The following is a 93,291-nucleotide window of genomic DNA, read 5'->3' as shown; positions in this document are numbered from 1 at the left end:
CCAGCGCCGGCAGGCCGTTGGCACCGGCCGGGTTGGGTTGGCCCCAGGTGCCGGTGGCGTCGATCACCGCGCGGGCGCGCAGCTCGAGGGTCCGGCCATCGCTCTGCGTGGCGCGGATCACGAACGCCGCCTGCTCGCGGCCGGTGGTCTTGACCTTGTCGAAGCCCTCGCGGCTGAGCGCCGTCACGCGGGTGCCGAGCCGCAGCGCGGCCGCCACTGCCGGCAGCGCGGCATAGGGCTGGAGCACCCGCTCGACGATCTCTCGCGCCAGCGGCAGCTCGTCCTCGGGTGGCGCCTGCCAGCCGCCACCGGCGCGCAGCTGGCGGGCCATCGCGGCGTCGAGGTTGTAGCGCCAGGGCGAGAACAGGCGCACATGGCCGTAATCCAGCAGGTGCGCACCAACCGAGGCCCCCGCCTCCAGAATCAGCGGCGTGATGCCGCGCTCCAGCAAGTGGGCGGCAGCGGCCAGACCCACCGGGCCGGCGCCCAGCACGGCCACCGGCAGATCGCCGGCGGAGCCAGCCTGGGTCGGGGCATCGTCCTCAACCAGCAGCAGCGCCATCGCGGTGGCCGAGGCCGGGCAGGCGCCGCGCAACTCGGCCGAGGCCTGCAGTGCGGCGGGCAGCGCGGCGCGTTCGACCTGCTCGAAGCCCAGACGCTCGAAATAGCCGGCGGCCGTCGTCGTCAGCAGGAAGAGCCGGCGCAGGCCGCGCCGCCGGGCCTCCTCGAAGAGCATGGCCAGCAAGCGGGCGCCGATGCCTTGCTGCTGCAGCCCGGGCGCCACCGCCACCGAGCGCAGCAGGCCGATATCGCCGTAGCGCTCGATGCCGGCGCAGCCGACCAGTTCGCCGCCCTGCTGGGCCAGCAGGAAGTGAGCGAGATGCTCGCGGGCGCCGTCCAGCGGCAACCGGTGGGCGCCGAGCAGCGCGCTGATCGCGGGCCAGTCGGCCGGGCCGGCCTGGCGCAGGGAGATAGGGAGGGTGGTCATGATTTATCCGTCCTTGTTCCGTTCGCTGGCGGGCAGGCAGCACATCGCGCTGTGATCCGCCCGCAGGGTTTTGAGCAGCAGCAGCAGCGCGGTTTGCACCGCTTCGCGCTGCGGGGCTGCAAGCGTGGCCAGCAGTTGCTCCGCATGGCCGTCCAGCAAGCCGTTGAGCTCGCTAACCCGTGCCTCGCCAGCCGGGCTCAGACCCACCAGCCAGCTGCGCGCATCGACGGGGTTGTCGGTCTTGAGGACCAGGCCCTTGGCCGCCAGGCCCTCGACGGCGCGGCTGACCCAGCTCTTCTCCAGCAGCAGCCGCGTGCCCAGCTCCGACATGGGCAGCGCGACACCAGCCCGAGCCAGCTCGGTCAGGATGTGGCACTGGGTCGGCGTGGTCTGGCAGCAGTCGGCCACCAGGCGCTGGGCCCGGGTGTAGAGCCGCGCCACTTCGCGCAGCAGTTCGCCGGCCGAGGCGGAGGAGGTATTCATGAGGTTGTGGATAGCAACTAGTTGCTCGCACGGTAGTCCTCGCGGATTTGGTTGTCAATAGCATCTATCTAGTCAAAGATGAGGGCGGCGCAGCGATGGGCTGCCGCCTCAGTGCGTCGGCCCGGCCGGCGCGTCCAGTTGGCTCAGGTAGTGGTCGATCTCCAGCGCCGTGCTGCGCGCGCTGCGCATCACGCCGACCAGGGTGGCCGAGGCCGCACCGACCCAGTCGCCATAGCCGAGCAGCCACAGCCGCGGCTCGTCGACGCTGCGCGTGCCGTTCACCGCGATGCGGCCGGTGCCCGGGTCCGGCAGGCCCAGCGGCGCCAGATGGTCCAGCGCGGGCTGGAAGCCGGTGCACCAGATCACCGCATCAAAAGCCTGCGCCCGGCCATCGGGCCAGACCACGCCCTCGGCCGTGAAGCGCTCGAAGGGCGGACGCGCCGTCAGCACGCCGCGTTCGCGCGCGGCCCGCACCGGCGGCACCATCACGATGTCGCCGAAGCCGCCGGGCAACTCCTCGACCGGCTCATCGCGCTGCTGGGCCCGCCAGCGCGCGGTGGCGCGCTCGAACAGCACCCGGCCGTCGACCTCGTCGGGCAGGAACTGCGGCGGCCGCTCGGTGACCCAGATGGTCTGCGCCGCATGTTCCGACAGCTCGGCCAGGATCTGTGCGCCGGAGTTGCCACCGCCCACGACCAGCACGCGCTGGCCGGCAAACGGGGTCGGGTCTTGATAGTGGGCCGAATGCAGCTGGCGGCCGCGATAGACGGCCTGGCCCGGATAGACCGGCACGACCGGATGGCGCCAGCTGCCGGTGGCGCTGACCACGCTGCGGGCCCGCCACTGGCGCGCGCCGGCCCGGACGACCAGGCCCTCGGGCGAGGTCGCGACGCTGTCGACATGCACCGGCCGCTCAATCGGCAACTCATAGCGCTGCTCGTAACGCGCCAGATAGTCCAGCAGATGCTCGCGCGAGGGATAGCTCTGGCCCGGCTCGGGCGGCAGCGGCCAGCCCGCCAGCGAGCTCCACTGCGCCGGCGAGAACAGGCGCAGCGAGCGCCAGGCATGGCGCCAGGCGCCGCCGGGGCCGTCCTCGGCATCGAGGATCAGGAAGCTGCGCTGGCTGCGGCGCAGGAAATAGCCGAGCGACAACGCCGCCTGACCACCGCCGATGATGAGCACGTCGGGGCGGTCCATCGGGCGCTCTAGATCTTGGCCTGGTTGACGCGCCGGCTCAGCGCCTCGGCGTCTTCCTTGCGCTCGCTGTAGCGGTCCACCAGGTAGGGCGAGACATCGCGGGTCAGCAGGGTGAACTTCATCAGCTCCTCCATCACATCGACGATGCGGTCGTAGTAGCTGGAGGGCTTCATGCGGCCGGCCTCGTCGAACTCCTGGAAGGCCTTGGCCACCGAACTCTGGTTCGGGATGGTCAGCATGCGCATCCAGCGGCCGAGGATGCGCATCTGGTTGACCGCATTGAAGGACTGGCTGCCGCCCGAGACCTGCATCACCGCCAGGGTCTTGCCCTGGGTCGGGCGCACCGCTCCGCTACTCAGCGGGATCCAGTCGATCTGGGTCTTCATCAGCCCGGTCATCGCGCCATGGCGCTCGGGCGAGCACCAGACCATGCCCTCGGACCACTGGGCCAGCGCGCGCAGTTCCTGCACCTTGGGGTGCGTGTCCGGCGCGCCATCCACCAGCGGCAGGCCGGCCGGGTCGAAGACGCGCACCTCGGCGCCCATGGCCTCCAGCAGCCGGCCGGCTTCCAGCACGGCCAGCTTGCTGTAGGAGCGCTCGCGCAGCGAGCCGTAGAGCAGCAGGAAGCGCGGCCGGTGCCGGGCCGGCGCGGCCACGCTCAGGCGCTCCTGGGTCGGTGGCTCGAACAGGGCCGGCTGCAGAGCCGGCAAGCTGGCTTGCGGAAACAGGGGTTCAGACATGGCGCTGGGAGGCAGATTCACTGGAAGACTGGCGGGCGGCCACCGGCCGCAGCAGCCGGTGCACGCCCAGCGCCAGCGCGGCGCCCAGCAGCTCGGCGAGGACAAAACCCGGTGCGCTGGCCGGCGCAATGCCGGCGAAGCTGTCGCTGAACATGCGGCCGAACACAGCGGCCGGGTTGGCAAAGGAGGTCGAGGCGGTGAACCAGTAGGCCGCGCCGATATAGGCTGCGACCATGGCCGCCACCCGCGAAGCCGGCGCCCGCAGTATCACCAGCAGCAGGCCGAAGGTGGCCACGCCCTCGGCGATCCACTGCCCGGTGCCGCTCCTGAGCTTGCTGGAGAACTGCAGGATGCTCAGATCGAACATCGCATGGGCCAGCCAGGCGCCCAACATGGCGCCCAGCAACGGGGCGCCGATATAGGGCAGCAAAGCGGCCGGGGGCAGCTCGCCGCGCCAAGCCATCACGGCGCTGACGGCCGGGTTGAAATGCGCACCGCTGACGGGGCCGAAGACCTCGATCAGGATGTACAGGCCACCCACCGTGGCCAAGGTATTGGCCAGCAGCGCGATCGCCACATTGCCGCCGGACAGGCGCTCGGCCATCAGGCCCGAACCGATGACCACGGCCAGCAGCAGCGCGGTGCCCAGGCCCTCGGCCAGCAGCTTCTGGGAGGTGCTTGCATGCATGCCCGGCGCCCTCAGCTCTTCTCGATGGCGTTCAGCGCCGCCAGCAGCTCCGGCTTGCTCAGCGACTCCAGCGGCAGCAGCAGCAGTTGCAGCATGCGATAGGCGATCGCCTGGCGGGTCAGCTCGAAGGCGCGGCGCTTGCCCTCGTCGCCACCTTCGGCGTTCGACGGATCGGCATAGCCCCAGTGCACCTTGACCGGCTGGCCTCCATCACGGTTCGCTCCGAAGAACACCGGGCATTGCTCGGCCGCAGCGCTGTCGCAGACGGTGATCACGATGGACAACGGCGGCGCCTCGGGGCCGGTGAACTCGTCCCAGCTCTTGCTGCGGTAGGCGGCGGTCTCGATGCCGGCCTTGTTCAGCGCTTCGATGGCGAAGGGGTTCAATCGCCCGCTGGGTGCGCTGCCGGCGCTGTGCGCACGGACATCGCGGCCCAGGCGCGCGGCCAAGTGGTTCAGCATGCCCTCGGAAAGCACGCTGCGGGCCGAGTTGTGGGTGCAGAGAATCAATACATGGACAGTCATTGCGCTTCCAATCTGGCGGGTTCAGGCCTTGCCGACGCTGCTGAGCTCGCGCTGCAGCGAAAGCTTGTCCAGCGTGGCCAGCGGCAGGGCCAGCATCAGCTCGATGCGGCGCTTCAGGATCACAGCCGTGTCCATGAAGGCGCGAAGCCTGGTCTCGTCCGAGCCTTCGACAGCCGAGGGGTCTTCCACCCCCCAGTGCGCGGTCATCGGTTGGCCCGGCCACAGCGGGCAGACCTCGCCGGCGGCCTTGTCGCAGACGGTGAAGACGAAGTCGAGTTCGAGCGCGCCCGGCTGCGCGAACTCGTCCCAGCTCTTGCTGCGGAAATTGCCGCTGGCAATCTGCAGCTGCGACAGGGTCTGCAGTGCCAGCGGATTGACCGCGCCGGCCGGATGGCTGCCGGCCGAGTGGGCCACGAAACGTCCTCGGCCCAGATGGTTCATCAGGCCCTCGGCCAGGATGGAGCGGGCAGAGTTGCCGGTGCACAGGAACAGCACCTGGTAGATCTTCTCGTCGGACATATAAAACCTCGGCGAAAGAAAGGGAAGAAAGTGAGATGGGGGCCTCAGCAGTGGGCGCAGCCGGCGGCAGCCGTCTGGTCCAGGCAGGCCTCACCCTGGCAGCAGTTGGCGGCCAGATAGGCCAGCAGGGCGTTCATCTGCTCATAGGCGGCGCGATAGATCAGGTGGCGACCATCACGCTCTTGCGAGACCAGGCCGGCATGCAACAGCTCCTTCAGGTGAAAGGACAGCGTCGAGGCGGGCAGCGCCAGGTGCTCGGCCAAGGCGCTGGGCGTCAGGCCTGCCGGCCCGGCCACAACCAGGGCCCGGAACACCTGCAGCCGCGCGGCCTGGGCCAGTGCGGCCAGGGATTTGATGACTTGCTGTTCTTCCATATTTCCATCTTAATCGAAATACAGAATAAATAACAAGCCCCTAAAGGGCCGCGCCCGCATCGCCGCAAAACAATCCCACGCTGCGAACGAATACGGGTTAGCCTCGGACGGGAAGCCGGCACAGACGGGCAACACCACTCCCGGCCTCGCGCCGCACGCAGTCAACCGCAGGCCCCACCATGTCGCACGCCGCTTTTTTTCACCAGCCTTCGGAAACCGTCCGCTTCTATGTTCCGGTCGGCACCGGACAGGTGGGCGCCAGCGTCAGCCGCGCGACCCTGCATCATTGTTTCCGCCCCGGCTCGCAGGACGAGGATCCGCTGGAGACCTTCGAGGCCTTCTCGGCCGAGCTGGCCCTGGCCGTGCAGCGCCGCGTCGCCCAGGGCGCGCTGGAGCCGGTGATGCTGCGCGAGTTCGATCTGCGACCCGAGCAGCACCAGAAATAAGAAAACCCGTGATCGGCTGATCACAGGTTCGGCTTCGCCCGAAGGCGAGGGTCAGCGAGGGAGGGTCAGCTCTTGCCGAACTGGGCCTTGGCACCGGAGATGCAGGCGCTCTTGGCATCGCCCGCCAGCGCGTCGCACTTCTCGACGGCGACCTTGTAATCGGCATCGCGCTTGTCCTCGGCGGCGTCCTTGCGCGCCTCGCCGACCTGCTTGCCCAGCTTCGCGTCCGCCAGGGCCTTGGTCTCGGCAGCCTTGGCCTCCTTGACGCAGACATCCTTGTCGTTGCCGGCCTTGTCGTCGCACTTCTCCTTGGCCACTTCGTACTCGGCCTTGGCCTTGGTGGTCAAGACCTTCGTCTGATCGGCCGGCTTGCCGCTATGGGCATATTCGAGCTCGGCCAGAGCCACTTTCTCCTTGCCCTCGGCCTGGTCCTCGCAGACATCCTTGGCATTGCCCGACATCGCGGTGCAGGCGGCCTTCGCGGCCTTGTACTCGGCGCTGATGCGGGTCTTGCCCGCCTTGTACTCGTCCTTGCTGATGGTGGCGGCCTGGGCCACCGGCAGTGCCAGCAGGGCGGAAATCAGCAGTGCAGATTTGATCTTGAAGATGGTGTTCATCGAGGCGTCCTCTTTGGTGGATGGAGTGGACGCAGTATGCAAATCACCCGAGGCCCCGGCCTAGCAGCGGAACGCCCGGCCTCGCGTAGTCGGCGTCCTACATGGGCTGGCGCTGTGCGCCTATGGGCCGACATCGACGAAGTTTCTACAGTGCAACCATGGCCTGTCGCAGCGTTGCGCAGTCCACTGCCCTCACCACTCCAAGGATATCTTCATGACCATTCGCCACAGCTTTGCCATCACCCTGACCACCCTGGCCCTGCTCGCCACCACCGGCTGCGCCGTGACACGCGGCCAGCAATCGGTCGGCGCCTATGTCGACGACGCGGCCATCACGACGGCCGTCAAGGCCCGCTTCGTCGACAACACCAATGTCGCAGCCTCATCGATCAGCGTCGAGACGATGAAGGGCACCGTGATGCTGTCCGGTTTTGCGAAGAGCAGCACCGAGAAGAGCACCGCCGAAGCCCTGGCCTGGAAGGTTGACGGCGTCAAGGCGGTCAAGAACGAGATCACCGTTCGCCCCTGAGGCCGCCCCGGCGGCACGGCCGTCAGTCCTCGGGTTTCGAGACCGGGGCTGGCTTGCGTTGTCGGCGCTGTCGCCAGGCCAGATAGGTCTGCATCAGCGGCTGGGCCGTCACGCCGTGAGCCACGATGGAGGCCACCACGGTCCACAGCGTCAGCGACAGCAGGATGTCGGCCACCTCGCCCGAGACGCCGGCATCCAGCGCATAAAGCAGATAGAACACCGAGCCGATGCCGCGGATGCCGAACCAGCCTATCATCCCGCGCAGCGGCGCCGTCAGCCCCTCGCCGAGCGTCGCGCCCAGCGCTGACAGCGGCCGCAGCAGCAGAATCATCAGCGGCACGAACCACCAGGCGGCCGGCAGCGGCTTGGCATAGGCCAGCATCGCCCCGACCAGCAGCACCAGCGTCAGCTCGGCAAGCTTTTCCAGCTGCGTGTTGAAAGCCTGCACCGCATCGCGCATCGTCGCGCTGGCATGATGGGGATGGGTGGCCAGCGTGTCGTAGGAGTGGCCGGCCGAGTCGAGCGGCGGGGCCAGCGGCCGGCTCTCTGGCCTGGGCCGCTCACGCACCCGCTGCAAGGCCATGCCGGCGGCGAACACGGCAAGAAAGCCCGAGCTGTGGCTCAGCAAGGCCAGGCCGTTGGCCAGACCCAGCAGGCCCAGGCCGAGGAAGACATCGAGCCCGATCGCCTCCTGATGGCGGCTGCGCAGATAGACCACCAGCCAGCCGGTGGCCGCACCCAGCGCCGCGCCGATCGCGACACCACCCAGCGTGGCCCATAGCAGGTCCAGCGTCCACCAGCGCCAGCCCCCCTCGCCCAGCTCGTGCAGGCCCAGCAAGCCCAGGCCCAGCATCACGAAGGGAAAGGCCGCGCCGTCATTGAGACCGCCCTCGCCGGCCAGACTGAAGCCCAGGCGCTCGGGGTCGGTGCCGGCGTCCGAGGGCAGGTCGGAGGCCAGCACCGGATCGGTCGGCGCCAAGATCGCGCCCAGCAGCACGGCCGCACCCAGCGGCAGCTCGAGCAGCCAGACGCCGATCAGCGTCACCATCAGCACCATCGCACTCATCGACACAAAGGCCAGGCGCAGCGGCAGGCGCCAACGCCGGTCGCGCAGCGGCACTCCCAGGCGCAGCCCGACCGCGAACAGCGAGATCAGCAAGCCCAGCTCGGTCAGATGCATCAGCGCGCCGGCATGGGCCTGCGGATCGGGGCGCAGCACATCGATGCCGTCCGGCCCCAGCACACAGCCCAGGCCCAGATACACCATCGCGCTGCTCAGCGGCAGCCGGCCCAGCAAGGTGCCGGCCAGCACCATCGTGATCAGCAGCACGCCGACAAACAAGGACCAGAACTGCATGGACGGGAAAGGGATAACGAATGTCCACCCAGCATGAGGCCCGGTGCGGCGTACGTCTGTGCTGCAGCACGCATAGGGCCGGCCCGCCGTCGGGCCAAATGCGCTACCGTCGCGGCATGAACAACACCAGCGCCACCCCCGACCGCATGCACAGCATCTCCAGCCTGTTCGAGCCCGAGTTCAGCCAGCGCTTGTGCGAGATCTTCGAACAGCACATCGCCTTCAACCAGGTGCTGGGCCTGCGGATCGACAGCCTGGAGGCCGACCGGGTCAAGGCCCACATCACGATGCGGCCCGAGCTGATCGGCCATTTCACCCATCAGCGCCTGCATGGGGGCGTGATCAGCGCCACCCTCGATGCGATGGGCGGGCTGGCCGTGATGGCGGCAACCGGCGCGCGCCATATGGACGAGGCGCCGCTGGCCCGACTGGCGCGCTTCGGCAAGCTCGGCACCATCGATCTGCGCATCGACTATCTGCGCCCGGCCACCGGCCCGCGCTTTCACGCCACGGCCGAGGTGCTGCGCCTGGGCAGCCGGGTGGCCTCGACCCGCATGGAGTTCAAGGACGCCGAGGGCCGCCTGCTCAGCAGCGGCGCCGGCGCCTACATCGTGTCCTGAGCGGGCGGCCTACTTCTTGGCCGGCGTCTCGGCCTTCTTCTCGAAGGGCAGCAAGTCGCTGGGCAGCACCTTCAGCAGGGCCAGGCAGGCGCCCTTGGACTCGGTGAACTTGTTCAGCTCGCCCATCTCGCAGCGGTCGCCGCCATGCACCTGCAGCTTGGCGATCTCGCCGCAGCCGATGCCGGCGAACTGCAGCGCGCGTCTATGCTGGTCGCCCGGACGCACCGGACCGAAGCCGGTCAGCTGGGTCATATAGGCCACATCGTTGGCGCGCAGCACGGTGAAGTCGGGCACCACGCTGCGAATCTCGTAGTCCAGCTTATTGCTCAAGGCCAGCTCGAAGCGGCAGCCGCCGGGCGCCTCGACACGCCGCTCCAGCCGCAGCTCGGCCTGCAGCAGCGGCTTGGCCGGTGCCGCCGACGCAGCGGGCGCTGCCGGTGCGGTCGCATCGACATAACGCCAGCTGCCGTCGTCTTTGAGCAGGATGCGCCGGCCCTGCTCGTCCTTCAGCTCGAAGTCGGCCAGCGCGCCGGCCGCCAGCGCGGCCAGCCCGGCGGCGACCAGCGCCGCGCGCAGGCTTTTTACTGTCTCGATCATGCGGAATTCCGTCCCGGTTGTTTTCAGGTGGCTAGCATAGTAGCGGGCTCGCCGCTGATGCTCGAAAGCCCGCCCCGGACACGACACCGGCTTGGCATAAAGTCCCAGCGAGACCTTCCGATGCCGACCATGCCCGACGCGCCCTCCCGCCCCGCATCGCCTTCGCCCGCCCCCGCCGAGCAGACCCTGCAGCTGCTGGAGCAGGCCGATGCCGCGCTGGCCCGGCAGCAATGGCCGGTGGCGCTGGCGCTGGCCACGCAGGCCCTGGGCCGCGCGCTGCCCGATGCACAGCGCGCCCAGGCCTTGCTGATGCAGGCGCGTGCCCATTGGCAGATGGGTGCGCTCTGGCAGGTCTATCTGCCGGCGCTGGAAGTGGGTCGGCTCGGACGGCTCAGCGGCAACGCCCGCACCGAGGTCGACGGTCTGACCCTGGCCGCGTTTGCGCTGGCCGAGCTGGGCCTGGCCGACGAGGCCAGGCCGATCAGCCTGGAGGCCCTGGCCGCCGCCGGCGACTCGGCCGAGCTGCTGCCGCGCACGCTCAGCTGCGCCGCCCATGTGCACGCCCGCCTCGGCGATGTCAGCCATGCCGAGCTGATGCATATGCGGGCCATCTCGCTGGCCCGCGAGTCGCACGACGCCAATCTGCTGGCGCTGGCCTTCATCAACCTGCTGCTGTCGCTGGGCCAGGCCTACGAGGAATTGCTGCACGGCCGCGGCGAAGCGGCCGCGCAGATCGCGCTGGTCCACGCGCCGCGCTTCCTGGCCCAGGCCAGCGGCCTGCTGGCCGATGAACGCCTGCCGGCCACCGCACTAGCCGGCCTGCAGCTCGCCGCCGGGCATCTGGCCCTGCTGTGCGGCCGCCTGGAGCAGGCCGAGCCCTGGCTGGCGGCCGCCCACCGCCAGTACAGCGAGCAAGGCACCGGCTACAACCGCCTGGCCGCCGAGCACAGCCTGGCCGAGATGGCGCTNGGCCGATGAACGCCTGCCGGCCACCGCACTAGCCGGCCTGCAGCTCGCCGCCGGGCATCTGGCCCTGCTGTGCGGCCGCCTGGAGCAGGCCGAGCCCTGGCTGGCGGCCGCCCACCGCCAGTACAGCGAGCAAGGCACCGGCTACAACCGCCTGGCCGCCGAGCACAGCCTGGCCGAGATGGCGCTGCGCCAGGGCCGGCCGGCCGAGGGCCTGAGCTGGCTGGACGGGCTGCTGGCGCCCCAGCCCGGCCACGGCAGCTTCAGCCTGCGGCTGCCGGCCTTGCGCACCGCGCTGGCCTGCCTGCGAGCGCTGGGCCGCAGCGAGGCCGCGCAGGCCGTGGCGCAGGAGCTGGACGAAGCGTTGCGCGCCCGCCAGGCCATGCGCGAGCAGGCGTTGGGCGTGCTGCACCGGCCCGAGCTGCCCTGATCGCGGCACGGACCTGGCGCCGTGGTGGAGAATGCCGGCCATGGCTTTCCGACCCCTCCCCCTCCCCGCCGGCGTGGCCGGCCAGCTCTGGCTGCAATCGATGCCCGGCCGCCTGGAGTCCTTCGGCAGCTTTCTCGACGAGGCGCGCGCCCGCAGCCTCAGCCTGGTGGTCTGTCTCAATCCGCTCGAAGAAGTGGCCCAGCTCTCGCCGGCCTATCACAAGGCGATTGCCGAGGGCCGGCTGCCGTTTCGCTGGCAGCATCTGCCGATGCGCGATTTCGGCCTGGGCGCCGACCCGAGCGCCTTCGCCAAGGGCGTGGAGCTGCTGCAGCACAGCCTGGTGCTCGGCGACCGCGCGCTGCTGCACTGCGCGGCCGGCATCGGCCGCACCGGCACGGTGGCGGCCTGCGTGCTGAAGGCGCTGGGCCTGACGACCGAGCAGGCGCTGGCGGCGGTGCGCGCGGCCGGCTCCAACCCGCAGTCGGCCTTGCAATCGGGTTGGATCGAGCAGTTCTGATGCAGGTGCTGCATGCCGACGCGGGGCTGATCGTCGTCAACAAGCCCGCCGGCCTGCTGTCGGTGCCCGGCCGCGGCGCGGACAAGCAGGACTGCGCGGTCCACCGGCTGCAGCAAAGCTTCCCCGACGCGCTGACCGTGCACCGGCTCGATATGGCGACCTCGGGCCTGCTGCTGTTCGCGCGTGGCGCGGCGATGCAGCGCGCGCTGAGCCTGGACTTCGCCGAGCGCCGCGTCGCCAAGCGCTATATCGCACTGTTGCAGGGTCGGCTCGACACCGGCGGCGCCTGGGCCGAGATCGACCTGCCGTTGAGCGCCGACTGGCCGAACCGGCCGCGCCAGCAGGTCGACGCCCAGACCGGCAAGCCCTCGCTGACACGCTACCGCAGCCTCGCGCACGACGGCGGCCAGACGCGGGTCGAGCTCGAGCCCATCACCGGCCGCTCGCACCAGCTGCGCGTGCACATGCTGGCGCTGGGCCATCCCATCGTCGGCGACACCCTCTACGACGGCCCGCCCGCCCCCAGACTGTTTCTGCATGCCTGCCATCTGGCGCTGTCCGCGCGCGCGCTCAGCCTCGATTGCCCACCGGAGTTCTGATACCTCATGAGCGCCCTGCATTCCCCCGCCGCCGACCGCAACAAGCAGCCCATCCTCGACGCCCTGCTGACGCTGCTGCCGCCCAGCGGCACCGCACTGGAGATCGCCAGCGGCAGCGGCCAGCATGCGGCCCATTTCGCCGCCGCCTTGCCGCGCTGGCACTGGCTAGCCTCCGATCCCAGACCCGAGGCGCTGAGCTCGATCCGGGCGTTGCGGCCCGAAGGCCCGGAACCACTGCCCCTCGATGTCCTGCAAGAGCCCTGGCCGCTGCCGCCCGGGCTACCCCCGCTGGATGCGATCTTCTGCGCGAACATGCTGCATGTATCGCCATGGCCCGCCTGCTGCGCGGCCCTGATGCAGGGCGCCGCCCGCCATCTGCGCCCGGACGGACTGCTGCTGATCTACGGCCCCTTCGTGGTGCCGGGTCTTGCCACCGCGGCCAGCAACCTCGCCTTCGATGCCGATCTGCGCGCGCGCGATCCGGCCTGGGGCCTGCGCAATCTCGAGGCCGTGCAGCAGCAGGCCGACGAAGCCGGGCTGGGCCTGCGGGAGTACCGCTCGCTGCCGGCCAACAATCTGCTTTTGATCTTCAACCGGAACCCTCAGCCATGAAGCTCTACATCATCACCGGCGCCTCGCGCGGCATGGGCGAGGCCATCGCCCGCCAGCTGATCTCGCCCGAGCATCTTGTCATCGGCATCTCGCGCCGCCGCAGCGCCAGCCTGGCCGCCGGGCCCGGCCTGGAGCAATGGGAGCAGGACCTGGCCGAGCCGCTGGACGCGGCCGAGCGCCTGCAGGCCTGGCTGGCGGTGCAAGACCCGGCCCGCTTCAGCCACGCCGCCCTGATCAACAACGCCGGTGTGATCACGCCGCCCGGGCCGATCGATGCGGTGCCGCTGGCCGAGCTGTCGAGCGCGCTGCGTGTCGGGCTGGAGGCCACGCTGCTGCTGTCCAGCGCCTTCTTGCGCGCCACGCGGCACTGGGCGGCGGATAAGCGGCTGCTGAACATCTCCTCCGGCCTGGGCCGCCGGGCCATGGCCGGCAGCGCGCCCTACTGTGCGGCCAAGGCCGGCATGGACAATCTGTCGCGCGCGATCGCGCTGGACGAGGCCGGGCGCGAGCACGGGGCCCGCGTCGTGTCCTTGGCGCCGGGCATCATCGACACCGAGATGCAGAGCCAGCTGCGCGCCGGCGACCCGGCCGCCTTCCCCGACCAGCCGCGCTTTGCCGCCTTCAAGACCGAGGGCCAGCTCGACAGCCCCGAGGCTGCCGCCGCCAAGGTGCTGCGCTATCTGGCGCGCGCCGATTTCGGCAGCACGGTGCTGGCCGATGTGCGGGATGCCTGAGCAGGGCCGGTTCAGGTCTTGAACACCGCGACCGCCTGACCCAGGCTCTCGGCCTGCAGCCGCAGACTCTCGGCAGCGGCGGCCGATTCCTCGACCAGGGCCGCGTTCTGCTGGGTCACCTGGTCCATCTGCATCACCGCATCGCTGACCTGGTCGATGCCCTGGCTCTGCTCCTTGCTGGCCATGCTGATCTCGGAGATCAGCGTCGTGACGCTCTGCACCTGGGCCAGCAGATCGGTCATGGTGCGGCCGGCGTCCTGCACCTGGGCCGAGCCGGCCTCGACGCGCGCGGCGCTGGCCGAGATCAGCTGCTTGATCTCCTTGGCCGCATCGGCCGAGCGGCCGGCCAGCGTGCGCACCTCGCCGGCCACGACCGCGAAGCCGCGGCCCTGCTCGCCGGCCCGCGCGGCTTCGACGGCCGCATTCAGCGCCAGGATATTGGTCTGGAAGGCGATGCCGTCGATCACACCGATGATGTCGCCGATCTTGCGCGACTGCTCGCTGATGCCCTCCATGGTCTGCACCACGCCCTGCACCGCCGCGCCACCGCGCTGGGCCACGGCCGAGGCGCTGTCGGCCAGCCGGCTGGCTTCGGCGGCGGTGCTGGAGTTCTGCTTGACGGTCGAGGTCAGCTGCTCCATCGAGGCCGCCGTCTCCTCCAGGCTGCTGGCCTGCTCTTCGGTGCGCTGGCTCAGGTCCATGCTGCCACGGGCGATCTCGGACGAACCGCTGGTGATCGATTCGGCGCAGTCGCGCACCTGGGAGACCATGGCCAGCAGGCTGGTATTCATGGTCTTCAACGCGCTCATCAGTTGGGCGGTCTCATCCTTGCCCTCGACCTCGATCTGGGTGCGCAGATCGCCGCCGGCCACGGCGGTGGCCACCTGCACTGCGGCCGACAGCGGCCGGGTGATCGAGCGCACGATCAGCCAGGCGCCCCAGGCGGCGGCGCTCAGCACCAGCGCAAAGATCAGCAGGCTGCGCCAGATCATCGTGTTGAAGGCCTGCTGGCTGGCCTCGTAGTCGGACTCGGCCACCTTGAGCTGCAGCTCGGTCAGTGCCAGCAGGATCTCGGCCACCGGATCGATGGCCGGATACATCTGCTCGGCGGCATAGGCCGCCATGCCGGGCTTGTCGCCCGCGCGTGCCAGAGCCAGCAGACGCTGGCCGGCCACATCGGCGAGCTTCATGCTGGCCTCGGCTTTGCGCACCAGCTCGGCCTCCTCGGCCGTCAGCCGGGTCGCGGTATAGGCCTTCCAGTTCTTGACGATGATCTGGTGGTTGTCCTCGATGGTCTTGACGGTGGCCGGCGGGGACAGCGCGCCGTCGCGCATCTTGTGGGCCGCGTCCACATAGCCCACCGCATAGGCATCGGCCACCAGCTTGAGCTGCTTCAGCGGCACCACCCGGTCATGGTAGGTGGCGCCAAGCCGCTGGTTGGCCTCATGCAGGCGCAGCAGGCTGTTGCCCACCGAAGCCGCCAGCAAGAAAAGCATCAGGGCCACCAGGGCAGCGAGCCGGGCGCGTATGCTGATCGCATTCATGGCGTGGACCTTCTGGACCGGACGCGCGTAGTTTGGTTTTGCTGTCGCGCCCAGCGGCCATCCCTGTGATGATTATCGGCCGCCGCAAGGCATACTGGACCCCTGCTTCCGGGGGCCGGACTTGAAACAACGCACCAAGCCCCCAGCTACAAACCGTTTCTACAGGAGATATTGCGTGAAATCACTTGCCTTGTGCACCGTTATCGCCGCACTGAGCCTCAGCCTGGTGGCCGCCGACGTGCAGGCCAAGCGCCTGGGTGGTGGTGGCATGAAGCGCAGCGTGCCGACCCAGCCGGCCAAGCCGGCGACGCCGCCGCAAAACGCGCCAGCCCAGCAACAGAATGCGGCGCCGCAGCAGGCCGCAGCACCGACAGCGGGTGCGACCGCCGGCGCCGCTGCCGCGCCCAAGCGCTCGTGGATGGGCCCGGTGGCCGGTCTGGCAGCCGGCCTGGGTCTGGCCGCGCTGGCCAGCCATTTCGGCTTCGGCGAGGCCCTGGCCAATATCATGACCATGGTGCTGCTGGGCCTGGTGGTGATGGTGGTGATCGGCTTCGTGATGCGCCGCATGGCTGCCAAGAAGGCTGCGTCGCAAGGCCTGCAGTTTGCCGGCGCTGGCGCGCCCTTTGGCCAGGCCCCGGCACCGCTGATGCCCGCGCCGATGGCGATGCCGGCCGGCGGTTCGGCCCCGGTTGCCGCTGCGCCGGTTTCGGATTTCGACACCAGCGGTTTCGAGCAGATCGCCAAGCGCGTCTTCATCCGCATGCAGGCGGCCAATGACGCCGGCGACCAGAACGATCTGCGCCGCTTCACAACGCCCGAGATGTATGCCTCGATCCAGCAGGAACTACTGGATCGCAAGGGCACGCAGCGCACCGATGTGCTGGAGCTGCAGGCCCAGGTGGTCGAGCGGGTCGAGGAGCGCGGCGAGCAGATCGTCAGCGTGCGTTTCTCGGGCCTGATCCGCGAGCAGAGCGAGGCCGCCGCCCAGCCCTTCGATGAGGTCTGGCATCTGGTGCGTCCGCTGGACGAGAGCCGTGAATGGGCGATCGCGGGCATTCAAGCGATGGCCTGATACAGACCCGCACCGACCCGAAGCAATTCGGGCGCCGCCTCGAGACCCTGGCCGATGATGGCCACGGGACGAGGCGGTTTTCTTTTGCCGCCTCTTCTGATCGACCGATCAGCCGACCAGATTGGCCAGCGTCAGCAGGGCCAGCAGCAGCATCCACAGCACGACCGAGCGCCAGACTAGGCCGACCACGCTTTGCAGATGGCCCAGCTGCGGCAGCTGGCCGGGCGTCGAGCCATCGGCGCGGGTGGCCTCGGCATCGCTGCCGGCCTCGAAAGTCTTGCTGCGGTCGGGCGTGATGCCCGGCGCGGCCGAGCCGCCCAGCTGCACGCCCAGAGCGCCGGCGGCCGAGGCCAGGATGATGCCCTCGTTGGGATGCAGCCAGAGCTTGGCATCGCGACGCCAGCCGTTCACCGCCTCCTCGAAATTGCCGACGATGGCAAAGCCGGTGGCGGTCAGGCGCGCCGGCAGGTAGTCGACCCAGCCGAACAGCTGGCGCGACAGCTGCATGAGGCGCTCATTGGTCGGCGCATCCAGGGTTCGGCTCTTGAAGGCCCAGTAGCGGCTGGCGAACTCGGCCATGCGGTAGAGCACCGCGCCGGCCGGCCCCAGCGCCACCGTCGACAGCACGACGAACCAGAAGAACACGCCGAACACATGGCGATGCGCGGCCAGCAGCGAGTGCTCGATCGCATGGCGCAGCAGCTCGGTGCGCGGCAGCTCGCTGGCGTCCAGATGGCGCCATTCGGCCAGCAGGCGGCGCGCCTCCAGCTCGTCGCCACGCTCCAGCGCGTCGCGGATGTCGGTGAAGTAATGGCTGAACTGCCGGAAGCCCAGGGTCAGGTAGAGCATCAGCACGTTGAAGGCCAGCGCCAGCAGCACGCTGAAGTGGCTCAGCGCGATATAGATCAGCGCGGTGAGCACGGCCGGACCGAGCACGGTGATGGCCCAGACCACGCCGGCGTGGTGGTCGCGTCCCGCGTCGAAGTTGCGACCGGTCCAGCGGACCCAGGCAATGATGGTGTGATGGACCCGGTTGCCATGGGGCAAGGGCTTGAGCTGTTCGCAGATCAGCGCGAACAAGACCGCAAAGAAGTTCATGGCCCGGGATGATAGCGGCGGATGGTGCGCCTCAAGCCCGGATCAGGCGATCAGCAAGCGATAGAGATTGCGCAACATCGCCGCTGTGGCGCCCCAGATGAAATAGTCGTGCGTCTGGCCTGTGCTGTCGGGGCCACGCCAGGGCATGGACAGGAACTGACGCTGCCCACCCTCGAAGCTGAAGAGATGGCGCTGATGATGGGCCGGCGTCATCAGAAACTGCAGCGGCACCTCGAAGGCCTCGGCCACCTCGAACGCGTCGAGCGTGAGTTCGAAGCCGGGCCGCACCAGCGCGACCACCGGCGTGACCTGGAAGGCCGTCACCGTCGTGTAGATCGGCAGCTCACCGATGATCTCGATGTGCTCGCGCGCCAGGCCGATCTCCTCCTCGGTCTCGCGCAAGGCGGTGGCCACCGCGCTGCCATCCTCGGGCTCGACCCGGCCGCCCGGGAAGCTGATCTGACCGGCGTGCTCGCGCAGATGGGCGGTGCGGCGGGTCAGCAGCAGCGTCAGCCCCTGCTCGTGCATCACCAGCGGCAGCAGCACCGCCGCCGAGGCCGGCGTGCGCGACGCAAAAATGCCGCCATCGCCGGGCAGCTCGGCTTGCCAGGTCGGCGGCATCGCAAAGCGCTGGCGCAGCGCTTGCGGCGTCAGCGCCGAAGCATCGACCGCCGGCAGATGGGCGTCGACGCCCGTCACGGGTACCAACTGGGGATTCAGGATGGGCGGGCGGGACATCGTCAAAGCATAGAGCGCAAATGACAAAGCCGCCCGGAGGCGGCTTTGCTGCAGGAGCCAGGCAATTAAGCCAGCTTCTGCCTGCGTTAACGGCCCGTGCCGGGCCATTAACTTCGGCGGAAATTGGCTTAGGCCAATTTCTCCTTGATACGAGCCGACTTGCCCGAGCGCTGGCGCAGGTAGTACAGCTTGGCGCGGCGCACATCGCCACGACGCTTGACTTCGATCGACGCGATCAGCGGGCTGTACAGCTGGAAGGTACGCTCAACGCCCTCGCCGCTGGAGATCTTGCGCACGATGAAGCTGCTGTTCAGGCCGCGGTTGCGCTTGGCAATCACGACGCCTTCGTAAGCCTGCACGCGCTTGCGCGTGCCTTCAACGACGTTCACGCTGACGATCACCGTGTCGCCGGGGGCGAACGCGGGGATGGTCTTGTTCAGACGAGCAATTTCTTCTTGCTCAAGGGTTTGGATCAAGTCCATTGATTTCTCCTGTGATCATGATGGCGCCAAGGTCGTCAAATCACCAACATGGTGTTCGCGCCGCACAGGCCGAGTGGCCGGTGAATCGCCCATCAGAGGATCGAAAAGCCTACGAGTATAACCGTTTTCGGATAGTTCGCAGCTAGGCGCGTGCCAGACGCTTCAGAAAAGCCTCGTCGCTGCGGCTCAGGCGCCCGGCGGCGCGCGCCGCGACGATCAGATCCGGGCGCCGTTGCTGGGTGATTGCCAGCGAGCGCTCGCGCCGCCAGCGCTTGATCTGCGCATGGTGACCCGACATCAGCACCGCCGGCACCGGCAGATCCTCGACCTGCCCCTCCAGCCCGCGCAGGACCTCGGGCCGGCTGTAGTGGGGACAGTCCAGCAGACCGTCGGAAAAACTGTCCTGCTGGTGCGAGGCCGCGTCGTTGAGCACTCCGTCCTGCAGACGGGCAATGCCATCAAGCAAGGCCAGCGCGGGCAACTCGCCGCCGGACAACACGAAGTCGCCCAGGCTCAGCTCCAGCGTCACATGACGGTCCAGGAAGCGTTGATCGATGCCTTCATAGCGGCCGCACAGCAAGACACCGCCCTGCCCTTGGGCCAACTCCTGCATCAGGGCTTGGTCGATGCGTCGACCGGTCGGGCTGAAGTGGATCACCGCCGGCGCCGCCTCACCCCCCTGCGCCTGACGTTGCGCCTTGACCGCCGCCAGCGCGCGCTCCAGCGGCTCGACCAGCATCACCATGCCCGGACCACCACCATAGGGACGGTCATCGACGCGGCGATAGTTGTCGTCGGCGAAATCGCGCAGCTGCCAGAGCCGGACATCGACCTGCCCGCTTTCGAAGGCGCGGCGCGTCACGCCGCTGCTCAGATGCGGCCCGAACAGCTCGGGAAACAGGGTGATCAGGTCAAAGCGCATCGCGCGCCGCCGCAGGGCTTGCGGGGCTCAGTAATCCAGGCCCCAGTCGACCGTGATACGGCGCTGGTCCAGATTCACGTCATCGACAAAGGCCGAGACAAAAGGCACCAGACGCTCCTGGTCGGGCTTGATCGGCGGAGTCAGGCCGGGCGGCGTGATGCGCAGCACGCTGTGCGGGCCGGCGTCGATCAGATCGGCCACCACACCCAGGGTCTCGCCGGCGCGATTGACGACCGTCAGGCCGATCAGATCGACCCAGTAGTATTCGTCGGTATCAACCTTCGGAAAGGTCGAGCGCGAGACAAAGATGCGCGCACCGCGCAGCGCTTCGGCGCCGCTGCGATCGCTGACATCCTGGACATTGGCAACGATGCCGTCGCCATGCTCGCGCACGGACAGCACCTTCAACACCGGCGGCAGGGCGCGGGCCTTGGCGGCCACTGCTGCAGCCGGCTTGTTGTTCTCTTCGCTTGGTTTCAGACACCAGCGCCGAGAGGAAAACAGGGCCTGGGGGTCATTGGAGTAGGCCAGGACCTTGATCCAGCCTTTGACACCCCAGGCGTCGAGCACGCGCCCGATCTCGATGGCGTCATCCGGCCAGGCCAGCTCGTTGGAGCCGGCGGCGGATGCGCGAGAGGTCTCGGACACCATGCTCATTCACTCACTCAGGCCGCGACGGCAGCCGGGGTGGCCTTCTTGGCCTGGTCGACCAGACGGGCGACGGTGGGCGACAGCTGGGCGCCGACACCGACCCAGTAGTTGACGCGGTCCACGGCCACGCGCAGCGGCTCGGCAGCACCGGAGGCGACGGGGTTGTAGAAACCCACGCGCTCGATGAAGCGGCCGTCACGGCGCTGTTGGCTGTTAGCCACGACGATGTTGTAGAAAGGGCGCTTCTTGGAGCCGCCGCGAGCCAGACGAATCACAACCATGATGTTTCCTAAGATTTAGTGACCAACCGCACGAGGAGACACTCAGGGCGAGCAGATCGTTTGACGGTCCATGCCCCGGAATACCCGGGACCACAGTCCGCCGCATTGATTTCGACACCAGCGCCGTAGATACGCCGACCACATCAAGGCGCCCCCTGAGAGAACACCATCGCTGCACCCGACCGTCGCCAGAACCCAGCATTATAAACTCTGGTTTCCAACAAATAGCCCATATGCAATCAGAAAACTCCCAAGCGGCCGCCGGCTTGCTGATACGCCCCAGCACCGAGGCCGATCTGCCGGCCATTCGCGAGATCTATGAAGTGGCCGTGCTGCAAGGCACCGGTACCTTCGAAACCGAGGTGCCCGACCTGGCCGAGATGCGGCGCCGCCGCACCGAGGTGCTCAGCCGCAGCCTGCCCTGGCTGGTCGTCGAGCAGGATGGCCTGGTGCTTGGCTATGCCTATGCCAACTATTTCCGCCCGCGCATGGCCTACCGCTTCTGCCTGGAGGACTCGATCTATCTGCGCCCGGGCCATCAGGGCAAGGGCCTGGGCCGCTTGCTGCTGGCCGAGCTGATCGCCCGCTGCGAGGCCGCCGGCGCGCGCCAGATGCTGGCCGTCATCGGCGACTCGGAAAACAAGGGCTCGATCGGTGTGCACAGCGCGCTGGGCTTCGAGCACAGCGGCGTGCTGAAAAGTGCGGGCTGGAAGTTCGGCCGCTGGCTGGACGTGGTGATGATGCAGCGCCAGCTCGGCCAGGGTGACCAGAGCAGCCCGGAGCCTCAGTGACGCCCTACAAATCCAAGACCCTGGCCACCTGGCTGGCCCTGCTGCTGGGCAGCTTCGGCCTGCATCGCTTCTATCTGCACGGCTTCGGTGATCGCCTGGCCTGGCTACACCCGCTACCGACCCTGCTGGGGCTGTACGGCCTGCAGCGCATGGATCAGCTCGGCCAGGACGACCGCCTGAGCTGGCTGCTGATGCCCTTGCTGGGCCTGATGCTGGTCAACGCGATGATCTGCGGCATCGTCTACGGCCTGACCCCCGACGAAAAGTGGGACGCCGGGCACAACCCCGGTGCCGCGCCACGCGCCACCGGCTGGGGCCCGGTGATCGGCGTCGTGGCCTGCGTGCTGCTCGGCGGCACCAGCCTGATGACGACCATCGCCTTCAGCGCACAACGGTATTTCGAGAGCCAGGTTGAGACACCGCAGTGACCCGACCAGAAGAAACGGGCCCTCAGGCCCGTTTCTCTATCAAAGTACCCTGCCAGTCAGAACAAGGTGAAGCTCAACCAGTAGCAGATGCCGGCCACAAAGGCCGAGGCCGGTATCGTGAAGATCCAGGCCCAGACGATATTGCCGGCCACGCCCCAGCGCACCGCCGACATGCGCTGCACCGAGCCCACGCCGACGATGGCGCCGGTGATGGTGTGGGTGGTCGAGACCGGGATGCCCAGTGCCGTTGCCAGGAACAGCGTCAGCGCGCCGCCGGTCTCCGCGCAGAAGCCGCCCACCGGCTTGAGCTTGGTGATCTTCTGACCCATGGTCTTGACGATGCGCCAGCCGCCGAACATGGTGCCCACACCGATGGCGATGTAGCAGATCCACACCACCCAGCCCGGCGGCGAGGTTTCCGTGGCGGCCAGATAACCCGAGGCCACCAGCAGCATCCAGATCAGGCCGATGGTCTTCTGCGCATCGTTGCCGCCGTGGCCCAGGCTGTAGAGCCCGGCGGACACCAGTTGCAGGCGGCGAAACCATTTGTCCACCCGCAGCGGCGAGGCACGCTTGAACAGATGCGCCACCACCACCATCATCAGCGAGCCCAGCATGAAGCCCAGCAGCGGCGAGACAAAGATGAAGAGCACCGTCTTGCCCACGCCGGTGGCGATCAGCGCCCCGGTGCCAGCCTTGGCAATCACCGCACCGACGATGCCGCCGATCAGCGCATGCGAAGAGCTCGACGGGATGCCGTAGTACCAGGTGACCACGTTCCACACAATGGCGCCGATCAGCGCACCGAAGACCACATGGTGGTCCACGATGCCCGGCTCGACAATGCCCTTGCCCACGGTCTTGGCGACCGCGTAGTGGAAAACGAAGACGGCGACGAAGTTGAAGAAGGCCGCGAACAAGACCGCATGCTGGGGCTTGAGCACGCCGGTGGACACCACCGTGGCGATCGAGTTGGCAGCATCGTGAAAGCCATTCATGAAGTCGAACGCCACGGCCAGGATGACCAGCATGGCGACGACCCAAAAGGCGACCTGCATTGATTCCATGACAGGCTCGCGCGCTCAGGAATTCTCGAGGACGATGCCCTCGATCAGGTTGGCCACATCCTCGCAGCGGTCGGAGATCGACTCGAGCTGCTCATAGATCGCCTTCAGCTTGATCAGCTCGCGCACATCTTCCTGCTCGCGGAACAGCTTGGACATGGCCGAGCGCATCACGCGGTCGGCGTCCGACTCCAGCTTGTCGATCTCCTCGCAGGTCTTGATCGCGGCCTCGGCCGTCTGCGGCTGGCTCAGCTTGGGCAGCAGCGACACGGCGTACTGCACCCGCTCGCAGCACTTGGCACTCAACTCACCCAGGCGCAACACTTCTTCGGGGATTGAGCGCACGTCATACAGCGACATGGTCTCGGTCGAGTCCTGCAGCAGGTCCAGGATATCGTCCATCGCATTGATCAGGCCGTGGATCTGCTCGCGATCGATCGGCGTGATGAAAGTGCGGTGCAGCAGGCGGTTGACCTCGGCGGTGACGCGGTCGGCATGATGCTCGGCCTTGTCGACCTCGGCGGCGTATTTCTCGCGCAGATTCAGGTCGTTGTAGTTCTGGATCATCAGCATGAAGGCGCGCGCGCCCTCGACGATCTGATCCCCGTGTTCATTGAACAGCTCAAAAAAATTGCCCTCGCGGGGCAGCAGCTTGCCAAACAGCATGAGTTCTCCTTGCGCCGCCGCCCTGCGCATGAGCACATGGACAACGCAATGTCACAAAAAATTCATCACCGCGTCACAAGCGGCAAAGGCAGGAGTGTAACGGCGAGCAGCGCACAAACCGGCGCCGGCCGGTTCAGTCGCCGGGCAGACGCTCCACGCGCTGGCCGGAAACAGCGGCCAAGTGGGGCTGCAAGACACCCAGACCCGGGGCCGTCAAATCAGGGGCGATCTCCAGCAACGGCAGCAGCACGAAGGCGCGCTGGTGCAGACGCGGATGCGGCACGCACAAATGCTCGCTGCGGATCTGCTCGTCGGCGTAGAGCAGCAGGTCCAGATCCAGGGTGCGCGAGGCATTGACAATAGGCCGCTCGCGGCCATGGGCCAGCTCGATGGCCTGCAGACGGCGCAGCAGTTCCTCGGGCGGGAGCGCCGTATCGAGCCTGGCCGCAGCGTTCAGATAGTCCGGGCCGCTGGCATCCACCGGCGCACTCCGATACAGGCTGGAGACCGCCAGCAACTCGGTGTCGGGCAAGGCCGCCAAGGCCTCGAGGGCCAAGGCCAGGGTCCGGGCCGTATCGCCCAGATTCGCGCCCAGCCCGATAAAAGCTGACACACGGGCCGGCCCAGCCAGTGTCATTCAGCAGCAGCCGCTTTGGCAGCCGGCTTGCGGCGCCGGCGGCGCTTCTTGGCCGGGCCGCCATCCAGCGAGACCGGCTCGCTGCCATCGGCCGGCAGGGTCGCCGGCTTGGGCGACGCGGTCTTGCGGGGCAGCTGGTGCACCTTGGCGCCGCCACGGCGCTGCTTGTCGGCCTCGCGCGCCTCGTCCAGCAAGGCAGCGCGCTCGTCGTCGCTGCCCAGCGCAAAGTCTTCCCACCAGTCGGCCAGGGCCGCATCGGTCTCGCCGGCATCGGCGCGCAGGCGCAGGAAGTCGAAGCCGGCGCGGTAGCGCGGCTGCTCGACCAGGGTGTAGACCCCGCTGCCGCTGCGGCGCTCGAAGCGCGGCTGCATCATCCAGATCTCGCGCATATCGGTGGCCAGCTTGCCGCGACCCGAGATGTCGCCAATGCGGGCATCAAACACCGCATCGATGGCCTGGGCCAGCGCCGGCACGGTCGCCTCGCCCTCCTCGCGGATGCGGGTCCAGCGCTCCAGCACCTCGTGCCACAGCATGCAGGCCAGCATGAAGCTGGGCGACACGCCACGGCCCTCGCGCACGCGCAGATCGGTGTCCTCGAAGGCCTGGCGCACAAACGTGCCGCGCACGCCCTCGTACAACTCGCCCTGCTCGTTGAGCATCGCGTCCAAGATAGGGAAGACGCCGCGCGCCAAGCCCTGCTTGCGCAGTTGCTCCAGGCTGGCCAGCGAATGACCGGTCTGCAAGAGCTTGATCATCTCGTCGAACAGGCGCGAGGCCGGCACATTGGCCAGCAGCGCCGCGCAGGCCTTGACCGGCGCACGCGTCTTGGGCTCCAGCTCGAAGCCCAGCTTGGCCGCGAAGCGCACCGCACGGATGATGCGCACCGGGTCTTCGCGATAGCGCGCCTCCGGGTCGCCAATCATGCGCAGCACGCGCTTCTTCGCATCGGCCAGGCCGCCGTGGTAGTCGACCACCAGTTGGCGCTGCGGGTCGTAATACAGCGCGTTGACGGTGAAGTCGCGGCGCGCGGCGTCCTCGACCTGGGGGCCCCAGACGTTGTCGCGCAAGACCCGACCCTCGGCGTCCACCACATGGGACTTGCCGGCGAGCTCGCTCTTGGAGGTCTTCTCGTTGCCGCTGACCTGCTCGGCGCTCTCATTGGCCAGCAGGGCGCGGAAAGTCGAGACCTCGATCACCTCATGCTCGCGGCCACGGCCGTAAACCACATGGACGATGCGAAAGCGCCGGCCGATGATAAAGGCACGCCGGAACAGGCCCTTGACCTCCTCGGGCGTGGCATTGGTCGCGACGTCGAAGTCCTTGGGACGCATACCCAGCAGCAGATCGCGCACCGCGCCGCCGACGATATAGGCCTCGAAACCCGCATCCGTGAGGGTCTGCACGACGCGCACCGCGCGCTCGTCCAGCAAGCTCGGATCGATGCCGTGATCCGCCACCTGCACCTCGACCCGTTTGCCCAGCACCGAGCCCGGTGCGCTCTTGGCCGGAGCCTTGGCCGAAGGCTTGCCCAGCAGCTTGTCGATGAATTTCTTGATCATGCGAAGAGTTTCAAAAGAGGCCAGCCACGCTGGCCGGCAATCGCTTCCAGCGCCGGCGTCGGATTCGTCGCCACCGGGTGGCTGACGCGCTCAAGCAAGGGCAGATCGTTGACCGAATCGCTGTAGAAGTGGATCTGCTCGAAATCCTGCCATTGTCGCCCCAAGCCGGCCAGCCATTGCTCGACCCGTGTGATCTTGCCGGCCTGGAAGGACGGCACGCCCCGGACCAGGCCACTGAAGCGCCCGTCGTCCTCGCGCTGCAGATCGACCGCGATCAGGTGTTCGACGCCGAAGGCCTCGGCGATCGGCGCGGTGACGAACTCATTGGTGGCGGTGACGATGGCCACAAGATCGCCGGCCTCCTGATGCCGGCGCACCAAGGCCCGCGCCTGCGGCAACAGCTGCGAGGCCATCACCTCGGCCATGAAGCGTTCGCGCGCGGCCAAGGCCTCGGCCAGCGGCCGTGCGCGCCACACCGAGGTCGAGAACTCGATGTACTCATCCAGGTCCAGCCGGCCGGCCTGGTACTGGGCGTAGAACTCGTCATTGCGGGCCCGCCAGGCCTCGCCGTCGGCCCAACCGATGTCGACCATGAAGCCGCCGAAAGCGTGGTCGGAGTCGTTCGGAATCAGGGTTCCGTCCAGATCGAAAAGTGTCAGATTCATGATTGGGAAGAAGGGGTTTGATCGGCCAGCATCTGGCGCAGCAGCGGCACGGTGACCGCGCGCTTGGCCGACAGGGCGAATTCATCGAGACGGTCCAGCAGGCCCATCAGGTGCTTGAGGTCACGGGCGAAGCGGGTCAGCAGATAGTCCATCACCTCGTCCGACAGGAAGATGCCGCGCCGATCGGCTTCGCGACGCAGCGCCGCCCTCACCTCCAGCTCGGACAGCGGTTGCAGCGCGAAGGTCGGGCCCCAGCCGAGCCGGGTGCGCAAATCCTCGCGCAAGACCAGGTCCACCGGTGGCGCGGTGCCGGTGGCCACCACCGCCAGGCCATGAGTGGCCGCCTCGACGAAGAGCTGGAAGGCGGCGTGCTGCTGGCCGGCGTCAAAACGCTGGCAGTCATCCATCAGCAAGAGGCTTGGCTGGCTGGGCAACTCCCAGGGCAGCACGGTGTCGGCGTCGTACCAGCCCACCTGGGCGCCTGCAGCCTGCCAGCGCTGGGCCAGCGCGCGCAGCGCATGGGTCTTGCCGCTGCCCGGGGCGCCCCACAGGAAGACCGGCGGCGCGCCCGCGCCCAGGCTCAGCAAATGAGTCAGCGCGGCGGCATTGCCACCCGGCAGGAAATTGTCAAAGCTGTAAACCGGCTCCGGGCCCAGCGACAGCGGAATCTGTTTCAAAACCAAACCAACACCCTCTCAACCGGTGTAACACCACGCGCCCGGGATTTCCAAATTGGCCGCGATTCTACGGGCCGTCATCAGTGCAGCGGCGGCTCGCCCCTGGCACGCAAGGCCTGCAGGCGCTGGCGCTGCTCGGCCCGGTCGGCCGCATCTGGGCGCAGGCTCAGGTAGCGCTCCAGATCGGCGGCCGCACCACTCCAGTGTTGCAGCGCCTCCAGCACCAGGGCCCGGTCACGCAGCTCCAGCGGCTCCTCGGGCAAGAGCAGCACCAGGCGCTGCTGCACCGCTAGCAAACGTGGCCAGTCGGCCGCGCTGCGGTGGATCTCCTTCAGATTGCGCAGCATGCGCGCCAGCAACTGGCGCGGGCCTAGCGCCTGCAGAAAAAACTCCAGCGGCGGCTCGGCAGCAGCCCCTCGGTAAGGCAGCAATGCCTCCTCGAGCGCCTCGCGCGACAGCGAGCGGCAGGTGAAGGGGTCCAGCACCACCTCGCCCTTCGGCAGGTGCAGGCCGACCAGAAAATGGCCGGGGAAGCCGATGCCGTTGGCGCGCAACCCGATCTGGCCAGCCAGCTCCATATAGATGACGGCCAGCGCAACCGGTATGCCGCGCCGGGTCGCGAGCACCTGGTGGATGAAGCTGTTGCCCGGGGCGTAGTAGTCGTTGACATTGCCGGCAAAGCCCAGCTCGTCATGGAAATAGCGGTTCAGCAAGAGCAGCCGGTGGCTGGGCGCGGCGTCGTCCGGCAACCGCCGGCGCAGGCGCTCGGCCAGCGCGTCGACCTCGGCCAGCACGGCCTGCACGTCCAGGCCCGGGTGCTCGTCCTGGGCTATGCAGGCCGCCGCCTCCAGCAGATTCAGTTCCCCGGCATCGGCCACCAAGGTGGCGAAATGTTCCAGGGCCGAGGGGGCTTGCCAATGTCGGGACAGCGTCATGAATCCGAGTTTATGCACGACGGGCAAACTGGCGCAGATTCAGCCCGCACAGGGCCAGCACACCGAAGTACAGCAGGGCCGATACCGCCAGGCTGGCCGCCATCAGCAAGGCACGCAGCAGTTCACGCTCGCCCAGCGCGATCCAGTCCAGCCGGGTGGCGATCAGATACTGCAAGCCCCCCATCAGCGCACTGGCCAGCAGCACCCGCAGGCCAAAACCCAGCCAGCCGGGTGACGGCGTGTAGCTGCCCAGCTTCACCAGGCCACGCAGCAGCCAGCCTGCATTGACCAACGCGCCCAGACCGATAGACAGGGCCAGCCCGGCCACGCCCAGCAGCGGCACCAGCGCGGCATTCATCAGCTGGGTCAGCACCAGCACGATCACCGCGATGCGCACCGGCGTGCGCATGTCCTGCTTGGCATAGAAGCCGGGCGCCAGCACCTTGATCGCGACCAGACCCATCAGGCCGGCGCCATAGCCCATCACCGCCGTGCTGGTCTGGCCCACATCGAGCGCGGTGAAGGCGCCGCGGTGATAGAGCACGGCCACCATGGGCTCGGCAAACACCAGCAAGGCCACCGCACAAGGCAGGGCCAGCACCACCACCATGCGCAGCCCCCAGTCCAGCATCGCCGAATAGGCTGCCGCTTCGCCACGCCCCTGGGCCGCCGACAGCTGCGGCGTCAGCACCGCACCCAGCGCCACGCCCAGCAAGGCGGTGGGAAATTCCATCAGCCGGTCGGCATAGGTCAGCCAGGACGCCGCACCGGCGCCGACAAAGATGGCGATCTGCAGATTGATGACCAGGGACAGCTGGGCCACGCCGACACCCAGCAGGGCCGGCCCCATCGCACCCAGCACACCCCTGACGCCGGGATGGTGCCAGGCCGTCCGCAGGCGCGCCGGCGACCAGCCCAGGCGCGGCAGCGCGCCGATGCGGCGCAACGCCGGAATCTGCACCAGCAGCTGCAACACGCCGCCGACCATCACGCCGATCGCCAGCGCATAGATGGGCCGCCAGCCCCAGGCCTCCATCTTGGGCAGCAGCAGCCAGGCACAGGCGATCACCGACAGATTCAGCAGCACCGGCGTGGCCGCCGGCACGACGAAGCGCCGCCAGGTATTCAGGATGCCGGCCGACAGCGCGACCAGGGACATGCAGCCGATATAGGGAAACATCCAGCGCGTCATCACGATGGCGGCCTCGCGCCCATCGGCCGGCAGCCCGGCACCGAGCAGCCAGATCAGCAGCGGCGCACCGACGACGCCCAGCACGCAGACCACGATCAGCGCCCAGAGCAGCACCGTGGCCACGGCATCGATCAGGCTGTGCGTCGCCTCATCCCCGTCGGCCGCGCGGGTGCGCGCCAGGATGGGCACGAAAGCCTGGGAAAATGCCCCCTCGGCAAACAGCCGCCGCAGCATGTTCGGGATCCGGAACGCGACCTGGAAGGCATCGGTCAGGCTGGAGGCGCCGAACAGCGCGGCCACCAACTGCTCACGCACCAGGCCCGTGATGCGCGACAACAGGGTCAAAACGGAGATCGTGGAAGCAGCGCGCAGCAGATTCATGAAGGGTTACAGAGCGTGTGGAGGGGCCGAAGCCGGCGCATTATCCGCGCTGCGCTGCAGCACCCGCCTCGATATCGGCACAGAGTCTTTGCCACAGCTTTCACAAAAGTGCTACACTCGCGGTCTTTGCACCATCTGGGTAGATACACAACATGGCAAGCTCTTCCAAAGCCAAAAAGAAAACCGTCCGTCTGGCATCGGGCCGCAAGCGCGCTCGTCAGGACGTGAAGCTGAACGCCGCCAACACGGCGCTGCGCTCCAAATTCCGCACGGTCATCAAGAACGTGCAAAAGGCTGTGATCGCTGGCGACAAGACCAAGGCCGCTGAGCTCTTCAAGACCGCCCAGAACGTGATCGACTCGGTCGCCGACAAGGGCATCTTCCACAAGAACAAGGCAGCTCGCCACAAGAGCCGCCTGTCCGCCAAGATCAAGGCGCTGGCCGCCTGAAAACCAGATCTGGTGCAAAGCAAAAGCCCGCTTCGGCGGGCTTTTTCATGTCCGGCTCGCTTCAGCGGGCTTTTTCATGTCCGGCCCAGACCTGCGCTCGCATGCATCTGCCGCGCGCGCAGCCAGTCCGACACCGCACGCGCCACCCAGGGCGGGTCATCGAGCGGCAGATCATGGCCGGCCTGGGTATGCAGACGCAGCGGCACCCCCCAGGCACGGCTGAGGGACTGCGAGCAGCGCCAGTCGACCAGGGTGTCCGCCTGGCTGCACAGCAGCAGCATCGGCGCATGCGGCCGGCCACGGCTGGCGCGATAGCGCATCGCCGCCAGCAACTGGCGCACGCCATTGCGCATCCCTACCGGATGCTGGCGCTGCAGCGCCACCCAGGACTCCAGCACCGGCTGGGGCTCGGTCACCATGCGCGAGGTCATTTTCAGCACCCTCGCCTCGCGCCAGCGCACCCCCAGCCGCAGCAGGCCCAGGGCCAGCAGCTTCCAGTAATTGGCCGGACGCAGGCGATGGAAGAAGGGGCTGTAGGGACGCAGGCTGGTGTTGATCAGCACCGTGCCGCCGACCTCGTCCGGATAGCGCGAGGCCCAGTCGCATGCCACCATCGCGCCCAGCGACATGGCCAGGAGATGCACCGGCCCGGTCTGCCCGCGACGCGCCAGCTCGGCCCGACAGGCCTCCACCATATCCGGCACACGGCTGGGGCTGGCCTCGCGGTACAGCGCACCGTTGCCGGGCAGGTCCAGGGTCATGACCCGGGCGCCCGGTTGCTGGGCGGTGATTTCCTGGGTGAACACCGCCGGGAAGGTGCCCCAATGGCCGGCCTCGCGGGTCAGTCCACGCAGCAGCACCCAGGTCACAGGCTCGCTCATGACACCCTCCCGCGCCGGTACCAGCGCGTCAACGCACGCTCGCGCTGCTCGGCGCGCTGCTCGGGCCGGGGCAGCCAGCGCTCGGCACCGCTGGCGGCCCGCGACACGAAATCCAGCCAGCTCATATGCCGGCGCAGCACCCGCTGCTGGCGATGGCCGATCAGCGGGTTGAACATGCCTTGGCGCGAGAACATCTGGCGCGGATTCTTCTTGACCCACAGCCAGGAGCCCATCTCCAGAGTCAGCGGCAGCAGCATGCACTCGGGCCGCTCGCAGGCCTGCAGATACAGATGGTCCCAGAGATCGCCATGGGTCAGGTACTGCCGGCTCTGCGGCTCGAATACATAACGGTGCTGAACATGGGTCTGATCCAGGATCTCGGCCAAGGCATGGATCTCGGGCAGATGCTCGATCGGCACGGCGGTATGGGCAAAGGGAAACCAGATACGGTCGCTCAGGCCGAAGCCCGAATGGCAGTCAACGCTGATCGCGAAGCGGTGGCTCAGCAACTCCTGCCGCACCAGCGCGCACAAGGCCTCGCTCTCGAGCTGCATCGGCGCGCCGGCCGCGCCCCGATACCAGGGCAGATTGGCACTGATGCGCTGGCCACCCAGCATGAAAGGCGCGCCGCCGCTGGCCTCGACCGGCGCATTGCGCATCAGATCGACACCTTGGGGGTTGGCCCGCGTGCCGCGCCAGACGCCGCCGGGATTGACCATGGGCATGAACACCATGCGCAGCGACTCAAGCTGGCGATGCAGGGTCGAATCCCAGCGCAAGCGTGCGACCAGGCTGCCCAGATAAGCCATCACGACCTCGGCACCGATGCGCTCCAAGCCATGCACGCCGCCAAAAATGCCGATGGCCGGCACATCCGGATCGGGGTTGCCGAGGCAAAAAGCCAGCACAGGAAGCCGTCGGCCCGCCACTTCGACATCGCAAAGCTGGCGCTGCTGCAGATAAGGCGCGCCCTGCTCGACAAGGCGTTCCATTTCCAGCAATTCGATCAAGGGGGACGGCTCTACGGCCTGTGTGCTGGACACCCGGGCTTCCAATTGGTGAGGACCTGAAGCATAGACGCCGCAGTTGCGGCCTCGATATACCCAGCACGATTACATCCCGTCACACGATAGACATCAAGTGTGCGTAGCGTGAACAGCACGAAAACCCGTCCCCTGTTGCGATGACACCCAGCCACTCTCTGAAGCTTCGTCCCGCGCTTGCACTGGCCAGTGCCTGTTTATGGGGTTTGATTGAGTTGCTGGCCCTGTGGCGTTCTCGGCACTTGCGCCAGCGATAGGCCGCGTTGCTCAGCCGGCCGGTGGCTTGTCGGGCAGCAGGCAGGCCTCAGCCACTTGCAACTGGTTATCACGCGCGAAGTTCATCACAAAATCCCAGGCCATAGGCTCCAGCGCCTTCAGCTCTTCATTGACGATCACGCATTTGATGCCGTTGATCACGCGCGGCACACAGTAAGGCGAGTAGCCGATGTGGGCACCCGGGCCGCCGCGCGAGCCGCCGGGCCGAAAGCAGGACATGGCGCCGGCCAGCCGCTCGGCCCAGTCGCTGGGGCGAAACGTGCGTCCGTCCAGAGTCAGGCCCTGAATAAAGACTTCGCGCGGTTTGGGGGACTGGCTCATGCGTCTGACAAGGGGTTCAAACCCAGGCACCGAGGAGATGGCTGCGGCGGCCCGGTCTGCCGCGACTCGCGGCAAGAGCGCTATTGTGCCTCGGATGTGTTGCGCCGCAGCAAGACGGGGGCTTGCAGGCCGCACCAAGGGCGGCAGTTCTGCGCACAAAGCGATGGCTGCGCGAAACAGCCCCCTTAGAATTGTGCACAGGGGCGGCCAGACCGCCCCTGCCTTTCCCAACACCCACCACCGATCCGGAGAGTTGATGAACGCTGTGCCTGCCGTACCGTCCGAGCCGCATGTCATGCAAACCTATGGCCGCCTGCCCGTTGCGCTGTCGCACGGCCAGGGCTGCTGGGTCTGGGACGTCAACGGCCGACGATATCTGGACGGGCTGGGCGGCATCGCGGTCAACACCCTGGGTCATGCTCATCCGAAACTGGTGCCGGCGCTGCAGGAGCAAGTTGCCAAGCTGATCCACACCAGCAACTACTACCATGTGCCGCTGCAGGAACAGCTGGCCGCCAAGCTCTGCGAGCTGTCGGGCCTGAGCAATGCCTTCTTCTGCAACAGCGGCCTGGAAGCCAATGAGGCGGCGCTGAAGATCGCCCGCAAGTTCGGCCATGACCGCGGCAACAGCCGCCCGGAATGCATCGTCTTCGAAGGTGCTTTCCACGGCCGCTCAATCGCGACGCTGTCCGCCACCGCCAACCCCAAGGTGCAGGCCGGCTTCGGCCCGCTGGTCGAGGGTTTTGTGCGGGTGCCGCTGAACAATATCCCGGCGCTGGAAGCCGCGCTGCAGGCGCACCCCAACGTCACCGCGATCTTCCTGGAAACCATCCAGGGCGAAGGCGGCATCAATCCCGCCCGCATCGAGTTCCTGCAGGCGCTGCGCAAGCTCTGCGACCAGCACGACATCCTCTTGATGCTGGACGAGGTGCAATGCGGCATCGGCCGCACCGGCAAGTGGTTTGCCCACCAATGGGCCGGCATCCAGCCGGATGTGATGCCGCTGGCCAAGGGTCTGGGCTCGGGCGTGCCGATCGGCGCCGTGGTCTGCGGGCCACGTGCGGCCAAGGTGCTGCAACCGGGCAATCACGGCACGACCTTCGGCGGCAATCCGCTGGCCATGCGCGCCGGGGTCGAGACCCTGCGCATCATGGAAGAGGAAGGCCTGCTGGCCAATGCGGCCACCGTCGGCGCGGCGCTGAAGGCCGGGCTGGAGCGCGAACTGGCCGGCGTGGCCGGCGTGGTCGAGATCCGCGGCCAGGGCCTGATGCTGGGCATCGAGCTGTCGCGCCCCTGCGGCGTGCTGCTGGGCCAGGCCCTCGAAGCCGGCCTGCTGATCAGCGTGACCGCCGACAAGGTGGTGCGCCTGGTGCCGGCGCTGATCCTCAGCGAGGCCGAGGCGGCGCAGATCGTCGCCCTGCTCTGCCCGCTGATCAAAGCTTTCCTGGCCCAGCCATGAAGCCGGGGATGAGCTTGATGCGCCACTACCTGCAGTTCAAGGACTTCCGGGCCGAGGAGTATGTCTATCTGTTCGAACGCGCCGCACTGATCAAGCGGCGCTTCAAGAACTACGAGCGCTACCAGCCGCTGCAGGACCGCACGCTGGCGATGATCTTCGAGAAGGCCAGCACCCGTACCCGGGTCAGCTTCGAGGCCGGCATGTACCAGATGGGCGGCTCGGTGGTGCACCTGACCACCGGCGACAGCCAGCTGGGCCGGGCCGAGCCTATCGAGGACAGCGCCCGCGTGATCAGCCGCATGGTCGATCTGGTGATGATTCGCACCTACGAGCAGACCAAGATCGAGCGCTTCGCGGCCCACTCGCGGGTACCGGTCATCAACGGCCTGACCAACGAGTACCACCCCTGCCAGATCCTGGCCGATCTGTTCACCTTCATCGAAGCGCGCGGCATGAACCACCGCGGCGTCGTCGATGTCGACTGCCTGAAGGGCCGGGTAGTGGCCTGGGTTGGCGACGGCAACAATATGGCCAACACTTGGCTGCAGGCGGCCGAGATCCTGGGCTTCACGGTCCATGTCAGCACGCCGGGCGGCTACGAGGTCGACCCGGTCGTGGCCGGCATCAAGAACACCGACTGCTACAAGGTCTTCAAGGACCCGATGGACGCCTGCCGCGGCGCCGATCTGGTGACCACCGATGTCTGGACCAGCATGGGTTACGAGGCCGAGAACGAGGCCCGCCGCGCCGCCTTTGCCGACTGGTGCGTCGATGCCGAGATGATGGCCGTCGCCAAGCCCGATGCGCTCTTCATGCACTGCCTGCCGGCGCATCGCGGCGAGGAGGTCGCGGCCGATGTGATCGACGGTCCGCAGTCGGTGGTCTGGGAAGAAGCCGAGAACCGCATGCATGTGCAGAAGGCCCTGATGGAGTACCTGCTGCTGGGCCGCATCGGCTGAGACTCAGCGCGGCTTGATGCTGTCGGCCAGGCTGCCGACCGGGTAGTAGCGCTGGAAGGTCTTCCAGACGATGCCGCTGCGCGAAGCCTTCTCCAGGGCCTCGCGCAGCACCGCACGGTCCTGCTCGCTGACCGAGGTCTTGGAGATGTAGGCACCGCTGTCGACCCAGGGCAGCTCATCGACCGGCTCGTAGCGCAGCCGCTCGATCAGCGGCTTGAAGCGGGCATCGGCCAGCAAGGCCCCGACCAGGATGGACGGCGCCATGATGGTGATGTCGGCCAGACCGGCCTGCAGCATGCGCCCCACCGAGACCGGGTCTACATCGAGAAAAAGCCGCCCCTGGGCACGCAGATCCCTGATCAAGGCCTGGTAGGCTTCGCCGTAATCGAAGCCGCGCACCAGCGCGACCCGCAGCTCCTTGCGCTCGCGCAGCTCCTGCAGGCTGCGCACCGGCGCGCGTTCCGCGTTCAGCGAGATCAGCGTGGCGCGTGCATAGATCAGCGGCACAAAATATCCGAACTCGTCGCGGCGCGGCGTGCGGGCCGCCGGTATCAGCAGATCGGCACGGCCATTCTCGAACATGGCCTCCAGTCGGGCCCGCGGCACCGGAGTAAACAGGAAGCTGCAGCCGGTGATACCGCTCAGCACCTCGTGATAGACCCCGCCGATGCCCTCGTCCGAGACGATCATGCTCAGGCCGACCGGTGCCGCCGGCACCTGCATGGCGCGCGAGCAGTCGGCCAGCGAAGGCGTCGACAGGCCCAAAGCCATGGGCCACAACACGATCCGGCGCAGCAGGCGCCCAAGACTCTCAATCATCACCCAACCCTTTGACGAGTGATCCGCGGCGGCAGATGCAGAGCAGCCAGCATAGCTCAGCCTGCCGTCAGCCCCCTGTAGCATGATGCGCCCATGAAACTTGCGCTGATCACCGACCTGCATGCCAATCGAGAAGCCCTGACGGCCGTGCTGGCCCATGCCCAGGCCCAGGGCTGCGACGGCCACGCTTTTCTGGGTGACTATGTCGGCTATGGCGGCGACCCCGGCTGGGTGCTGGACCGGGTGCGCGAACTGGTCGATCAGGGCGCGCCGGCGGTGATGGGCAACCACGACAGCGCGGTCGTCCATGGCGCGCTGCCGACCATGCGCGAGGATGCCCGCGCCGCTGCCGCCTGGACCCGCGAACAGCTGAGCACCGAGCAGCTGCGCTTCCTGGCCGAGCTGCCGATGACGGCCAGCCGGGGCGACTGCCTGTTCGTCCATGCCAATGCCTTCGCGCCCGAGGGCTTCGAATACATCCAGGGCCGTGCCGAGGCGATGCGCAGCCTGCAGGCCACCGACCGCGCCTACACTTTCTGCGGCCATATGCACGAGCCCATGCTCTACCACCTGTCGGGCACCGGCAAGGCCGGCGACTTCTGCCCGGTGCCGGGCGTCGAGATCCCGCTGCTGAGCCATCGCCAGTGGCTGATCATCCCGGGCTCCTGCGGCCAGCCGCGCGATGGCAATCCCGAGGCCTGCTATGCCTGCTTCGACACCGAGACCGGCCTGCTGAGCTTCCAGCGCGTGCCCTATGACGTCGAGGCCGCCGCCGCCCGCATCCGCAGCTCCGGCCTGCCCGAGGCCGTGGCCGAGCGCCTGGCCGCGCGGCTGAGCCAGGGCGAGTAGACCGATGAGCGACGGCGCTCCCCACAGCACGCAAGACCTGCCCCTGCCCGGCCCGCTGGTGCCAGGGCTGGTGCTCGATGGCTTCCGCCTGGACGAGCACCTGCACCAGGGCGGCATGGCCAATCTCTGGGCCGTGACCCGCGTCGAGCCCGGCGACGGCCTGCCGCTGATCATGAAGCTGCCACGCATCAAGGGCGGCGAGGACCCGGCCACCATCGTCGGCTTCGAGGTCGAGCAGATGCTGATGCCGGCATTGAAGGGCCCGCATGTGCCGCGTTACATCGCACGCGGCGACTGGACGCGCCAGGCCTATATCGTGATGGAGCGCATCGACGGCCCCTCGCTGCGGCCACGGCTGGACGATGCACCGCTGCCGCTGGACGAGGTGGTGGACATCGGCATCAAGGTGGCCACCGCCCTGCATGCCCTGCACCGCCAGCATGTGGTGCATCTGGACATCAAGCCCAGCAACATCATGTTCCGCCCGGACGGCGTGGCCGTGCTGGTGGATTTCGGCCTGTCGCGCCACAGCCAGCTGCCCGATCTGCTGGAAGAGGAGTTCGAGCTGCCCATGGGCACCGGCCCCTATATGTCGCCCGAGCAGGTGCAGTTCGTCCGCAACGACCCGCGCAGCGATCTGTTCGCGCTGGGCGTGATGCTCTACCACCTGGCCACCGGCGAGCGGCCCTTCGGCCAGCCCTCGTCGGTGCGTGGCCTGCGTCGGCGCCTGTACATCGATCCGGTGCCGCCGCGCGCGCTGCGCGCCGAGATCCCGCCCTGGCTGCAGGAACTGATCCTGCACTGCCTGGAGGTCAAGGCCGAGCGCCGCTACCAGAGCGCGGCCCAGCTCGCGCTGGATCTGCAGCGACCCGAGGGCATCGCGCTGACACGCCGCGCCGAGCGCCTGCAAACCAGCTCGGTGGTCAAGACCTTCAAGCGCTGGTTTTTTGCGCTGGGCGCCGAGCCCTCGCCTGCGGCCAGTGTTGACGAGCAGGTGGCGCGCAGTCCCATCATCATGGCGGCGGTCGACACCGAGGCCGCCACCCCCGCCCTGCTGGCCCAGTTGCAGGAGACGGTGCGGCGCCTGGTGCAGGCCGAGCCGGGTGCGCGGCTGGCCTGCGTCAGCGTGATGAAGACGGCCCGCATCGGCATGGACGAGCTGACCGACAAGGCCGGCCAGAGCCTGCATGTCAAACAGCTGATCGCCTTGAAGCACTGGGCCCGCCCGATCAGCCGCGCGCTGGCGCTGGAGGATGGGCGATTGACCTTCCATGTGCTGGAGGCGCCCGATGCGGCCCAGGCCCTGATCGAGTTCGCCGCCAAGGCCCGGGTCGACCATCTGGTGATGGGGGCCAGCGGCAGCTCGGCGCTGCGCCGCTATCTGGGCAGCGTCTCGGCCCAGGTGGTGGCCGAGGCGGAGTGCAGCGTGACGGTGGTGCGCGCCTCCTAAAATCGGGCCATGTCTGCGCCTCCCGCCAATCCCTGCATCGCCTGCGGCGCCTGCTGCGCCAGCTTCCGGGTCGATTTCGCCCGCGAAGAGCTGCAAAGCGAGGGCGGCTGCGTACCCGACGGGCTGGCGGTGGATCTCAACCCCAACCTCAGCCGCATGCGCGGCACCGATCATGCCCGGCCGCGCTGCGCGGCGCTGGTCGGCACGGTGGGCATCAAGGCCAGCTGCGGTATCTACGAATGGCGGCCCGGCCCCTGCCGCGAGTTCGGCCTGCGCGCACCGATGGGCATCGGCGACGAGGCCTGTGCGCGGGCGCGGGCCCGCCACGGCCTCGCGCCGCTGTAGCCACGCCCTCGGCCGCTACTGCACCAGTCTGACATTGCGCAGGCTCTCCAGCTTAGCCGCATACATCTGACGGTCCTTGACGGTGGCGCTGTTGTCGCGCGCCAGCGCCAGATGCTTGCGCGCTTCGCCGAGCTCGCCCAGGCCGTAGTTGGCCAGGGCCAGCCAGAAATGAAACTCGTGGAAATAGGCCGAGCGCTCGATCTCGCGGGTGAAGAGTTTCTTCGCGGCTTTGAAGTCGCCGGCCCGCATGGCCACCACGCCCTCGTCGAAGTACTTGAACGGCGGATTGGGCTGGATGTCGCGCAGCTTGGCGCTCAGCAGTTCGGCCTCCTCGCGCCGGCCCCTGTCCTTCAGCACCAGGATCAGATTGGACAGGGTCTGGGCATTGGCCGGTTCCTCGGCCAGGACGGTGCGAAACACCTGCTCGGCCCGCTCGGCATGGCCATGGCGGCGGTAGATCACGCCCAGCGTGTTGTAAGCGGCGATGAAGCGCGGATCCTGGGTCATCGCGCCACGCGCCCACCAGTAGGCCTCGTCGGTGCGGCCCTGCTGCAGCAGCTCGGCCGCGCGGTTGTTCATATACATCGCGATCACCGTGCTCTCATCGATCACACGGCTGCGCTGGCCGCGCAGCTGGTCGGCCGGCAGGAAGTCGATGACCAGCAGCTCGGCCTCGAAGGTCCGCGCGCTGCGCTCGTAGACGGGCCGGCCCAGGCTCAGATTGATGTGGCCGCTGAGGAAATAGAGATCACCGCTGCGGCTCCACAACTCCTCGACGTAGACGCTTTGGTAGCGCACCGGCAGGCCCAGCGCCTTGGCGAATGCCGAGGTCATCAGCACCAGGGACAGGCAGTTGCCGCGGCGCGCCTCGAAAGCCTCGGCGGCACTGCGGGTGATGCTGGCGTCGTACTCCAGCTGCAGCTTGCTCTTGTTGTAGAGCGCATCGATCAGGCCCTGGCGGCTGCCTTCGCGGCGGGCCTGCTGGGCGATCTCATGGTCCAGATAGCGTTGCATCTCGGGGCTGAGCTTGAACAGGGCCTCGGCGCCCAGCGAGGCAGGCGCCGGCGCGAACAAGGCATCGTCAAACAGGCGCTGCGGCTGCGGCGCGGGCGGCGCGCTGGCACAACCGGTCAGTGCAGCAAACCCGAGTGCGAGCCAGAGAACGGCCAGGGGTTTCATGGTGCTGTCTCCTGCGAACATGGCGCCGGCCAGCCTGTTGCGACCGCCGTGCGTCCCTTGTTCCAAAGCTAGCACCGAAACCCCTGGCTCGCCAGTGCGCAAAGCCGTGCCGATGCCCTCAATTCAGCACATAGACCAGGGCGGTGCGCGCCGGCACCGTGAAGCGCCCGGTTTCCGGCTCGAAGCCAGCTTGCTCGACTGGCCTCGTGTCGGCGGCCTGCGGTGCCAGATGCACCGGATGCAGCCGGTAGGCCAGACCGCGCGCATCCGGCAGGCTCAGGGTCTGAGCGGTGCTGCCGGTGTTGACGAAATAGATCAGCCGCTCGAAGCCGGCGCCGGCCAGGCCGCGGCCGTCCAGCTCACCCACCAGCAGCAGCGGGTTCTGCTGCGGCCCGGTGTTGTGGAAACGCAGCCTTTGCTGCACCGCCGCCGCCGTGGCCAGGCGGAACAGGCTGGAACTGGCGCGGATGCGCAGCAGGTCCAGAAAGGCATCGCGGGTCCAGCGGATCTGGGCCGGCTCGGGCTTGATCAGCGGGTTGTTCAGCACCGGGCGCAGCAGCGCGTAGTTCGCGCCGTTGTCGGCCTTGGGCGGCAGTCCGGTGCCGAAATAGTTGTCGCTCAGCGACCAGTCCAGGCGGTTGAACCAGTCGCCCGAGTCGTAGCTGTTGCGGTCCAGCGACTTGGAACGCAGGGTCTCGATGCCGGCATGGAAGTAAGGCACGCCCTGGCTGAAGGCGGTGACGGCCATGCCCAGCAGCTGCACGCGAGCCCGGTCCTCGCGCGAGGTCTGCTGCGGCAGCTTCAGCGCATTGATGTCGAACAGGGTCTGGTTGTCATGGTTGTCGGCGTAGTTGACCACCTCGCCCGGCGCCGAGGCATAGCCGGCCGGCTGGCCGGCGTAGTCGATCTGTTCCAGGCGCCGGCGCTCGCCGCCAAAGGTCTGCAGCTGATAGCCGCGCAGCGAGCCGGCCAGGCCGACCCGGACCAGGTCGGCGGCACGCAGCAAGTCTTCGCGCGTGGCCGCGCCGCCCAGCGCGTTCGGTTCATGGTGCAGGCCGTTGAGCCAGCCCTGGCGGCGTATCAGATCCTCGCCGCCGTCGGCCGCGCCGCCGCCGCGCAGCGCGTCGCGCGCCCGGTCGCTGAAGGTGGCGATGCCGCTGCCGTTGAGCGACAGCTGCGAGGCCTGGATAAAGCGCCGGCCATCTGCCACCTCGCCGAAGTTCCAGCCCTCGCCGATCAGCTGCACCGGCCGGCCCAGCTCGCGCCGCAGCCGCGCCTGCAGCCGCTCCATCGCGACGCGCGGCTGATGGCCCATCAGATCGAAGCGGAACGAAGCCATTTTGTACTCGCGCGCCCACAGCAGCACCGAGTCCTCCATCAGCTTGCCCATCATGCGGTGCTCGGTGGCGGTGTTGTCGCAGCAGGTCGAGCGCTCCACCTGGCCCTGGGCGTCGTAGCGCTGGTAGTAGCCGGGCACGATGCGGTCCAGCACCGATTTCTGATGCTGGCCGGCGGCGGCCGTGTGGTTGTAGACCACGTCCATGCCGACTCTCAAACCGGCTTCGCTCAGCGCCTGCACCATCTGGCGCAGCTCGACGATGCGGCGCGCGCCGTCCATCGCATCGCTGGCATAGCTGCCTTCGGGGGCGTTGTAGTGCAAGGGGTCGTAACCCCAGTTGAAGCAGTCGCGCTCGGCCAGTGCCATCACCGCCGCCTGCTGGGCCTCGCTGTCCGGCGCCGCCGCCGGCACCTGGGGCACGGCGCAGCCGGTCTCGGGAATCGTCGCGATATCGAACACCGGCAGCAGATGCACATCGGTCAGGCCGGCCTCGCTGAGCGCGCGCAGATGCTGCATGCCCAGCGAGCCGGCAACGGTGAAGGCCTGGTACTTGCCGCGCTGGGCTTCGGGCACCGAGGCGTCATTGATCGAGAAGTCGCGCACATGCAGCTCATAGATCACCATCTCGGTATTGCGCTTGACGCGATCCGGCAGCTGCAGCGCATCCCAGCCCGGCGGCTTCAAGGCCGGCGCGGCCAGATCGGCGATATAGCTGCGGCGCGAGTCGGCGCTCAGGCTGAGCGAGTAGGGATCGGTGACCCGGTTGCGCAGCCGGCCGACGCCGCGCACATGGGTCTCGACCAGATAGCTGTAGTAGCCGCCGCTCAGATCGGCGGGCAGGCTTAGCGACCAGATGCCGGTGGCGGCGTCGCGCCGCATCGGCAGGGCCTGCTGCGCCGCCGCCGCGGCGCCGGCGTAATGGCAGAGATGCACCGCGCGGGCCGTCGGCGCCCAGAGCTTGAAGCCGGTGCGGCGGCCGGCGACGACGCTCACCCCGAGATCCGGCACGGACTCGGCCCTGGCATAGAGATCGTCCAACGCCGCGGCGGCCTGCAGGCCGGTTGCCTGCAAGACCTGACCCCGCTCGTCCTCCTGAACCAGCAGCATCTGGCCGCGCAGCAGCTCCGGCAGGTGCGCCACCGCAGATTCGGGCACAGCCAGCAGCAGCCCCGGCCCCAGATGGCCGAAGCGTCCGGCCAGCGCCGGCGGCAGGGCTGCCGAGCGCGGCGTCAGCGGCACCACGCCATCGAAACCGCTGACCTGGTGGCCGGCTCTCGCGTCCAGCTGCCCGGCGGCCGAGTGATAGAGCTTGAAACGCCCGCTGGCCGTCAGCGCCGGCCACAGCAGCAGGCGCCGGTTCAACCAATGGCCGCGCGCATCCATGGCCGGCGCCGCAACGAGCAGCTGCTCGAAGCCCGGCGCATCACAGGCCGCGCGCAGCTCGGCGCTGTCGTCGGCCGCCTGCGCGGCCCCGGCCAGCAAGGCCAGCATCCCCGCCCACATCCCGATGCCGCATGCGGCCATGGCTTGCTTCTTGTATTTCATTTTCAAAATAGTAGCAAAACTACATCAACAACCCACTAGCGACTTTCACCAACAACTTCCAATCCATCGATGTTTCACCTATGCTGCCGCCAAACCAAATCGCTAGACAAGTAATTTAGCTACATCATCGAGACAATGATCAAAACCCTTATCCTGGCCGCTGCGATGGCCGGCAGCGCAGCCGCCGCCGACCTCGGCCCGGTGCCGGCCCGCGACCCCGGCAGCCGGCTGGCACCCGGCTGGCAGCATGGCGCCTTCATCGAGATCTTTGTGCGCGGCTACCAGGACAGCGATGGCGACGGCATCGGCGATCTGCGTGGCCTGACGGCGCGGCTGGACTATCTGCAGGACCTGGGCATCAAAGGCATCTGGCTGATGCCCATCACCGCCAGCGCCGACCGCGACCACGGCTATGCGACGACCGATTTCCGCGCGCTGGAGCCGCAGTACGGCAGTCTGGCCGATTTCGATGAGTTCCTCCGTCAAGCGCACCGGCGCGGCATCGGCGTCATCATCGACTATGTGATCAACCACAGCGCCGCCGCCCACCCGCTGTTCCAGCAGGCTCTGCAAAACCCGGCCAGCCCCTACCGCGACTGGTTTGTCTGGCAGCAAGAGTCCCCGAGCGGCTGGGACATCTGGGGCCAGAACCCCTGGACCACAACGCCGACCGGCAGCTATTTCGCCACCTTCGGCCCCGCGATGCCGGACTTCAATCTGAACAATCCCCAGGTCTGGGACTACCACCTGAACAGCCTGCGTTTCTGGCTCAATCGCGGCCTGGACGGTTTCCGGCTCGACGCCGTGCCGCATCTGGTCGAGACCGACGCCGTCGAATGGAATGACCAGCCCGAGAGCCGGCGCCTGACCAAGCAGCTGCAGGACCTGATCAAGCGCTACCGCCAGCGCCACGTCGTCTGCGAGGCCACCGCCAATCCGCAGGCCTATGCCGACCCGGCCATCTGCGGCAGCGCCTTCGCCTTCGGCCTGGAGCATCAGATCATCAAGGCCGCGCGCGGCGAGCCGGCCGCCATCCAGGCCGTGGCCGACTATTTCAGGACGGCGCCGCCGACCATGGCGACCATGCTGGCCAACCATGACATCTTCGCCGGCGCGCGCATCTGGGATCAGCTGGCCGGCGACGAGACCGCCTACAAGCTGGCCGCCGCCAGCTATCTGCTGATGCCCGGCACCCCCTTCATCTACTACGGCGAGGAGATCGGCATGGCCGGCATCCCCGGCCTGCCCGGCGACGAACCGCTGCGCGGCCCGATGAGCTGGCGCAGCGATGGCGGATTCAGCCGCGCTGAGCCCTATCGCCAAACCTCACCGAATGCCGCCAGCCACAACGCCGCCGCCCAGGCTGCCGACCCCGACTCCCTGCTGAATTTCTACAAAGCCATGCTGAGGCTGCGCAACACCCTGCCCGCCATCGCCCGCGGCAGTTACGAGGCCGCCCGGGTCGAGGGTCAGGTCTTGAGCTTCCGGCGCCGGCTGGGGCGAGAGCAGACCCTGGTCGTGATCAACTACGGCGCGCAGGCCGCGCCGACGCCGCACATGACCCTGCCGGCCCGGGCCAGGCTGCAGGCCGTTTATCCTCGCGGACAGACGCGGCTGCGCGCCGATGCGCAGGGCCGGCCGTCCATCCCGGCCCGATCGGTCGCCGTCTACCGCATCAAGCCATGAACATCCTCGCAAGCACTCTGGCCGCACTCGCCCTCGGCGCCAGCCTTCTGATGAACACAGCCCTCGCCCACACCCTCTCCCGCATCGAGCCGCCGTCCTGGTGGGTCGGCATGGCCGAACCCGGCCTGCAGCTGCTGGTGCATGGCGAGCGCATCGCCGAGTTGAACCCCAGGCTGCAGCCCTATGCCGGCGTCAGCCTGCGCAAGGTCCACCGGGTCAGCAGCCCCAACTACCTGTTCCTCGACCTGCAACTGGACGCGGCCGCCCGGGCCGGCGAGCTCGAACTGCACTTCGACAACGCTCAGGGCAAGACCGTGCTGACGCAGCGCTATCTGCTGCAGGCCCGCGAGCCCGGCTCGGCCCAGCGCCAAGGCTTCGGGCCCAAGGACGCGATCTATCTGGTGGTGCCGGACCGCTTTGCCCAGGGCGACCCTGGACTGACGGCCCGCGCGGGGATGCGGGAGGGGCTTGACCGCGCATCACCGGGCGGTCGGCATGGCGGTGACCTGAAGGGCTTGCGCCAGCATCTGGACTACATCGCCGGCATGGGCTTCACCCAGCTCTGGCCGACCCCGCTGAGCGAGAACAACAGCGCCGCCTACAGCTATCACGGCTATGCCGCGACCGACTTCTACCAGGTCGACCCGCGCTTCGGCAGCAATGCGGACTACCGCAGCCTGGTCGCCGAGGCACGCGCCAAGGGCCTGGGCGTGATCCAGGACATCGTGCTCAACCACATCGGGGGCCAGCACTGGTGGATGCGCGACCTGCCCGACCCCGACTGGCTCAACCAATGGCCGGCCTATACCGAGACCCATCACGCCCGCATCAGCCTGCTCGACCCCTACGCCGCCGCCAGCGACCGCAAGCGCTTCACCGACGGCTGGTTCACCACGACGATGCCGGACCTGAACCAGCGCCACCCGCTGCTGGCCAGCTACCTGACCCAGATGAGCTTGTGGTGGATCGAGTACGCCGGGCTCAGCGGCATCCGCACCGATACCTACAGCTATTCCGACAAGGACTTCCTGGCCGCCTGGTCGGCCCGGCTGATGCGCGAATACCCCCGGCTCAATATCGTCGGCGAGGAATGGAGCCCGCACTCGGCCATCGTGTCCTACTGGCAGCGCGGCAAGAAAAACCACGACGGCTATGTCTCGCAGACGCCCAGCATGATGGACTTCCCGCTGCATGGGGCACTGCTGGCCGGCCTCAGCGAACCCGAGGACCAGGGCGGCGGGCTGATCAAGCTCTACGAGGCCCTGGCCCATGACTTCGTCTACCCGGACCCGGCGAATCTGGTGCTGTTCGAGGGCAACCACGACACGCCGCGCCTGCATTCGTTGCTCAACGGCGAGCTGGCGCTGACCAAGATGGCCTGGGCCTATCTGGCCGTGACGCGGCGCATCCCGCAGTTCTTCTACGGCAGCGAGCTGCTGCTGCAAAGCCCGAAGCAGCGTGACGACGGCGTGGTGCGGGCCGACTTCCCCGGCGGCTGGGCGGGCGACAGCGTCAGCGGCTTCAGCGGCCAGGGACTCAGCGCGCAGCAGCGTCAGGCACAGGACTGGCTGCGCCGGCTGCTGAACTGGCGCAAGAGCTCGCAAGCCGTGCATGCCGGGCGGCTGATTCACTACACGCCCGAGCAGGGTTGCTATGTGCTGTTTCGCCAGCTGGGCACGCAAACCGTGATGCTGGTGCTGAACAAGAACGGCAGCGAGACCCAATTGGACACGCGGCGCTTCGGCGAGGTGCTGGGGCTTCCGGCCCATGGGATCGACGTGATGAGCGGCCAGCGCCACGAACTGGGGCAAAGCCTGACCCTTGCGGCGCGTTCGGCCCTCGTCCTGGACATCAGGTCATCAATCGCTCCAGCAGCCGCGCCACATGAACAGCCTCGCGCTGCGCGCCATCCTTGATCTGATGCCGGCAGCTGGTGCCATCGGCCACGACGATGGCCTCGGGCCGGGCGCGGATCGCAGGCAGCAGGCTCAGCTCGGCCATCTGCATCGACACCTCGTAGTGCCTGGCCTCGTAGCCGAAGCTGCCGGCCATGCCGCAGCAGCTGCTCTCGATCAGCTCCGGGCTCGCACCGGGAATCAGCCGCAGCACCTCGAGGATGGGAGTCACCGCGCCGAAGGCCTTCTGATGGCAATGTCCGTGCAGCAGGATGGGCGCCTCCGCAGACCTGAATTTCAGATCGAAGCGGCCGGCCCTGGCCTCGCGGGCGATGAACTCCTCGAACATCAGCGCCTGGGCGCCGACGACCTGGGCCGGTTCGCCCAGGCCCATCACCAGAGCCTCGTCGCGCAGGGTCAGCAGGCAGGAGGGCTCCAGGCCCACCACCGCGATGCCGGCGCTGGCCAGCGGCAGCAGCGCGGTGATCAGCGCACCCGCCCTGGCCTTGGCCTCATCGACCTGGCCGCTGGCCAGATAGGTGCGGCCGCAGCAGTGCTGGCCGCCGTCCTTGCTCACCTGGTGCAGGGTATAGCCGGCCGCCTTCAGCACGCGGGCGGCGGCCAGCGCGTTCTCGCTCTCGAAGCTGCCGTTGAAGGTGTCGACGAAGAGCACGGCTGCCTTCTCGCCCGCCGCCAAGGTGGCCTCAAGACTGGAGAACAGGCCCTCGTCCGGTGCGCGCCAGAAGGTGTCGCGGCGCCAGCGCGGCAGGCTGCGCTTGGCCGAGAAACCAAGTAGTTTTTCGGTCAGCCCCGGCAGGCGCAGATTGAAAAGCCAGGGCGCACGCGCCCCCCAGGCCGCGTAGTCGGGCAGCGCGGCGACCAGCCGGTCCTTCAGCGTCCGCCCATGCCTGGCCTTGTAGTGCGACAGGAACTCGATCTTCATCCGCGCCATGTCGACGCCGGTGGGGCAGTCGCGCTTGCAGCCCTTGCAGCCGACGCACAAGGCCATCGTCTCGGCCATCGCCTCGCCGGTGAAGGCGCCCTCGCCCAGCTGGCCCGACAGCGCCAGCCGCAGCGTGTTGGCGCGGCCGCGGGTCAGGTGTTGCTCGTCGCGGGTGACGCGGTAGCTGGGGCACATGGTGCCGGCGTCGAACTTGCGGCAGTGGCCATTGTTATTGCACATCTCGACCGCCTTGGCCAGGCCGCCGGTGCTGTCGCCGCCGCTGCCGGGCGCGGTCGTGGCCTCGGTGACCGGATCGTTCTGCACATTCCAGGCCGACCAGTCCAGCGCCGGCCTCAAGGTAATCGTGCGGTAGGGCTTGGGTGCCGAGGCCGGCGGGAAACGGAACAGCGCGCCCTCGTCCATCTTCGGCGGGTCGATGATCTTGCCGGGGTTGAACAGACCGGCCGGATCCATATGCTGCTTGATCGCGCGGAAGGCCTCATTGAGCTTGGGGCCGAACTGCCATTCAATCCACTCGCCGCGGCACAGGCCGTCGCCATGCTCGCCGCTGTAGGCGCCCTTGAACTTGCGCACCAGGGCCGAGGCCTCCTCGGCCATCGCCCGCATCTTCAGCGCGCCGTCGCGGCGCATGTCCAGGATGGGCCGCACATGCAGGGTGCCGACCGAGGCATGGGCATACCAGGTGCCGCGGCTGCCGTGACGCGCGAACACCTCGGTCAGCGCGTCGGTGTACTCGGCCAGATGCTGCAGCGGCACCGCGCAGTCCTCGATGAAGGACACCGGCTTGCCGTCGCCCTTCAGGCTCATCATGATGTTGAGCCCGGCCTTGCGCACCTCCCAGAGGTTTTTCTGCGGCGCCTCGTCGGCCATCTCCACCACCGTGCCCGGCAGGCCCAGCTCGCCCATCAGCTCGACCAGCTCGGCCAGCTGCCTCAGCAGGGGCGATTTCTGCGGGCCGGAGAACTCGACCAGCAGGATGGCTGCCGGACGGCCGATCAGCGCGGTCTCTATCGTCGGCCTGAAGGCCGGGTTGGCCAGGCTCAGCTCTATCATCGTGCGGTCGACCAGCTCGACCGCACTGGGGCCCAGCTTGACGATGTGCTGGGCCGCATCCATCGCCGCATGAAAGCTCTCGAAATTGACCACGCCCAGCACCTTGGCGCGCGGCAGCTCGGCCAGCTGCAGGCTCAGGCTGCGGGTGTAGGCCAGCGTGCCCTCCGAGCCGATCAGCAGATGGGCCAGGTTGACGCTGCCGTCGTCGGTATAGGGCCGCTCGTTCTGGCAGTCGAAGATGTCGAGGTTGTAGCCGCCGACGCGGCGCAGAACCTTGGGCCAGTGCTCGGCCAGCTCGGCGCGATGGCTCAGCGCCAGACCACGCACGAACTCGGCGATCCCGGCCGCACGGCCGGCGGCAAGACCTGACACCGGCCCGAAATCCACGAGCGAGCCATCGGACAGCCAGGCGCTGGCGCCGACCACGTTGTGCACCATATTGCCGTAGGCGATCGAGCGCGAGCCGCAGGAATTGTTGCCGGCCATGCCGCCCAAGGTGGCCTGGGCGCTGGTCGAGACATCGACCGGATACCAGAGCCCATGGGGCTTGAGCTGCGCATTCAGATGGTCCAGCACCAGGCCCGGTTCGACCGTGGCGCGGCGCTGCTCGACATCGACGTTCAGCACGCGGCGAAAGTGCTTGCTGTTGTCGATCACCAGGGCCGCGCCGGTGGTCTGGCCACACTGGCTGGTGCCGCCGCCGCGCGGCAGCACCGGGATCTTCAGCTCGCCGGCGATCGCGATCGCGGTGGCGATGTCGCGCTCGGTCCTGGGCACGAACACACCCAGCGGCATGATCTGGTAGATCGAGGCGTCGGTGGCATAGCGGCCACGCGAGCCGGCATCGAACTTCACCTCGCCCTCGGTCTCGCGGCGCAGGCGCTGCTCCATCAGCAGCACATCGCCGCTCATCGAGCGGCCTCGGCCGGATAGATAGCCCCGTCCCGCAGCAGGGCCAGCACCGCGTCGCGCTTGGCCAGCACATGCTGGATCAGCACCTCGCGCAGCCGGGCGCCATCGCGCGCGGCCAGCGCCTCGATCATCTGCTGGTGCTCGGCCAGCGCGCGCGCCCATTTGGCCTCGTCCTGGTTGGTGCGAAAGCGCAGCGACTGCACGCGGGCATTGATCGCGCGATAGGTCTGGGCCAGCACCGGGTTGCCGGCCGCCTCGTTGATCGCGCTGTGGATGCGGGCATTGAGCCGGTAGTAGCCGGACAGATCGCGCCGCGCATGGCAGGCCATCATCTCGAAATGCAGGGCGCGCAGCTCGGCGATCTCGGCCTCGGCAATGCGCTCGGCCGCCAGCGCGCCGGACAGGCCCTCCAGCTCGGCCAGCAGCTCGAAGCTGTGCATCACATCGGCCTCGGTCAGCTTGACCGCGACCGCGCCGCGGTTGGGCAAGAGGTCCACCAGCCCCTCGGCGGCCAGCAACTTGATGGCCTCGCGCAGCGGGGTGCGCGAGACCTGCAGCTGCTCGCTGAGCTCGCGCTCGTTGAGCTTGGCGCCCGGCGCGATCCGGCCTTCGACCAGCATGGTGCGCAGGCGCGCGGACACCTGCTCATGCAGGGCCAGGTGGGACATCTTGACGATCTCGGCCATGGCTGAAAACTCCTTCGCCATATTTTGCATGCAAATTTTTACCCCCAAGAAGCCAATGATTAAGGGTATTCCAAGGTGCAGCCCTTGTTTTTGCATGCAAAACTAGCCCAAGGCAAAGAACTCGGAAAGACCCCCATGCTCCAGCTCGACCACCACCCCACCGGCCGCCACTTCCTGCAGATCCCCGGCCCCAGCCCGGTGCCGGACCGCATCCTGCGCGCGATGAGCCTGCCCACCATCGACCATCGCGGCCCCGAGTTCGGCGCGCTGGGCCGGCAGCTGCTGGCCGACATCAAGCCCATCTTCAAGACCCGGCAGCCGGTCCTGATCTACCCGGCCTCGGGCACAGGCGCCTGGGAGGCGGCCCTGGTCAACACCCTGAGCCCCGGCGACGAGGTGCTGATGTACGAGACCGGCCACTTCGCCGCGCTATGGGCCAAGCTGGCGCTGCGGCTGGGGCTCAAGCCCGAGATCCTGGCCTGGGCCGGCGAGGACGAGCACCTGCCGCAGGCGCCGAGCTGGCGGCGCGGCGTGCAGGCCGAGCTGATCGAGGCGCGGCTGAAGAAGGACGTCGACAAGAAGATCAAGGCCGTCTGCGTCGTGCACAACGAGACCTCGACCGGCGTGACCTCGGACATCGCCGCGGTGCGCCGCGCCATCGACGCGGCCGGCCACCCGGCCCTGCTGCTGGTCGACACGATCTCGGGCCTGGCCAGCGCCGACTACCGGCATGACGAATGGGGTGTGGACGTGACGGTCAGCGGCTCGCAGAAAGGCCTGATGCTGCCGCCGGGCATCAGCTTCAACGTGCCCTCGGCGCGCGCGCTGGAGGCCGCCAGGAGCGCCCAGCTGCCCAAGGCCTACTGGGCCTGGGACGAGATGCTGGAGATGAACAAGGACGGCTACTGGCCCTCGACACCCAATACCAATCTGCTCTATGGCCTGCACGAGGCGCTGGAGATGCTGGCCGCCGAAGGGCTGGACGCGGTGTTCGCCCGCCACCAGCGCTGGGGCGCCGGCGTGCGCGCCGCAGTCACGGCCTGGGGCCTGCCCATCCAGTGCGCCGATCCGGCCGTCTACTCGCCGGTGCTGACCGGGGTCATCATGCCGGCGGGCGTCGATGCCGACGCGGTGCGCCGGCTGATCTACGAGCGCTTCGACATGTCGCTGGGCACCGGCCTGGGCAAGCTCAAGGGCCGCATGTTCCGCATCGGCCATCTGGGCGACAGCAATGACCTGACCCTGCTGGCCACGCTGGCCGGCTGCGAGATGGGGCTGAAGCTGGCCGGCGTCCGGCTCGCCGGCAGCGGCGTGCAAGCGGCGATGGATTATTTCGCCGCCCACGCGGCAGCCGCACTGAAGCGGGGCTGAGCATGGACGCTGATCTGGCCGCCCTGCTGACCCAGGCCTGGATGGACGGGCCGGTCGCGCTGCCGCTCGAACTGACACCTCTCGACGCCGCCTCGTCATACACGGTGCAAGACCTGACCCTGCTGCTGCGCGGCCAGCAGGCAGCGGGCTGGAAGGTCGGGGCCAAGGGCGCCGACGGCCCGGCCCAGGGCGCACCGCTGCCGCAGGTGCTGCTCAGTCCGGCACGCCTGCAGCCGGCCCGCTTCGGCCGCTTTATGGGCCTGGAGCTGGAGATCGCGTTCCGGATCGGCCGCGAGTTCCCGGTGCGTCCGCAGCCCTATGGCCTCGAGGAAGCGCTGGCCGGCGTCGACGGCGTCTGTGCCGCCATCGAGCTGGTCGCCAGCCGCCTGCGCCCCCATGGCGACAACAAGCCGCTGGCACCGCTGGCCCAGCTGGCCGATCTGCAGAACCACGGCGCGCTGGTCGCCGGCGCCTGTGTGCCCTATGACCCGGCCTTCCCATTCATTGCGCCCGCACTGAGCTGGCAGTTCGACGGCCGCGACATCGCCCCGACTCTGCCCGCCAACCCGGCCGGCGATCCGCGCCGCCTGCTGGTCTGGGTGCTCAATCATTGCCGTGAGCGCGGCCAGGCCGTCCCGCCCGGCACGCTGATCACCACCGGCACCTATACCGGTGCCTATCTGCCCGAAGGCCCCGGCGAGGCACTGGGGCAGATCGCCGGCCTGCCCCCGGTGCGTTTGGTGCTGGTTTGATGCTGTTCTGATCGACCGCGCGTTCCTTCGCTCGATTTCCCATCACAACAGGAGACAAAGCATGCAAAGACGTACCCTGATCCAGGCGGCCGGTGCGGCCGCCGCCGGCCTCGTCGCGCCCCGGCTGCGCGCCCAGGCGGGCGACTGGCCGGCCGGCCCGGTGCGCATCATCGTCGGCTTCCCGCCAGGGGGCGGCACCGATGCGCTGGCCCGGGTGGTCGGGCAGAAGCTCTCGCAGATGTGGGGCCAGCAGGTGCTGATCGAGAACAAGGCAGGCGTGGCCGGCGTGCTGGCGGCCGAGTATGTGGCGCAGCAGCCGGCCGACGGCAGCGTGCTGCTGATGGCCCATATCAACAGCCATGCGCTGGCGCCCAGCCTGCAGCCCAAGCTGCGCTACAACATCGAGCGCGACTTCACGCCCATCGTGCTGGTGGGCGTCACGCCCAATCTGCTGATCGCGCACCCGGGCCAGCAGGCCAAGACCGCCAAGGACATCGCCGCGCTGTGCAAGGCCGAGCCCGGCAAGATCAGCTTCGGCTCGGCCGGCAATGGCTCGGCGCAACATCTGGCGCTGGAGCTGTTCAAGCAGCAGGCCAAGGTCGACGCGCTGCACATTCCCTACAAGGGCAGCGGCCCGCTGCTGACCGACATCATGGGCGGCCAGATCCAGTACAGCTTCGAGACGATGACGGCGGCCACGCCCCATGTGAAGAGCGGCAAGGTGATCGCGGTGGCCCAGACCCGCACCAAGCGCGCCAAGGGCCACCCCACCGTGCCCACCATGCAGGAGCAGGGTTTCGAGGGCTTCGAGGCCACCACCTGGTATGGCCTGGCCGGCCCGGGCAAGCTGCCCAAGGCCATCACCGACAAGGTCAACCGCGACGTCAATACCGTGCTGGCCATGCCCGATGTGCAGGAGAAGCTGGACATGTACGGCGCCGAAGACGGCGGCGGTTCGGCCGACAAGTTCAAGCGCTTCATCGAGACCGAGACCGCCAAATGGGGCAAGGTGGTCAAGGACGGCAAGGTGACGATTGATACCTGAGTGTCGGCTGCGGCTAAGACAGGCGCGGCTTTGAGGGCGCGAAGTGGGGCGGGCCATGCCGTGCTCGCTTTTGCATCAGAAAGTCGCGCCACCCTGGAGCGCTGGGCCGGTGATGCCGATACTAGGTCAAGCTATTTTGCCTATGCCGGCATCCGCATCCGCTTTCGCAAGCTCCTGTCGAATGCCGAGGCCGGCACAAAACGCCTGAGCAAGCTGACCGTTGCGGCGTCACGACCAGCGGCGTAGCGCAGTTGCGGCTTCGCAACCGTCGCAGCGGCGACGATCGTCTCGGCCACGACCTCCGGTGGGTCGGCTTTCGCAGTCTCCGCGTTCATCACGGCTTCAGCGTTCGCTCGCGCCAGCGCATAGTGCTCGCTCTTCTGGTCGGCCATCAAAGCCTTGCTCTCGAACGTGGTGCGCGTGTAGCTCGGTTCGACGAGAACGACCCTGATCCCGCTGACTCTGAGTTCGTGGTCGAGCGACTGCGAGTAGCCCTCCACAGCGTGTTTGCTCGACGAGTACAGCGCCATGAAGGGCGCGGGAATCAGGCCCATCACCGAGCTGATGTTGACGATGCGGCCCGACCGCTGCTGGCGCATCGCGGGCAGAACAGCGTTGGTCATGCGAATCACGCCGAAGAGGTTGACATCGAAGACGGACCGGGCCTGTTCGAGCGAAGACTCCTCCGCAGCGCCGATCAAGCCAAGGCCTGCGTTGTTGACCAGCAGATCGATACGGCCGGTCTTGGCAAGCACCTCGCGCACCGCCGCTTCAACCGTCAGGTCGTCGGTCACGTCACAGGCCACATAGTCGATGCCGGGTAACCTCGTCTTCGGGGGCCTGCGGTAGGTCCCGAACACGCGGTAGCCGGCGGCATGCAGCGCGTGGGCGGTCGCCGCACCAATGCCTGCCGTCGCCCCGGTGACAATGGCCACGGGCTGTTGTTTTTGATCTGTTGTCATTGATCTCTCACTTTCCACTTGAATCTGCCAGTGACAGGCTATTGCCAATGCCTGTTTTGGATATCGAATCGAGGTGTCTATCCCTCAAGCGGTGGCCGTCGTCGACGCCGTGGTGGGCACCACGGCCGGGCTGTCGCGCCGGACGCGGAACCACGCGGCGTACAGCGCTGGCACGAAGACCAGGGTCAGCGCCGTGGCGACGATGAGGCCACCCATGATCGAGATGGCCATCGGTCCCCAGAAGACGCTGCGCGACAGCGGGATCATCGCCAGCACTGCGGCGGCGGCCGTCAGCACCACCGGTCGCGAGCGCCGCACCGTGGCGTCGACGATGGCGGTCCACGGAGCGACGCCTCGCCCGATGTCCTGGTCGATCTGGTCGACGAGAATGATCGAATTGCGCATGATCATCCCGCCCAGCGCAATCACGCCCAGCAGCGCGACAAAGCCGAACGGCGCCTGGAACAGCAGCAAGGCCGGCACCACGCCGATCAGCGCCAGCGGGCCGGTCAGGAACACGATGAGCAGGCGCGAGAAACTCTGCAGCTGGATCATCAGCAAGGTCAGCATCACGGCGAACATGACAGGAAACACCGCGAACAAGGCCTTGTTGGCCTTGTCGCTCTCCTCGATGGCACCGCCCTCTTCGATGCGGTACCCCGGCGGCAGGCTGTCGATGATGGCTTGGAGCGACGGCCGGATCTGCGCCGTGGCATGGGGGCCCTGCACGCCATCGACAATATCGCTGCGCACGGTGAGCGCCATGTCGCGGTTGCGCCGCCACAGCACCGGCTCCTCGAAGCCCGGCTCGATGCGCGCCAGCTGCGATAGCGGCACAGTGACACCGCCGCGCGTGAACACCTGCAGGTCGCCCAGACCACCGATGTTCTTGCGTTCCTCGGGCGTCGCCCGCACCACCACGTCGACAAGCTCTTCACCGCGGCGTATCTGCGTGACCGGTGCACCGTCCAGCGTCGTCTGTACCAGGCTCTGAATGTCGGCACTGCTCAGGCCCAGCAGCCTGGCCTTGTCCTGGTCGACATGGACCTGCACCGAGCGGACCTGCTCGTTCCAGTCCAGCTGCGTGTCGCGCACCAAGGGGCTTTCGCGCACTGTGTCGCGCACGCGGTAGGCGATCTCGCGCACCTGCGCCTTGTCAGGCCCGATGACGCGGAACTGGACCGGAAAACCCACCGGCGGGCCGAACTCCAGGCGCTGCACACGCGCCCTGACATCGGGAAAGGCCTCGTCCTTGTCGAAGAGCTCCATCAGGCGAGCCCGCACGCGTTCGCGCTGCTCAATACCGGCCGTCTTGACGACGAACTGGGCAAAGCCTGGATTGGGCAACTCCGGCTGTATCGACAGATAAAAGCGCGGCGTGCCGGCGCCGGTGTAGGCGGTGAAGAACTCGATGTCCGGGTCCTTCGCGAGGAGGGCCTCGAGCCGCTTCACCTGGTGCTCGGTGGCGGCGAACGAGGCGCCCTCGCGCAGCCGCAGATCCACCAGAAGTTCCGGCCGCGAGGCGGTGGGGAAGAACTGCTGCTGCACCTTCAGCATGCCGGCGCCCGCGACAGCGAAGGCCAGCACCGTGAGGGCCAGCACCCAAGCCCGGCGCTGTACCGCCCAGTCCACGACCTTGCGCAGCCGGTGGTAGATGGGCCGATCGTAGACGTCATGGTGGCTGCCGGCTGCCAGGTTCTTTGGCAGCAGCAGCATGCCCAGGTAGGGCGTGAAGACCACGGCGACCAGCCATGACAGGATGAGCGCCACACCCACGATCCAGAAGATGCCGCCCGCATACTGCCCGGCGATCGACTTCGCAAACCCCACCGGCATGAATCCGGCTGCCGTGATCAGCGTGCCGGTGAGCATGGGGAATGCGGTGGACGTGTAGACATAGGTTGCCGCACGCATGCGATCCCAGCCCTGCTCCAGTTTCACCACCATCATCTCCACCGCGATGATGGCGTCGTCGACCAACAATCCGAGCGCGATGATCAGTGCGCCGAGCGAGATGCGGTCAAGATTCCAGCCTGCGGCATACATGACGGCAGCGACCAATCCGAGCACCAGCGGCACCGACGCGGCCACCACGATGCCGGTGCGCCAGCCCAGGAACAAGAACGAGACGGCCAGCACGATGGCCAGCGCCTCAAGAAACACGCGCTCAAACTCCCAGACCGAGTCCGCCACCACACGGGGCTGATCCGCGTACTGCTCGATGTGCACGCCCATCGGCAGCTCCTGACGCAGCTGCGCCAGGAGCTCGTCAAGCGCGCGCCCGAAGTCCAGCACATTGCCATTGGCTTGCATCGTCACGCCGATGGCCAGCACCGGCACGCCGTTGTGGCGGATGGTCATGTTCGGCGGATCCTCGTAACCGGAGCGAACGGTCGCGATGTCGGACAGCCGCAGCAGCTGACCGCCCACCTCTACCGTCACGTTGGCGACGTCCGCAGCGCTGTGCAAACCACCGTCCACCCGGACCTGCACGCGGTCGTGGGTGGCATCGGAAGAACCCGCCGGGGCGACCAGGTTCTGGCGCGCCAGCGCATCGAACACCGCCGTGGGCGGGATGCCCAGCGCCGCCAGCCGCCGCGTGGACAGCTCCACATACACACGCTCGGCCTGCTTGCCCAGCACATCGACCTTGGCCGCACCGGCCACGCCCTGGATGCGCCGCTTCACGTCTTCGGTGATGACGAGCAACTCGGCCATCGAGAGGTCGGGGGCACTCAGGGCGTAGAGCACGCTGTAGCGGTCGTTGTACTCGTCGTTGAAGAAGGGACCACGCACGCCCTCGGGAAACTCCTGGCGCACATCGCCGATCTTCTTGCGCACCTGGTACCAGGCGTTTTCCAGCTCCTCCGTGCTGCTGCCGCCCTTCATCCACAGCGTGATGCCACCGTAGCCCTGGCGCGCGAAGCTGCGCACGTACTCGAAATGATCCAGCTCCTGCAGCCTGCGCTCGATGCGGTTGAGCACCTGGTCCTGCACGTCCTGCGCGGTGGCACCGGGCCACACGACGATGGCTGTCATCTGCGGCACGTCGAAGTTCGGGTCCTCCAGGCGGCCCAGCCGGCTGAAGGACAGGCCGCCGACGATCAGCGTCGCGATCAGCAGAAACAGCACCATCGGCCGGTGCGTGACGGCCCATTCCGAGAGATTGAAGCGTTTCATGAGCTGCTCTTTGTCATCGTGGCCGGGGCGGCCTCGGGTGCGCGCTCGATGGCGCGAACGGCGATGCCGGCATCCAGCTTCTGAGCACCGACACTGACGACACGGCTGCCAAGAGCCAGGCCGGAGACATGCACGGAGGCGTCATCCACGCGCAGCACCTGAACCGGATTGAAGACCAGGCCTGAGCCCTTGGCGTTCAGCACCCAGACGCCTGCCGACCCGCTGGCCTTCACCAGTGCGGTGACCGGCAAGATCGTGGCCGCCGGGCCGGCGGGCTGTCCGGACAGGTTCAGCTGCAGCGTGCTTCCCAGCGGCAGGGCGGCGACGGCGGCACGCGATTGCGGGGCTGCGGCGTAGCGCACGCGAAAAGTCCGGGCCTGCGCGTTGGCCACAGGAGAGAGCTCGCGCAGGACCAGCCGCAGTGCAGGCGTCGTGTCATGCCAGGGCGCGGCCGAGGCAGCGAGCCCGCGTACCCGGCCGACCCATTCCTCCGGCAGGTCGGCGACGATCTCGCGCTCGCCTTCTCGCGCAATCGACAACACCGGCTGGCCTTCGGCCACCACCTGACCGCGCTCGAAGCGCAGCGCGGTGATCACGCCGGCATAGGGCGCGAGCAGCGAGGTGTAGCCTTCCCGATTGCGCGCCAGGTCCAGTTGGCGGCGGGCCTGCTCCAGCCGGGCTGCGGCCGCGTCAGCGCGGGCCTTCTGGCGCTCGTGGTCGGCAGCGCCCACCGAGCCATCGGTCAGCAGGCGGCGCAAGCGGGCCTCGTCGGACGCGGCCTGCTGCGCATCGACCGATGCCGCTTGCACCTGGTCGGCGGCGGCTCTTTCGGCAAGCCGGTAATCGACCGGGTCCAGCCGCGCCAGCGCCTGGCCGGCCTTCACAACGTCGCCCACCTCGACCAGCCGGTCCACGACCTTGCCGCCGGCGCGGAATCCGAGGTCCGTTTCGACACGGGCCCGCACAACGGCGGTGAACGAGCGCGTCTGCGAAGACGCGGCCTGCGTCACGGTGGTCACGAAGACCGGCTTGACGACGGCCACGGGAGCAGCCGGTTCGCTGCAGGCGGCCAGCAGCGCGGCGGCAACGGTCGCGAGCGACACGGCGGGTAAGGTCCTGTTCACTGGGGCATCCTTGCGGCAAGAGAAGAAGTCATGGCGGCGCTGACCTGGCTTGGCGCGAGCCCGCCACCCAGGGCCTTGTAGAGCTGCACCTCGGACAGCAGCTGCTGAAGGCGGCTGTCCGACAGCGCGAGTTCGCTGGACAGCACAGAGCGCTGCACATCCAGCAGCACCAGCAAATCGATCTGTCCTTCGCGTTGCAGCGACTGCGCGCGCTGAAGCGAGCGGCGGCGGTGCTCGACGGTGCGGGCCAACGCGGCGGTGCGCTCGGCTTCCTGAGCACGCATGAGCAGGCTGTCCTCCACCTCCTGCACGGCCACCAGTACTGCCTTCTGCCAGGCCAGCAACGCCTCCTCGGCGCGAGCGGACTGACCACGAATGCCGGCGTCGATGCGGCCGGCGTCGAAGATCGGTGCGGCGAAGGCCAGCGCGACGTTGGAAAAGCGCACCGGGGCGAGATCCAGCGAGTTCAGGCGCAGGTCCTGGCGGCCGACGAGCGCGCTCAGAAAGAGCTTGGGCCACCATTGCGCGCGTGCCTCGGTGCCGCGCAACGTCTGGGCTGCGACAAGCGCCTCGGCGGCGATCAGATCGGGACGGCGCCTCAGCAGTTCGCTGGGCTGGCCGGTGCCGATCTGCCGCGCGGCGGGCCATGCAAAGACATCGATCTGGCGGACGACAAGCGCCGATGGGTTGCGGCCCAGCAGCACGGCCAGTCGTGTCTGCGAAGTGCCGGCCAGCATCCGCAGCGCAGGCACTTGCGCATCGAGCGCGTCGGCCTCGGCACGTGCACGGTCCAGGTCGAAGGCACTGGCCTGGCCTTCTCGGAAACGGCTCTCCACGCGGCTCGCTGTCTCACGCTGAGCCGCTGCCAGGGCTTGCACGATGCGCAGTCGCTCCCCGGCACCGCGCAGCACGAAGTACTGTCGTGCGACTTCGCTAGCCACCAGCAGCCGGGCGCCATTCACGGCAGCGCTTGCGGCGGCAGCATCGGCCTGCGCCGCGTCGCGCGCGGCGCGCACGCCACCGGCCAGGTCGATCTCCCAGGCCAGGTCGACACCGGCACGCAGCGCACGGGTGTCTGGCATGCCTTGCTTCACCGGCGCCGGCAGTCCGCTGTCGCTGCGCGAGGCGGACGCCTGCACGCCCACGGTGGGCCACAGACGAGAGCCCTGGGCATCGTGGCCCGCGCGGGCCTGAGCGACGCGCTGCAGAGAAATCGCCACATCCTGGTTGGCCGTCAAGGCCTCCTCGATCAGCGTCGTCAGCGTCGGATCGCCGTAGCCCGCCCACCATGCGTCATCAAGGCCTTGGGCTGACGCGGCCGCCGGCCCGGCCTGAGCGAATGTGGCGGACAGCGGCATCGGCGGGACCAGGGATTGCAGAGGCACCCCCGAGCAAGCCGACAGGAACGCCAGTGCCGCGACGGCCGGCGTCAGACGGATCCAGCGAGAACCGGCATGAGGGCCGCAGCGCGTGGTGGGCGTTGTCATTGGCTTCATATAATGTACTTACAAGTACACTAAGTGTAGCGAGCTATACTGGACTGTCAAGTACAGAAATTTGCCAATGCCAAAGATCGAGGACGACCTTGCACCAGCGCCGCGTCGCGGCCGACCGCGCGACCCCGAACGCCTGAGGCGCATCATGGAAGCGGCGAGAAGCCACTTTGACGCGCAAGGTTTCGAGCGGGCCAGCGTCGACGCCATCGCCAGCGACGCGGGCGTCTCGAAGATGACCATCTACAGCCACTTCGCTTCGAAGGAAGGTCTGTTCGAGGCGGTGATCCGTGATCGCACCGATCGCGTGATGGGCGGGCTGGCCGGTGTGGAGGCGCTGGACCCGGAGCAGCCCGAGAAGGCGCTGCTGGCCATCGGCGCGCAGTTCCTCACACTGGCGCGCGAGGAAGATGCGCTGGGCCAGTTTCGCTCGCTATACGGCGCCGCCGGAACGCAGCGCGAGGCATGCCTGGCTTTCTACAGGCAAGGGGCCGACAGACTGATCGGCGACCTGGCCGCCTATCTGCGCCGCGCTGACGCGCAGGGCGCGCTGCACATCAGGCACCCGCGTCAGGCGGCCGATCTGTTCCTGTCGATGTTTCTTGGCGATGGCCACATCCGCGGGCTGTTGATCCTCGACATGCCCGACGCGCGCGAGAACAAGGCTCTGCTCCGGGAAGCCGTTCGGGTGTTCATGGCCGCCTACGCCAAGGCGCCGTGACGGGTTGCGCGCCGGCCTGAGCAAGCGTCACCGCTGCGGCTGCAGTCATCCATCCTTCGAGCCCCCCGCATGCGCAAGGCCTCGCGCGCTCGACCTCGCGTTGCTATGCTCAGCACCCATGTCGCCCGAGCACGAACAGCTTCGATCCGCGATCCAGGCGCTGGAGGCCCAGCGCGGCTTGCTGGGCGACGCGGTGGTGGACATGGCGGTGGCGCCGCTCAAGGCCCAGTTGGCCGCACTGCTTGAGCCAGCGCCGCCTGCCGAGGCAGCCCAGACCCTCAGGCAGGTCAGCATCCTGTTCCTGGACGCGGTCGGCTCGACCACGCTCTCCCATCGCCTCGACCCCGAAGCCATCAGCGCCGTGATGGACGATGCCCTGGCGCGTGGCACGGTGATCGTTGAGGCACACCACGGCAAGGTGCTGCAGTACGCCGGCGACAGCATCCTGGCCGCCTTCGGGGCCGAGGAGTCCCACGAGGATGACACCGAACGCGCCGTGCACTGCGGCCTGGCCCTGCTCGAACTCGGCAAGCAGCTCGGCGCCGAAGTCGAGTCCGCCCACGGCCACGCCGGCTTCAACGTCCGCGTGGGCCTGCACACCGGCGCCGTGCTGCTCGGCGGTGGGGTCGATGGCGACGCCAGCATCCGCGGCATTGCCGTCAACATCGCCGCCCGCATGGAGCAGACCGCCCCGGCCGGCGCGCTGCGCATCAGCCACGACAGCTATGCGCAGGTGCGCGGCCTGTTCGATGTCCAGGCGCAGGCGCCGCTGATGGTCAAGGGCGTCGACAGCCCGATCCGGAGCTACCTGGTCAAGAGCGCCAAGCCGCGCAACTTCCGCGTCGGCACGCGCGGCATCGAGGGCGTGGCGACCCGGATGGTCGGCCGCGACGCCGAACTGCAGGCCCTGCAGGCCGCCTTCAAGCGCCTGTTTGCCGAACGCCGGCTGGCTGCGGTGACGGTGGTGGCTGAGGCGGGCGTGGGGAAGAGCCGGCTGCAGCACGAGTTCGAGGCCTGGAGCGAGGAGCAGCCTGAGCGCTTTTATCTGTTCCGCGGCCGCGCAACGCCACAGACCGGGCTGCAGGCCTATGGCTTGCTGCGCGACCTGCTGGCCTGGCGCTTCCAGATCCGCGATGACGACAGCGTGGACCTCGCGCGCCAAAAGATGGAAGACGGCGTGGTGCCGCTCTTTCTGCATGACGACGGCGCTGATCTTGCCGAAGCCCACGCCCACCTGCTGGGCCACCTGATCGGCATCGAGTGGCAGGACAGCCGCCACATCCAGGGCATCGTCGAAGATCCCAAGCAGATCCGCAACCGCGCCTTCCATGCCGCCGCGCAAGTGTTCCGGCGGCTGAGCGCCAGCGACGGCTGCCCTGTCGTGCTGCAGTTGACCGACCTGCATTGGGCCGACGACGAGACCCTCGACTTTCTGGACCACCTGGCCGACGTGAACCGCGACGTGCCGCTGCTGCTGCTGGCCTTCACGCGGCCGACGCTGTTCGAGCGACGCACCGGCGGGCGCAGCAGCGATGGTCAACACCAGCGCATCGACCTGCGTCCGCTCGATCTGCCGACGAGCCGGCTGCTGGCCGAAGAACTGCTGAAGAAACTGCCCGGCATCCCGCCGGGGCTGTCGGACTTGCTCGTCGGGCGCGCCGAAGGCAATCCCTTCTACATGGAGGAGTTGCTGCGGATGCTGATCGACCAGAGCGCCATCCGCACCGGCGAGACCTGGGCCATCGACGCCGAGCGCCTGCTCTCCACCCAGGTGCCATCGACGCTGACGGGTGTGCTGCAGGCGCGCCTGGACGGTCTGCCAGGGCCCGAGAAGCATGCGCTGCAGCAGGCCAGTGTGGTGGGCGCGGTATTCTGGGACCAGGCCCTGGCCGCCGTGGAGGTGGAGGCCGCGCAGCAACTGCCGGCGCTGGCGCGGCGCGCGCTGACCCTGCCGCGCACCGATGCGGTGCTGGAAGGCCTGCGCGCTGACCTGCGTGAATATGCCTTTCGCCACCAGCTGCTGCACCAGGTCACCTACGACACCGTGCTCAAGCGCGCCAGGCGTGAAGGCCACGCCAAGGTGGCGCAGTGGCTGGCGCTGCTGACCGAACGGGGCGGCCTGCGCGCCGGCGACCTGCAAGGCCTGGCGGCCGAACACTTCGAGCAGGCGGGCGACGCGGCCCGGGCCGCCGAGTTCCACGCCCGCGCCGCCGAGCAGGCGGGGCAGCGCTTTGCCCACGAGCGGGTGCTGGCGCACGTGGGCCGGGCGCTGGCACTGCTGGGCCAGGTGCCGCCCGCGACGACGGCCGGTGCCGACGAACTGCGTTGGCGGCTGCTGAGCGTGCGCGAGAAGACGCTGGGCCTGCAGGCCCGCCGGGCCGAGCAGGCCACCGACCTGGACGCGCTGGCCCAGCTGGCCGAGACGCTGGACGACAACCGCCGGCGCGCTCATGCGGCCAGGCGCCGCAGCCTGCGCGCGATGCGCATGGCCGACTGGACAGCCGGCGAGACTGCGGCACGCCAGGCCATGGCCTGTGCAGCAGCGGCCGGCGACGACGGCCCGCGACTGCACGCGCTGCGGCTGCTGGCCTGGGCGCGGGTGAAGCAGCTCGACTTCGAGGGCGGCCGCTCGCTCGCGCTGCAGGGCCTGGCCGAGACGCGCAGCCTGGGGCTGCGCGATGTCGAGGCACCCATACTCAACGTACTGGCCATCGCCGCCGCCACGCAGGGCGACATGCTGGGCTACCTCGCCGCAACACGGCAGAGCCTGCAGATCTACCGCGAGACCGGCGACCGCGTCAACGAAACCATCGGCCTGTCCAACCTGGGCGTGGGCTGGCTGAACCTGGGCGACCTGGCGCAGGCCCAGCGTGACCTGAGTGCGGCGCTGCAACTGCTGCGCGCCGACGGCAACCGCGTGGTCGAAGGCACGACGCTGTGCATGCTGGGCGTGGTGGCGCTGTGGCAGGGCGACGCGGCGGGGGCGCTGGTGCTGGCCGGCGCGGCGCGGGACATCGCGGTGGCGGCGCAGGCGCGCGACGAGGAAATACTGGCCACGCTGCAACTGGCCGCGGCCGAACTGGCGCTGAGCCACGTCACCGCTGCACGAACCTACTACGCCCAGGCGCGCCAGCGGGCGCTGGAGATCGACCACCCGCTGCAACAGGAAGCCAGTGCCGGCTTGACGCGGGTGGCGCTGGTCGAAGGCGACACCGCCGGCGCGCTGGCCGCGCTTCAGCCGGTGCTCGACCATGTGGCCGCCGGCGGCTCGCTGGACCACATCGACGAGCGCCAGGTCGAACTGAGCTGCCACCAGGCCCTGGCCCGCGCCGGCGACCCCCGCGCAGACCACTGGCTGGTCCGCGCCCACGGTGCACTGATGGCCCAGGCCGACGCGATCAGCCGCAACAGCACCGACGCCGCGCTGCGCCAGGGATTCCTGCAGAACATCCCGCACCACCGCGAGATCGTCGCGGCGTGGGCCCAGCGTGATGTGGGGAGTGAAGCGCCTGCGGGGCCGGCGGGCTGAGCGTCGGCATCCAGTCGATCGGGCCGTGCACGGCCGGGAAGGGAAAAGCATGGCGGAACGGAAGATGGCGACCCAGTGGGCCGCGGCGCTCGGCGAGCACGTTCGTGCGCTGCTGCGTGACCTGCTGGCCGGTCTGGTCGGCTCGGTGGCGCTGGTTGCGAACGTGGTCTCGTTCGCGGCACTGATGTTCCCCGGCGCACTGTCTCCCGGCGCGCCGGTGGCCGTCTGGGCGATGCTCGTGGGCGGCGGCATCACCGGCATCTGGCTCGCGTGGCGCACTTCGCTGCCGCCGACGGCTGCCGTCATCGACTCCGCCACCGGCGCGGTGCTGGTGCTCTTGTCGGCCAGTGCCGGTGCGGCCGTGCTGGCGGCCGGCGGCAGCCCGCAGACGGCTGTGAACGCGGTACTGCTGCTGTTCACGGCGACCACCCTGCTGACCGGCGCCCTGCTGCTCGCGCTTGGGCTGCTGCGCTGGGGGCACTACATGCGCTTCGTGCCCTCGTTTGTCGTCGCGGGCTTTCTTGCGGCCACCGGCTGTCTGCTGCTCGCGGGCGGGGTGCGCATGAGCAGCGGCCATGCGATGAGCGAGCTGTTCGCGCCCTGGAGCGGCGGGCAGCTCGCCCGACTGGCCTGCGCTGCGGCAATGTTAAGCCTGATGCTGGCGCTGCGGCGCTGGGTCCGTTCGGGGCTGGCGATGCCGATGGCCTTGCTCGCTGTGACGGCCGCCGGCCACCTGCTCCTGCATCGGAACGGGCTCGCGAGCGCCGGGTCCGGCTGGTACCTGCCCTCGCCGGGTGCACTGGTGTCCTGGTCGCCGCTCGACGCCGCGCGCTCGGTCGCCGTGCCCTGGGCCCTGCTCGCGGGCTTCGTGCCGGAACTCGCGGCCGCGGCCGTCGTGGCACTCGTCTCCATCGTCACCAAGACCGCGACGCTCGAATCGATGCGCAAGACCACCGGCGATCTCGACTGCGAGCTGCGTGAACATGGCGTCGCGACCCTGGCCGCCGCACCCCTCGGCGGTATCGCGGCCTGCGTGCAGCTCGGATCGAGCCGCCTGCTCGAACAGGCGGGCGGTGCGGCAAGACGCAGCGGCGTCTTCTGCGGAGCGATCCTGCTGCTGGTGGGGCTGACGCACGCGGACGTCCCGGCACTGGTCCCGCTGCCGGTCGTGGCCGGCCTGATGCTCTACCTCGGCTGGAATCTGCTGGTCGAGGCCCTTGCGCGGCTGCTGGCCCAGCGTGCCTGGCTCGATCTGCTGCTGTCGGTGTCCATCGCCGCGGCCTGCGTGCGCTACGGCTACCTCGCCGGCGTGATCGGCGGCGTGGTGGGTGCCTGCCTGCTGTTCGCGGCGAGTTGTGCGCGTACCGGCGTCGTGCGCCAGCACCTGTCGCGCGCCCAGTTCACCGGCAATGTCAGCCGCACGGCGGCGGACGAGCGCTATCTCGCGGACCATGGCGAGCGCATTCAGATCTACTGGCTGGCCGGCCATGTGTTCTTCGGTTCCGGCGAGGGGCTCTTCGAGCGCGTGCGCCGCGACCTCGACGCACGTGCCCCGCTGCCGGTCAGCCACGTGCTGCTCGACTTCGGTCTGGTGACCGGCGTGGATGCGTCGGCCGTGGTGAGCCTGAGCAAGCTGCGCAATCACTGCGACAAGCGAGGCACGGTGCTGCTGCTCGCGGCCATGGCGCCGGCCGTCGCGCGTGCACTCGGGCGCAACGGCAGCGTCGCCGCCCCCCAGGGCGGGCCGCCGCCGTTCGCCGATCTCAACACCGCGCTCGCCTGGTGCGAGGAGCGCGTGCTGGAGCGCGCGGGCCGTGCGCCCGACGCCGGCGAGGACGGATTCGAGGCGTGGCTGCAATCGCAGCTCGGACCCAGCGTGTCTGCGGAAGACTTCATCGCCTACCTGGAACGACACGAGGTTGCCAGCTCCCAGGTCTTGTACGCCCAAGGCGACGACTCGGACGAGATCGACCTCGTGGCAGCCGGCCGGCTCGTGGTCGACGTGACCGATGCCAACACCGGCCGCACCGTGCGCACCCGGGTTGTGACCACCTGCTCGGTGGTCGGCGAGATGGGCTTCTTCCGTGGCGTGCCGCGGTCGGCCACCGTGTCGACCGAAGGCCCGGCGAGCCGCTACACGCTCACACGCGCAGCCTACGAACGCATGCGGCGGGAGCGACCTGCCGTGGCGATCGCGTTCGACACCTTCCTGCTGCGCACACTGTCCGACCGGATCAATGTGGCCGATCGCATGGTCGCGGCGCTGGCGCGCTGAGTGGGCGCGCTATGTTTTGCGGCGCCGGTCAGTCGTTGAGCACATGCCTCGTCGGGTCGATCACCGCCAGATGACGAACCCGCAAGCCCCCCTTGCAGGGCGCACCAGGTCTGAGGCCTGGCCCTTCGCCAGGCACAGAAATCCTCAAGACTTCCTGTGTACGGACTCAGCCTCGTAGACGATGTGCAAGACCTGGCCCCGGCTGAGCAGCTTGCGAAGCGCTTTGTCCAGCGATGCCAGGTCGCCCTTGATACAGCCGATGTGGCGCAGTTCACCGTCACGCGGCGCCTGCCCGACGGCGATGTCGATACTGTCCTTGTGAACGTCCAATCCGACGAACAAGATGCTGTTAGATTTGCTCTCCATGGCCCGACTCCTCGCAAACTTGCAACGCCCCGGCGGCCCGTCCGCCGGGTGCCTTGGTGTAGCTATGCAGGCCCAGTGCCTGCAACCTACGGCATCGCAGGAGTCGGAGCGCTCGGCGTCACGAAGCCATCTTGTCTAGCGCTCATCATGCTCACCTGCTACATGTGTGAGAAGCCCGCAAACACGACGGAGCATGCGCCGCCGAAGTGCATCTTTCCCGAGAGCAAGGACGTTGCGGTCGGCTTGAACTATCGGAAGAACTTGATCACTGTGCCGTCGTGTGACGAGCACAACACCGCTAAGTCCCGCGACGATGAATACCTCTTGCACGTCCTAGCAGCATCAATCACCTCAAGTCCAACGGGACTCACGCAGTTTCTGACTAAGGTCCGTCGCTCGTTGGAGCGCAATCCGAGCCTGGTCAATTCACTGATGCCTGGTGATACGCCAGTCATGCGCCATGTGCCTCACAAGGCAACGCTTGAAGAGGCATTCCCAATTGTCGCCAACGGCGAGCGAATTGATCGCGTCGTCTCTCATTGCGCTCGTGCACTCTACTTTCACGAGACGAGCACCAAATTCGCCGGCCGCGTGAAAGTCATTGCACCGTTCATGTCATATGGCCTTGCCACCTTCGACAATGCGGTCAGCGGGGCGCTTGCCTTGGCGAAAGCATTCTTGGCTGACACTGCTGCGAGAGGAGAGAATCCCGAAGTGTTCTCCTACAAGTTCGCAAGGGGCCCACAAACAGCGGTAATGCTGCTTTCCTTCTATGGTGGCACGGAGTTCTTGGTGCAATTTGATGAGCGCTAACAAGTCCGCCAACGGGACGCCAAACTGAATCGTCCCCGGTCTCCGAGGAGGCCCGTTACTTGAAGTCCGGCGGCGATTTCAACAATGCGAAGGTACTCAGCAGAGGATCGATTAGCGTCTATCGCCCGCCTGCCGCCTACTCAGCAGGGCAACCGCAAAAGCTCAAAGTTCCCCCGCCCACTGGCCGCAGTGATCAGCCCCAGCACCCGGGCCGGCTCGTTGCCGCAGTCGATGCCCAGCATGGCCCAGCTGAAGCGCCAGCCCCAGTTGCCGCCCAGCACGCCGGGCACATTCATGCGGTGCTCGCTGCCCAGGCCCAGCACGTCCTGCAGCGGGAATACCGCGATGTTCGCGACCGAGTTGCTGCAGGCGCGGATCATGGCCCAGTGCACATCGTGGTCGCCACAGGGCAGGTAGGAGCCGGCGAAGGCGCGCTCGCGCGGGCCGGCCTGGCCCCACCAGCCGCGCACGGTGTCGTTGTCGTGCGTGCCGGTGTAAGCGACGCTGTCGCGCGGCCACATATGGGGCAGGAATTCGTGGCTGCCGTCGCCGCCAAAGCCGAACTGCAGGATCTTCATGCCGGGGAAGCCGCAGCTCTCGCGCAGTTCGTGCACATCGTCGGTGATGAAGCCCAGGTCCTCGGCGACGATGGGCAGCTTGCCCAGCGATTTCTCGATGGCCTCGAACAAGGCTCGGCCGGGCCCCGTGACCCAACGGCCCTGCTGCGCATTGGGGCTGGCAGCCGGGATCTCGTAATAGCCGGCGAAACCGCGGAAATGGTCGATGCGGAACACATCGGCCTGGCTCAGCGCGCGCTTGACGCGTGCGGTCCACCAGGCGTAGTCCTCGGCCGCCATGCGCTCCCAGCGATACAGCGGATTGCCCCAGCGCTGGCCCTCGGCCGACATCGCATCGGGCGGCACGCCGGCCACCACCGTGGTCTGGAACTGCTCGTCCAGATGGTAGAGATCGGGGCGCGACCAGCAGTCGGCGCTGTCGTGCGCGACGAAGATGGGCAGATCGCCCATCAGGTGCACGCCGCGCGTGTTGGCATAGGCTTTCAGCGCGGCGCTCTGCGTATCGAAGCACCATTGCACGAACTGCCAGAAGGCGAACTCCTCGGCATGGGTCTGGCGCGCCGCCGCCAGCGCGGCGGGCTCGCGACGGGCCAGCGGCGCCGGCCAGGCCCACCAGGGCTGGCCATTGAGCGGCGAGCGTATCGCCATGAAGAGCGCGTAGTCGTCCAGCCAGCTGCGCTCGGCCTCACACCATTGCGCGAAGTCACGACGGTCGGCGGCGCTGGCGCGGGCGACGAAGCCGGCCGCTGCGGCGCGCAGCTGCTGCTCGCGCCAAGGCAGGACGCGAGCGTACTGCAGCTGCAAGGGATCGAAGTCCGGCACATCAGGCTGCGCCAGCCAGCCCTTCTCGATCAGTGGCTCCAGCGCCACCAGCCAGGGGTTGCCGGCAAAGGCCGAGACGCCTTGGTAGGGGCTGTCGCCCGGGCCTATCGGTGTGGTCGGCAGCAGCTGCCACAGACGCTGGCCGGCGCTGGCCAGCCAGTCGACAAAGCGGTAGGCGGCCGGGCCGAAATCGCCGGCACCGTGCGGGCCGGGCAAGGAGGTCGGGTGCAGCAGCACGCCGGCAATGCGTTGGTTCAGGTCCATTTTTTTCTTTCTCTCACTCTCTCAGACGGCGTGCAGCAGAAGCAGGCTGCGCGCGGGTACGTTCAGGGGCAGGCTCACCGACTGCGAGTTGGGGCTCAGCTCGCCGCTGCTGTCCAGCAGCAGTTGCCAGGGCCCCTGGGCCAGCGTGAAGGGCAGCGGCTGCGTCTCGGGATTGAACACCAGGGCCAGGGCTTGCGCGCGGTCATCAGGGCAGTGCAGCTGGCAGGCGAAGGCCGCGCTGCCGCCCTCATGCCAGTCATGGACCTGCATCTCGGCACCGCCCGGCGTGAACCAGGCAACGCTGGCGTCGCCGCTGCCGCCCGGCGGCGGAACAAACCAGCGGCCGTGGCGCAGCAAGGCGTGCTCGCGACGCAGGCGCAAGACCTGGCCCACAAAGGCGGCCAGGTCCGCATCGGCGGCCGCCCAGTCCAGCCAGCCGGTGGCGTTGTCCTGGCAGTAGGCGTTGCTATTGCCGCCCTGGCTGTTGGCGATCTCGTCGCCGGCATTCAGCATCGGCGTGCCCTGGGCCAGCAGCAGGCTGGCCAGCATCGCGCGGCGCACGCGCTCGCGGGTGGCGCGGATCGCCGCATCCTCGCTCGCCCCCTCGACGCCGAAATTGGCGCTGAGTTCGCCGTCGCGGCCGTCGCGGTTGTCTTCGCCATTGGCCTCGTTGTGCTTGTGCGAGTAGCTGACCACATCATGGAGCGTGTAGCCGTCATGCACCGCGACGAAATTCACCGAGGCGGTGGGCCGGCGCTGGCCATGGTGGAAGAACAAGTCGCTGGAGCCGGTGAAGCGGCGCGCGAACTCGCCGCGGCCCACCCAGCCCCCTTGCAACTCGCTCTGCAGCCAATAGCCGCGCACCGCATCGCGGAACTTGTCATTCCATTCGAGGAAGCGGCCCGGGAAGCGGCCGAGCTGGTAACCGTCGGGTGCGGCATCCCAAGGTTCAGCGATCAGGTGCACCGCGCTCAGCACCGGATCCTGGCGCAGCGCGGTGAAGAAGGCGGCCTGTGGCTCGAAGGCCCCGCGCTCGACGCGGCCCAGCACCGGTGCCAGGTCGAAGCGAAAGCCATCGACGCCCATCTCCTCGACCCAGAAGCGCAGCGAGTCCAGCACCAACTGGGTCACGCGCGGATGTTGCGCATTGAGCGTGTTGCCACAGCCGGTCAGGTTTTCGCTGCGGCTCTTGTCATCGGCCACCAGGCGGTAGTAGCTCTTGTTGTCCAGGCCACGGAAGGACAGCGTCGGGCCGAACTCATTGCCCTCGGGCGTGTGGTTGTAGACCACGTCCAGCACCACTTCCAGCCCGGCCTCATGCAGGGCCGCGACCATTGCGCGGAACTCGGCCGCCACCGCGCCGGGATCGTCACGGTGCGCCGCCTGGGCCAGGCGCGGGTCGGGGCAGAAGAAGCCCAGGGTGTTGTAGCCCCAGTAGTTGTGCAGGCCCTTGTCGGCCAGATGCGGTTCGTCGATGGCGTACTGCACCGGCAGCAGGCTCAGCGTGGTGACGCCCAGGGCCTTGAAATGGGCGATGGCGGCCGGATGGGCCAGGCCGGCATACGTGCCTTGCAGTCCGGCCGGGATCTCCGGATGCTGCTTGGAGAAGCCTTTGACATGGACCTCGTACAGCACCGCGTCGGCGAGAGCAATCCTCGGCGCGGACTTGCGAGGCGAGTCCGTGACGGGCGCCGGCACGCGCGCCTTCAGCGCATGCAGCGCGTTGTCCCGCGCATCGAAGGCTCGGGCGCCGTCCGGATGGCCCAGCGGATAGCCATGGTGCTCGGCGCGCCAGCCGAACTGGCCGACGATTTCGCGCGCATAGGGGTCCAGCAGCAGCTTGTGGGCATTGAAGCGGTGACCGGCCTCGGGCTCGTAAGGACCATGCGCGCGCAGGCCGTAGACAAGACCTGGCCCCAGGCCCGGCAGAAAGCCGTGGAACACGCCGTCGTGCGGGCCGTGCAAGGCATAGCGGCGCAGCTCGCGCTGGCCGCCGGCATCGAAGAGGCAAAGCTCGATGCTGCGCGCATGCTCGGAGAACACCGCGATATTGATCCCGCCGTCGCGGGCCAGCGCGCCCAGCGGTTCGTGGCGGCCTTCTTGCAGGGCGGAGGGCAGGTCGGTCATTTCAGTCGGGAACCAGAAAGAGTGTGGCCAGTGGCGGCAGGCTCAGGGAGATGGTGCCATCGGCAGCGGCTGCCAGCGCCAGGCCCAGATTACCGACGTTGCTGCCACCATAGATCTCGGCATCGGTATTGAGCAGCTCGCGCCAGGCCTTGGTCGTCGACGCTGTACCGGCCGGCACCGGCAGGCGGTAGCCCGGGCGCGGCACCGGCGTGAAGTTGCTGACGACGATCACCGCCCTGCCCTGCCCGTTTTTCCGATCCAAGCGCGCCCAGGCCAGCACCGACTGCTCGCGATCCTCGGCCTGCAGCCACTGGAAGCCGCTCGCCTCGCAGTCCAGCCTATGCAAGGCCGGCTCGGCACGGTACAGGGTGTTCAGGTCGCGCACCAGGCGCTGCACGCCGGCATGGCGAGCGTCCTGCAGCAGGGCCCAGGGCAGCTCGGCCTCATGGTTCCATTCGTCCGGCTGGGCGAACTCCTGGCCCATGAAGATCAGCTTCTTGCCCGGGTGGCCCCACATAAAGCCGTAGTAGGCACGCAGATTGGCAAAGCGCTGCCAGTCATCCCCCGGCATCTTGCCCAGCATCGATCCCTTGCCATGCACGACCTCGTCATGCGAGAGCGGCAGCACGAAGTTCTCGCTGAAGCCGTAGACCAGGCCGAAGGTAAGCTTGTCGTGGTGCCAGCGGCGGTGGATAGCGTCCTCGCGCATATAGGCCAGCGTGTCGTTCATCCAGCCCATATTCCATTTGTAGTGGAAGCCCAGGCCGCCGGCATCCGTGGGCGCGCTGACGCCGGGAAAACTGGTCGATTCCTCGGCCACGCTGATGGCGCCGGGCGCCTTGGCGCCCAAGGTCTCGTTGATGCGCTTGAGCAGCGAGATCGCCTCCAGGTTTTCGCGCCCGCCCTGTACGTTCGGCGTCCATTCGCCGCTGGGCCGCGAGTAGTCGCGGTAAAGCATCGAGGCCACCGCATCGACGCGCAGCCCGTCGACGCCCCAGCACTCGGCCCAGTACAGCGCGCTGCCGGCCAGGAACTGGCGCACCCCGGGTTTGCCGAAATCGGGGATCAGCGTGTTCCAGTCGCGATGAAAGCCCTCGCGCGGATCGGCGTACTCATACAGCGGCGTGCCGTCGAACTGCGCCAGGCCATGGGCATCGGCCGGGAAGTGCGCCGGCACCCAGTCCAAGAGCAAGCCCAGGCCGCGCGCATGGCAGGCCGCGACAAAGCGCGCAAAGCCCTCGGGCGGACCGAAGCGCGCGCTCGGCGCATACAGGCCCAGGGTCTGGTAGCCCCAGGAGCCGTCGAAGGGGAATTCGGTGATGGGCAGCAGCTCGATGTGCGTGAAGCCCAGATCGGCGGCATAGGCCGGCAGCGTCGCGGCCAGCTCGTCCCAGCTGGGAAACTGGCCCGCGCCACGCCGCCACGATGACAGATGCACCTCGTAGATGGAGATCGCCGCATCACGCCGGTTGGCGGCCAAACGGGTCGGGGTCGGGCTCGGGGCCAGGTGGTCAGGCACCGGCCCGGCCACGATGCTGGCGCTCTCGGGCCGCAGCTGGGCGGCGCGCGCATAGGGATCGGCCTTCAGCGGCAGCAGGCGACCGTCCGGGCCTTCCAGCTCGTATTTGTAGAAGTCGCCGGGCTTGGCACCCGGCACGAAGCCGATCCAGACACCGGATTCGGCGTGCAGTTCCAGCGGATGCTGGCGCCCGTCCCAGTGGTTGAAATCGCCCACCACGCTGACTCTGCCTGCATGCGGCGCCCAGACGGCAAAGCGAACGCCGGCCTGGCGCCGGTGCTTCAGCGCATGGGCGCCCAGCACCCGGTAGGGTCGCGGGTGCTCGCCCCGGGCCAGCAGGGCCAGGTCCGCGGCGGCGAGCAGCGGGGTGGACATCAGCTCAGACTCTTGACGGACCAGACCCGCTCCACATAGTCGGCAATCGTGCGGTCCGACGAGAACCAGCCCATGCCGGCGATGTTCAAGAGCGCCTGGCGGGCCCAGGCCTCGGGCTGCTGGAACAGCGCATCGACCCGGGCCTGCGCGGCCACATAGTCGGCAAAGTCGGCCATCAGCAGATAGCCGTCGCGGCCCAGCAGCTTGTCGACCAGGGCACGGTAGCGGCTCGCATCGCCGCCGAACTCGCCGCGCGCGATCGCATCGACGACCTGCTTCAACTGCAGGTTCTGCTCGACGTACAGGCGCGGGTCATAGCCCAGTGCCTTGATCTGGGCCACGCCTTCGGTGCGCAGGCCGAAGGTGAACATATTCTCCACGCCAAAAGCCTCGGCCATCTCGATATTGGCGCCGTCCCAGGTGCCTATGGTCAGCGCGCCATTGAGCGCGAACTTCAGATTGCCGGTGCCCGAGGCCTCGGTGCCGGCGGTGGAGATCTGCTCGCTGAGATCGGCCGCCGGGATGATGGTCTCGGCCAGGCTGACGCTGTAGTTGGGCAGAAAGACCAGCTTGAGCTTGTCGCCGACGCGCGGGTCGCTGTTGACGACACGGCCGACATCATGGGCCAGCTGGATGATGGACTTGGCCGCGACATAGGCGGAGGCGGCCTTGCCGGCGATCACCACGGTGCGCGGCACCCATCCCTTTCCATCCGGGGCATCCGGGTTCGCGACGATGGCCTGGTAGCGGCTGATCACATGCAGGATGTTGAGCAGCTGGCGCTTGTACTCGTGGATGCGCTTGATCTGCACATCGAAGAGGCTGTCCGGATTGACGGTGATGCCCAGCTCGCGGCGGATCAAGGCCGCCAGCCTGTCCTTGTTGGCCCGTTTGACGGCCATCAGCTCGCGACCCAGGCCCGCATCGGCGGCCAGGGGCTTGAGCTGGGCGAGGTGCGCGAGGTCCTGGCGCCAGGCCGTGCCGATGCGGCCGTCGATCAGGCTTGAGAGCGCCGGGTTGGCCTGCTGCAGCCAGCGGCGCGGCGTCACGCCATTGGTGACGTTGTGGAAGCGGCCCGGGAAGATCTTCGCGTAGTCGGCAAAGATGGTCTGCACCATCAGCTCGGAATGCAGGGCCGCGACGCCGTTGACCTTGTGCGAGGCCACGATGGCCAGCGCGGCCATGCGAACACGGCGTTCGCCGCCGGCGCCTTCGTCGATCAGCGAGACGCGGCCCGGCAGGGCCTCGTCGCCCGGAAAGCGCGCCCTGACCTCGGCCAGGAAGCGATGGTTGATCTCGTAGATGATCTCGAGATGGCGCGGCAGCAATGCCTCGAACATGCGCACACCCCAGGTCTCCAGCGCCTCGGGCATCAAGGTGTGGTTGGTGTAGGAGACCGCCTGGCGCGTGATCGCCCAGGCTTCGTCCCAGCTCAGGCCGTGCTCGTCCAGCAGCAGGCGCATCAGCTCGGCCGGGGCCAGTGCCGGATGGGTGTCGTTCAGATGGACGGCATTGAGCTGGCCCAGACTGCCTAGATCACCGAACTCCCGCAGATGGCGTGCGATCAGGTCCTGCAGCGAGGCGCTGACCAGGAAGGCCTCCTGCTTCAGGCGCAGGATGCGGCCGGCCTCGGTGCTGTCGTCGGGGTAGAGCACCCAGTTCAGCGCGTCGGCGGCGACGCGGTGCTCGGCCGCGCGGGCATGGTCACCCTGGCAGAAGGCCGCGAAGTCGATCGGATCGGCGGCCGTCGCATGCCACTGGCGCAAGGTCGAGACGCGCTCGCTGTGGTGGGCCGGCACGATGAAGTCATAGCCTTCGGCGACCATGCGTTCGGCGGGCAGCCAGCGGCGCGCACCACCCTCCTCCACAACGACCCGGCCGCCGAAGCCGACCGGATAGCGCAGTTCGGGACGGTGGACTTCCCAGGGGTTGCCGGCGCGCATCCAGTCGTCCGGTGCCTCGACCTGGCGGCCACCCTGGATGGCCTGGGCAAACATGCCGTACTGGTAGCGCAGGCCGTAACCAAAGGACGGCAGGCCTGCTTCAGCGAAGGAATCCAGGAAGCAGGCCGCCAAGCGGCCGAGGCCGCCATTGCCCAGGGCCGCGTCGGGCTCGCGCTCCAGCACATCGGGCAAGGCCTGACCCTGGGTCAGGAAGGCCTCGCGCACCGTGTCATCCAGGCCCAGCGCGGCCAGCGCGTTAGACAGGGCCCGACCCATCAGGAACTCCATCGACAGATAGTGGACCCGGCGCACCGGCGCGCCGGCGCCGCGCCGCGCATCGGCCGCCTGGGTCGCGGCCCAGCGCTGCGCCAGCAGTTCGCGGCATGCCGCGGCGGCGGCGCGCAAGAGCATGTCGGAAGAGGCCTGCCGGCAGCTGCCCTCCGACGATTGGTCGAGCTGGTGCTGGACGGCGGTCTTGAATGCGGTCTGGAGAGCGTCTGTCTTCATGGGCGAGGCGGCCGGACGGTGGCCAAGTTGAGCGCTGGCGGTCATAGGGGTGTTCATCAATGCGGGGCCCGGTGGCCGGGGCAAGAATGCCGCATGAGCAAGAAAAGCAAGGCTCAGCGGCGGCGTTGGCCAAAGTATCGTCTAGCCCTCGCTGTTTGTGTAGTTTGACTACATCGGGAAATCCCTAATTCGCACATAAGCCATTGATTTTACTTGAGTCAATGATTCGAACTGCGGGCAACTTCCGTTGTATGACTACATTTTCGCCTGTATATTCTCTACAAATCCAACCCTGAGAGACAAGCCGTGCCCGGCCCCGGGCCCGGCGCGGAGGTGTTCTGTGGCTGATGTATTGCTGTCCGGCGTGGCCAAGGCCTACGGCGAGACCAAGATCCTGCACGGCGTTGACCTGGAGATTCGCGATGGCGAGTTCATGGTCTTTGTCGGCCCCTCGGGCTGCGGCAAGTCCACGCTCTTGCGCACCATCGCCGGCCTGGAGGAGATCACCGGCGGCGAGCTGCGCATCGGCGGGGTGCTGGTCAACGATGTGCCGCCGGCCGAGCGCGGCATCGCGATGGTGTTCCAGAGCTATGCGCTGTACCCGCATATGAATCTGTACGACAACATGGCCTTCGGCCTGAAGCTGGCCAAGGTGCCCAAGCACGAGATCGACGGCGCGGTGCGCAACGCCGCGAAGATCTTGCACATCGAGCATCTGCTGGACCGCAAGCCCAAGGACCTGAGCGGCGGCCAGCGCCAGCGTGTCGCGATCGGCCGCGCCATCGTGCGCAAGCCCGAGGTCTTTCTGTTCGACGAGCCGCTGTCCAATCTCGATGCCGCGCTGCGTGTGCGCATGCGCTACGAGTTCGCCAAGCTGCACGAGGAGCTGAAGACCACCATGGTCTATGTCACGCATGACCAGGTGGAGGCGATGACGCTGGCGGACCGCATCGTCGTGCTCTCGGCCGGCAGGATCGAACAGGTCGGCACACCGCTGGAACTCTACGAGCATCCGGACAATCTGTTTGTGGCCGGCTTCATCGGCTCGCCGAAGATGAATTTCCTGGCCGCGGAACTGGTCCGGGGAAGCGCTTCCGACGCCGAGGTTCGGCTGGCTGACGGCAGCACGCTGCTGGCCCGCGTCGATGCCTCGCGCGCCAGCCCAGGCGACAAGCTCACGCTGGGTGTCCGACCCGAGCACATCCGCATCGGTGGCGACATCAATCTGCTGCACAGCACCGTCGCCTTCGTCGAGTCGCTGGGGGGCACCACCTTTGCCTACTGTCCCTACCCCGGTCTGGAGGAGCCGCTGACCTGCCAGTTCGAGGGCCGCAACGGCTGCGACCGCCTGCGCAGCGGCGATGCGCTGCAGCTGCACCTGCCGCCCGAGGCCCTCTATCTGTTCGACGCCCAGGGCCGCGCGCTGCGCCGCCAGGCCGCGCCGGAGCTGTCGGCATGAAATCCGCCGCATCACTGCTGTTGGCGGGCCTGCTGCTGGCGGGCACGGCCCAGGCCCAGGACCACAAGCTGCTGGTCTGGATCAATGGCGACAAGGCCTATAACGGGCTGCAGAAGGTGGGCAATGCCTTCGAGAAGCTGTCGGGGGTCAAGGTGGTGGTCGAACACCCGGTCGACGCCACCGACAAATTCCAGCAGGCGGCTGGCGCCGGCAAGGGGCCGGACATCTTCTGCTGGCCGCATGACCGGGTCGGCGAATGGGCCAAGTCCGGCCTGCTGACGCCGCTGCGCCCGGGCAAGAAGCTCTACGACGAGGTCGAGGAGACGGCCTGGAAGGCCTTTGCCTACAAGGGCCGGCTCTGGGGCTATCCGATCGCGATCGAGACCACCGGGCTGATCTACAACAAGGCCCTGGTGCCCACGCCGCCGACCACCTTCGACGAGCTGATCGCGCTGGACAAGCAACTGAAGGCCCAGGGCAAGCACGCCATCCTGTGGGACTACAACAAGAGCTTCTTCAGCTGGCCGCTGCTGGCCGGTGCCGGCGGCCAGATCTTCGGCCGCGATGCGCAGGGCGACTATGACGCGGCCCAGGTGGGCGTCAACAACGCCGGCGCGCTGGCCGGCGCGCGGATGATCGAGCGCCTGCTCAAAGAGGGCCATATGCCCAAGGGCGCACGCTACTCGGAGATGGAGACCGGCTTCGCGCGCGGCGAGGTCGCGATGATGATCTCCGGCGCCTGGGCCTGGGACAACGCGCGCAAGGCCAAGATCGATTTCGGCGTCGCGCCGATCCCCGGTCTGATTGCAGGCAGGCCGAGCAAGCCTTTCGTCGGCGTGCTCGGCTGCATGATTGCCGCACCCAGCAAGCTCAAGGACATCGCCCGCGAGTTCATCGAAAACCATCTGATGCGGCCCGAGGCACTGAAGGTGCTGGACGCCGATGTGCCGATCGGCGTGCCGGCCAACAAGGCCTTCTATGCCGAGCTGGCCGCCAACCCCCTGATACGCGCCAGCATGGAGAACGCCCGCCTGGGCGAGCCCATTCCCAACCTCCCCGAGGTCGGCCGCTTCTGGACCGCGATGGACGCGGCGCTGGAAGCCATCACCAACGGACTGCAGTCACCGAAGGACGCGCTCGACGGCGCCTCGGGCCGCATGCTGCTGAACAAGTAAGACCTCATGAACGCGACCGCCACACTTCCGTCCGGGGCGTACTCCACCCTGCCGCCGAGCGCGCTTGAAAAGATCGCCCGCCTGCTGCGCTGGCCGCTGACCGGCCTGGCCATGCTGGCCGCGCTCTACACGGTCTTCATGATCCATGCCTCGGGCCAGATGGCCTGGGCCGTGGGCGCGCTGACCCTGTTCTGCGCCGGCTTTTATGTCTATGTCAGCAACGCCGGCTTCGCTTATCGCTATCTCTTCCCCGGCATCGCCGGCATGCTGGTCTTCATCGCCTTCCCGCTGGTCTACACGGCCCAGATCGGCTTCACCAACTACTCCTCGGCCCATCTGCTGAGCGAAGAGCGGGTGCGCGAGTACCTGCTGGACCAGCACGAGCCCATCCAGGCTCAGGTGCAGAATTTCAGCCTGCATGCGGAGGGCCAGCGCTTCCGGTTGGCCTTGCGCAGCGCCGACGAGGCAGCGCCGCAATGGGTCTCGCCGCCGCTGGCCCTGGGCAAGACCGAGCCTGGCACCGAGGTCGCGATGAGCACCGGTCAAGACCTGACCCTGGGCCCTGCCCTGCCGCTGCGCGAGCTGATCCGGCACCGCGAGGCCTTGATGCAGCTCAGGCTGACACTGCCCGCCGGCACCGGCCTGGACGCGCTGCACTATCTGGGCCTGCGCGAGTTCGGCCCGATCACGCGGCACTGGCGGGCCAACGCGGACCAGAGCCTGACGCGCACCGCCGATGGCCAGGTCTTCCGCGCCAACCGCGACACCGGCTATTTCGAGAGCGCCAGCGGCGAGCGCCTGCAGCCGGGCTTCAAGGTGCTGGTCGGCTGGCAGAACTACAGCCGCATGGTGGTCGACGCCGAGTTCCGCGGCCCTTTTCTGTCCATCTTCAGCTGGACCGTCGTGTTCTCGCTGGTGACCGTGATCTGCGCCACCGCGATCGGCATGCTGCTGGCCACCGTGCTGAACTGGGAAGACCTGAAGTACCGCGGCACCTACCGTACCCTGCTCTTCCTGCCCTATGCGGTGCCGGGCTTTATCTCCATCCTGGTATTCAAGGGCTTGTTCAACCAGAACTTCGGCGAGATCAACGCCATCCTCGACGCGCTCTTGGGCATCAAGCCGGCCTGGTTCGCCGACCCGCTGCTGGCCAAGCTGATGCTGGTGATCGTCAATGTCTGGCTGGGCTATCCCTACATCATGATTCTGTGCTCGGGCCTCTTGAAGGCCATCCCGGCCGATCTCTACGAGGCCTCGGCGATTGCCGGCGCCGGACCGCTGACCAATTTCTTCAAGATCACCGCGCCGCTGATCATCAAGCCGCTGGCGCCGCTGTTGGTCAGCGCCTTCGCCTTCAATTTCAACAACTTCGTGCTGATCGCGCTGCTGACCGACGGCCGGCCCGACTATCTGTCGACCAAGATCCCGGCCGGCCAGACCGACATCCTGGTCAGCTACACCTACCGCATCGCCTTCAAGGACTCCGGCTCGGACTTCGGCCTGGCGGCCGCGATCTCGACGCTGATCTTCATCCTGGTGGCGGCGATGTCATTGATCAATCTGCGACTGATGAAGAAGGCGAGCTGATATGGCCATCGTCCGAGGCAAACAAGCCCGCTGGCGCGTCTTCGCGGCGCACGCGCTGTTGTGGGTCTTTCTGGCCCTGACCCTGTTCCCGCTGCTGGCCGTGGTCTCGATCTCGCTGCGCCCCGGCAACTTCGCCACCGGCAGCCTGATCCCGAGCGAGATCAGCCTGGAGCACTGGCAGCTGGCGCTGGGCATCCCCTACCAGGCCCCCGATGGCAGCGTGGTGCAGCCGCCCTTCCCGGTGCTGACCTGGCTGTGGAACTCGGTCAAGGTCGCGACGCTCTCGGCCTTGCTGATCGTCGCGATCTCGACCACGGCCGCCTATGCCTTCGCGCGCATGAGGTTCCGCTTCCAGTCCAGCATCCTGAACTCGATGCTGCTCTTGCAGATGTTCCCGCCGGTGCTGGCCCTGGTCGCGATCTATGCGATTTTCGAGACCATAGGCGGCTACGTTCCCGGCCTGGGCATCGAGACCCATGCCGGCCTGGTGCTGGCCTATCTGGGCGGCGTCGCCACCCATATCTGGACCATCAAGGGCTATTTCGAGACCATCCCGGTCGAGATCGAGGAATGCGCCAAGGTCGACGGCGCCAGCCACTGGCAGGCCTTCCGCCTGGTGCTCTTACCAATGGCCGTACCCATCCTGATGGTGGTCTTCGTGCTGGCGTTCATCGGCACCATCATCGAGTACCCGGTGGCCTCGGTGCTCTTGCGCGAGGAAGGCAATCTGACCCTGGCCGTGGGCTCCAAATACTATCTGCACGACCAGCGCTTTCTATGGGGCGACTTCGCCGCCGCAGCCGTGCTGTCCGGCCTGCCTATCACCGCGGTCTTCCTGCTGGCCCAGCGCTGGATCGTCTCCGGGCTGACGGCCGGCGGCGTCAAGGGATAGAGAAGCATCCGCAGCCCTGTGAAGCGGGGTTTGCACCGGCACGCCAGGCCCGAGGGGCGGGCCTAGACTTCGGCCATGCTCAATCCCATCGTCTACGCCGTCCCGGTCTTTGTGCTGCTGATGGCGGCCGAGTTCCTGTGGAGCCGCCGCCGCGGCGAGGCCGTCTACCGCGCTGCCGACACGGTCGCCAGCCTGTCAGCCGGCATCAGCAGCCAGCTGGCGGGCGTGTTCACCAAGCTGATGACGGTAGGCCTCTACACCCTGGTCTGGCAGCACGGTGCGCTTCTCGAGTGGCCGCTGGACGCCGTCTGGGCCTGGCTGCTGGCCCTCCTGCTCTACGATTTCCTCTACTACTGGAACCATAGACTCGGCCATGAGGTCGCGATCCTGTGGGCCGCCCATGTGGTGCACCACAGCAGCGAGGAATACAACCTCAGCACCGCCTTGCGCCAGACCAGCACCGGGTTCTTGTTCAGCTGGATCTTCTACCTGCCGATGGCCCTGCTGGGCGTGCCGCCGCTGATGTTTGTCGTCGTCGGCCTGATCGATCTGCTCTACCAGTTCTGGGTCCATACCCGGCTGGTCGGCAAGCTGGGCTGGTTCGACCGGGTCTTTGTCTCGCCGTCCAACCACCGCGTCCATCACGGCCAGAACGACTACTGCCTGGACCGCAACTACGGCGGCATCCTGATTCTGTGGGACCGGCTGTTCGGCACCTTTGTCGAGGAGCGTGAGGGCGAGCCCATCGTCTATGGTGTGCTGGGGCCGCTGCGCAGCTGGAGTGTCTGGCAGGCCAATACCCGCAACTATGCCGAGCTGTGGCGCGACGCCCGGCTGGCCGACAACTGGCGCGACAAGCTGACCATCTGGTTTCGGCGCCCCGCCTGGCGGCCGGCCGCCGCCGAGCGGCTGGCGCCCAAGCCCAGGCCCGATCTGGCGCGCTTTGTCCGCTATGCGCCGCCGCTGCCGCCGGGCCTGCCGCTGTACGGCCTGCTGCAGCTGGCGCTGCTCTTGCTGCTGGGCGTGTACTTCCTGGCGGTGGAGCCGCGCTTAAGCCTGCAGCTGGGCCTGGCCGCCGCGGCAGGTCTGGTGCTGAGCCTGGTGCTGCTGGCCCGGCTGCTGGAAGACCCGGTGGCGGCGGTCGGTGGCGAACGGCTGCGCCTGTTGGGGCTGGGCGGCGCGGCCGGCGCCCAGCTCTGGCAGGGTCAGGTCTTGCTGGCGCCGGGCACCGCGCTGTGGGCGCTGAGCCTGCTGGCCGCGCTGGCCGGCCTGGCCCTGCTGCCGCGGCTGCTGCGTGCGACAGCAACAAAAAAGCCTTCGGCTGGCGATTCAGGCAGCAAGGAGCTCGGGCAGCCGCTCTGACAAGCCCGGCATCAGCCGCTGGCCGCCGGCCAGGCGCTGGTCGTGGCGATAGTCCCGATGCACCTCGATGCGCCAATCGCTGCGCCCGAAGCGCGCCCGCAGGGCCGCAGCAATTCGATCAAAACCATGGGCCTCATCGGCATTGCTGTCCAGATGCACAACGCCCGGCTCGGGCCGCAGCAGCAGGCCCGTCAGCGCGGCGGCCGTGTCGTCCATGAAGGAACAGGCCGGTCGCCAGGCGGCGCTGGCCGCGACGCGACCCTCGCGCCGCTGCCAATCGTCCAGCGCCATCAGCATATTGTTGCCGGGGCGCTCGGCATCGATCTGCCAGCCGATGCGTGCCACCGTGGCCTCGGCGCAGGCGGCGCGCACCGCGTCCTCGCAGGCCATCTTGTAGCGGCCGTAATCGTCCTGCGCGGTGCGCGCATCCTGCGGCCCATGCGGACCGTCGGGCTCGTGATGGAACACCATCGCGGTGCTGGTGAAAAGCATGGGCAGGCCCCGCGCGGCCGCATGGGCGGCCAGCCGGCCGGCCCAGTCGGCGCTGCCCATCGCCAGATGGGCGATCGCATCGAGGCGCTGCGCCGCCAGCCAGGCCGAGGCCGCCGCCGCATCCTCGGGATCGACCCGCTCACGGTCCCAGCCCAGCAGCTCGTGGCCGGCCTCGCGCAGCTGCCGGGCCAGCACCGGCGCCAGCGTGCCCCTCAATCCGGTGATCAGACAGCGCATGTCGAACTCCAGTAAAAAAGCCCCGGAGAGCGTCCGGGGCCGGAAGGCTTTGACAGCCGATCAGAACTTGTAGTTCGCACCGACCAGATAGGTACGGCCCCACTTCATGTACTCCAGCGGACGGTCCTTGCTGGCCGCATAGGTGCGGTAGGCGTCGTCGCCCAGGTTGTTGACCTGGAACAGCAGGCCCAGGCCCTTGAACGCGCCCTGGTTGAAGTTGTAGCCCAGCTGCAGGTCGACGATGCTCTCGCCCACCACATAGCGCAGCGTGCGGCTGCCGTTGAAGTTACCGATCTCGCCGATGAAGTCGGAACGCTTGCGCTGGCTGATGCGGGCCTCGAAACCGTCGCGCTCGTAGTAGGCGGTCAGGTTGTAGACGCGCTTGGACAGGCCCGGCAGGCTGATCGGATCATTGCCCACGCTCTTGACGACATCGGGGTCAATGTCCTTGATACGGATATTGCTGCTGGTGAAGCTGGCGCTGGCGACCAGACCGAAGCCATTGAGCATCGGGCTGACCAGGTTCAGCGGCAGCGAGGCCGACAGCTCCACGCCCTTGAGCTTGCCGCCGCTGCCGTTGAACGGCGCGGTGTAGGTGCCCGTATCCAGAGCCGGCGGGCAGGCCTGGTTGCCGGCGCCGCAGTTGGTCGGCGGCAAGTAGCCGGCGACGAACTTCGAGAAGTCGTAGTTGTCGCGCCCCTGGGTGTAGATATAGCTGCGCAGATCCTTGTAGAAACCGGCGGCCGCGACATAGGCCTTGGAGCCGAAGTACTTCTCGTAGGACACGTCCAGCGCATTGGCACGCCAGGGGTCCAGCTGCGAGTTGCCGCCGCTGGCGCCGGGCTTGCCATTGGCCTTGTCGATGCCGAAGTCCAGCGCCGAGCGCAGCTGGTCGACACGCGGCCGTGCCATCTGGCGGGCCAGCGCGAAACGCAGGGTCTGGTCATTGCCCAGCGAGAAAGCCAGGTTCAGGCTGGGCAGGAAGTCGGTCACGGTCTTGCCCTCGGTGACCGGCTTGACCTGGCTGCCGACCGGTGCGGTGCCGTCGAAGTAGTTGGCCGTCGACTGCTGCTCGACGCGCACCATCTGCAGACCGAAGTTGCCGCGCACCGGCAGGCCGAACATCGTGCTGTCGACATTGGCGCGGGCAAAGGCGGTCGTGGTCTTCTCTTCCACATCCCAGGCCTTGGCGATCAGATAGCCTTCGGTATCGGTCGGGTTGAAGGTCATATAGCGACCGACCGCGCCGGGCACATTCCAGGCCGGGATCATGCCCAGACCGGCAAAGCCGAGATCGACCGGGCGGTATTGCAGATCGGCCGCCACCGTGGTGTCACCCTGCGCGCCCACATTGATATTGCCCTCGGGCTGGCGCTTCTTCTTGGAGCGGTCGGCGTAGTTCAGGCCCACGTCGATATCGGCCACCAGGCCCGACAACATCGTCGGCGCCGGGAAGTTGCCGGTCAGCTTGAAGCCGCTGAGTTCATCCTCGACGCGAGGCACCTTGCCGTAGCCGGAGCCGTAGATCGTGCCGCGCAGGAAGAGCTTGGCCGGGTCCGAGTAGTCCAGCTGCGGCACCATGGTCGAGAAGTTCGAGCTCGCGAAGTTCAGCTTGATCGTGTCGAAGGGCACGCCGCCGACCGGGCTCAGCTGGGCATTGTTCTCCAGGCTCAGCTCATTGCGCTTGGCCTTGGAGTAGTTGAGGTCGGCCACCACGCTGATGCCGTTGTCGAACTGGAACTTGTTGTTCCAGCCCAGCGCCGAGATCTTGTCATCGCGCTTGTTGTACATGCCCCGCACCAGCGGGTAGACATTGGTGATGGTGCCGCCGGTATGCGTGCCGTTGCCGTTGACCGTCGCATCGGTCCAGGTGCAGGCCGGGTTGCAGGGGAAGTTGCCGTTGTACTGCAGGTTCAGCTCGAACTGGTTGGCCGTGTCGACCTGCTTGGCCTCGGCGGCGAAAGCGTCGACGACGCTGATCCAGTGCTTGGACGGGCGGAACTCCACCGTGGCCATCACGCCGTCGCGGGTGGTCTTGCCGGTGCGGCGCAGCGCCTTGATGCCGTCCATCACATAGCTGCCAGCGGCCACACCGGGGCGGCCCTCGACCTTCCAGGGCTCATACAGGCCGACCTGCTCTTCCTGCACCGGGGTTTCCTGGTGCGCGTAGCCGATGGCCAGGCCTATGGTCTTGTCGGCGAACTGGTCGATATAGCTGGCACTGAAGCGGTTGCCGGTGGCCTTGGCATTGGCCGCAGCCCCCAAGGAGCTGCGCTGACCCCGCGCGTTCAGCGCGACCACACGGCTGCCGAAGTTCAGCGGCCGCACCGTCTGCATGTCCAGCGTGCCCGATAGGCCCTGGCCGACCAGACCGGCATCGGGCGTCTTGTAGACCGTCACGCCGCTGAGCAGCTCGGACGGGTATTGGTCGAACTCGACGCTGCGGTTGTCACCGGTGCTGACCAGCTCGCGGCCATTGAGCAAGGTGGTGGCGAAGTCGGGCGACAGGCCACGCACGCTGATCACCTGGGCGCGACCGGCCACCCGCTGGGCCGACAGCCCCGGCAGGCGGGCGATCGACTCGGCGATGCTGCTGTCGGGCAGCTTGCCGATGTCCTCGGCCGAGACCGATTCGACGATGGAGTCCGAGTTCTTCTTGACCGAGATCGCAGCCTCGATGCCGCGGCGGATGCCGGTCACCGTGACGGTGTCCAAGGTGGTCTGGGCGGCCTGCTGGGCCTGCGCCACCGTGGCCACCATCAGCAGCACGGTGCAGGCACCGGCCACCGGACTGAGTCTCCACAAAGCGCCGGGCGTGGCGCCGGCCTGGTTCACAGCATTCGTCATCTTTGTCTCCTAAACGATGTCATCGACGCAACACAAACGGTGGGCCGGTCCACCCAGGCCTGCCCGGATTCCTGCGCTTTTTTTCTTGTTCCGGAATCTCGCTACAGCCTTGTTTGTACCAAAACTAGATTTTTCACAACACAGCCGAAAACCCTTAATGAAATCAGAATTTTGGCTTTTTCTCTATGAAACAAGCCACCACCAAGACCTCACAGCGGTGTTGCTCCGGGCGCCAAACGCCATTCATGTAGCTCAACTACATTGCAAAAACACAACACCGAAGCCAGACAACACCAACCCGTCAGGCCTGCTCGATCGCCAGCGCCGCCCCACCCAGCGCGGCCAGCGTGTCGGTGATCAAGGCGGTAGGAATGCCTTCCAGATAGGAACGGAAGCGCCCCTTGGACTCGAAGCGCTCCCGAAAGCGCGAGGCAAAGAAGCGCTCGCCCAGGCGTGGCACGATGCCGCCACCGATATAGACACCACCACGCGCCCCCAGGGTCAGCGCCACATTGCCAGCAAAGCTGCCCAGCAAGGCACAGAAGGCATCGAGCGTGCGGGCACTGAGCGCATCGGCGCCGCCCACCCCCGCCTCGACAATCGCCTCGGTGCTCATAGGCACCGACACCGGCTGGCCCAGCACCGCCGCCACCGCCCCATGCAGCACCGGCAAACCGATGCCGGACAGCAAGCGCTCGGCGGACACATGGGCATGGTCGCGCCGCACCCGTGCCAGTAACTCGCTCTCGAACTCATCGGCCGGCGCCAGCGTCGCGTGCCCACCCTCGCCCGGCAGCGCCAGCCAGCCCTGCGCGGTCTGCACCACCCCGGCCACACCCAGGCCGGTGCCGGGGCCGATGACAGCCAAGGTGCCGCTCGGCCGCGGCAACACCCCGCCATGCGCACGCAGCTGCGCCGCCTCCAGGCGCGGCAGCGACAGCGCCAGCGCCTCGAAGTCATTGAGCATCAGCAAGACATCCAGCCCCAGATCCGCCTGCACCGCCGCGCGCGAAAAGCTCCAGTGGCTGTTGGTCAACTCCACCCGGTCTCCGGCCACCGCGGTGGCGACCGCGAACGCGGCCCGCTGCGGCGCCCGGTAGGCCGCACCCAGATCACGCTGCAGCCCGACCAGATAAGCCCGCGCCGCTTCCGCCGGCCCGGCATGGGCCGGCACCGGCAGCGTGCGCACCTGCGTCACCGCCGAGCCGCCAGCCGCCACCCAGCCAAAGCGCGCATTAGTGCCGCCGATATCGGCCACCAGATAGGGCGCCGCCGTCATGAGCGCACCCCCGGCACAGCAGGACACACGGACGGGCACGACAGGACAGACCACAAGAGGGCCCGCAAGGAATCAGGAAGTTGGCAATGCACGATGGTCTCAGGCTTGCTGGCCACCCTCCACCCGCTTCAAACCAGGAGAAAGGCCGCCGATGCTGTTGGCTCTACTGGAGTACAAGGTAACAAAACTACATTCACATCACAAGAGCAAGAACCCATAAATCCATGTTCACCAGTAAAAACCAGATCGGCTTGTATGCATATCCGTCGATTCACCGTGCAAAGACGCTTACGGAAATGTAGCTTAGCTACAAACAAACAGGCAGGATTGGTCGTGTCAGCGCCGCAGCGCCGGCCCCGCTGTGCGCGCTTTGCCGGGGGTGAGATGAGGGCCGGCGGCCCCATAATCGCGCGCACCCGCCCCGTGCATCCGGACACGCCGGCGACGAAAAGATTCAGCCGCCCTGCCCATCACCTTCTCCCCCGCCCAACTATCGCCATGGTTCCCTTCGACAGTCCCCGGCTGATTGCCGACATCGGTGGCACCTATGCCCGCTTCGCGCTGGAAACCGCCCAGGGCCAGTTCGAGCACATCGCCTCGCTGCGCTGCGCCGACCACGCCGACTTCCATGCCGCCGTCAGCGCCTATCTGGTGACCCTGCCGGCGCTGAAGATCGAGCATGCCGGCGTCGCGATCGCCAACCCGGTCGAGGGCGACCAGGTCAGGATGACCAACTACCACTGGCAGTTCTCGATCGAGGAGATGCGCCAGCGCCTGGGGCTGGACACCCTGGTCGTCGTCAACGACTTCACCGCGCTGGCCATGGCCCTACCGCGCCTGTCGGGCCGCGACGTGCGCCAGATCGGCGGCGGCGAGGCCAATAAGCAGAGCGTCGTCGGCCTGCTCGGCTCGGGCTCGGGCCTGGGGGTCTCGGGCCTGATCCCGGCCGGCGAGGGCTGGGTGGCGCTGGGCACCGAGGGCGGCCACACCAGTTTCTCGCCGCGCAACGAGCGCGAGATCGCGCTCTTGCGCTTCGCCTGGCGAGAGTTCGAGCATGTGTCCTTCGAGCGCCTGCTGTCAGGCCCAGGCCTGGAACTGATCTACCGCGCGATGGCCGACTATGCCGGCCGCCCGGCCGAGGCGCTGCAGGCACCCGAGATCACGCAGCGGGCGCTGGATGCCAGCGACCCGGTCTGCGTCGAGACGCTGGCGCTGTTCTGCGCGCTGCTGGGCACGGCCGCGGCCAATCTGGCGGTGACCCTGGGTGCCCTGGGCGGCATCTATATCGGCGGCGGCATCGTGCCGCGGCTGGGCGAGTATTTCGACCGCTCGGCCTTCCGCCAGCGCTTCGAGGACAAGGGCCGCTTCTCGGCCTATGTGGCAGCGATCCCGACCTATGTGATCACCGCCGAGCACGCCACCTTCATCGGCGCCTCGGCGATCCTGGACGCGCAGCTGCGCACACTGAAGACCGCGCCGGGCGCGGCCATCCTGAACCAGATCCGGCGCGCGCGCGAACAGCTCTCGCCGGCCGAGCTGCGCGTGGCCGAGCATGTGCTGGCCCATCCGCGCGATGCGCTGAATGCGCCGATTGCCGAGATCGCCCGCGCCGCCAATGTCAGCCAGCCCACCGTGATCCGCTTTTGCCGCTCGCTGGGCTGCGAGGGCCTGTCCGACTTCAAGCTGCGCCTGGCCTCGGGCCTGACCGGCACCGTGCCGGTGACCCACACCCAGGTCACCCATGACGATTCGATGGTGGAGCTGGGTGCCAAGGTGCTGGGCAATACCGCCTCGGCCATCCTGCAGGTGCGCAGCGCACTGAACCGCGAGATGATCGATCGCGCGATCGAGCTGCTGCTGCGCGCCGACCGCATCGAGTTCTATGCCGTCGGCCATTACGGCGTCGTGGCCCAGGACGCGCAGTTCAAGTTCCTGCGCTTCGGCGTGCCCAGCAGCGCCTACACCGATCCGCGCCTGCAGTCGCTGGCCGCCAATGTGCTGGGGCCTCGCGATGTGGCCGTCATCATCAGCGCCAGCGGCAAGCTGCCCGAGCTGGCGGCGGTGGCCGACAAGGCGCGCGAACGCGGCGCCGCCGTGGTCGCGATCACGGCCAGCCAGTCACCGCTGGCCCGCAAGGCCGACGCGACCCTGATCGTCGACCATGTCGAGGATGTCTCCACCCATCTGCCCATGGTCAGCCGCATCCTGCATCTGCTGGTCATCGACATCCTGGCCGTCGGCGTCGCGATGCGCCGCAACCCCGAGGGCCTGGGCCAGCTGCCGGGCAAGGCCCGCGAGGAGCTGGACGAAGATGTGCTCAGCAGCACCCCGCCCAAGCGCGGCGCCAGCGCGGCCGCGCCGGGTGTCAGCCTGGCGACGCCGCTGGCCCGGCTGACCTCGCACAGCCGCTGAGCGGCCGATTCACCCCGGCCTCAGTCGGGCCGCTCGCCGGCAGCCAAGCGGCGCTCGATGTCTTCGATGACCGGCGGCAGCTGGGCCACGCTGTCGATCACATAGTGGGCGCCGCCGGCGCGCAGCTCGGCCGTGGCCCGCTCGCGCAGGCGCTGCTGCTCCTCGGCCGGCAGGGCCAGCCACTGCGCCTCGCTGAGGCCCAGGGTGTTGCCGCTGACGGCCAGGCCCACCACCCAGGCGCCGATCGCGCGGCCCTCCAGCAGTCCCGGTACCGTGTCGTCCACCTTCACGACCGCCGCCGGCGGCCAGACCTGCAGGTCCGACAGCGTCCGCACCATCATCAGGGGGCCAGGTCTTGCGCTGGCCATATCACCGGCGCAGACGAGGTTGTCGGGCACATAGCCCTGGGCCGCGGCCAGCGGCAGCACCACCTCCATGATGGGGCGGTTGTAGCCGGTGGTCGAGCCTATCTTCAGGCCGCGCTCGCGCAGGCCCTGCACCACGTCCAGCGCGCCCGGAATCAGCGCCGCATGGTTGCGCACGCTCTGCGCATTCATCGGCGTGAACTCCTCGTAGAGCGCGTCGCAGTCGGCGTCAGAGAACGGCCGGCCATGCTGGCGCAGCCACTCGGCCGCGATGCGCGGCGCCGTGCCCAGCGCATGGATATGGTCCCATTTGGCCAGACCCATCGGCGCCCGGGCCTCGTCAATGCTGATCGCAACGCCGTGGCGCGCGAACAGCTCGACGAAAGCGCCCATCGGCGCGAGACTGCCATGGTCGATGATGGTGCCGGCCCAGTCGAACACGAGCGCTTGAAGTTGAGTCATCGCCATTCCTTGTCTGTTTTCCTTGTCTGTTTCTTTGCTCACCAGGCGGCGAACACCTCTTCGGCCAGGCCGAAGGCGGTGCTGGCCCCGGTGCCGCTGGTGACGGTGACCGCGCGGGTGGCGGCGTCGGGTGCCAGCACCAGGCAGGGTTCGCGGCTCGACGAGGGATAGGTGCCGACCCAGCGCTCGGTCACCGTGGCCTCGCTCAGGCGCAGCGCCGTGCGCAGATGGCGCAGGATCAGCGCGTCGACCTCCTCCAGCGCAAACGGCGGCAGCACCGGCCCGTAGTGGTGCGAGTCGCCCACCACCAGCGAGCCATCGGCGCTTTGCACGACGATCAGATGGATGCCGTGCGCAAGGCTGGCGCCCTCCTCCGCCTGCAGCCGCTCGCGCAGCGCCTGCGCCTCGGGCAGGGCCGCATAACCCTCGTAGCGCACCAGGCTCAGGTCGCCCATCACCGAGCCTTCCAGCCGGAAGCCGGCCTGCGGCCGCACGCGCAGCATCTGCAGCTGGCATAGGCGCAAGTCATGCGGCTGCCACAGCGGCGCGAACAGGCCGTTGAGCTCGGCACCGCCACAGACGATCACGCGCTCGGCGCGATAGACGCCGCGCGAGGTCTGCACCTCGGGTGTGGCCACCGACAGCACCGCCTCGCCAAAGCGGAACTGCACGCCGTGAGTCTCGGCCAGCCATGCCGCCAGCTGCGGGATCGCGCTGCGCGACTCGACCCGCAGCTCATGCGGGCTGTAAAGCACCGCCTGCAAGTCCTCGGTCCGCAATCCGGCAAAGCGCGCGGCCGCGGCGGCCGGGCTCAGCAGCTCGCAGCCCTGGGCCATCTCGGTGGCCATGAAGGCCTCCAGCACCGAGCGCGCCTCGGGTCGCTGAGCCGTCAGCCACAGGCCGCGATGAACGAGATCGATGCCGGCCTGCGGCGCCAGCTCGGCCCAGACCTCGCGCGAGCGCCGCGCCCGCGCCCAGCTGGCACCGGCCTGCTGACCGGTCACGGTGACGAAGCCGAAGTTGCGGATCGACGCGCCTATGCAGGCCGCATCGCGCTCCAGCACCATCACCTTGAGCCCGCGCCGGGCCGCCTCATACGCATGGGCCAGGCCGACGATGCCCGCACCCACCACCAACACATCCACAGTCATTGCTTCTCGGTCTTTCATGCAGCGCGCCAGCGCTGCGTCTTTTGAATCAGCAGCCGCTCCAGGCCCGCCAGCAAGAGGCGGCCGCTCGCGGCGCTGAGGAAGATCAGGCAGGCCATCGCGGCCGCCGGGGCGATATCGCCGGCATCGTCCATCGCCAGCACGGCCACCGAGGCCAGCGTGGTTTCGGGCGAATAGAGGAAGACGACGGCCGAGACCGTGGTCAGCGCGTTCACGAAGAAGTAGCCGGCCACCTGTATCAGGGTCGGCAGCAGCACCGGCAGGTGCACGCGCCACAGGGTCTTCCAGAAGGGCACGCCCAGCGACTCGGCCACCAGCTCGTACTCGCGGTCGAGCTGGCGCAAGGCGGTCAGCTGGGTGATGTGGGCGACAGAGAAGAAATGGGCCACCGTGCACAGCACCAGGATGGCCATGCCGCCATAGATGAAGTGCAAGGGGTTCCAGGCGGCGTTGAAGAACAGGATATAGCCCAGGCCCAGCGCCAGACCCGGCACCGCCATCGGCAGGCTGGCGACCGCATTGAGCAGGCCGCGTGCGGCGGCAAAGCGGCGCGGTTTCTCGACCAGATAGGCGGTCAGAAAGCTCAGGCCCGCGCCCAGCACCGCGGTCGCGCAAGCCAGCTTGATCGAGTTGCCATAGCTGGCCCAGCCGCCGCCGTCCATCAGGTCGAAGTTGTAGTTGGCCAGGGTAGGCTGCAGCTTGTAGGGCCAGTAGGTCGCCAGCGAGGCGAACAGCGCCACGCCCATCACCAGCACGAGTGCGCCGGCGATCAGGCCGCAATAGAGCAGCAGCGCGCGGTCCAGTGGCTTGCAGGGACTGGGCCGGTAAGGCACCGCGCGCACGCTCAAGGCGGCCGACTGGCGCGCGCGCAGGCGCTGCTCGACCCAGAAGGCCAGCCCGGCCGGCAAGAGCAGCAGCAAGGCCACGACCGCGCCCATCTGCAGCTGCTGCTGGCCGATCACCTGCTTGTAGATGTCGGTGGCCAGCACCTGGGTGTTGCCGCCGATGACCTTGGGCACGCCGAAATCGGTGATCACCAGCACGAACACCACCACATAGGAGATCAGCAGGCCGTAGCGGCTGGCCGGCAGGGTCACGGTGCGGAAGATGCGCCAGCGGCTCGCGCCCAGGCTGGCGGCGGCCTCGTACAGCCGCGCATCGCCGCTGGCCAGCGCGGTGCACAGGATCAAGAGCGCATGCGGAAAGGTCCACAGCACCGAGCCGGCGATGATGCCGAAAGGCCCATAGGCCGGGCCCAGGCCCAGCACGGCGAGCCAGTCCTTCAGCAGGCCCTGGTTGCCGAACAGATAGATCAGGCTGATGGCCATCAAGAGCGAAGGCGCCAGCAGCGGCACCAGCGCGATCGCGCGCAGCAGGCCCCGGCCCGGCATGCAGCTGTGCATCAGCGCGAAGGCATAGCCATAGGCCAGGGTCACGCAGATCGCAGCGCTGGCGGCCGACAGCCACAGACTGTTGCCCAGCGAGGCCAGCACATTCGGGCCGCGCGCATAGGCGATGAAGTTGGCCAGGCCGACGAAGGACCCGTCGGCACCGTAGAAGCTCAGCAGCAGCAGCGCCGCCACCGGCAGCGCCACCGCGACGGCCAGCACGATCAGCGCCAAACCCAGCAGGCCGCCCAGCGCGCGCGCCTCACCCCGCTGCGCGACCGCCTTGGGCAGCAGCAGGGGCTCTGACAACACCACGCTCATGCCGCCACCCGCATCGACAAGGGCGTGTCCAGCGCGCTGACCGCCTCGGGCGGCAGCTCCACCCACAGCGGGCCTTCGTTCAACCAGGCCGGCAGCTGGGCGTCGCCCTCGGTGGCCAGCTGCAGCTCCAGCTGCGCGTCCAGCGCCTCGCAGCGCAGGCGCAGCAGGCTGCAATGACCCAGGAACATGGCCTCGACGAGGTTGACCGGCAGGCGGTTCGGTCCGGCCTGGGCGTGCAGTCGCAGGCACTCGGGCCGCAAGCCCAAAAGCACCGGGCTGCCGGTCTTGTAGCGGGCGAAGCTGGCGCTGGCGCAGGCCAGCTCGGCCGTGCCGACGCGGGCCCGTCCGGCGCCGGTCACCAGGCCCGGCAGCAGATTCATCTTGCCGACAAAGCCGGCGACAAAAGGCGTGGCCGGCGCCGCATAGAGCTGCTGCGGGCTGCCCTGCTGCTCGATCTGGCCCTGGTGCATCACGACGACGCGGTCGGCCATCGACAGTGCCTCGTCCTGGTCATGCGTGACCATGATGGTCGTGATGCCCAGGCGCTGCTGCAGGCGCCGGATCTCGGCGCGCAGGCCCTGGCGCACCTGGGCGTCCAGCGCCGAGAGCGGCTCGTCCAGCAGCAGCAGCGGCGGCCGCGGCGCCAGC

General features: G+C 68.0%; 82 protein-coding genes. 32 read left to right on the top strand and 50 right to left on the bottom strand.

From position 1 onward, the window contains the following. The 8 genes from arsN2 to PO768_RS02625 form a co-directional block, all read right to left on the bottom strand. Positions 1-988, bottom strand: a 988-nt coding sequence (gene arsN2, locus PO768_RS02660; protein ID WP_272644783.1) for an arsenic resistance N-acetyltransferase ArsN2, incomplete at its 3' end; no start/stop codon positions are given. Positions 989-991: 3 nt separating this feature from the next. Next, the gene (locus tag PO768_RS02655) at positions 992-1,471 is read right to left on the bottom strand and encodes a MarR family winged helix-turn-helix transcriptional regulator (RefSeq protein WP_262968081.1); all 480 of its coding nucleotides are present in this window, start codon (positions 1,469-1,471) and stop codon (positions 992-994) included. 108 nt (positions 1,472-1,579) lie between these two features. Then, positions 1,580-2,668: an ArsO family NAD(P)H-dependent flavin-containing monooxygenase gene (locus PO768_RS02650; protein WP_272644782.1), complete on the bottom strand. Its 1,089-nt coding sequence runs from the start codon at positions 2,666-2,668 to the stop codon at positions 1,580-1,582. A gap of 8 nt (positions 2,669-2,676) precedes the next feature. Then, positions 2,677-3,408 carry an arsenical resistance protein ArsH gene (arsH, locus tag PO768_RS02645; RefSeq protein WP_272644781.1) on the bottom strand — a complete coding sequence of 244 codons (732 nt, stop codon included), beginning with the start codon at positions 3,406-3,408 and terminating at the stop codon, positions 2,677-2,679. Next, positions 3,401-4,096 (bottom strand): aquaporin, encoded by a 696-nt coding sequence (locus tag PO768_RS02640; protein ID WP_272644780.1) that lies wholly within the window; start codon positions 4,094-4,096, stop codon positions 3,401-3,403. Before PO768_RS02640 ends, arsH begins: the two co-directional genes overlap by 8 nt. A gap of 11 nt (positions 4,097-4,107) precedes the next feature. Then, positions 4,108-4,620, bottom strand: coding sequence for an arsenate reductase ArsC (locus PO768_RS02635; RefSeq protein WP_272644779.1), 513 nt, complete (start codon positions 4,618-4,620; stop codon positions 4,108-4,110). 21 nt (positions 4,621-4,641) lie between these two features. Then, on the bottom strand, positions 4,642-5,139 hold the full coding sequence (locus tag PO768_RS02630; protein ID WP_272644778.1) for an arsenate reductase ArsC: 498 nt from the start codon (positions 5,137-5,139) through the stop codon (positions 4,642-4,644). Between the two features lie 44 nt (positions 5,140-5,183). After that, the gene (locus PO768_RS02625) at positions 5,184-5,513 is read right to left on the bottom strand and encodes an ArsR/SmtB family transcription factor (RefSeq protein ID WP_272644777.1); all 330 of its coding nucleotides are present in this window, start codon (positions 5,511-5,513) and stop codon (positions 5,184-5,186) included. A 179-nt stretch (positions 5,514-5,692) separates the two neighbouring features. Here PO768_RS02625 and PO768_RS02620 point away from each other — a divergent pair, with 179 nt between their 5' ends. Then, positions 5,693-5,959: a hypothetical protein gene (locus PO768_RS02620; protein ID WP_272644776.1), complete on the top strand. Its 267-nt coding sequence runs from the start codon at positions 5,693-5,695 to the stop codon at positions 5,957-5,959. Positions 5,960-6,024: 65 nt separating this feature from the next. Here PO768_RS02620 and PO768_RS02615 read toward each other — a convergent pair whose 3' ends face one another. Then, entirely contained in the window at positions 6,025-6,576 is a 552-nt protein-coding gene (locus PO768_RS02615) for a hypothetical protein (protein WP_272644775.1), read from the bottom strand. 214 nt (positions 6,577-6,790) lie between these two features. Here PO768_RS02615 and PO768_RS02610 point away from each other — a divergent pair, with 214 nt between their 5' ends. Beyond that, positions 6,791-7,105 (top strand): BON domain-containing protein, encoded by a 315-nt coding sequence (locus tag PO768_RS02610; RefSeq protein ID WP_272644774.1) that lies wholly within the window; start codon positions 6,791-6,793, stop codon positions 7,103-7,105. A gap of 22 nt (positions 7,106-7,127) precedes the next feature. On the opposite strand, the gene PO768_RS02605 is transcribed toward PO768_RS02610, so the two are convergent. Continuing rightward, the gene (locus tag PO768_RS02605; RefSeq protein WP_272644773.1) at positions 7,128-8,462 is read right to left on the bottom strand and encodes a cation:proton antiporter; all 1,335 of its coding nucleotides are present in this window, start codon (positions 8,460-8,462) and stop codon (positions 7,128-7,130) included. 116 nt (positions 8,463-8,578) lie between these two features. Between PO768_RS02605 and PO768_RS02600 the strand changes: the two genes are divergently transcribed. Beyond that, complete coding sequence (locus tag PO768_RS02600; protein WP_137942395.1) at positions 8,579-9,082, top strand: thioesterase family protein; 504 nt, start codon at positions 8,579-8,581, stop codon at positions 9,080-9,082. A 9-nt stretch (positions 9,083-9,091) separates the two neighbouring features. On the opposite strand, the gene PO768_RS02595 is transcribed toward PO768_RS02600, so the two are convergent. After that, on the bottom strand, positions 9,092-9,679 hold the full coding sequence (locus PO768_RS02595) for a hypothetical protein (RefSeq protein ID WP_272644772.1): 588 nt from the start codon (positions 9,677-9,679) through the stop codon (positions 9,092-9,094). Positions 9,680-10,826: 1,147 nt separating this feature from the next. Between PO768_RS02595 and PO768_RS02590 the strand changes: the two genes are divergently transcribed. The 5 genes from PO768_RS02590 to PO768_RS02570 are packed head-to-tail and all read left to right on the top strand — an operon-like array spanning position 10,827 to position 13,537. Then, on the top strand, positions 10,827-11,075 hold the full coding sequence (locus PO768_RS02590) for a hypothetical protein (protein WP_272644771.1): 249 nt from the start codon (positions 10,827-10,829) through the stop codon (positions 11,073-11,075). A 40-nt stretch (positions 11,076-11,115) separates the two neighbouring features. Continuing rightward, positions 11,116-11,592 carry a protein-tyrosine phosphatase family protein gene (locus tag PO768_RS02585; RefSeq protein WP_137942392.1) on the top strand — a complete coding sequence of 159 codons (477 nt, stop codon included), beginning with the start codon at positions 11,116-11,118 and terminating at the stop codon, positions 11,590-11,592. Continuing rightward, complete coding sequence (locus tag PO768_RS02580) at positions 11,592-12,191, top strand: RluA family pseudouridine synthase (RefSeq protein ID WP_272644770.1); 600 nt, start codon at positions 11,592-11,594, stop codon at positions 12,189-12,191. The genes PO768_RS02585 and PO768_RS02580 overlap by 1 nt, the downstream gene beginning before the upstream one ends. A 6-nt stretch (positions 12,192-12,197) precedes the next feature. After that, a complete protein-coding gene (locus PO768_RS02575; protein ID WP_272644769.1) occupies positions 12,198-12,803 on the top strand; it encodes a DUF938 domain-containing protein in 606 nt (201 codons plus the stop codon). After that, on the top strand, positions 12,800-13,537 hold the full coding sequence (locus PO768_RS02570; RefSeq protein ID WP_272644768.1) for an SDR family NAD(P)-dependent oxidoreductase: 738 nt from the start codon (positions 12,800-12,802) through the stop codon (positions 13,535-13,537). The genes PO768_RS02575 and PO768_RS02570 overlap by 4 nt, the downstream gene beginning before the upstream one ends. Before the next feature lie 11 nt (positions 13,538-13,548). On the opposite strand, the gene PO768_RS02565 is transcribed toward PO768_RS02570, so the two are convergent. Further along, a complete protein-coding gene (locus tag PO768_RS02565; protein ID WP_272644767.1) occupies positions 13,549-15,081 on the bottom strand; it encodes a methyl-accepting chemotaxis protein in 1,533 nt (510 codons plus the stop codon). Positions 15,082-15,256: 175 nt separating this feature from the next. On the opposite strand from PO768_RS02565, the gene PO768_RS02560 reads away from it, so the two are divergent. Beyond that, positions 15,257-16,153 (top strand): Tim44 domain-containing protein, encoded by an 897-nt coding sequence (locus PO768_RS02560; protein ID WP_272644766.1) that lies wholly within the window; start codon positions 15,257-15,259, stop codon positions 16,151-16,153. Between the two features lie 108 nt (positions 16,154-16,261). On the opposite strand, the gene PO768_RS02555 is transcribed toward PO768_RS02560, so the two are convergent. The 6 genes from PO768_RS02555 to rpsP all read right to left on the bottom strand — a co-directional run bounded on the left by PO768_RS02555 (position 16,262) and on the right by rpsP (position 20,325). Continuing rightward, complete coding sequence (locus PO768_RS02555; protein ID WP_272644765.1) at positions 16,262-17,251, bottom strand: CobD/CbiB family protein; 990 nt, start codon at positions 17,249-17,251, stop codon at positions 16,262-16,264. A 42-nt stretch (positions 17,252-17,293) separates the two neighbouring features. After that, positions 17,294-17,989: a CoA pyrophosphatase gene (locus tag PO768_RS02550; RefSeq protein WP_272644764.1), complete on the bottom strand. Its 696-nt coding sequence runs from the start codon at positions 17,987-17,989 to the stop codon at positions 17,294-17,296. Between the two features lie 128 nt (positions 17,990-18,117). Next, positions 18,118-18,471, bottom strand: a complete 354-nt coding sequence (gene rplS / locus PO768_RS02545; RefSeq protein WP_089417256.1) for a 50S ribosomal protein L19 — start codon at positions 18,469-18,471, stop codon at positions 18,118-18,120. Between the two features lie 142 nt (positions 18,472-18,613). Further along, positions 18,614-19,393, bottom strand: a complete 780-nt coding sequence (gene trmD, locus PO768_RS02540; protein WP_272644763.1) for a tRNA (guanosine(37)-N1)-methyltransferase TrmD — start codon at positions 19,391-19,393, stop codon at positions 18,614-18,616. Positions 19,394-19,420: 27 nt separating this feature from the next. Beyond that, positions 19,421-20,041, bottom strand: a complete 621-nt coding sequence (rimM, locus tag PO768_RS02535) for a ribosome maturation factor RimM (RefSeq protein ID WP_272644762.1) — start codon at positions 20,039-20,041, stop codon at positions 19,421-19,423. Positions 20,042-20,058: 17 nt separating this feature from the next. After that, positions 20,059-20,325 (bottom strand): 30S ribosomal protein S16, encoded by a 267-nt coding sequence (gene rpsP, locus PO768_RS02530; protein ID WP_137942383.1) that lies wholly within the window; start codon positions 20,323-20,325, stop codon positions 20,059-20,061. 233 nt (positions 20,326-20,558) lie between these two features. Here rpsP and PO768_RS02525 point away from each other — a divergent pair, with 233 nt between their 5' ends. Continuing rightward, positions 20,559-21,116, top strand: a complete 558-nt coding sequence (locus tag PO768_RS02525; RefSeq protein WP_137942382.1) for a GNAT family N-acetyltransferase — start codon at positions 20,559-20,561, stop codon at positions 21,114-21,116. After that, positions 21,113-21,544, top strand: a complete 432-nt coding sequence (locus PO768_RS02520; RefSeq protein WP_272644761.1) for an NINE protein — start codon at positions 21,113-21,115, stop codon at positions 21,542-21,544. Before PO768_RS02525 ends, PO768_RS02520 begins: the two co-directional genes overlap by 4 nt. Before the next feature lie 56 nt (positions 21,545-21,600). Here PO768_RS02520 and PO768_RS02515 read toward each other — a convergent pair whose 3' ends face one another. The 8 genes from PO768_RS02515 to murJ form a co-directional block, all read right to left on the bottom strand. Next, positions 21,601-22,611, bottom strand: coding sequence for an inorganic phosphate transporter (locus PO768_RS02515; protein ID WP_137942380.1), 1,011 nt, complete (start codon positions 22,609-22,611; stop codon positions 21,601-21,603). A 15-nt stretch (positions 22,612-22,626) separates the two neighbouring features. Beyond that, positions 22,627-23,274 (bottom strand): DUF47 domain-containing protein, encoded by a 648-nt coding sequence (locus PO768_RS02510; protein ID WP_137942379.1) that lies wholly within the window; start codon positions 23,272-23,274, stop codon positions 22,627-22,629. 133 nt (positions 23,275-23,407) lie between these two features. Then, positions 23,408-23,887 carry a 2-amino-4-hydroxy-6-hydroxymethyldihydropteridine diphosphokinase gene (gene folK, locus PO768_RS02505; RefSeq protein WP_272644760.1) on the bottom strand — a complete coding sequence of 160 codons (480 nt, stop codon included), beginning with the start codon at positions 23,885-23,887 and terminating at the stop codon, positions 23,408-23,410. 20 nt (positions 23,888-23,907) lie between these two features. Further along, positions 23,908-25,470, bottom strand: a complete 1,563-nt coding sequence (pcnB, locus tag PO768_RS02500) for a polynucleotide adenylyltransferase PcnB (protein WP_272644759.1) — start codon at positions 25,468-25,470, stop codon at positions 23,908-23,910. After that, the gene (locus tag PO768_RS02495; RefSeq protein ID WP_272644758.1) at positions 25,467-26,135 is read right to left on the bottom strand and encodes an HAD family hydrolase; all 669 of its coding nucleotides are present in this window, start codon (positions 26,133-26,135) and stop codon (positions 25,467-25,469) included. The genes pcnB and PO768_RS02495 overlap by 4 nt, the downstream gene beginning before the upstream one ends. Then, complete coding sequence (gene hda / locus PO768_RS02490) at positions 26,132-26,812, bottom strand: DnaA regulatory inactivator Hda (protein ID WP_272644757.1); 681 nt, start codon at positions 26,810-26,812, stop codon at positions 26,132-26,134. The genes PO768_RS02495 and hda overlap by 4 nt, the downstream gene beginning before the upstream one ends. An 80-nt stretch (positions 26,813-26,892) precedes the next feature. Next, positions 26,893-27,747 (bottom strand): SirB1 family protein, encoded by an 855-nt coding sequence (locus PO768_RS02485; RefSeq protein WP_272644756.1) that lies wholly within the window; start codon positions 27,745-27,747, stop codon positions 26,893-26,895. Positions 27,748-27,757: 10 nt separating this feature from the next. Then, on the bottom strand, positions 27,758-29,320 hold the full coding sequence (murJ, locus tag PO768_RS02480) for a murein biosynthesis integral membrane protein MurJ (protein WP_272644755.1): 1,563 nt from the start codon (positions 29,318-29,320) through the stop codon (positions 27,758-27,760). A 152-nt stretch (positions 29,321-29,472) separates the two neighbouring features. Between murJ and rpsT the strand changes: the two genes are divergently transcribed. Then, positions 29,473-29,769, top strand: coding sequence for a 30S ribosomal protein S20 (rpsT, locus tag PO768_RS02475; RefSeq protein WP_272644754.1), 297 nt, complete (start codon positions 29,473-29,475; stop codon positions 29,767-29,769). A 74-nt stretch (positions 29,770-29,843) separates the two neighbouring features. On the opposite strand, the gene PO768_RS02470 is transcribed toward rpsT, so the two are convergent. The 3 genes from PO768_RS02470 to PO768_RS02460 form a co-directional block, all read right to left on the bottom strand. Beyond that, on the bottom strand, positions 29,844-30,650 hold the full coding sequence (locus tag PO768_RS02470) for an alpha/beta fold hydrolase (RefSeq protein ID WP_272644753.1): 807 nt from the start codon (positions 30,648-30,650) through the stop codon (positions 29,844-29,846). After that, a complete protein-coding gene (locus PO768_RS02465) occupies positions 30,647-31,642 on the bottom strand; it encodes a M14 family zinc carboxypeptidase (protein ID WP_272644752.1) in 996 nt (331 codons plus the stop codon). The genes PO768_RS02470 and PO768_RS02465 overlap by 4 nt, the downstream gene beginning before the upstream one ends. Positions 31,643-31,960: 318 nt before the next feature. Continuing rightward, complete coding sequence (locus PO768_RS02460; protein ID WP_137942369.1) at positions 31,961-32,290, bottom strand: DUF3579 domain-containing protein; 330 nt, start codon at positions 32,288-32,290, stop codon at positions 31,961-31,963. A 256-nt stretch (positions 32,291-32,546) separates the two neighbouring features. Between PO768_RS02460 and PO768_RS02455 the strand changes: the two genes are divergently transcribed. Together PO768_RS02455 and argF are read left to right on the top strand one after the other, a co-directional pair. Further along, on the top strand, positions 32,547-33,749 hold the full coding sequence (locus PO768_RS02455) for an aspartate aminotransferase family protein (RefSeq protein WP_272644751.1): 1,203 nt from the start codon (positions 32,547-32,549) through the stop codon (positions 33,747-33,749). Continuing rightward, a complete protein-coding gene (gene argF / locus PO768_RS02450) occupies positions 33,746-34,708 on the top strand; it encodes an ornithine carbamoyltransferase (protein ID WP_137942367.1) in 963 nt (320 codons plus the stop codon). The genes PO768_RS02455 and argF overlap by 4 nt, the downstream gene beginning before the upstream one ends. Before the next feature lie 3 nt (positions 34,709-34,711). Here the strand turns inward: argF and PO768_RS02445 are convergent, their stop codons facing one another. After that, positions 34,712-35,527, bottom strand: coding sequence for a substrate-binding periplasmic protein (locus PO768_RS02445; protein ID WP_272644750.1), 816 nt, complete (start codon positions 35,525-35,527; stop codon positions 34,712-34,714). A 93-nt stretch (positions 35,528-35,620) separates the two neighbouring features. On the opposite strand from PO768_RS02445, the gene PO768_RS02440 reads away from it, so the two are divergent. From PO768_RS02440 to PO768_RS02430, 3 genes are read left to right on the top strand one after another with little or no spacing between them, the layout of a single operon-like run. Further along, a complete protein-coding gene (locus tag PO768_RS02440) occupies positions 35,621-36,376 on the top strand; it encodes a metallophosphoesterase family protein (protein ID WP_137942366.1) in 756 nt (251 codons plus the stop codon). 4 nt (positions 36,377-36,380) lie between these two features. Beyond that, positions 36,381-37,826, top strand: a complete 1,446-nt coding sequence (locus tag PO768_RS02435) for a serine/threonine protein kinase (RefSeq protein WP_272644749.1) — start codon at positions 36,381-36,383, stop codon at positions 37,824-37,826. A 9-nt stretch (positions 37,827-37,835) separates the two neighbouring features. Further along, positions 37,836-38,171 (top strand): YkgJ family cysteine cluster protein, encoded by a 336-nt coding sequence (locus PO768_RS02430; RefSeq protein WP_272644748.1) that lies wholly within the window; start codon positions 37,836-37,838, stop codon positions 38,169-38,171. A 15-nt stretch (positions 38,172-38,186) separates the two neighbouring features. On the opposite strand, the gene PO768_RS02425 is transcribed toward PO768_RS02430, so the two are convergent. Together PO768_RS02425 and pulA are read right to left on the bottom strand one after the other, a co-directional pair. After that, positions 38,187-39,350, bottom strand: a complete 1,164-nt coding sequence (locus PO768_RS02425) for a tetratricopeptide repeat protein (RefSeq protein ID WP_171018204.1) — start codon at positions 39,348-39,350, stop codon at positions 38,187-38,189. A 118-nt stretch (positions 39,351-39,468) separates the two neighbouring features. Further along, entirely contained in the window at positions 39,469-42,234 is a 2,766-nt protein-coding gene (pulA, locus tag PO768_RS02420; RefSeq protein ID WP_272644747.1) for a pullulanase-type alpha-1,6-glucosidase, read from the bottom strand. Between the two features lie 135 nt (positions 42,235-42,369). Here pulA and PO768_RS02415 point away from each other — a divergent pair, with 135 nt between their 5' ends. Both PO768_RS02415 and PO768_RS02410 read left to right on the top strand, forming a co-directional pair. Continuing rightward, positions 42,370-43,920 (top strand): alpha-amylase family glycosyl hydrolase, encoded by a 1,551-nt coding sequence (locus PO768_RS02415; protein WP_272644746.1) that lies wholly within the window; start codon positions 42,370-42,372, stop codon positions 43,918-43,920. A gap of 50 nt (positions 43,921-43,970) precedes the next feature. After that, positions 43,971-45,836, top strand: a complete 1,866-nt coding sequence (locus tag PO768_RS02410) for a glycoside hydrolase family 13 protein (RefSeq protein ID WP_272644745.1) — start codon at positions 43,971-43,973, stop codon at positions 45,834-45,836. Here the strand turns inward: PO768_RS02410 and PO768_RS02405 are convergent. Continuing rightward, positions 45,772-48,744, bottom strand: a complete 2,973-nt coding sequence (locus PO768_RS02405; protein WP_272644744.1) for an FAD-binding and (Fe-S)-binding domain-containing protein — start codon at positions 48,742-48,744, stop codon at positions 45,772-45,774. The genes PO768_RS02410 and PO768_RS02405 overlap by 65 nt on opposite strands. Then, positions 48,741-49,430, bottom strand: coding sequence for a GntR family transcriptional regulator (locus PO768_RS02400; RefSeq protein WP_262968046.1), 690 nt, complete (start codon positions 49,428-49,430; stop codon positions 48,741-48,743). The genes PO768_RS02405 and PO768_RS02400 overlap by 4 nt, the downstream gene beginning before the upstream one ends. 135 nt (positions 49,431-49,565) lie before the next feature. On the opposite strand from PO768_RS02400, the gene PO768_RS02395 reads away from it, so the two are divergent. The 3 genes from PO768_RS02395 to PO768_RS02385 all read left to right on the top strand — a co-directional run bounded on the left by PO768_RS02395 (position 49,566) and on the right by PO768_RS02385 (position 52,598). Next, positions 49,566-50,801, top strand: coding sequence for a pyridoxal-phosphate-dependent aminotransferase family protein (locus tag PO768_RS02395; RefSeq protein ID WP_272644743.1), 1,236 nt, complete (start codon positions 49,566-49,568; stop codon positions 50,799-50,801). A gap of 2 nt (positions 50,802-50,803) precedes the next feature. Further along, positions 50,804-51,553, top strand: a complete 750-nt coding sequence (locus tag PO768_RS02390; protein ID WP_272644742.1) for a fumarylacetoacetate hydrolase family protein — start codon at positions 50,804-50,806, stop codon at positions 51,551-51,553. 61 nt (positions 51,554-51,614) lie between these two features. After that, entirely contained in the window at positions 51,615-52,598 is a 984-nt protein-coding gene (locus PO768_RS02385; protein ID WP_137942354.1) for a tripartite tricarboxylate transporter substrate binding protein, read from the top strand. Between the two features lie 140 nt (positions 52,599-52,738). On the opposite strand, the gene PO768_RS02380 is transcribed toward PO768_RS02385, so the two are convergent. The 4 genes from PO768_RS02380 to PO768_RS02365 form a co-directional block, all read right to left on the bottom strand. Further along, entirely contained in the window at positions 52,739-53,560 is an 822-nt protein-coding gene (locus tag PO768_RS02380; RefSeq protein WP_272644741.1) for an oxidoreductase, read from the bottom strand. Positions 53,561-53,644: 84 nt separating this feature from the next. Continuing rightward, positions 53,645-56,740: an efflux RND transporter permease subunit gene (locus PO768_RS02375; protein WP_272644740.1), complete on the bottom strand. Its 3,096-nt coding sequence runs from the start codon at positions 56,738-56,740 to the stop codon at positions 53,645-53,647. Beyond that, complete coding sequence (locus PO768_RS02370; protein ID WP_272644739.1) at positions 56,737-57,843, bottom strand: efflux RND transporter periplasmic adaptor subunit; 1,107 nt, start codon at positions 57,841-57,843, stop codon at positions 56,737-56,739. The genes PO768_RS02375 and PO768_RS02370 overlap by 4 nt, the downstream gene beginning before the upstream one ends. Positions 57,844-57,860: 17 nt before the next feature. Further along, the gene (locus PO768_RS02365; protein WP_272644738.1) at positions 57,861-59,351 is read right to left on the bottom strand and encodes an efflux transporter outer membrane subunit; all 1,491 of its coding nucleotides are present in this window, start codon (positions 59,349-59,351) and stop codon (positions 57,861-57,863) included. Positions 59,352-59,427: 76 nt separating this feature from the next. Between PO768_RS02365 and PO768_RS02360 the strand changes: the two genes are divergently transcribed. The 3 genes from PO768_RS02360 to PO768_RS02350 all read left to right on the top strand — a co-directional run bounded on the left by PO768_RS02360 (position 59,428) and on the right by PO768_RS02350 (position 65,882). Continuing rightward, positions 59,428-60,078, top strand: coding sequence for a TetR/AcrR family transcriptional regulator (locus PO768_RS02360; protein WP_269840798.1), 651 nt, complete (start codon positions 59,428-59,430; stop codon positions 60,076-60,078). Between the two features lie 118 nt (positions 60,079-60,196). Next, the gene (locus PO768_RS02355) at positions 60,197-63,607 is read left to right on the top strand and encodes an ATP-binding protein (RefSeq protein WP_272644737.1); all 3,411 of its coding nucleotides are present in this window, start codon (positions 60,197-60,199) and stop codon (positions 63,605-63,607) included. 49 nt (positions 63,608-63,656) lie between these two features. After that, a complete protein-coding gene (locus PO768_RS02350) occupies positions 63,657-65,882 on the top strand; it encodes a SulP family inorganic anion transporter (protein WP_272644736.1) in 2,226 nt (741 codons plus the stop codon). Between the two features lie 144 nt (positions 65,883-66,026). Here the strand turns inward: PO768_RS02350 and PO768_RS02345 are convergent, their stop codons facing one another. Further along, a complete protein-coding gene (locus PO768_RS02345) occupies positions 66,027-66,248 on the bottom strand; it encodes a hypothetical protein (protein ID WP_272644735.1) in 222 nt (73 codons plus the stop codon). Between the two features lie 147 nt (positions 66,249-66,395). On the opposite strand from PO768_RS02345, the gene PO768_RS02340 reads away from it, so the two are divergent. Further along, positions 66,396-67,061: a hypothetical protein gene (locus PO768_RS02340; RefSeq protein WP_272644734.1), complete on the top strand. Its 666-nt coding sequence runs from the start codon at positions 66,396-66,398 to the stop codon at positions 67,059-67,061. 140 nt (positions 67,062-67,201) lie between these two features. On the opposite strand, the gene malQ is transcribed toward PO768_RS02340, so the two are convergent. From malQ to PO768_RS02320, 4 genes are read right to left on the bottom strand one after another with little or no spacing between them, the layout of a single operon-like run. Beyond that, positions 67,202-68,725: a 4-alpha-glucanotransferase gene (malQ, locus tag PO768_RS02335; protein WP_272644733.1), complete on the bottom strand. Its 1,524-nt coding sequence runs from the start codon at positions 68,723-68,725 to the stop codon at positions 67,202-67,204. A 21-nt stretch (positions 68,726-68,746) separates the two neighbouring features. After that, positions 68,747-70,852, bottom strand: a complete 2,106-nt coding sequence (glgX, locus tag PO768_RS02330; RefSeq protein ID WP_272644732.1) for a glycogen debranching protein GlgX — start codon at positions 70,850-70,852, stop codon at positions 68,747-68,749. A 1-nt stretch (position 70,853) separates the two neighbouring features. Beyond that, positions 70,854-72,746, bottom strand: a complete 1,893-nt coding sequence (glgB, locus tag PO768_RS02325; protein ID WP_272644731.1) for a 1,4-alpha-glucan branching protein GlgB — start codon at positions 72,744-72,746, stop codon at positions 70,854-70,856. Next, the gene (locus tag PO768_RS02320) at positions 72,746-75,196 is read right to left on the bottom strand and encodes a glycogen/starch/alpha-glucan phosphorylase (RefSeq protein ID WP_272644730.1); all 2,451 of its coding nucleotides are present in this window, start codon (positions 75,194-75,196) and stop codon (positions 72,746-72,748) included. The genes glgB and PO768_RS02320 overlap by 1 nt, the downstream gene beginning before the upstream one ends. A 340-nt stretch (positions 75,197-75,536) precedes the next feature. On the opposite strand from PO768_RS02320, the gene PO768_RS02315 reads away from it, so the two are divergent. The 5 genes from PO768_RS02315 (at position 75,537) to PO768_RS02295 (ending at position 81,671) form a co-directional block, all read left to right on the top strand. Continuing rightward, complete coding sequence (locus tag PO768_RS02315; RefSeq protein WP_272644729.1) at positions 75,537-76,655, top strand: ABC transporter ATP-binding protein; 1,119 nt, start codon at positions 75,537-75,539, stop codon at positions 76,653-76,655. Then, complete coding sequence (malE, locus tag PO768_RS02310; protein ID WP_272644728.1) at positions 76,652-77,830, top strand: maltose/maltodextrin ABC transporter substrate-binding protein MalE; 1,179 nt, start codon at positions 76,652-76,654, stop codon at positions 77,828-77,830. The genes PO768_RS02315 and malE overlap by 4 nt, the downstream gene beginning before the upstream one ends. Before the next feature lie 6 nt (positions 77,831-77,836). Beyond that, positions 77,837-79,417: a maltose ABC transporter permease MalF gene (malF, locus tag PO768_RS02305; RefSeq protein WP_272644727.1), complete on the top strand. Its 1,581-nt coding sequence runs from the start codon at positions 77,837-77,839 to the stop codon at positions 79,415-79,417. Between the two features lies 1 nt (position 79,418). After that, a complete protein-coding gene (gene malG, locus PO768_RS02300) occupies positions 79,419-80,309 on the top strand; it encodes a maltose ABC transporter permease MalG (protein WP_137942335.1) in 891 nt (296 codons plus the stop codon). 75 nt (positions 80,310-80,384) lie between these two features. Continuing rightward, positions 80,385-81,671 (top strand): sterol desaturase family protein, encoded by a 1,287-nt coding sequence (locus tag PO768_RS02295; protein ID WP_272644726.1) that lies wholly within the window; start codon positions 80,385-80,387, stop codon positions 81,669-81,671. On the opposite strand, the gene PO768_RS02290 is transcribed toward PO768_RS02295, so the two are convergent. From PO768_RS02290 to glk, 3 genes are all read right to left on the bottom strand, one after another. After that, positions 81,639-82,400 carry a sugar nucleotide-binding protein gene (locus PO768_RS02290; RefSeq protein ID WP_272644725.1) on the bottom strand — a complete coding sequence of 254 codons (762 nt, stop codon included), beginning with the start codon at positions 82,398-82,400 and terminating at the stop codon, positions 81,639-81,641. The two genes, PO768_RS02295 and PO768_RS02290, sit on opposite strands and share 33 nt — an antisense overlap. Before the next feature lie 60 nt (positions 82,401-82,460). Further along, on the bottom strand, positions 82,461-85,247 hold the full coding sequence (locus PO768_RS02285; protein WP_272644724.1) for a TonB-dependent receptor: 2,787 nt from the start codon (positions 85,245-85,247) through the stop codon (positions 82,461-82,463). Between the two features lie 301 nt (positions 85,248-85,548). Continuing rightward, positions 85,549-86,526, bottom strand: coding sequence for a glucokinase (glk, locus tag PO768_RS02280; RefSeq protein WP_272644723.1), 978 nt, complete (start codon positions 86,524-86,526; stop codon positions 85,549-85,551). 498 nt (positions 86,527-87,024) lie between these two features. Between glk and PO768_RS02275 the strand changes: the two genes are divergently transcribed. Next, a complete protein-coding gene (locus PO768_RS02275; protein ID WP_272644722.1) occupies positions 87,025-88,938 on the top strand; it encodes a glucokinase in 1,914 nt (637 codons plus the stop codon). A 20-nt stretch (positions 88,939-88,958) separates the two neighbouring features. Here PO768_RS02275 and phnX read toward each other — a convergent pair whose 3' ends face one another. The 4 genes from phnX to PO768_RS02255 form a co-directional block, all read right to left on the bottom strand. Then, positions 88,959-89,765, bottom strand: a complete 807-nt coding sequence (gene phnX, locus PO768_RS02270; RefSeq protein WP_272644721.1) for a phosphonoacetaldehyde hydrolase — start codon at positions 89,763-89,765, stop codon at positions 88,959-88,961. A 38-nt stretch (positions 89,766-89,803) separates the two neighbouring features. After that, positions 89,804-90,916, bottom strand: coding sequence for a TIGR03364 family FAD-dependent oxidoreductase (locus tag PO768_RS02265; protein ID WP_272644720.1), 1,113 nt, complete (start codon positions 90,914-90,916; stop codon positions 89,804-89,806). A gap of 14 nt (positions 90,917-90,930) precedes the next feature. Then, positions 90,931-92,643, bottom strand: coding sequence for a putative 2-aminoethylphosphonate ABC transporter permease subunit (locus PO768_RS02260; protein WP_442953164.1), 1,713 nt, complete (start codon positions 92,641-92,643; stop codon positions 90,931-90,933). Next, the coding region (locus PO768_RS02255; RefSeq protein WP_336297739.1) for an ABC transporter ATP-binding protein at positions 92,640-93,291 on the bottom strand (652 nt) is incomplete at its 5' end. The genes PO768_RS02260 and PO768_RS02255, both read right to left, overlap by 4 nt.

The sequence above is a fragment of the Paucibacter sp. XJ19-41 genome (assembly GCF_028462495.1).
Taxonomy (GTDB): Bacteria; Pseudomonadota; Gammaproteobacteria; order Burkholderiales; family Burkholderiaceae_C; genus Roseateles_E.
This window is presented reverse-complemented; position numbering and strand designations above follow the sequence as displayed.

What these genes read in the sequence shown, in the direction of transcription:
- PO768_RS02655 (WP_262968081.1), bottom strand. Translation starts at nt 1,471, where the DNA reads ATGAATACCTCCTCCGCCTCGGCCGGCGAACTGCTGCGCGAAGTGGCG.
- PO768_RS02650 (WP_272644782.1), bottom strand. Translation starts at nt 2,668, where the DNA reads ATGGACCGCCCCGACGTGCTCATCATCGGCGGTGGTCAGGCGGCGTTG.
- arsH (WP_272644781.1), bottom strand. Translation starts at nt 3,408, where the DNA reads ATGTCTGAACCCCTGTTTCCGCAAGCCAGCTTGCCGGCTCTGCAGCCG.
- PO768_RS02640 (WP_272644780.1), bottom strand. Translation starts at nt 4,096, where the DNA reads ATGCATGCAAGCACCTCCCAGAAGCTGCTGGCCGAGGGCCTGGGCACC.
- PO768_RS02635 (WP_272644779.1), bottom strand. Translation starts at nt 4,620, where the DNA reads ATGACTGTCCATGTATTGATTCTCTGCACCCACAACTCGGCCCGCAGC.
- PO768_RS02630 (WP_272644778.1), bottom strand. Translation starts at nt 5,139, where the DNA reads ATGTCCGACGAGAAGATCTACCAGGTGCTGTTCCTGTGCACCGGCAAC.
- PO768_RS02625 (WP_272644777.1), bottom strand. Translation starts at nt 5,513, where the DNA reads ATGGAAGAACAGCAAGTCATCAAATCCCTGGCCGCACTGGCCCAGGCC.
- PO768_RS02620 (WP_272644776.1), top strand. Translation starts at nt 5,693, where the DNA reads ATGTCGCACGCCGCTTTTTTTCACCAGCCTTCGGAAACCGTCCGCTTC.
- PO768_RS02615 (WP_272644775.1), bottom strand. Translation starts at nt 6,576, where the DNA reads ATGAACACCATCTTCAAGATCAAATCTGCACTGCTGATTTCCGCCCTG.
- PO768_RS02610 (WP_272644774.1), top strand. Translation starts at nt 6,791, where the DNA reads ATGACCATTCGCCACAGCTTTGCCATCACCCTGACCACCCTGGCCCTG.
- PO768_RS02605 (WP_272644773.1), bottom strand. Translation starts at nt 8,462, where the DNA reads ATGCAGTTCTGGTCCTTGTTTGTCGGCGTGCTGCTGATCACGATGGTG.
- PO768_RS02600 (WP_137942395.1), top strand. Translation starts at nt 8,579, where the DNA reads ATGAACAACACCAGCGCCACCCCCGACCGCATGCACAGCATCTCCAGC.
- PO768_RS02595 (WP_272644772.1), bottom strand. Translation starts at nt 9,679, where the DNA reads ATGATCGAGACAGTAAAAAGCCTGCGCGCGGCGCTGGTCGCCGCCGGG.
- PO768_RS02590 (WP_272644771.1), top strand. Translation starts at nt 10,827, where the DNA reads ATGGCGCTGCGCCAGGGCCGGCCGGCCGAGGGCCTGAGCTGGCTGGAC.
- PO768_RS02585 (WP_137942392.1), top strand. Translation starts at nt 11,116, where the DNA reads ATGGCTTTCCGACCCCTCCCCCTCCCCGCCGGCGTGGCCGGCCAGCTC.
- PO768_RS02580 (WP_272644770.1), top strand. Translation starts at nt 11,592, where the DNA reads ATGCAGGTGCTGCATGCCGACGCGGGGCTGATCGTCGTCAACAAGCCC.
- PO768_RS02575 (WP_272644769.1), top strand. Translation starts at nt 12,198, where the DNA reads ATGAGCGCCCTGCATTCCCCCGCCGCCGACCGCAACAAGCAGCCCATC.
- PO768_RS02570 (WP_272644768.1), top strand. Translation starts at nt 12,800, where the DNA reads ATGAAGCTCTACATCATCACCGGCGCCTCGCGCGGCATGGGCGAGGCC.
- PO768_RS02565 (WP_272644767.1), bottom strand. Translation starts at nt 15,081, where the DNA reads ATGAATGCGATCAGCATACGCGCCCGGCTCGCTGCCCTGGTGGCCCTG.
- PO768_RS02555 (WP_272644765.1), bottom strand. Translation starts at nt 17,251, where the DNA reads ATGAACTTCTTTGCGGTCTTGTTCGCGCTGATCTGCGAACAGCTCAAG.
- PO768_RS02550 (WP_272644764.1), bottom strand. Translation starts at nt 17,989, where the DNA reads ATGTCCCGCCCGCCCATCCTGAATCCCCAGTTGGTACCCGTGACGGGC.
- rplS (WP_089417256.1), bottom strand. Translation starts at nt 18,471, where the DNA reads ATGGACTTGATCCAAACCCTTGAGCAAGAAGAAATTGCTCGTCTGAAC.
- trmD (WP_272644763.1), bottom strand. Translation starts at nt 19,393, where the DNA reads ATGCGCTTTGACCTGATCACCCTGTTTCCCGAGCTGTTCGGGCCGCAT.
- rpsP (WP_137942383.1), bottom strand. Translation starts at nt 20,325, where the DNA reads ATGGTTGTGATTCGTCTGGCTCGCGGCGGCTCCAAGAAGCGCCCTTTC.
- PO768_RS02525 (WP_137942382.1), top strand. Translation starts at nt 20,559, where the DNA reads ATGCAATCAGAAAACTCCCAAGCGGCCGCCGGCTTGCTGATACGCCCC.
- PO768_RS02515 (WP_137942380.1), bottom strand. Translation starts at nt 22,611, where the DNA reads ATGGAATCAATGCAGGTCGCCTTTTGGGTCGTCGCCATGCTGGTCATC.
- PO768_RS02510 (WP_137942379.1), bottom strand. Translation starts at nt 23,274, where the DNA reads ATGCTGTTTGGCAAGCTGCTGCCCCGCGAGGGCAATTTTTTTGAGCTG.
- pcnB (WP_272644759.1), bottom strand. Translation starts at nt 25,470, where the DNA reads ATGATCAAGAAATTCATCGACAAGCTGCTGGGCAAGCCTTCGGCCAAG.
- PO768_RS02495 (WP_272644758.1), bottom strand. Translation starts at nt 26,135, where the DNA reads ATGAATCTGACACTTTTCGATCTGGACGGAACCCTGATTCCGAACGAC.
- PO768_RS02485 (WP_272644756.1), bottom strand. Translation starts at nt 27,747, where the DNA reads ATGACGCTGTCCCGACATTGGCAAGCCCCCTCGGCCCTGGAACATTTC.
- murJ (WP_272644755.1), bottom strand. Translation starts at nt 29,320, where the DNA reads ATGAATCTGCTGCGCGCTGCTTCCACGATCTCCGTTTTGACCCTGTTG.
- rpsT (WP_272644754.1), top strand. Translation starts at nt 29,473, where the DNA reads ATGGCAAGCTCTTCCAAAGCCAAAAAGAAAACCGTCCGTCTGGCATCG.
- PO768_RS02470 (WP_272644753.1), bottom strand. Translation starts at nt 30,650, where the DNA reads ATGAGCGAGCCTGTGACCTGGGTGCTGCTGCGTGGACTGACCCGCGAG.
- PO768_RS02465 (WP_272644752.1), bottom strand. Translation starts at nt 31,642, where the DNA reads ATGGAACGCCTTGTCGAGCAGGGCGCGCCTTATCTGCAGCAGCGCCAG.
- PO768_RS02460 (WP_137942369.1), bottom strand. Translation starts at nt 32,290, where the DNA reads ATGAGCCAGTCCCCCAAACCGCGCGAAGTCTTTATTCAGGGCCTGACT.
- PO768_RS02455 (WP_272644751.1), top strand. Translation starts at nt 32,547, where the DNA reads ATGAACGCTGTGCCTGCCGTACCGTCCGAGCCGCATGTCATGCAAACC.
- argF (WP_137942367.1), top strand. Translation starts at nt 33,746, where the DNA reads ATGAAGCCGGGGATGAGCTTGATGCGCCACTACCTGCAGTTCAAGGAC.
- PO768_RS02445 (WP_272644750.1), bottom strand. Translation starts at nt 35,527, where the DNA reads ATGATTGAGAGTCTTGGGCGCCTGCTGCGCCGGATCGTGTTGTGGCCC.
- PO768_RS02440 (WP_137942366.1), top strand. Translation starts at nt 35,621, where the DNA reads ATGAAACTTGCGCTGATCACCGACCTGCATGCCAATCGAGAAGCCCTG.
- PO768_RS02435 (WP_272644749.1), top strand. Translation starts at nt 36,381, where the DNA reads ATGAGCGACGGCGCTCCCCACAGCACGCAAGACCTGCCCCTGCCCGGC.
- PO768_RS02430 (WP_272644748.1), top strand. Translation starts at nt 37,836, where the DNA reads ATGTCTGCGCCTCCCGCCAATCCCTGCATCGCCTGCGGCGCCTGCTGC.
- PO768_RS02425 (WP_171018204.1), bottom strand. Translation starts at nt 39,350, where the DNA reads ATGAAACCCCTGGCCGTTCTCTGGCTCGCACTCGGGTTTGCTGCACTG.
- pulA (WP_272644747.1), bottom strand. Translation starts at nt 42,234, where the DNA reads ATGAAATACAAGAAGCAAGCCATGGCCGCATGCGGCATCGGGATGTGG.
- PO768_RS02415 (WP_272644746.1), top strand. Translation starts at nt 42,370, where the DNA reads ATGATCAAAACCCTTATCCTGGCCGCTGCGATGGCCGGCAGCGCAGCC.
- PO768_RS02410 (WP_272644745.1), top strand. Translation starts at nt 43,971, where the DNA reads ATGAACACAGCCCTCGCCCACACCCTCTCCCGCATCGAGCCGCCGTCC.
- PO768_RS02405 (WP_272644744.1), bottom strand. Translation starts at nt 48,744, where the DNA reads ATGAGCGGCGATGTGCTGCTGATGGAGCAGCGCCTGCGCCGCGAGACC.
- PO768_RS02400 (WP_262968046.1), bottom strand. Translation starts at nt 49,430, where the DNA reads ATGGCCGAGATCGTCAAGATGTCCCACCTGGCCCTGCATGAGCAGGTG.
- PO768_RS02395 (WP_272644743.1), top strand. Translation starts at nt 49,566, where the DNA reads ATGCTCCAGCTCGACCACCACCCCACCGGCCGCCACTTCCTGCAGATC.
- PO768_RS02390 (WP_272644742.1), top strand. Translation starts at nt 50,804, where the DNA reads ATGGACGCTGATCTGGCCGCCCTGCTGACCCAGGCCTGGATGGACGGG.
- PO768_RS02385 (WP_137942354.1), top strand. Translation starts at nt 51,615, where the DNA reads ATGCAAAGACGTACCCTGATCCAGGCGGCCGGTGCGGCCGCCGCCGGC.
- PO768_RS02380 (WP_272644741.1), bottom strand. Translation starts at nt 53,560, where the DNA reads ATGACAACAGATCAAAAACAACAGCCCGTGGCCATTGTCACCGGGGCG.
- PO768_RS02375 (WP_272644740.1), bottom strand. Translation starts at nt 56,740, where the DNA reads ATGAAACGCTTCAATCTCTCGGAATGGGCCGTCACGCACCGGCCGATG.
- PO768_RS02365 (WP_272644738.1), bottom strand. Translation starts at nt 59,351, where the DNA reads ATGACAACGCCCACCACGCGCTGCGGCCCTCATGCCGGTTCTCGCTGG.
- PO768_RS02360 (WP_269840798.1), top strand. Translation starts at nt 59,428, where the DNA reads ATGCCAAAGATCGAGGACGACCTTGCACCAGCGCCGCGTCGCGGCCGA.
- PO768_RS02355 (WP_272644737.1), top strand. Translation starts at nt 60,197, where the DNA reads ATGTCGCCCGAGCACGAACAGCTTCGATCCGCGATCCAGGCGCTGGAG.
- PO768_RS02350 (WP_272644736.1), top strand. Translation starts at nt 63,657, where the DNA reads ATGGCGGAACGGAAGATGGCGACCCAGTGGGCCGCGGCGCTCGGCGAG.
- PO768_RS02345 (WP_272644735.1), bottom strand. Translation starts at nt 66,248, where the DNA reads ATGGAGAGCAAATCTAACAGCATCTTGTTCGTCGGATTGGACGTTCAC.
- PO768_RS02340 (WP_272644734.1), top strand. Translation starts at nt 66,396, where the DNA reads ATGCTCACCTGCTACATGTGTGAGAAGCCCGCAAACACGACGGAGCAT.
- malQ (WP_272644733.1), bottom strand. Translation starts at nt 68,725, where the DNA reads ATGGACCTGAACCAACGCATTGCCGGCGTGCTGCTGCACCCGACCTCC.
- glgX (WP_272644732.1), bottom strand. Translation starts at nt 70,852, where the DNA reads ATGACCGACCTGCCCTCCGCCCTGCAAGAAGGCCGCCACGAACCGCTG.
- glgB (WP_272644731.1), bottom strand. Translation starts at nt 72,746, where the DNA reads ATGTCCACCCCGCTGCTCGCCGCCGCGGACCTGGCCCTGCTGGCCCGG.
- PO768_RS02320 (WP_272644730.1), bottom strand. Translation starts at nt 75,196, where the DNA reads ATGAAGACAGACGCTCTCCAGACCGCATTCAAGACCGCCGTCCAGCAC.
- malE (WP_272644728.1), top strand. Translation starts at nt 76,652, where the DNA reads ATGAAATCCGCCGCATCACTGCTGTTGGCGGGCCTGCTGCTGGCGGGC.
- malF (WP_272644727.1), top strand. Translation starts at nt 77,837, where the DNA reads ATGAACGCGACCGCCACACTTCCGTCCGGGGCGTACTCCACCCTGCCG.
- malG (WP_137942335.1), top strand. Translation starts at nt 79,419, where the DNA reads ATGGCCATCGTCCGAGGCAAACAAGCCCGCTGGCGCGTCTTCGCGGCG.
- PO768_RS02295 (WP_272644726.1), top strand. Translation starts at nt 80,385, where the DNA reads ATGCTCAATCCCATCGTCTACGCCGTCCCGGTCTTTGTGCTGCTGATG.
- PO768_RS02290 (WP_272644725.1), bottom strand. Translation starts at nt 82,400, where the DNA reads ATGCGCTGTCTGATCACCGGATTGAGGGGCACGCTGGCGCCGGTGCTG.
- PO768_RS02285 (WP_272644724.1), bottom strand. Translation starts at nt 85,247, where the DNA reads ATGACGAATGCTGTGAACCAGGCCGGCGCCACGCCCGGCGCTTTGTGG.
- glk (WP_272644723.1), bottom strand. Translation starts at nt 86,526, where the DNA reads ATGACGGCGGCGCCCTATCTGGTGGCCGATATCGGCGGCACTAATGCG.
- PO768_RS02275 (WP_272644722.1), top strand. Translation starts at nt 87,025, where the DNA reads ATGGTTCCCTTCGACAGTCCCCGGCTGATTGCCGACATCGGTGGCACC.
- phnX (WP_272644721.1), bottom strand. Translation starts at nt 89,765, where the DNA reads ATGACTCAACTTCAAGCGCTCGTGTTCGACTGGGCCGGCACCATCATC.
- PO768_RS02265 (WP_272644720.1), bottom strand. Translation starts at nt 90,916, where the DNA reads ATGACTGTGGATGTGTTGGTGGTGGGTGCGGGCATCGTCGGCCTGGCC.
- PO768_RS02260 (WP_442953164.1), bottom strand. Translation starts at nt 92,643, where the DNA reads ATGAGCGTGGTGTTGTCAGAGCCCCTGCTGCTGCCCAAGGCGGTCGCG.